This is a genomic window from Mesorhizobium sp. B2-3-14 (genome assembly GCF_006442175.1).
In the GTDB taxonomy this organism is placed as follows: Bacteria; Pseudomonadota; Alphaproteobacteria; order Rhizobiales; family Rhizobiaceae; genus Mesorhizobium; species Mesorhizobium australicum.
Genome location: NZ_VFVP01000011.1, coordinates 1 through 115,343, shown reverse-complemented (window position 1 = coordinate 115,343; position 115,343 = coordinate 1). Strand labels below are relative to the sequence as shown.

The window sequence follows — 115,343 nt, the reverse complement described above, 5'->3', positions numbered from 1 at the left end:
CTCAGCGGCACCATCAATGCGGGGGAGACCTTCAGCATGCAGGCTTGTGCCTTGGCAGAGCAGAGCACGTATGCCGCGATCATACGCATGGTGGCTGCAGCGCAGACGGCGAAATCCCCGTTCATCCGCATGGCCGACCGCTTCGCCCTGTTCCTGCTGCCAGCCACTTTGCTGGTTTCCGGTGCCGCCTGGTACATCTCCGGCGATCCAATCCGCGCGCTGGCCGTGCTGGTGGTCGCGACACCTTGCCCGCTCATCCTCGCGGCACCCGTTGCCTTTATCGGCGGCGTGTCCCGCGCCGCTCGTGCCGGCATCCTGATGAAAGGCAGCGCAGCTCTGGAGGCGCTTGCGCAGGTCCGAACCGCGATCTTCGACAAGACGGGAACCTTGACCATCGGCGGCGCCGAGCTCATCGAAATCGAGACCGCACCTGGCCGTGACGCGAACCAAATGCTGCAGCTGTTGGCATCCCTGGAACAAGCCTCGCACCATGTGCTCGCCGACTCGATTATCCGGGCGGCGCGCGGCAGACAGCTGATGCTTTCGCATCCGCGTGATGTCCGCGAGCATCGGGGTGCGGGCCTGAAGGGCCAGGTCGACAGCATGTCGATCGCGGCGGGATCACGGGCTCTCGTGCTCGCCAACAAGCCGCTGCCCGGCTGGGCGAAAATCGGCGAGGAAAAATATCGGGACGAGCCGGTGCTCAGGGTCTTTGTAGCGCTCGGCCGACGGCTTGCCGGTGTTTTCACGTTCGGGGACGCCCTGCGTGTTGATGCGCATGATGCACTCGGCAAGCTGCGCTCCGCCGGCATTGCGCGCATGATCATGCTCACGGGCGACGACGGCGTAGCAGCCAAGCGCATCGCCGCCCGGCTCGACCTCGACGCCATTGTCGCCGAAGCGACCCCTGCCGAAAAAGTCGCGACGGTCGCATCCGAGAAAGCTTCGGTGCCGACGATGATGGTCGGCGACGGTATCAACGATGCCCCTGCCCTGGCGGCCGCAACGGTCGGTATTGCCATGGGCGCACGTGGTGCGACCGCCTCCTCCGAGGCAGCGGACGTCATTGTGCTGACCGACAGGCTGCAGCCCGTCGCCGATGCAGTTCGGATTGCACGGCGTACGCGATCGATCGCCTTGCAAAGCATCATCGCCGGGCTGGCATTGTCGGGGCTGGCAATGATCGCGGCTGCGATGGGGCACATCACCCCGGTTGCCGGAGCGCTGCTTCAGGAAGGGATCGACGTGGCGGTTATCCTGAACGCGTTGCGCACCCTTGGCGATGGCCATCTGCGGCGCGCATAGTGGTTGAGAGCACAATCGGTAAAGGACCATGGCACAGCAGAATCTGGTGGTTTGCAGTAAATGTGGTGGGGTCAACCGCCTGCCGCCGGGTCGCAATGCCACGGAGGCGAAATGCGGAAAGTGCGGGAACAGACTGTTTTCGGGGCATCCCGAAGATGTCGATGCCGGGATCTTCGATAATCAGATCGCGCGCAGCAGCCTGCCCGTTGTCGTCGACATCTGGGCACCCTGGTGTGGCCCCTGCAAGATGATGGCGCCGGCTTACGAAGCGGCAGCAATTGACCTGGAACCGCATGTCCGCCTGATCAAACTCAATTCCGACAATGAGCAGGCTGTTGCGGCCAGGCTCGGCATTCGCGGCATCCCGACCATGATCCTCTTTCATGGCGGGCGCGAAGTCGCGCGCACATCAGGCGCAATGACGGCCGGCCAGATCGTCAGGTGGGTTCGCGACCGCCTGCCGACGGTCGCCGCCTGAAGTCGCCGCGTCAATGGATCCGCTCATCGCCCGGCTTGGGCTCGCCCTGGCAATAGGTCTGCTCGTCGGGTTGGAGCGTGGCTGGCAAGAAAGGGATGCCCCCGATCGCAGCCGCACGGCTGGCATTCGGACATTCGGCATATCCGGCCTACTCGGCGGCGTTCTCGCCGCCCTGGCCAACGCGTTCGGCGCGGTATCCGTGCTGGTCGGCGGGTTCATTGCCTTTGCGGCAATTTTCGCCTGGTACAAGGCGCGTGAGGCTGCCCATGATGAGGATTTCAGCGTCACGAGCGTGATCGCTGGCCTTGGCGTTTTCGCGCTTGGCGCGCTTTCCGTCGCCGGAGATTATCGCGCGGCCGCTGCCGGTGGGGCGGCTTTGGCGGCGATCCTGGCCAGCCGAGAGGTCCTGCACGGTCTTTTGAAGCGACTGACCTGGATCGAACTCCGTTCGGCGCTGATCCTGGCGGTGATGACGGCAATCGTCTTGCCGTTGCTGCCAAACCGGACGATGGACCCGTGGGGCGGTTTCAATCCCTGGGAAATCTGGTTCCTAACGGTGCTGATGGCCTCGATATCGTTCGCCGGCTATGTAGCAGTTCGCATCCTGGGAAATACGCGTGGTCTGCTGGTCAGTTCGCTCGCTGGTGCGGTCGTCTCTTCCACCGCCGTGACCTTGGCGCTTGCCCGCGACGCCGCCTCGGCAACCAATCCACTGCCACTCGCCGGGGCGGCATCGCTGGGTGCAATGGTTTCGTTGCTTCGGGTCTGCGCCGTGGTCTTGATCGTGGAGCCAGGCGTGTTCGCTTCGGTCGGCATACCGGCGATTGCCGCTGCGCTCGCCTTCGCTTCCTGCGGAGCGTTGCTGCTGGCCCGCGACAGCGGGGGTGGCGAAAGTAGCGCCATCGCGCGCAATCCATTCGAACTGGGCCCCTTGCTGCTCTTCGCCCTGCTCTTTGCGAGTGTCGCAACCGCGAGCGCTGGATTGGCAGCTCAATTCGGCGGCCGTGGCGTGCAGGTAACCTCGGCGCTGGTCGGCACGTTCGATGTCGATGTCTCGGTGCTCAGTGCCTTGCGGCTGGTCAAGCAGTCGGTCCCCGTCGAGACTATCGGGCAGGCAGTGCTGGGAGCGCTGGCGGCAAACGCAATCGGTCGCCTGCTGCTCGCAATCTCCACTGGTCCGTTCCGATTCTGGTTGCCGCTGGCCGGCGCAACCCTGGCCGCCGCGACTGCGGGCACCTGCGCGATGCTGTGGCTTAGCCCTTGATTGAAACGCGGTTCTTGAACCTGCTTTGATGCGGACAAGGGCCAGGCCCTGCGACCGCTCTAGAACTCCTTGAAAGGAGCTCGCCATGACCAGTCTGAAGGACCTCACCCCGAAATTCCGACATATTCGGCTGCTGCTTGCCCCCGAGAAAGGCCATCCGGAAGGCGAACGCGAGGAGGGCTACGACGTGCTTGCTCCATTGACTGGCGAAGGCCGGATTGATGCGGAAGAGTGGAAATCGCACAAGGCCTCCTGCCGTGTTCGCCGATTTCGCATTGGCGAGGAAGATTTGATCGGCAGGCTGAGACGCAAGCCTGGCGGGCAGTGGTATTTCGACTACGCCGAAGGCGATCGCGACGACGAGATAGGCTTTCATCTCGGCGACGAACGGTTCGAGACCGGTGATCTGTCGATCGAGCGCAATGGCGCCATGCACACCTATCGGGTAGCAAGGGTCGAGCGCCCCTAACGCTGCGACGCCAGGCTTCCCCGGGGCACCCCATGTCACGACGCATCCTCATCGTTGTCGGTCATCCCGACCCGTCCCCTGGCCGGCTCTGCCGTGGTCTTGCGAAAGCCTATGGCGAGGGCGCGGAACAGTCGGGACATGTCGTCCGCCGAGTCGATCTGGCAGCGCTCGATTTTCCGATGCTGCGCACGATGCAGGAGTTTGAGCACGGTGCTCTGCCCGACAGCCTCAAGGAGGCCGCTCAAGCGATCGTCTGGGCGGAGCATGTCGTCTTTGTCTTTCCGCTGTGGCTGGGAACAATGCCAGCAATGCTCAAGGCGTTTCTGGAGCAGGTGATGCGGCCGGGAACGGCTTTCGCCTACCCAGACAAGGGCGGTGGCTTTACCAGGACGGTGCTTGGTGGTCGTTCCGCTCGTGTCGTGGTGACGATGGGCATGCCTTCGTTTCTTTACCGGCTTTGGTTTCTCAGCCACGGCGTCGCCGGGTTGCGGCGAAGCATCCTGCACTTTGTCGGTATTAGACGGGTGCGGGAGACCCTGTTCGGGATGGTCGCGGGCGCCAGCGATCCGACACGCGGGAAATGGATCGGACAAATGCGCAAGCTCGGTGAGCGAGGGCTTTAGCCTGCAGAAACCGGGACAGCGATTCAAAGCCATCCTTTGCCGGCGCCGCAAACAAAGCCAGAGCCACCAGGCCTTATGCGGCGCCCAAACCGGCAAGACGGCAACCCAGGCGAGCTTCGAAACTGCAACGGTCGTAGGTTCCGGCCAAGAGGCTGCCTGCTTTAGGGCCTATGGATCGACGGTAAATTCGGCCCACATGCCGGCCCCGTAGTGACCTGGCACGTTGCAGATAAGCAGGTACTTTCCAGCCTTCAGATCGACAGTCAATGTGCCTGATTTGCCAGGATCGAGCTCCGAAACCTCACCCTTATCGCCGGCCTTGTCTTCGTCGACCCGGTTCTCGGCCTCAAGGTAAGGGAGCGGCTTGCCGGGATCAGCAAGGTACATCACGATCATTTCGTGAACGGTGTCTTTGGAGTTATTTTTCACATTGAATGTGACCTCTCCGGCCTTCACCGCACCTGGCAAAGCCTTGATGCCCATAGTCGCTTTGGCGATATCTAGTCCTTGTGTTGCATAGGCGAGCCCCATCGGCATCTCCGAACTCGCGCCCTTGTCCCACATCGAAATCTGGACAAGCGTCGCGGCCCGGACGGCAGCGGCGCTGCCGGCAATGAACAATGCGGCAGCGAGTCCAAGTGCTGCCTTTCTTGATATGCCCTTCATGGCGATCTCCCTTCAGGATGGCAGCAGAGCGCTCCATATCCAAGCCATCATCCCGTTCATGAACATCCCCCACTGTCCTTGCGCCAGATCAAACCGGCCGGCGCGAACCCGATCGGCGACGCCCGTGCAGCTGTCAGCCAATTGTCAGGTTGAATTGGTTATGCCGCACCAATGACGGTCATGTCGCCGTCTGACTGAAGCGATCGAAATCCCACCCACAGGCGCAACATCCGCGCCCATTCTTCAAAATGGAGCCATCATGTACCGCACACTTGTTCTAGCCGCCCTCGCGGGCTTGATTGCAGGGCCAGCACTCGCCGCCGGCGGCAGTTGCAGCACCGCCCCGAAATCACAGTTCAAGCCGAAAGCAACGCTCGAGACGCAATTGATCGGCGAAGGCCTCACCGTCCGCCAGATCAAAGTGGAGAAGGGCTGCTACGAAGTCTACGCGGTGGACAAGGCCGGCAAGAAGGTGAACCTAGCCTACAATGCCGAGACCCTTGAAAAGCTCGACAATGCCGAAGCCGGCGAAAATTGATCTGAGCGCTTCGGCAGCCGCGGACGCGCAGCCATCTCCGGAGATGGTGCGCGTCTGGGATCGGGTCGTGCGAAGTTTCCACTGGACACTGGTGCTCAGCTTCGTCGCGGCCTGGCTCACCTCTCATTCCTCGGAGAATATCCATCACTGGGCTGGATACGCCGCTGCCGGGCTGGTCGCGATGCGGCTCGTGTGGGGCGTTCTGGGCACGCGCTATGCGCGGTTCTCACAATTCGTGCGGGATCCGGCGACGGTGCTGCGCTATCTCTCGGCAATACTGAGCAGTCGCGAAGCCCGCTACATCGGCCACAATCCGGCTGGTGGCGCGATGGTGATCGTGCTGATTGCGGCGATGGGTTCAACCGCGCTGACCGGCTGGCTGATGACGACGGACACTTATTTCGGCGTGGCGTGGGTCGAAGCGGCGCACAGCCTGGCTGCGCACGGCCTGCTGCTACTCGTCTTCCTCCACATTGGCGGCGTTGTGCTGGCAAGCTTACGCCATCGCGAAAACCTGGTCCGAGCCATGATCACAGGGCGAAAACGCAAAGCCGAGCCCGCCGACATCGCCTAACCCGCAAATGGAGTGATGTGGCTACAAGGTTCGCAGGGCATCGAGAGTTGAAAGATGCTTCAATTGCGGGCCTTGCCCTCTTCTTGGGCTTGCCATGGGCGTGTACCCAAGCTGCTTATCTGTCCAATCTATTGCCTTGGATTCCGGCATGAACACCAGGCCAGATGGGCGGCTGGAGAAGAACTTGAGTCGGGCGCGGCGATGCCCTCATTCGGAACACGGCTTTGACAAGATCATGGCTGATCAGAGTTACCTCCAAACGGGATTGTCGGATGAACCCCACTTATTCAAGCTCCCAGAAGGCCATCCATTGGTCAGTGTTCGTGCTGGTCATCGGACTCTATGGGCTGACCTATGTCGCAGACATTTTTTCTCGGGGCGATCCCGTCCGCAATCTCGTCTGGTGGTTTCACATTTCGTTTGGCCTGCTTCTTTTTGCGCTTGTCGTCGTGCGCATATGCCTGCGCTTGGTACGGGGCGCGCCGGAGCTGCCCATGGACGCGTCGGATCCGCTCATGGAAATGAAACAGATCGAGCGGTGGGCGGCCAAGGCCACCCATCTTCTGCTTTACGCACTGCTAGTGACCATCCCGGTTCTCGGCGTCCTCTTGACTTGGTACAGGGGCGACGCCTTAAGTTTCTTCGGTCTGTTCACCATCCCGTCCCCATATCCACCGGATCGAGCCACGGCTGGATTCATCAGAGAATTGCATAGCCTCTGCGCCAATCTGATACTTATCGTTGCAGGACTGCACGCGGCCGCCGCCCTTTTGCATCATTTCGTTCGCAAGGATGATGTACTTCGGCAGATGCTGCCTAAAAAAATGGGCTTGCGAAAGTGAGGCCGAAGGACTGCACGGGTCGAAGTGGGCAATATATGTACAAGCCCAGCGCAACCGAAACGAATTTAACTAGGTCCATCTGGATGGCCAAATATGCAGCCCTTGGCCCGTCACGAGGGCTTTAGCGTGACGAGCCGGAAGGCGGGAGGCACCCCCATGCGTTTGAGGCTTCAGGGCTTATGGCTCGACGGTGAATTCGGGTGACATGCCGGCGCCATAGTGGCCTGGCACGTTGCAGATAAGCAGGTATTTCACAGGCTTCAGATCGACGATTAATGTGCCTGATTTGCCGGGATCGAGCTCCGACACCTCGCCCTTGTCGCCGCCTTGTCTTCGCCTGACGATGCGAGTGGGGTGAATGGATCGGACACATCCGATTTGGGTGAGCGAGTCTCCTTAACTTGAAGACCCGTGAACCGGGAACCCACTTTTCTGATTTGACCGGCATCAAAGCTGACAGCGCCGTCTTCCTGTTCATTGCCTCCCATCAGAGCCTTCAAATTTGGGAGAGCATCATGACTACGGCTGATTTCAACATCCCTGTTCCGAAAGTGGCGACTGCGGCGCCAACGAAACTTCGACTGGGGTCCCTGACCGCATTGGTCATCGGCTCGATGGTCGGCTCCGGCGTGTTCAGCCTGCCGCAGAATATGGCGGCTGGTGCCGGTCCCCTCGCCATCCTGATCGGCTGGGCGATCACCGCGGTCGGCATGCTGGCACTGGTCTTTGTCTATCAATCGCTTGCGACCCGCAAACCCGAGCTCGATGCCGGGCCCTACGCCTACGCCAAGGCTGGCTTCGGTCCCTTCATCGGCTTCAACAGCGCTTGGGGCTACTGGATCAGCGCCTGGGTCGGCAACGTCTCTTACGCGGTGATCGTGTTCAGCGCCCTCTCCTATTTCTTTCCGGCCTTCGGCGATGGAAACACCTGGCAGGCGGTGCTCGGCGCATCGATACTGCTGTGGCTGATCCACGTCCTCGTCCTCGCCGGCATCCGGCAAGCCGCCGTTGTGAACCTCATCGTCACGGTGGCAAAGATCGCACCGATTGTCCTGTTCGTCGGGGTTATTGCCGTCGCCTTCAAATTGCAGGTCTGGTCGCTCGACATCAACGGCTTGGGCAATGCCAGTCTCGGCTCGATCACCGCACAGGTGAAAAGTACAATGCTTGTCACCCTGTGGGTGTTCATCGGTATCGAAGGCGCCAGCGTATTTTCCGGTCGTGCCGAGCGCCGCAAGGACATCGCCACCGCGACAGTTCTCGGCTTCTTCACCTGCCTTGCGCTCTACGCCCTGGTGTCCCTGCTGTCGCTCGGCATCCTCAACCAGCCCGAACTCGCCGCGCTGAAGAACCCCTCGATGGCGGGTGTGCTTGAGGCGGTTGTCGGCCCCTGGGGCGCCATCCTCATCAACATCGCGCTTGTCGTGTCCGTGGTCGGCGCCTTCCTGAGCTGGACGCTGCTTGCAGCAGAAATTCCACATGTCGCTGCCAAGGACGGAACGATGCCGAAATTCTTCGGCCGGGAAAACGAGCGTGGCGTGCCGTCGACTTCGCTTTTGATTACCAACCTGCTGGTCCAGGCGTTTCTGGTAATCACGCTTTTCGCCCAAAGCACCTACCAGGCGCTGTTCTACATCGCGTCGGCCGCAATCCTGGTTCCTTACATCTTTTCCGGGGCTTATGGGGCCAAGCTCGCGTTGACGGGAGAGAGCTACGAGAGTGGCGAGCCGCGAGCCGGCCCGCTTTTTGCGGGGTTGCTGGCAACCGTCTACGGGGTGTGGCTCGTCTATGCGGCGGGGCCGGCGTACCTGTTCATGTGCGCGATCCTCTATGCACCCGGTATTATCTTCTACATCTGGGCGCGCCGCGAAACTGATCAGCGTGTGTTCCATCCTGCCGAAGCGGCAGTTGCCGCAGCCCTCATCGCTGTCGCCATCCTCGCCGTCTACGAGATGTGGACCGGCGCCGTCAGCCCGCTGTGAGAGGATTTGACGCGATGACAAGCCTGGGTGTGCATTCCGAGGTCGGCCGCCTGCGCGAGGTGATGGTCCACCGTCCGGACCTCAGCCTACGCAGGCTGACACCGGAAAACTGCAAGGCGCTGCTCTTCGACGACGTGCTGTGGGTCAAGCGGGCTCGCCAGGAACACGATGTCTTCGTCGATGCGCTGCGCGAATGCGGCGTGTTTGTGCATTCCTTCGGGGAGCTCCTGGCTCAGACAATGAGCCTGGCCAAGGCCCGCGACTGGCTTCTCGATCGCCGGGTTCATCCCGGCGTCGTCGGGCTCGACACGGTCGACGAGCTGCGCGGATGGCTCAACGAGATGCCGTCAGAGCAATTGTCGTCTTACCTTGTCGGGGGCATTGCCCGCGCCGAGCTTCCTTTCGCACCCAAAGGCCTGACGGGAAGGACGCTCGTCCCCCAGGATTTCGTGTTGCCGCCGCTGCCGAACCAGTTGTTCACCCGCGACAGTTCCTGCTGGATCTACGGGTCGGTGTCCGTCAATTCGATGTATTGGCCCGCCAGACGCCCGGAAGCCGCCAACGTCGAAGCTGTATACCGCTTCCATCCCCGCTTTCGCGACAGCGGCGTCCCTTTCGTGTCGCCGGGCTCGGGAACGGGCACCAGCCTGGAAGGCGGCGATGTCATGCCGATTGGCGGCGGAACGGTTCTCATCGGCATGGGAGAACGCACCACGCCGCAAGCCGTTGGCGACCTTGCGCGCAGCCTGTTCACGGCTGGTGAGGCCACGCGTGTGATTGCGGCCCTGATGCCCCGCGACCGCAGTTTCATGCATCTCGATACCGTCTTCACCTTCTGTGATCGCGATCTGGTGACCATGTACCCGCCGGTGGTTGAGCGGCTGCGCACCTTCTCGCTGCGGCCGGGCGATGGAGAGGCAGCGGTCGAGGTCACCGATGAGACAAAGCCGTTCACGACGGTGGTCGCCGAAGCCCTCGGATTGAAGTCGCTGCGGATCATCGCCACTGGCGGCGACCGCTACGAGGCCGAGCGCGAGCAATGGGATGATGGCAACAATGTTGTTGCGGTCGAGCCCGGCGTGGTCATCGGCTACGACCGCAACGTCTACACCAACACGCTGCTGCGCCGCGCCGGCATTGAAGTGATCACCGTCGAGGGCGCCGAACTCAGCCGCGGACGCGGTGGCGGGCACTGCATGACCTGTCCGATTGTCCGCGACCCGATCTGACCCGAAAGGAAATCTCCATGTCGATCAATCTTCATGGCCGCTCCGTCCTCTCGCTGGACGATCTAACGGCCGACGAAATCCGCTTTCTTCTCAGGCTGGCAGCCGACCTCAAGGCGGCCAAGCTCGCCGGTCACGAAATTCCGCGCCTTGTCAGAAAGAACATCGCCCTGATCTTCGAAAAGGATTCGACGCGCACTCGCACGGGGTTCGAAGTGGCGGCCTATGACCAGGGCGCTCACGTCACCTATTTCGGCCCTAGCGGCAGCCATATCGGCCATAAGGAATCCATGAAGGACACCGCCCGCGTGCTCGGCCGCATGTATGACGCGATCGAGTATCGCGGCTTTGGCCAGCACCAGGCCGAAGTGCTGGCTACATATGCCGGCGTGCCGGTCTACAACGGCCTTACCGACGAGGCGCACCCGACACAGATCCTCGCCGATTTCATGACCATGCGGGAATTCACGCACAAGCATCTTTCGGACATGATCGTCACCTTCGTCGGTGAGGGCCGGGACAATGTCGCGCTGTCCCTGGCACTTGGAGCAGCCAAGGTCGGCATCGACATGCGCATCGCCTCGCCAAAGGAACTCTGGCCGGACGAGGAGTTCTGCGCTCATCTCAGGGACCTGGCGGAACGCAGCGGCGGCCGCTTCCGGCTCGACGAGGAGGTGACGAGCTGCGTCCAGGATGCTGATTTCATCTACACCGACGTCTGGATGTCGATGGGCGAGGACAAATCGGGCTGGGCCGAGCGCATTCGCCTTTTGACGCCATATCGGGTCACCGGCGACGTGATAGCCGCAGCCGGTAACCCCCACGTCAAATTTATGCATTGCCTGCCGGCGTTCCACGACACAGAGACCGAGATCGGCGCCTTCGTTGCGAAGGAACACGGCATTGACTGCATGGAGGTCACCGACGAAGTGTTTGAGTCGGCGGCCTCGATCGTCTTCGACCAGGCTGAAAACCGGATGCACACGATCAAGGCCCTGCTCGTCGCCACGATCGGCAACTGAGATGCTTATCGTCGTCGCGTTGGGCGGAAACGCACTGCTACGCCGTGGCGAACCGATGACGGCGGAGAACCAGCGCGCCAACATCGTGCGCGCCGCGCCTGTGTTGGCGAATCTGGTCGGCGAAGGGCACTCGATCGTAGTCACGCACGGAAACGGTCCGCAGGTGGGACTTTTGGCCCTGCAGGCAGCGGCAACTGCGGAGGGGGGGACCTTTCCACTCGACGTGCTTGGCGCCGAGAGCGCAGGCATGATCGGTTACGTCATTGAGCAGGAAGTCGGCAACCTGCTCAAAGAGAGGCTTTTTGCGACCCTGCTGACACAGGTGAAGGTCGATCCGCACGATCCGGCGTTCGCGCACCCGACAAAGCCCATCGGCCCGATCTACGATGAAGCAACAGCGCGCAGGCTTGCCGGCGAGCGCGACTGGCAGATAGCGCCCGATGGCGACAAGTGGCGGCGCGTCGTGCCTTCGCCCAAGCCGTTGGTGATCCTGGAAGCGTCTGTAATCTCGTTCCTGGTCGAGCGCGGCGTGATCGTCATCTGTGCCGGCGGCGGCGGGGTTCCGGTGATAGCCCGGGAAGATGGCAGTCTTTGCGGCGTCGAGGCCGTTATCGACAAGGATCTGGCAAGCTCGCTTCTTGGGCGTCAATTGAAGGCCGACATGCTGTTGATGCTGACTGACGTCGACGCCGTCTATGTCAATTATGGATCAGCTGCAGCTCGCGCGCTCCGGCGAGTGACTCCCATGGAAATATCCGAGAGGAATTTTCCAGCGGGCTCCATGGGGCCGAAGGTCCGTGCTGCAATCGAGTTCGCTGAAGCAACCGGCAAGCCTGCCGCAATCGGCAAGATGGATGACGCCGTCAAAATTGTTAAAGGTGAGCGCGGGACGTGGTTCGAAGCCGGCGCGCCGTTTCACCCGTGATATCGATGTTTTTCAACAGGACGTCCGCCCGCCGCAGACTGGTCCTAAGTAGTTCCCCGTAGGGACATAACCGAATTTCGCGAGCCACGGATTCGCGCGATTGCTGTGTCACGGATCAACCGGGAAAACAGCCATGCACGCCTACACGAGCTCCAGAATCTCACTGCCGTCCCATTCTGTGCAACCAACCCTGCCGGACGCGTTCGACCCGGCGCCGCTGCAGCCGGTCAGCTTTTTTCCCGCCGGCACGGAAATCTACGCCCAGGGCGAAAAGGCTGGAGCCTTCTATCAAGTCGAGTTCGGCGCCGTGCGCATCTACCGTCTGCTTGCCGACGGTCGCCGGCAGATCAGCGCCTTTCACCTCGCCGGAGAGACATTCGGCTTTGAGGCGGACGCGACGCATCATTTCTTCGCAGAGGCTATCAACGCGACCGCTATCCGCGTTTTGCGGCTCACTGCCGGCGCGGATATATCGCGCCAGCTGCTGCCCTTGGCGCTCAAGGGGTTGACCCGAGCTCAGGAACACCTGCTGGTTCTCGGTCGCCAGAACGCCATCGAACGCGTGGCTGCATTCCTTGTCGACCTGGCGGAGCGCCAGGGCGGCTTGCGGCAGGTGGAACTGCCAATGTCGCGTATGGACATCGGTGACTATCTCGGCCTCACCATCGAGACCGTGTCACGGGTCTTCACCCGGTTGAAGGACAAGGGCGTCATCCGCCTTCTCAACCTGCGCAGCATCGAGATCGTCAAGCACGACGCGCTCCACTGCATGAGCGAATGACCAGACATGGTCTAACCGTGGCACGGAGATGCCCAAGGAAAGCCATATCCCTTTAGGTCCGCCGCATCCGGCCATTCAGAACAACCCAGGATTAGACGTCCTCACATGACCGCGGACAGCGCATTTACCACACGTAGCGAATTCCACTTCGAAGTACGCCTTGCACGGCCCGAAGACGAACCAACTCTGGCGGAGTTCTTCGTCCATGTGACGCCGGACGATCTGCGATTTCGCTTTCTCGACTCACACGAGCGGCTGGTGGCGATGACGCGTTCCGACGACGCCCATATCCATTTTTTTGCCTTCTCGGACGACGGAATGCTGATCGCGGTCGCGATGCTAGCAAGCGATCCAGCCGATCGAAACGGCGAGGTCGCGATCTGCATTCGCGCGGATCGCCATCTGGGCGTCGGTTGGGAGCTGCTCGCCTATATTGCGAGCTAGCGGAAGAACTCGGCCTAAAGGCCATCGAGTCGATCGAGAGCCGTGAAAACCGTGCCGCGATCGAGGTCGAGCGCGACATGGGTTTCACCGTCACGACCGATCCCGACGATGCGACGCTTGTTCTGGTTCGGCGGGAGTTGGGGGCGCGATCAGCGGCTTAGCTAACAGGGTCCTTCGCGAGCCGTTGTGGACGCGGCAGATCGAAAGACGAGCATCTCCGCGGCCACTCCGCGTTTTTCATCCGCCGGAAAGACAGGGACATCGACGCGGGAAGCCGCATTGTTGACCACCTCCTCGCCTTCTCGGTTTCGCTCCTCGTCGAGACCGACTCCAAGCCAGGCAGCGGCAACGGAAATCCTCTCCCGGACCAACAGCTCGTCCGGGCAAACGGCCATTTTGTCAAAACATGGCTCCTTTGCGCAAAGTGGATAGCAGGCCAGTTAGATTAGACTAACCTATGAAGAAAGTGCGCGAAATCAATTGGCGCAACATTGGCCGACTCACGGCTGGCGGGGGACTATGAATAGACAAGACGTATTCCGGACAAGTGTGCTCGGGGCATCCAGCACCTTCGCCGAGGCTACGATGAGGTGCGGCATCAAGGGTTTGCTGGGCGTCGCCATGACTGCGCTCGCCAACCTGGTGATGGTTCCGAGCGTCCAGGCGGCGGAAGGTGGCGCGAGCTTCTATCTCCTCGGTTCGCGCGGCCCCATGGCGGGTTTCACCCCGCCACCAGGCGTCTATTTCCAGAACGATTTTTATATCTATTCCGGCAATGCAAGCGTCGATCTCGACCTCGGCGGAAAGCTCGTTGCGGACGTCCATGCAAAGGCCCTTATCAATCTTTCGACCGCCCTTTGGGTTTCTCCATGGCAGGTCATGGGCGGCAATCTGGCATTCACTGCGACCGTGCCGATCGGCGGACCCGATATAACGGGCAGAATTCTCCCGAGCCCGTTGTCGGTGTCAGACAGCATCACGACCCTGGGCGATCCCGTGCTTGGAAGCTTTGTCGGCTGGCACAGTGGCGATTTTCACTGGCAGACCGGAGTGAGCGTGAACGTCCCGGTGGGTGATTACCACGAGGGCGACATCGCCAATCTGTCGTTCAACCACTGGGCCGCCGACATTTACGCATCGGGCACGTGGCTGAACTCCGCTACAGGCCTTGAACTCTCGGCGGCAACCGGCATCACTTTCAACGGCGAGGATACGGCGACCCATTACAAGAACGGCACGGACTTCCACTTCGAGGGAACGATCGACCAGCATTTCAACAAGGCATTCGACGTGGGTTTGGTTGGCTATTATTACAACCAGCTGACCGACGATAGCGGGTCTGGAGTTCCCCCAGTGCTTGGCGGGTTTCAAGGCGAAGTGGCGGCGATCGGAGCCACCGCGGGCTATAACTTTCAGGTTGGCAAGCTGCCAGTCTCGACTCGGATCAAATATTACCGCGAGTTCGATGCCAAAAATCGTCTGGAAGGCGACTCAGTCTTCCTAACGGTTGCCATGCCGCTTTGCGTGGCGGGGCACTGATCGGAAGAAGGGCGCGCCACATTTTCAGTCGGCCCACGCCGAATACAGGCTAGCGCCGACAAATCAAGGAGGGCTAATGAACAACGATCAGGAATTGCCGGCCGAGGCCGGTATCAGCGCCAAAATGACGAGGCGTGATGCATTGATGGCCGGTACGGCGGCTGTCGCAGCGCGGCTTGCCGCGCCGGTGGGCTTTTCGGGCGCACTCGCTGGTCTCGCCGGCGTCGACCAGGCGGCGGCCCAGACGGCACGACCCAACATCATCTACATCATCTCAGACGACCAGGGCTGGAAGGACGTGGGCTTCCACGGCTCGGACATCAAGACGCCAAACATCGACAAGCTCGCCGCCGAAGGCGCGCGCCTGGAACAATTTTATGCTCAGCCGATGTGCACGCCCACCCGCGCGGCGCTAATGACGGGACGCTATCCGTTGCGCTACGGGCTGCAGACGGGCGTTATTCCATCGGGTGGCAGCTACGGCCTTTCCACCGATGAGTATCTCCTGCCTCAGATGCTCAAGGATGCGGGATACAAGACCGCGATGGTGGGCAAATGGCATCTGGGTCATGCAAAGACTGAGTATTGGCCGCGTCAGCGTGGCTTCGATTCGTTCCACGGAGCCCTGGTCGGTGAAATCGATCATTTCAAACACGCGTCCCATGGCGTGATGGACTGGTATCGAGACAACAAGCAGCTGAAAGAGCCGGGTTTCGACAATACCTTGTTCGGCAAGGAAGCCGCCAAGGTAATCGAAAGACATGACGGCAATGCGCCGCTGTTCTTGTACCTGGCATTCACCGCCCCGCATTCGCCGTTCCAGGCGCCCGACGAATATGTCAAGAAATACGCTCACGTGGCTGATGAGCAGCGCCGGCTTTACTCGGCCATGGTTTCCGTCCTGGACGACGAAATCGGACGTGTTGTTGCCGCGCTCGAGAAGAAGAAGATGCGAGACAATACAATCATCGTCTTCCAGAGCGACAATGGAGGCGTGCGGGACGCTATGTTTGCAGGCGAATCGAAGGTCGGCAACAGCCTTCCGGCCGACAATGGGCCGTACCGCAGTGGCAAGGGAACGCTCTATGAGGGCGGCACCCGCGTGTGCGCCCTGGCGAACTGGCCGGGCAAGGTAAAGGCCGGCGACGTGAATGGCCTGATACATGTCACGGATATCTATCCGACTCTTGCCGGGCTTGCCGGGGCGAAGCCAACCAAGAACAAGCCGCTCGACGGCATGGATGTCTGGGGAACGATCAGCGAAGGCAAGCCTTCGCCCCGCAGTGAGATGGTCTACAATGTCGACCCGACCGGCGGCGCAATCCGCGAAGGCGATATCAAGCTTGTATGGTCGGCCGGCGTGTTGGAGCGCGTCGAACTGTTCGACCTCGCCGCCGACAAGTCCGAAACTACTAACCTGGCCGATAAGAAGCCGGACACCGTCAAGGAGATGAAGGCGAAGATCGTGGAAATCGCCAAGCAAATGGCACCGCCGCTGCTGATCGGGGAGGCGATCAAGCTGACCTTCGGTGCACCGCCAATTGCGGCCGATCCATCCTCGATGTTCAATCAACTCGGAGACTAATCCCGCTCGGTTCAAAGTTTGCTGGAACTATAGTCATGAGTGATGCAGGCATGGCTGTGCCGTCTACGGAGGATTTGGAGCATGTTCGTTCCATTCCTCGGCACAGCCCGCCATTTCCGAACATGGTGCGAATCCCTGGTGGCGAATTCCTCATGGGATCAGACCACCATTATCCGGAAGAGGCCCCAACTCACCGCGTCGTGGTCGATGGTTTCTGGGCGGATGTGACGACTGTCACGAACAATGATTTTGCGAAGTTCGTCGCTGCGACGCGGTACGTGACGCTGGCTGAGCGTCCTGCCAATGCAGCCGAGTATCCCAACGCGCCGGCGGAGATGCTCGCTCCGGCATCAGCGATATTCGTCCGACCGCCGCCTGGCACCAACCGAAGCGACCATTACCGATGGTGGGCCTATGTGAAGGGTGCCAATTGGCGCCATCCGCGTGGGCCTGCGAGTTCTATTAAAGGCCTCTACAACCACCCGGTAGTCCATCTCGCATTTGAGGACGCCGAAGCCTATGCGAACTGGGTGGGAAAGGCGCTCCCGACCGAGGCGGAATGGGAGTTCGCGGCCCGTGGAGGATTGGACGGCACAGAGTTCGCATGGGGCGATGAATTGACCCCCGGCGGCCAGCATATGGCCAACACGTATCAGGGCGACTTCCCATTCCGCAACGATTGCGAGGATGGATACGAGTGGACCGCTCCGGTCGGCTCGTTTCCTCCAAACGGCTATGGGCTCTACGACATGGCAGGCAACGTCTGGCAGTGGACCACGGACTGGTACCAGGAGCATCGTCGCATCGAAAGCCCATGTTGCACGATGACAGATCCGCGCGGCGGCCAGCGCGACGCGAGCTACGATCCGCTGACGCCTGACATCAGGATTCCGCGCAAGGTCACCAAGGGCGGGTCCTTCCTCTGCGCGCCCATTTACTGCCGGCGTTATCGTCCCGCCGCGCGCATGGCCCAGGCGGTAGACACGTCCACTTGCCACCTCGGCTTCCGTTGTATCGTGCGTCCGGTGTGAGGGACGGGGTGCCGAATCTCGGCTGGCATACCCGCAAAGGCAAAGGTGGCTAATGGCACAGTCTAGATGGGCGGGTAGGCAGGCTGTATGGAGTATATCAACTCTGTTCCTCATGCTGACGGGGTGCGGAGCAGGACCAGAAGGCGTTTTGGCGCCAATCCCCGCGAATCTGGTATCGTCGGCGGCATCAGATGTAACCATGCTGGTCGCAACCAGCCGCAAGCCTTCCGGCGACCCAGCGACCCTGTTTACAGGCGAGCGCAGCCCGGCGCTTTCCATGACCGATCTGACCATTTCAATTCCGCCGAAGCGGGCGCCCGGCACGGTCGAATGGCCAAAAACGCTGCCGCCGAATCCCGAAAAGGACTTCGCTGTTGTTGCCGTGAAGAACCTGTCGATTCCCGAGGCTCACAATTGGCTACATTCTCACAATTCGAACGGCCATGTTCTCGTATTCGTACATGGCTTCAACAACCGTTATGAAGATTCGGTTTTTCGCTTCGCGCAGTTCGTGCATGACTCGCGAGCAAGGGTCGTGCCTATTCTTTTCACGTGGCCTTCGCGCGCGAGCGTGCTCGGCTACAACTACGACAAGGAAAGCACCAATTTTTCACGGACTGCGTTCGAGCGAACGCTGAAGGCCTTGGCGGACGACCGCAGCGTGACGGACATTACCGTCATGGCTCACTCGATGGGAACATGGCTTGCCATGGAATCGCTGAGGCAGATGGCATTGGAGGACGGGCAGGTTTCGCCCAAGATCAGGAACGTCATCCTTGCATCTCCCGACCTGGATGTGGATGTCTTTGGTCGCCAGTGGACCGAACTTGGACCGAAAAAGCCGAAATTCACGATCACAGTTTCACGCGATGATCGGGCGCTTGCGGTCTCGCGTCTGATTGCAGGCAATGTCGATCGGGTTGGGCAGGCTGATCCGTCAAAGGAGCCGTACAAATCGAAGCTGGAGGCAGCCGGAATAACCGTCCTCGATTTGACCGACGTGAAGACCGACGATCGCTTGAACCACAGCAAGTTTGCCGAAAGCCCGGAAATCGTTCAGTTGTTGGGAGCGCAATTGGGTTCCGGTCAAATTATGACCGACTCGCGAGTAGGCCTCGGTGACAAGCTGGGTCTGATGATTGCCGGTACGGTCGACACTGTTGGCAACGCCGCGGCAGCGACGATCAGTGAGCCCATTACGACGGTCGAGGGGAAAGCGGGCAAACCCGCGCCCGACGACCTGGAGACGATCCTGAAGGGCGATGCGATCACCGACTGATCCGTACTGGAGAACCGACGCGCAGGACTTGTCGGCTACTGCGGGTGAGGGAGAATTCGTGAACACGATGGCGGAAACAGACGTTCCCTCGTTGATTTGGGGGTTCGAACAGCTTGCAGAGCGTTTCGTTTCCGGACTGTTCGCGCGGCTTGCGGCTTTGGCCGACGTCCCCGTCGAACTTGAAAACCTGAAGGCTTCGCTTGCGGCTGGGGGAACGCCTCGTCTTGTGCTCTTGTTCGAGATTGTGTCGCTTGTTGCACTCGTCGCGGGGGTGTTCATCCTGCTTGCCCGGCGGTTCAAGAAGACGAGCGCCACAAGTAGTGGAAGGCGCGGATTCTTCGCGGGCGTGGCGGCTAGTGTGGTGGCTCTGGTGATCGGTTTCATTGCCGCGCGGCTGCTGGGCGGTTCTGGCCTGCCTTTGCAAACCCTTCGGCTTTGGACGGTGGCGACCGTGCTCGGCTTCATCACTCTCGCTGCTTTCAGATCACTATTGATGGCATCGCGGCGAACCGAGTTCGCAGAGCGCTCCGCCCATCTGGTGGCCCTCGTGCGCGACCTCTCGCTTGCCGTTGGCTTGGCGGTCATCGCCGTTACGCTGCTCGCGACGTTGCGGCTCTGGAGCGTCGGGCCGGCCTTGGACGATCTGCTGCGAACGGGCTCGGCAATTCCGATCTACCTTCTGTCTGCATGGGCGGTATGGCGGCACAGGCGCACAATGGCAGTCGCCGTAGCCGGTCCGCGCCCCAGAAGCCGCTGGCGCACCCATCTTGCCAAAATGTGGCCGGCAATCGTAATCGCGTTCCTGATAATCACCTTTCTCAGCACTCAGGCCGCGCTGACTTTGGGAGCATCGCTTCGCGGGTCGGCCGTTCTGCTGACCGCGTTGTTGTTTCTCGTGGCGCCGCATCTCGACGCAATGATCGGGAACTGGGCGCAGCGCGGCTTGGAATCTCCTGACATCTCGATCCTGACAGCGGCAGGGCGCCAGACCGCCCGCTTCACCGTCGTGGCTATCATTGTTGCCATGCTGGGAACGCTATGGGCGACACCGCTGGCTGCCGGGTTCGGCATAGATCTCCGGGAGGTCGCCAAGGGCGCATCTGGGGTGGCGCTGATCATGTTGGGGGCGGCGTTTCTATGGAACGTGGTCGGGGCCGGGACGGCTCGTGCCTTGCGCGCGGAGTTGCGCGCCGTAGGGGGTGACGAGGAGGTGCAGGGTGCGCCGCGTTCACGGCTGGGCACGCTGGTGCCGCTGCTCAACGCGGTCGGCAAATCGAGCATTCTGGCCTTGGCGCTGCTCTCGATCCTGGTGACGATCGGGATTAATGTCTGGCCGCTGATCGCCGGCATGAGTGTGTTCGGGCTAGCCATCGGCTTCGGCTCGCAGACGCTGGTGAAGGACCTGGTATCCGGGCTGTTCTTCCTAATCGACGATGCATTCCGCTTCGGCGAATATATCGAAACGTCAGGCGCCAAGGGAACCGTAGAAAAAATCTCGGTCCGGTCGGTTTCCCTGCGCCATCAGCGCGGCGCCTTGGCGACAATCCCCTATGGCTCGATTGGCAAGATTCAGAATTTCAGTCGCGACTGGATGATCGAGAAACTGACCTTTCGCGTTGCATTCAACACCGATGTCGAAAAGGTCCGCAAAATTTTCAAGAAGATCGGCCAGGATATTTCGGCCAACCCGGAACTTGCTGGAGATCTGCTCGAGCCGTTCAAGAGCCAGGGAATTGCCGAGGTTGAGGACGGCACGCTGGTCATCCGGGCCAAGTTCAAGGCGAAAGCGGGCAGAAACTTCATGATCCGCCGTGCCGTTTTGATCGCTGTGCAGCAGGCATTTCAGGAAAACGGCATTCAGGCCGTCCCAAAGCCACTAACATCTAATCCCTCGGGATAAAGCCGCGGTTTGCGATGCGCGTGGCAAGATTGGCGCGCTTGATGTGGAAGTGCTGACACGCATCGGATCAGGATTGGCTTTCAATACGCGTCTTAGCCGCGGCAGTGCAGACGGCCGTGATAGCTCGGACTGCCTCCAGCCAGCGACGCGCTTACACCGCTGGCTTATGATCTGGCTTGCCTGCACTGATGGGGGTGATCTCATCACGCGCTTGCGCGTGTCTGCATGTCTTTGCTGCAGGTGCGCTGGTAAGCCCGATCAGTCCAGGTCGACAGCAGATCGATGTCCCTGCCCGTCTCTAGGCTTGCCGTGACGATCGCATTATGTCGCGATCTATGCCCAGAAGCTGCGGAATTCTGCCTCTCAGCTTCGCATCGTCAATGTTTTTCGCGCCGATTGATCTGGCGCAATTTAATCATAAGCTATCCCTAATATAACTGCGCTGCTATCCGCTTTGCGCAAAGGATTAGGTTCTTGACCTCTTGGCCTTCATCGCCTTCGCACAGGGATGTGCAGCTGGGCCCGGACCAACTTGGAAGCGCAGCCTCGGGAATGTTGGTGAAAATTGACCAGCTTTCGGCCGGCGGGGCACCATCACGCATCCGACAAATTCAATCTCATGGCAAGTGGGCGCTTGACCTGGCCAACTTCAATTGCACCGTACATGCCAATGGCGGACTGGATAGCGACTCAGTGGTCGTATTGGCCGTGGAGCGCGCCTGCGGATCGACAATCTGCCGCATTCCACTTGAGGACGGCATGGTCGTCACAATCCCCGCTGGCGCGACGATATCCGCAACTATCCAGCCCGGTCTGAGGTATGCGGCCTCCGTGATTCCGACCGCCCTCTGGGCTGAAATTCAGGCGCTTGCCGTGGGAATGTTCGCGGAGCAGGTCGCCGATCATCCCAAGGCCGTCAGGCTCTCAATCGACCAAGCACGAATTGTCCGGGACCAGGTTGAGGCGACTGCGAACAATCTCGTGGCAGCTGCTGGCGATTCAATTCAACTGGAGCAGCCCCCCGATGCATTCCTGGAATATTTGGGGTCACTGGCTGAGGCTCGGGCTATTGCAGACGGTCGTGCACTCACCATCGATGTTTCTCCACGTCGATATCTCCGCCAGGCCTGGGCGGCTGAGGATTTCATCCGCTTCCACATTCAAGAAGACCTACCGATCATTCGGTTGTGCAGGGAGGTCGGCGTGAGTCGTCGTCAACTGGAGTACGCATTTCGTGCGACATTCGCGGCAAGTCCATTGGAATTCATACGCGCTCTTCGCCTAAACGAAGCCAGACGGCAACTGACGACTGCACGTGCCAATGGCCTGAATGTCACGAAGGTTGCGATGGATGTCGGGATTACCCACCTTGGTCGTTTCGCGACGAGCTATCGGCAACTGTTCGGTGAATCCCCCAAGGAAACATTCCTTCGTGCGGGAATATCGTGGCCGCGTCAGAAGCCGGCCGATGCAACGGATTGCCGGCCCGCGCCGATCGAATAGTGCAGTGCCATCACGGTACCGATAATCAGTTTTATCGGAGTTGCGCAATTCGGATAGCGGCGGTTGCACTACGAAAGGTAATTTTCTTCCCTCTTGGGAGGATTAACAATGACAAAGTTCGGCTTAAAGCTAACCGGCGCTGCCGGGGTTGCTGCAATAATGTTTGTCGGCCTGCTCGATCCGGTTGCGCCGTCCGCCTCGTTCGTCGGCTACGCTCAAGCAAGGGTGGGGCATCCGCTCACGCCTGGCAGCGCCGCCGGGGTGGCCAGACGTACCACACGGCGAGTGATCCGCCGTTCAACTGTCTACGTGACGAAGCTGCCTGCGGCCTGTGCCCAGATCTCGGTCAACGGCGTCCTGCTATGGCACTGCGGCGGCGTCTATTATCAGCCCTCCGGCGGACGTTATGTCGTCGTCTCCCTACATTAGCTGAGATGCTGGCACTAGGGGCGAATGCTGGAGGCCCGGCTCGGGCGCGGCATATCGTTTCCACCTTTCTTCTCTGGCTTAGGTGCCCCTACACAGAGATGCGACTGTGATCTCGACCTCGATATGCCCAACTGGATTTGGACCGGCCAACTCGCTGATGTCGGCGCAGCATGCGGCGGACTCCGCTTTCGACAAACGCCATCTCGCTGGCCCGGCTGACTTACCTCGGACCCGCGGTGTCGGCCATTTCCATAGAAACGGGTTGTGGTGCCACCGTTGGCTGCCTCGGCCACCAGCGTCCAGACAGACTGACAATCTCGATGCCCAAGCCAGGAGCAGTACACGATGTTAAAATTGGAAATACGCGCGCTTGCCGTGTTGGTTGTTCTGGGGCTTCCTTTCACAACTTTCGTCGGTGCCGCAACGATAAGTTTTGGCGATGCGGTTGGCCTCTGGGTGCAAGCATGTGGCGCTGAAGTGCCAAAACGTTTGCAAGGGCATCAGGCCGGGCAGCGGACAACTGGTCCCCTGTATCTCGGCCAAGGCATCGCCGGCTTGCCAAGCTGCGACAACTACGTTTCTGGCTAACATGAATGCTCGTCTGACTGCGCAAGCAGCGGCGCCGAAATCATGTGCCGCCGACGTCAAACGCTACTGTTCAACGCAGAAGAAGGGCCAGGCCAAGATCCTGAGATGCCTAACGACGGGCGAGAACTTTCGTAGGCTCATGAATCCATGCAAAGAAGCAATGAGCGATGCGGGTTGGCTGGACGTTGTTTGTAAAAAGTCGAATTAGGCAGTCAACCAAGCGCGTAAACGTCCGAGGGACAATCATGAACATGAGATATTTGAGATACTTCGCCGTATTCTCGATGGCGTCGGTGCTTGGCGGCGGAACGGCGTACACTCAAAATCAGATTACGTATGGCCAAGCCGTTCAGGGTCTCGTGCAATCCGGTAAGGCTGCGGGCAAAGTGGGAATCGACACCGCGGCGATCCGCGCGGACATCCAAACCCGGATCAATACGAACGCGAGCGGACCCGAACCGATGATGGCTGCGTTCGCCAAGCTTCCACACTTCATCGTGCAAATCCAATTCGACCTGAATTCCGATGTCATTCGGCCCGAATCTTGGGTCACGATGGGGCGAATTGCCGATGCGCTCCACAATCCACTCCTGTTGGGCAATCGGTTCGTGATCGCCGGCAATACCGACAATACCGGCTCGCGGCTTAGAAATCTGGATCTCAGCCAGAGACGGGCAGACGCCGTCGCCGAGATGCTTGTAACTGTCTTCCACGTTGAACAGGTGAGACTGCTTCCTCTGGGGCAGGGTGAAGAAAATCCCTTCGACCCCAATAACCCCGCAGACGGTGTGAACCGCCGCGTCGAGCTGTTCAACATCGGACCAAAGTGAAAGACGACCGGTGCCGTCGGAACGGGGAGAAATGCTTCAACAGGAGCGTTGCTGTTGCGCGCGATACGGTAAATTCTTTCCAATGGTCAATTTGACGCGTGGTCTCATGTCTTTCTGGCTATGCGGAAGAACGGCAACGAGTGACGTAGCCGCCCCTTCTCTGCAGTGCCTCCTCGACACCTTATCCGAGAAACTCGCGCGTCCTCCGGAACGTCAGATTCAGCGCGTTATCGAATCCGGATAAGCTGTACGCGAATGTCGTAATCGGCAAACGCGGCCGACATTGGCACACGCGACGTAGGACGGGATCAGAAAGGAATATCAGTGGATCTCCCGTGGCCGGCGGAAGCTGGAAAAAGCGTGCTGATGAAATCGCATTGCGATCAGCCACAGCTGACGCCTGGGTCGAGTTCCGATGAGCTGCGCCAGGGGTACTGCCCGACGGGCACTCGTTTGTTTCCCAAGGAACATCGACAGCTACACCTAGCCCGCTCGCCTGATGTTCGGGATGTTGCTCCCTCTTGGCTGCGTTCAAGCAGCCGCAAAGCTGACCTCGAGGTCCGGTTGGGGGCGCAAAGCTGCGGTTCGCGTCGTGGATAGCTTTCGGGTCAGTCTCTCCCGCTCCCTACCGGTCTTTGCAGCACCGAGACAGACCCATCACGCCCGACACTGTAGAAGATATCGCATGCTCTCCGAGTGGGGGGAAAGGCGGTAGCGCTCTAACAACTCGAACCCCCATACCGTCGCAATGTCCAAAAACCGAATCTAGTGCCCTACTTTGTCCATAAGCACGCGCAATTCAGGCTGAGGCGCGCCCCAGAAAGTTAGAAAGCTTCCAGGAACCCCAGCAGACTGGAAGCGCAGCGGACAATGAGGTTCACGGATATCCTGGCGAACATCCGGATCTAGGCGGTCAATGTCGGCAAAAGAGTGTTCGAAAAGGGCAGTCGACGGCTGCGTCGTGGGAACCAAAAAAGAAGAGAAGCAGAACTTTCGTGTGCGATTTTTGCACACAGATGCTCGCAACTGGCTGATTTTATTTATCTATCTATCCGCCCCATCCATCATAGGATCGACATCGCCAAACGACGCGTCTCGGCGCTGGGAATAGCGCGCCAGAAGACTTTTTGGAATCCATTCGTCAGGTGCAAGGCTGTGGACGCACTCGAACGTATAGGGCTGCCTCAGGTCGCTTCGCTGATACCAGCCGCCGGCCTCTGTTCCAAACGGTGCATTTTGCGCCCGATGATCATCAGTTTGCGAGCGGTGTTGTTGCGCAGCCGTCGAATGCGCCATGCCAATCCGATCTCGGTGGCGATCGCCTTGGCATAGAGGCTTGAACGCATCGCCTTTTCGTCTGCAGCAATCTTGATCGGGTCATCGTAAAAAGCAGAGACCTTTCCTGATCCCATCCCCGGTGTGGCCAACCAAAGGGGAATGTATGTCGAACACAGGCGATCGACATCAGTCAGCGCCCGATGGATGCCGTCTCCTTGCGCCGGGCATGTCGTGGAGAACGCGTCGCCGATGAAGATGACACCGTCGCGCCGGTGACCGCTGGTGGTGGTCAGGCTGACCTGCCTCAGCTCGACCGGGCTGTTGACGGCGAAGTCGCCGCAATGAAGGGCTATCTCCGGCATCAACTGCAAGAGCATTTGTTGCGGACTCGCGCGGAATGCTTGTGTCCACGGATCAGCAACGGTTCTGTATACAAACAGGTTTGCCCGCATTCGGTTTCCTATTCGGAACACGGTCAAAAAGGGAATGCGGTCTCTAACTCTCCCAGGATAGAAGGTGAGCGAGCGAGGACCGAATTGCTGGGGCGAGACCGCTAGGTCGAACCCGATCACCAGTGAATGCGCCTTCGATTGCTCAACGCGCTCCACGCCGATGGCGCGCCGTATCGCCTCGCTATAACCGGTAGCCACCACCAACAACCGGGCAGCGAGAATGGTGCCGTCCGTGAGCACAAGGCGTTGCCAGTTCGGGGCGGTCGAGACCTCGGCAACCTTCCCGACCATCAGAAGCACCTGTGGCGGCAGGGCCTCGCGCAGGCCGTTCACCAGCGGACCGTAGGAGAATCCGAACTCGGTGCTCTCCTTACGCTCAAAGAGCTGTCCGAAGCGGAAGACCTGAATTTCGTTTGTTGGGGTGACCAGGGTGTTTATGACAGGACCGAGGCCCAGCCTGTCGAACAGCTGCATCTGCTCCAAGCGAGTCTTCTCTGCCCGGAACTCGTCGTGGTGTACGCGGTGTGGATCAATCAGCGCGACCTTGCGCCCGGCTTTGCCTAACGCCGTTGCCAGGGTGGTGCCGGCCAGTCCGGCGCCCACAATGGCCACGTCGACTGATGTCGCCTCGGCGTGTTCGGCAATCGGTTCAGAGTAGGTCTGGCTCTTCATCGTGCCTCGTCGGGTGATGCCCCCGGGTATCTTGCCCGCGCTGTCCCCCTCAACTGCCTGATTGGGATATCAGCAGTGATTAATGTTTCCGTTAACGGGCCACCACGTTTGCCCGCCGCCCGTTCACGGCAGCGGCGGGCGTCCCTGGGGATGAGTAAAGGGACTTGCCCGGGCGTGCCGCGGTGAAACAGCAAAAAGCCCGCCGCGTGGCTCCCACGCGACGGGCCTTCCTTATGGAGTGGCAACATCCCGGAGGGGATCGACACTGCTTAATTAACCTCCACCGACGACTAAAGTTCCGGGCACGAAAAAAGCCGGCCGAAGCTGCGGGCTTGCTTGACACGGCACGTTTGGCCTGCGGGTATGATGATGGTCGACGGGGTGTCGCGGCCGTAGCTACGCACAAGCGCTCACGCCTGGTCAGAATCGCTTTCTTCACGGCGCAGCTCGCGTCCCACCGGTCGAGCCCGATCCGATAAGGACCTGGGCTGCAATGCTGTCCAGGCGCTTATTGCGAGCAAACCAGCGCTCGCTCTCCTTCGGATCGATAGGCGTATGCCAATAAAATCGTGGCTTGGCATGGGATAGATGCGCTCGCCGTATTGTAATTGATGTTGCCCTTGATGGGCTTTGCTGTTTATGAACGAGGATCGTTTCCGTCGCGATCGTACCCCGACACGCCAAGCCACTAGTCTGTGCCTGACCGTGCCGTCATTCTGGTCGCGAGTGGCGGACACGCGGCACGCCCTGACCATGTGATAGCTGTCAGGCTTTGCGCGGACAATTGGCATGTGCCGCCGACCTTACCCAAGCAGCGGCGCTACGCTGCCCTAACGAAACGACCGCTGAGGCGGATCGCCAACTCGCTGGCGCACCCCCCCATCTTAAAGAGGTTGAGCGCCCTGAGGGCTACGGCTTCGCGTTCAGGATCATCACGGACGATGCCGATCGCATCGCAGCAACTTTCGATTGCTTGACACAAAACGGCGATGTCCTAGGGGAAAGGTAGTCCTGCGAGTCCACAGCCGCTTCTCCAGTCCGTGTAGGCGAAAGCGTGTTGGGCTCTTTCAAGCACTCGATTGCCAGACGGGGCGAGCGACCAGCGCACGATGGGGTTAATCTCGCTGTTAGGCTATGATAGACGAACATTCGTGAGCTAGCGACAGATCACCTCGGAAGTCGCGGAGTTTCGGTGGCCTGTTGCAGTCAACGTTATTGAAGGCCGAGACGGCCGACGAATTCCAGGAAAAATGTCTAGCGATTTTCGCCGACAATCAGGTCGAAGCGAGAAGCGGTTCTGCGTTGTCGTTGAACGGGAACGGCTCCAGGAGGATGCCGCCAGGCCAAGCCCAGCGGCATCTCCTCTGGTGACTACGGCCTTTTCAGCGACGAACCGCTACGGCGTCGTTCCAGCCTGAAGCTTGGCCGCCGTCTGGTCGATCTTGCCGGCAAGAACACCTTGGGCCCAGGCCGTGACCTCGGCGTCGACCGGCTTGTTGGCCATGTCGGTCAGCGCTGCGTCGAGTGATGCATCATCGGTGCCGCCGCCGCAGCCGCGGCCGCAGCCTCATCGGCCGCAGTATTGTCGGCGTCGACCACCGCCTGCTGGGCAGTGATGTCAGCCTGCAGCGCCGATATCTGGCCGGGCAGGGCCGCCTGCTGTTCGGCTGTCATGCCGTCGATTTCGCCTGAGACAGCGACGTCAGTGCGCTCAACTGCGAATTCAGCGTATCCAGTTGAGCCTGGGCTGCGGCAGCCGTGGCAGCGGCCGCCGCAGCCGCGGCCTGCGCGTTCTTGGCCTGAACGAACTCTTCATCGACACTTTGAAGGACATCTATTTCGCCGAGAAGAAGATCCTGGCAACCCTTCCCCAGATGGCCAAGGCAGCGCAAAGCCCTGACTTCAAGGCAGCTTTCGAAAGGCACCGCGGCCAGACCCAGGAGCACGTCGCGCGCCTGGAGAAAATATTCGAAGCCCTAGGCAAGAAGCCCCAGGGCAAGACCTGTGCCGCCATCATGGGCATCACCGAGGAGGGCGCCGAAATCATGGACGACTACAAGGGCTCTCAGGCTCTCGATGCTGGTCTCCTTGCGGCGGCTCAGGCAGTAGAGCACTATGAAATCTCCCGCTATGGTACGTTGCGGACCTGGGCTAGCGAGCTCGGCATGGCCGAAGCGGTTAAGCTTCTCGAGCTTACCCTTGGCGAGGAAAAGGACACCGACGAAGCCCTTACGCAGCTCGCCGAGTCAGCCGTGAACGTCGCTGCCGAGGCAGCTTAGGAACTGCGACTACGGTGTCTGTCATTCGCCGAGAGAGACTCGCGGATACCGCACCATATGGGTCGGTATCCGCGGCGGAACGCTTCGGAAGATCAAGCGCGCCCTGGTCTGACGGCATGGCCAAAACGCTTTCCGGTTTTCCCACGCAGGCGCAGACCGGGTCGCCGGAATCGGCACCAACGACGTTTCATTCTTTGAACAGCGGGAGCAGAAAGGGATATGACACAACAAGAAGCGATCATCAGCGCCTTGCGCGTCGCTGCGAGTTTCGATGCCGCCGCGGAGGCACGCCGACGCATCGACTTTCTAAGCGGGTACCTGCGTGCAGCCGGCCTCTGCACGTACGTGCTAGGCATAAGCGGCGGTGTGGATTCGCTCGCGGCGGCACTTCTGGCTCAACAGGCCGTAAGCGAACTGCGGAGGGCAGGATACGACGCCAAATTCCTTGCTGTTAGGCTGCCGTATGGGACGCAGGCCGATGAGAAGGACGCTCAGCGAGCACTCGAGACCATCGGAGCTGACGAAGCGCACAGGCTCGACATCAAACCGGCGGCCGACGCGATGCTCGACTCGATCAGGTCGGCTGGCGTGGAGCTCGGCAATGCTCGTCGGGAAGATTTCTTGCTGGGCAACATAAAGGCCCGTCAGCGCATGATCGCCCAATTCACACTCGCCGCTGCCAGACGAGGGCTGGTCATTGGTACCGATCATGCGGCCGAGGCAATGATGGGCTTCTTCACCAAGTTTGGCGACGGCGCCGCCGACATCCTTCCCCTTGCCGGGCTAAACAAACGCCGGGTGCGCGCGCTGGCGGCGCATCTGGGCGCTCCGCCGCAACTCGTCAACAAGGTGCCGACCGCAGATTTGGAGAACCTCGTGCCGCTTCGTCCTGACGAAGATGCGTATGGAGTAACATATGATCAGATTGACGATTTCCTCGAAGGTAAGAAAATCGACGAAGCGGCGCGGAAGCGTATCCTTGATGCGTATTTAAGCACCACTCACAAGCGTTCGCTTCCGGTGGCACCCGATCTCCCGCTTCGCTAGCGGCGTTTGGTCCTTGCCACCCGTCGGACCGGCACCATGGCGCTGGGCGGCGTTGGGCGGCCGAGCCGCCTGAACATCAATGCATTTGCAGTCGGAGGATGAGACCGCACGCTGCGGGTGCCGTTCTCTCGTTCACAATTTTCGGTAATCGGCCTCAACACGAATTGGGAAATTGACGGAACGCGCGATGTAGCAAATCTCATGAATTCGATGATGGATGGCTGCAGCCTCGTCGAGATCGATGCCGCTTTCGACCTCGATCCTGGGCCGCAATGTGGCGCCCACGAAACGCCCGGCTCCGTTTGGCTCGCTCTCGCCATGGCCCACGGGTTGATCAGTATAAGAGTGGACGACAATTCCCGCGTCACTCGCCAGATGCAGGTACCAAAGCATGTGGCAGGCCGAAACGGATGCGAGAAGGAGATCTTCGGGATTGGGTAGCGCCGGATTGCCCCCAAGCAGCGGGTCATTGGAGCACTTTATCACAGGCTTTCCGATCGTGGTTATATCCCATGTCCGGTCGTAGCCCCGATACGTTCTGGTGCCGGCGCCGCGATTGCCGGTCCATCCTATGCGGCAGGTGTAGTCGTGGAATTTAGCCATGCTATATCTCTTCTGTGTTTGGATTTTCTCTTATCGGCCCTCCGGCGCCACGTCGTGCAGGCGCCTCGCGAGATCTGCAACCTGCTCTGCTGTCCACTTCGAGTGTGTTCGTCGGCTGCTCGCTGGATCGTGCTCAAGCCCGAGACAAGAGCCCGCGCGCCATTCACGCCTGGGCCGGATCGGCCTTGCTGAAAAATTTCCGCCGCAAGTCGGGCAAACGTCGTGCAGGACCGTTGAAACGCACTCTGCACAATAGGTGCACTCGTAGCTGCAGATTCGAGCCTCCGAACTGCCCGGGGGCAGATCGCGGTCGCACCATTCGCAATTGGGCCTGATCTCGAGCATGGACCATATCTCTTTCCTCGCCGTCTGGATCGCACAAGGTTCTCGTGGCATAAATGCCATTATGACCTCGCATTCTGCCAACGCGCACCGCGAACGACTGATCGCCTTTCTGGTATTCGATCGCACGAAGCTTCTCGATGTCACCGGCCCGCTGCAAGTTTTCAATGACGCCAAGCGAGCAAGCGGAGAACCCGCGTTTCGTACCATCCTTGTTTCGCAACGAGGCGGGCCGATCGAGACGGATGCGGGCGTTGCTCTCCACACCGTCAGTTTCGATCACTGCCGTGAGCTCTCGATCGACACACTCCTGATTTCAGGTGGGGCGACGGCCTTAGAAGCCGCAAAATCCCGTCCTCTTCGGGGTTGGTTGATCAGACAAGCAAAAGACGTGCGTCGGCTTGGCTCCATTTGTCTGGGAGCGTTCATTCTGGCCGAGTGCGGCCTGTTGGATGGCCGACGCGCCACGACCCATTGGGAGCGTTGCGCCGAACTTGCAGAGCGATTTCCCGCGATCGACGTCAGGCCAGATCCAATTTTCGTACGATGCGGGGCCGTCTGGACATCGGCAGGAGTAAGCGCCGGCATCGACATGGCGCTGGCGATGGTTGAGGAAGATCTCGGCCACACGACAGCCTTGGCAATCGCACGGGAGTTGGTCCTGTACCTCAAACGGCCCGGCGGACAATCGCAATTCAGCACTGCGCTTCGTCAACAAATCAGAGACCGCGTCGGCCGCTTCGACCGTCTGCATGCTTGGATCAGGCAAAATCCTGGCGCCGATCTGTCCGTCCCGGCACTGTCATCCTTCATGGCCATGAGCCCGCGGAACTTTGCCCGCGTCTACTCTAAGGAAAATGGACAGCCCCCAGGACGAGCCGTCGAGGCTCTACGCGTTGAGGCCGCACGAGACCTTCTGGAGACCAGCCGCCAATCTGTCCAGCAGATCGCACATGAGGTTGGATTCGGCGATCCTGAGACTTTGCGGCGGGCTTTCATGAGATCGCTCGGGGTTGCCCCAAGCGACTACAGGAGCCGCTTTGCGCAAGCTCCTCCGGATTGGGAGTGAACCTGACAAATGGCATAGCCACTCAGCCGGGATTCGCAGGCGAGGATGCTTCACAGCAGCAGCTGGCGGTGCGAGTTGGGCGACTGGGCCATGCGACCTCCCGCAATGTCATGGCACCCCGCCCTAATTGGGCGGTCGCATGCGCTTGGCGGCACCTCCGATTGCGTTGCGGAAGGCAGCATCGAAATTTACGCCGGAAACCTCCCACTTTTTACCCTCTGTAACGAGTGGGAGGCGCCAAACCGCATGCCAGCCCGGCTCGTTGGTTTCCCAATCGAGGTGCCCGACCAAGATCGCGTCAGTTCCCAATCTGGATTTCAGTCTGGCCAGGCTCCCATCAGGTATTGCATCGACGTTATCCAGCGCGAGCGCCGATAGATCGGCCTCCTTCGGAAATATGATCGGTATCGCGAATCGCACCGAAGCATCTTCAAAGCTTTCGCGCAGGTCCGACCCGTGGACGCCATCGGCGGCGAGTACATAGCTACGCGCCATATCGGTAACCTCGATGACGAGCGCCAGCTTTGGGCGCGGCCCCAACCATGGTCTCTCACCCAGCAGCGCCATCGCATGGTCCATTCGCTTGCGGTCGAACTGGAACGTGAGATCGAAAGGCCGATCGCGTGTGCCCTGCTCGTCGTGAATTGGCCTGCCGAACATGCGGTCATGATAGGTGTAGGACCAAACCATGGCAGGCGCCCCGGTCGCCAGCGAAGCGAAGGCCGGATTGTGCACGATGTCGGGATTTCCGGTCAGCTTTTGCGCTGCCAGTGCGAAACCCTCAGGGATGGCAGGGACGCGCGTTTCCTCGCGATCTCCGGTGACGATCACGCTTGAGCGATAAAGGACATCGTCATTTGCGTGGGCAGTGACTGCAAACGCAAACCAGGACAAGAACGTCAACAGTGGCTTCTTCATTTGACCCGCCCTGCCCTCTTGAGTAACTGCTTATCAGGTTACATATTGACGATGATGGAATCAACAGAATTTGTCCGGACCTACCTCTCGCCGCGCGGCCCTATGCGAATGTTGGGTGGTGCGCCCGCCCTTGACCTTGCCAACACATTGCACTGGCGCGACGGAGCAGAGATCGACTGCATACCGAGCTATCAGGATCTGTTGGTCTTTTGCATTCCGGCCCTGTTGTTGTCGGAAAATGAAGGGCGGGTCCTCGAGCGTCGTGCCGTGACTTACCCACGCGTCGCCCGCGATGTGCATCTCGAGGTGCTAACGCTACGCGCCGCCCTCAAATCGTGGCTCAATGTCTGTGCGAAAAACCTCGGCCATGACGCCGCCTCAAAACGCGTTGCCCTGCGCAGCTTTCATAAAGCGATAGCGCAAGCGGGCGGCTCGGCTGGCCTTGGCGGCATCTTGAACCTCCAATCCTCGTCGGCAAACGAAAGGCTATACCTGCCGCTGCGCCGCTCAGCAGCGGCCGCTGCTATGCTGGTGCTGTTCCCCGCAGGAAAGGACATCCGGCGATGTGAGGCTGACAATTGCGGCGGGTTTTTCATCGACGACAGCCGCTCCAAACCGAGGCGCTGGTGCTCGATGGACAGTTGCGGTAACCGCGCGAAGGCGGCCCGCTACCGCCTGGCACATCGGAAGTAGCGCATGGGAAGGCCGGCCCGGCAGCCGGTCCGCTCAAGACCTGCCGCATCGGAGGTCGAGGGGGACTGTCTCGGTGGTCGCGATGGTACAGATTGTTGGAGGTAGGTCCGACTGTCTCTATCGGTCGACGCATATCCGCTGTAGCTGGGTACCCGGCGAGCGGCGGAACCAGGAGATTTTGAATGGGATCGACTGGTCCGGGCTGCGAAGAAACGACCACAATCGGGGCACTCGTCCCTTTGACTCGCCCCGGCTGGGTTGAGGCAGGCAGACATTTGCTTGCGGGCCTTCAGCTTGCTGTTAGCGAAATCAATGGCGCTGGTGGCGTCGGCGGCAAGGCGCTTGAGCTGCTCGTCCGAGACACCGCAGCCGACCCACAGAAGGCCTTCGCGGCAGTGGATGAACTGGCTCGTTTGGGAGTGGTGGCGATAGCGGGAGAGTATCACAGTGTCGTTGCTCGCGCGGCGGCTATCAGGGCCGACGAGCTCGGCCTACCCTTTCTCTGCTCGTCGGCGGTACTCGACAGGCTAACGGAAAAACCAACGAAATGGGTCGCACGTCTTGCCCCGCCGCAGTCCCGCGGCTGGCAAATATATGCCGACTTTCTCTCGCGCGCCGGCCACGATCGGATCTCAGTTGCATCGCAGCAGAGTGTCTATTGGGCATCTGGCGTTCACATTCTTCGTGATCGCCTGCAAGCAAATGGCGCGACCTTATCGGACATCAGTATGAGCTCGCTGGACCCCTCAATGTTGTGCGACCAACTTATGGATCATGGCGCAACAGTCCTTCTTCTTCTGGTAGGCCAGCCAGATCCAGCTATCTCAATCGTGAAGTCAGTTCGCAATGACGGCCGCCTGTCCACGATCAAGATCGGCGCTCCAGCTGGGCAACCGGAATTCGCTGAATGGGCCACATTGCTAGGTGAAGATAGCGCTGCGATCCCCTTCCTGCGCTACCGACCCGGACACCTCAACCCGCTAGGATCACGCGTCGAAAGGGAGCTGCGGGAGACGTTGGGCGAGGCGCCCTCCTTCGTTGCTCTGGAAGGGTATGACACGATCCTCGTCCTTGCTCAGGCAATACGGACCTGCGGCACTGACCGGAACAGCATCGCAGAGTCATGGCCGCACATAGAGGTTGCGGGCACCCGTGGCCACATCCAGTTCTTTCGCACACCAGCTACGACCGTTTGGCAGTGGACTGGCGCGCCGATCCAAATCGCCGAAAGAACACCGGGCAACCTGGCGCAATTCAGGCGTGTTGACGATCCAAGGTGAGGCGGAGTTGGCTGGCGGAGGCTCGCGGCGGCAGCAGCGCTGTCACCATTGGCCATCCAATGCGCCTTGGAGCATTCTCCAGGCTATGGCCAACGGGCTCCGAGAAATCTGAACCTGATGAATTGTTCCATGCAGCCGCTGCCGCAGGGAGCCCGCGTCGACCTCGTGCCGGCGCGGCGCGCTGCTCTCTCCCTTGGCAAGTGATGCTTTGGCATCAGCCCTGAAAATAGTTTTGGTGTTCCCAAACGAAAGGAACATCAGCGCCTAATTGAAGTTCGGGAGCCGATTCGGATCCGACTATTGGATCCTGGAAGGATATCCAATGACCAACGATCTCTCACGCAATCAGGAACGGCGAGGTACAGCTCGGATCGTGAGCTGGGCGGTCTTCGTGATCGCCCTCGTTTTTCTAGGCCTTCTCGCCTTTTTTATATTTGCGCCCTTGTCAAACGCTTCGCGGCAAGCGACACCCCTTAAGGTTGCCCCCGAGCAAAACCAAGGCGGCAACGCACCCGCGCCCACTTCGCCTGCCGCAGGCTGATAAGAAGCGCTCGTCTCGCCGCCAGACCCGGCAAGCTGAAGCTGCAAACCGCGATTACCTCCATACCTCTTCCAGTCCCAGCATCCGCTTCGGTGGCGTGATCTTTCTCGCGCCTCAGCGCGGGTGACCTAACCGACCAAACGGTGCGTATGAATGAACGCCTGTCAGCTACGGAGGAATGGCCCTCACCAATATTGGAACAATGCGGCACCCGGGCGTCAGGCAGGAACAAAGACACCTCTGCCTCGTTGCCTTCGTGAAGGGATTTCAGGCATACAGGAATAGCAAAATGAAGGTTTTGATCTTAAGCGCTTTGGCTCTTTCGCTTGCGGCTCCGGTGGTCGCTTCTGCTGCCGAGGCTGACGTGGTGGTTTCAACACATCACCGGCATCACCATGGCACAACCATCATATACAACGACGAAGGTGACCGTCTTCACCACCGGCATCGCGGCCAGGACGCGTTCTATGACAACGGCCATCGCTCGTGGCGCCATCGGCATCATCGCCGTGACACCGTCGTCATCACCCGCTCGGTGCACCGTCACCACCACAATCGGCCGGTCGTTATCCAGCAGGACGACTGATCGCTCTCCGGTCCGGCTCCATCCGTCCAACACGGGAACCGGATTGACCACCTAGAAATGAGATGCGCGTGCCCTTCAGCAGGCGTGTCATCGCTTGTCGAAGAGCATCTGGGAAGAGGTCCTTGAGGACCTCTTGTCCGCTGATCGAGCAAGCGTGCCCGACCAAGCAGCGCGTTGCGACCCCAACAGAGCCGAATGGTCGATTAGAGATGCCTATCGCATAGCCAATGCCTGCCAGACGAGTGTACTTAGTACACGACCGAGCAAGGTACTCGGCGGCGGCACATCCCTGGCCCGATGTGGTTAAGGTCGAGCGTACTGGCAGACCTCGCCCGCCGCCGAAGGTGTCGGGCTTTTTTTGTGCCGGAGAGCTGTTCGAACAACTTTCAAACGCATCCGCCGCCGCTGGTCGATCTTGAGGGAAACTCGGTATAACGTCGCGCGGGCGAGCGGATTTCACGCTCACCGCCGGCCTCGTCCGATTAGCGATTCCTGGGTCCCTGAATGGAACCGTTTCCTGCCGCTGCGCATTGATGGTCAAGTTAAACGGAGGGTAGCGCAGTGTCCATCATCGACAGCATCACCGGCATTTTCTCCTCCAGCGAGGCAGCTAAGAAGGCTCCTGCTAAGAAGGCCGACCCTAAGAACGCAACTGCAAAGAAGCGATCAAGTGCGAAGGCGAGCGCGGTCAAGAAGACCGGAGCCGCCCCCGCAATGGCAGCCCACTCAAAGAATTCCGCTTCAAAAAGCCAATCTGGTCAGCCCAAATCGGCGGCGAGTAAAAAAGCGACTGCGCAATGACGCAAAGTCTTCCGCCTCGGCGGCTTTCATTGTGATTCGGCCGTGACGCTGAATGGAAAGGTCGTTCGGAAATATTGCCAACGCCGTTGCTCGAGGAGTGGGTCGGCCTATCACATTCATCCTTTGCATTGCGTTGATAGCGGTCTGGGGTTTCTACGGACCTGTGCTCGCCTTTTCAGAAACCTGGCAGCTAATCATCAACACCTCTACGACGATCATTACCTTCCTGATGGTTTTCCTCATCCAGAATACGCAGAACCGAGATGGGGCGGCGGTACAGGCTAAGCTTGACGAGCTGGTGCGGGTGAGTACAGGCAAGAACAGCTTCATCGGGATAGATCTTCTAACCGCGACCGAGGTTGAAGAGATCAGGTCGACCTGTGAGGCCGCAGTGGCCCGCGCCCGCTCAACCGGGCAGACACGCAAAGGCGGCGAAGGCGCAAGGAAAGAACATCGCTGACCGTAAGTATGAGAAACGGCATTAAACCGCTCCTCGCCAATGGCACGAAGCAACATGCCCGCGATCGCTGCCGTAGCTTCCTTAGTCATTTCAGTAGACCTCATATCGAGACGGGCCTGGGATCTCGCGGCGCTACCTCCTCTTCCAAAAATTCTCCATGGAGAGGTAGGTGAACGAGGCCGTCCAGCTCAACAGCACCAGGCCAGTGAGCGCCTCCGATGAGGCAATCAGTCGGATCGGACCCTCGGCCCTGATATCGCCAACTCCCAGCGTCGTGTAATTGGTGACGGAGAAATACAGGAAGTCGACCCATCCATTGGAGATTTCTCCGACGATTTCGCCGAACACCCGATAGCTATGGAGGCCCCAGAAGACGAACCCGTAGAACGTAATCTCGACGGTATGTGCTGCAAGCGCTCCGAAGATTACGATCAGCAGTCGTCCTCGGCTGGGGAACCCGCCGACCTCGGCTGAACGGGCAGAGCTCGCGACCATTTTGAACGCCTCGTAGTGGACCAGAACACACGCTATCGCCAGAACGAGCGATACGAGACTCACTGCGATGACGTTCATGACCATGCACCATTCAAGGAGGCTTCGTGTTGATCGCGCGATTGAGTGCCTGTGTCACGGTCTGATTTTCTGCGATATAGAATTATTGCGTCCGGCTCGTCCAAGTCGCGAAGAAACTTCATCGACGCCCGGTCGGTGGGTTTACTGGATTCGGGGTGGTAACTTGAGGATCTGTGCGGGCTCTTTCTCCAACAGGTCATGCCCAGGCACCTCATCCCAGAAGGCTTGACGCAGGCCCTACTGATCTGGAAATGGTTGGTGCTCGTCCTCGAGTTCAGACCCGCGAATCTTGCCGGGGATCGGCCGACCAAGGCCGGAGCGGCCCTTGCCTTCCAACCGAACTGGATGCTCGTCACGTGCGGCCAAGCTGTATTCATAGACGGCGGCTTGCTCTTCATCAACCACACGGAACCAATGTTCCTGCAGTGCCCTTGGGGACACTCTTTGCCCGGCAGCCTGTTCGGCTGCTTTCATCGGATCGTCCTCCACGACGACGCGAGACGACACGACGGTGTCACCGTAGATCTCTTCCACCTGGTACTTTGCCATCTTGGCCTCAGCGAGCCTTTAGTTCTTCGCTTCGCGTTCCAGCTTTTCGGCGTTATTACCGTGTTGCTCAATCAGGTCGCGGACTTGCTGGGCCGTAATCCCCGGACTTCAAGATATCGCACCTCGTAGTCTTCTTCGACCGAGACGCGGTTCCGATCCCGAGAGTCTCTCTTTCGCTTGTCGTCTGCCATCTTCGTTCCTCCACTCCTGAGGGGCAACGTGGTTCGCCTGGCTTTGTTGCACAGGCTGGCCGCTTCGTCTCGGCGGGGCGAGTCCGGCGCGGGGCTGAGATGCTGAGGGGGCTGGCCTACTAGCCGTCCTTGTCGGTGGCGTCGACGGCGACTTCGAACGGCAGAATATTGGTGAGCCGGTAAAAAGGAAACAGCCCTCCCCAGGGCCATGAAGTCCCCGTAGCCTAATTTGAGAGGAAGTATTCCGATAACGCACGGCAAATCGTGCCCACGCTGGCGATCGCGACCTGTCAGCCCAACGACAGCTGGCGACCATTACGACCGCATGCCGCATCCTGCGCCGGCCGATTGCATGCGCAGGCTAGGACGCAGCAGTCTGGCGACCCGGTGAAGCCGTTGCCTCTGAAATCCCCCTTCCAAAAGAAGTGCGGGAAAAAGTTCGCTGATTTGTAGCTAGGCGCATTTCTTTAATCCGACAACCTCGACGCCGAGGCGGAACGCCTGCCCGTCCGCGTATGAGGGCGCGTACTCTTCAGATTCGAAAGTAAACGTGATGACGCTCCCATAGGCGGTCACACGCACGGTCCATTTCTTCTCGCGGATGATTTCAACGGCATGCTGCTCATGCGGAGCCATGCTCTCCTCCCAGACGTTGAGGCAGCATCTATAGCGTCGTGAAATTCATTTGAATGCAAATAATCCGACATGTGACGTGTCGAAATTCCGGAGCCGCGCCGGACCGATTAGGCTGTTATGATCTTGAGCTGTTCGAGATGCTCCATGGCCAGCTTGTGCAGCGTTTCGGCCGTCTCTTCCTGGGTCCATCCTTGGGCGATGGAGGTGGCGACAAGGGCGGCGAATGCGGTTTCCAGAGCGACCTCGCAATTGACAGGTCGGTCCGGGCTGGTCTCGGGAAGAATGGGTGGAGCAACTTCAGGGGTTTTTGTCATGCACAGCAATCCGCGCGGCTGGAAAAGGTTCCAACCGCCGGCAGAGGAGTTTGGCCCAGCCGTAGGCTGCCTAACCTGTCAAGGTGCGCGGCCGTTCTTAACGTCGCGGTAACGATAACACGGGAGCAAGCAGACCGTGAATGAACGGACAGGATCGGCGGTGGTTATGCCTGGCTCAACAGGGGACCATCTCTTGCTCGTGACCGCCTTCGCCTTGCTGATCTCCTTCTCGGCCAGCCATGCCTCGCTTTCGTGGGCAGCGCCTATTACCGCTCAATCCATATCCGACCTGAACCGGTCCAGCCACGGGTGGAAACTAAGTCCAACAAGACCCACTCCTACACCGACGACCGGATATGAGGGTCCCCGGCGTCGGCGATCGCCCGAGCGGATCGCTGCTCCTGCGGATTTGCAACTATAAATCGCTTGCCGCGTTGATGCTCGCACAACGAGCGAAGGGACGCCTCATGTGGTTCTTTACGGCCATACTGCTGGGGTTCGTCGTGGCCATCTCGCTCGGGTGGGCTGTCGGCAGTATTGGTCGGTGAGCCACCGGGCTACTCCCTCTAAAACGGACAAAGTATCGACCCGGATTAGGAGAGAGGCACCGCCGCAAGCGGTTTGGCTGCCAGAGATCGGTTGTACGCGGGCAAAAACCTGTTACGCCCTTGGTTCGTTTGATGGTTGCGGATGTTGCTGGTTGAGCAGCGTGGAAAGGGCTGTGATGACCTGAGGCAAAGCAAACGGCTTCGTGCATGATGCTTTCTGGGACGCCCTCCGCGCCCCAGTGCGAGGCACTGTCCCCGCTTAGATATACCATCGTCGCATTGGATTGCCGCACATGCCGGGCAACTTCCCAACCCGATCGTCCATCACCCAGCTTTATGTACGAGATCAGAGCGCTGTACGAACCCGGGTCCGCATCAAAGGTCGACAGGGCTTCGCAGCGCTACTCACAAAACCTGGAAGCCAGCTTCTTCGAGAGCGTCCTGTAGGTCGAGCAGTATCATTGGCTCGTTTCAAAACGATCAGAACCGACCCATTTGCCATGATTCGCCCCGGATGGCACAAAGCGCGGAAAGAACTAGTTCCGTGTGATGAACGGCTGCCCGCGAGCGCAGATTTATCTGCAGTGGGAACTTCGACTGATCGCTTCTGCAGCAGTGATGCAGTCCTGTCGAGCGCACTCCCTTCAGCGGCCGCGACGGTCGGTTTGCTTGCCACCGTCCGCACCTGCGGCTGGTGTTCATGGCCCGTGAAGTCGCAGGTTGTAAGCGACGATGGCCCTTAGGGCTAGTCGTTCGGCGGATCGCCGAGCTCTCCCAAATACCCAATTCGCAGTCTGCCGAATCAACTTGCCGACATGTCGGCACTGTTCACATCCCCAAGGTTTGATCGGGCTCCAGATGAAGGAAAGCTGCGAGCGAGCGACGAGCAGCGTCGTGGGCAGGGTGTTTAGTGGCTTGGGCGAACTGCACCAATGCGTGCTCCACTCCGCTCACCGCCGTTTCCGTTAGCTGCATGTGATAAAGGACCTGGTGGGTGAGCATTGCGAGCTTGGCGTCGCGGTACAACGGGCTGTGTTTGACCCGTCCGGTATCGAAGTCTCCGATCCGCATGATGGTTCCTCCAAGCATTGTAATGACTCCAAAGCAAATCTCTGGCGTCGGCATTGGTTCCGATGGCCTCGAATCGCTTTCTGCAAGGAATTGGCGCCCGCCGACGGCTTTTGGTCGTGGCTGAACTCGGCGCCGATGGCGGTAGGTCATGCACCTCACGCTGCGATATTCGCGCAGCCGAGAGACCGCGCACAGCGCGGCTGGACGTTGGCAGGTACACAATGTCCGAAACCCTGTGGCCACTCAGCCGGTATGGACGGCGAATGTTCAGAAGCCCTGCTCTTGGGGCTGACAGCGGCGCAGACGGCGTGCCAGGCCGCGGCGGCCGGCCAGCCTCCACCCGAACGTTGCGATCATTGTTCCGGCTGTGGTTCATTTTCGGCTTCCCAGCATTCGGAGCGGTGACCACCATCAACAGGCTGAAGATCACGCGACCCGCTTCCAATGAATCTGATATTCCGGCCGGTTTAGTTGGGAAGTCGCGCTTTAGATGCCGTTTGCAGCAGGTTGTGCGGCAGAGAGAGTTAGGCACTCGGTGGCGGGCTCAATCGAAGGCTGTTCGAACACAACTTACCGGCGCCCTCTGGCCGACAACTCGCAGGCGCTCACCCGATTTTGCGTGCCCTCGATACGTTCCCTCCAGACGCAGAAAGCCCGCCGGCCCGAGCCAGCGGGCAGTCACACGGAGCCGCGGCACCCGGCCCGATTTGGTCTTCTGGGCATCGGTTCAATGTCCACACCGCCTGCGCTCATCTGCCGCGATCGTCCCCACACAGCCTCGCCCGATCGGTTTGCCCGTACCTGATCGTGTGACCATGGCCATGTCTCCTATCGGCCCGCGGCGGACCGGCGGGCTGCGATGGCCGGCGCGGTAAAGGTAGTGAGTTCGGTGCCTTGGCATCCACCTAGCGTTTCTTCGTCGGCTCGACATTTGCATGCAGGACGGAATGCTATCCCAGCCGATCGGCCCTCAGACGAGGCCATCTTCGCTTCGCGAGCTTTGCGCTCGGCATCGGTGACGACGCGAGTTTCCCGGTCGGTCTGTTCCTGCCTTAGCCTGTCGACCTTGCGACGACTATCGGCCCCTTCAATAGACGACGCCGCGCCCACCAGCCGCCCACCCAGCCATGGTCGTTTAGGTTTCAAACGAAGGCGCCAGACGCGATCGCAGTGGGCCCGCCTCACTGGCAAGGGAAGCGGGCCCGGCCAGGTATTGGGGACCTGACCAGCAGCACGGGTGCTGCCGCCTGTCGAACCAGCCGACGAATATCAGGTTCCCCTACGTTGCATAAAAAGCGCCGGCCTGAGCCAGCGCGCAGATCACAAGGAGGCACCGCAACAGGATAAGCGGTCCGGCTCCGGAACCTCTGGCCGGACACATGTTCCGGCAACCAGCTCGGCAGCCGAAGTGCAGTCGAATGTGCCGCGGCGAAGCATCAGGCGAAAAGCCCGCTGGCAGCGCCATGCTTCCAGGCCAGCTCGGTCGATAAGGTGATGAACGCATCACCAGTTCCAGGCATTGCTTCGCTGAACTGAATGCGGCCACCGGTCGGGATCAATGCCTGGAGAATGTCGCGGCGGTCTTTCACCAGCACGTCGCGCAAGTCGTCCCGTCGAGGTGCAGGAGGTCGAACACCACCAGATAGAGGTCGCGCCGATGTGAGACTGGTAACGGCTGATTGCAGTGCAGGTCAGGCAGGCCAGCTTCATGGATAGTGATCGCCTCGCCGTCGATGATGAAGTCTTTCGCCTCGATCGCCGCTGCTTCGCCGGCAAGCTGGATGTATCAGCCCCCTCCAATCGTAACCATTTTGGTGACTAACCGAAGCGCGTTGTCATCCAATGACCCACCCATCGAATTTTATCTCATGGATCCACTCATCGCCTTGCGGCGGGGGTGCCGACCAGTTCGGGCGCGATCGGCCTGGTGAACTTCAAACGCATCAACTCACTGACGAACTGTCCGTTCCAATAAGCTTTAGCTAAAACAGCTCCGGAACATTTAGCCTGACCGGATGTTGCAGCCCGCATGACAAAGCTATCCGACCTTGGCCCTCCGATTCCCCGCAAACTGCGTGGAGGGCAGCATATTGAAGAGCATCTTCACTTCTACAACTGCCCGTACTGCGGTCAGCGGGTCGACCAACGCGATTTGCGCCAAATCTACTGGCACGAGCGGCCTGGTCATGAGCCGCTGGAGCCCGAGCCTGAGGCGAAGGTGATCGAATTTCCAAAGCGGAAATAAGAAATCCCAGCGAGCGCATGGCCGGCGACAAAGGGATGGGCAGTTCAGCAGACGACGAACACGCCGCAATTCCGCCTACCCGCCATTGAGCTTTACTCTGGAAGACCAGCTGCATTATGCACGATGGCATCGAGCACGGTTTCATAAAATGCTGCCGGTCTCTTGCTCGATTTCGGTGCTACCGATCCCGATCGCCTTCGCATCGGCAAAAGCTTCTGAATAGCCTCTGCCACCGAGATCCCGTCTAACCTGGCCAGACCTGACAGACCTGCTCAGCCGCTTGTCCAAAAAGTTTACGGCCGCGAGTGGTCTCCGCCGCCCTCATGCGACGAACGTAAGCGAAGGTTCGCCTCCCGCCCCTTGTTTCGCAGACACGCACCCAGTTTTCTTCTTGGTGTCTCAATGTGACCGGCTGGCCGACGTGTGCTTCTGCCGCTTTGAACGGCGCCTGGGCCATGAGCACCTGCGAAGACACAACCGACTCGCCGGCCATTATCTCAACTCGATACTCCGCCACTTCGCACCCTCGCGACTGTTACACAACCGCCATTAAATTAGTTTGAGCTAAAATAGTTCCGGAACTTTGCCGTACTACGGCACTGGCATGTAGGTTATGTGCACCCTTACCTGGACGGCAACGGCCGTATGGCGCGGTTCCGCATGAATAAGCGGCAGCATGAATGTGAAGCCGTTTGCGGCGTTTCTGGCCGAGCAGGTTAACGAACAGGCCCGCTTCAAGAGGTCAGGCACTCGCGGCCGATGAAGGTGATCTGCCGCGTCCCGTGAACGATCTTGGCCTGCACAGCGAATTCAGGTGAACCTCGTGACGGCCTCCACCCAGAAGCCCCTTCCGAGCCGGGTTAGCGTTGCAGTGCGGACAGGAAAGTCAGGTCCTTAGCGACCAGACGATTGGACGAAACAATACGTTGCTCGCGGGATGAATTGGTCCAGCAAGTCGGATTTCAGGGAAAATGTTCCGGCCTCCTAGTGCGTTCGAATGCTTCACGAGTGCCTAAGGGAGCGCATAACCTCTTGGCCGGCGAGAGGACGCGGCCCCCCGCTAATCTCTCTGGCTGGGCTCGGCGTCTTTCAGGCAACTCTCCTTCAGGGCGCCGAGCCGACAAAACTCTGCTTGCCAAGGCCGCAGCCAATTGGGATCGATCGCCCTCGGGACATTTTAGCTTGAATGTTCGATCGGCAGTCTAAGCATCCGCAAGGTCGGCCACCACCGAACCAAACACGGGTCCAGCTGATTGGCCGGAGAAGTTCTACCGACGCACAGCGTCGCAAGCCCGCAGACAGACGAGACGCCTGCAGGCAATTTTGCACGACACCATCTTTCGCGACACGGAAGCTCGGATTGTACGCACAGGCATCGACTGGGCTGACTTGGCCGCGCACCCGCTTTCAAGTAGGTCGAACAGATGAAGGCTGGGGAGGGTGAATTGGCGCGCGCCTCGCTCATGGCGTGACTTTGCGCATTTGACGCTGCCCCCTGTAATGGGTCATCAGGGAAAGCGAGGAACAAACGGCGAGCTTTTCGGCGATGGCGCTTTCGACTTCGACGATAACGGAACGATATTCCCTGACGATGAGGGAACAGAAGGCCAAGACCTTGCCGCAGTCAAATATGAAGCGATCAAAGCTTTGGCGGAGATGACCAAAGACGCGCTTCCAGACGGTGATCACCACAAATTCTCGTAAGAGATGAGGGCGGCGATCTGGCCCTTCGAGCAAGCATCGTTTTCAAGGTTGAGGAGGAGCGGGACTCGTTTTCGTCGCGATCCTCCCCCACGCCTAATCCATGAACCTGCATTTGATCGTTCGACCGTCATCCTGTCTTGTGGCCCCGACGCCCCCTGCTGCGGCGGCAGCCGGCTATTTAGTCACCGTGCGAGATGCCCATTGTGCCGAATGGACGCGAAAAGTTCCGCGTGCATGCACCACCTCGTCGTACGGAATCTTGGGGTCATCACGGTTCTGTTTTCCCCGAGAGCGCGGCTGATCTCCGGCCTCGTCGCAAGCTCGGTATCTCTAACGCAACGCGCAACTGTCTTGCCGTGGTGACATCCTACCCTTCACGCGCGGGTCTCTTCGGACGGCAAGATCAGCTTTGGTTCAGGGGGCCGCTATCTCACATGGGTACTCAAATCAGCCCCAGGCGCGCACCCGAATCCTGCCACAATATTGGCCCGCGCCTTCCTGAGGAGTCGCGGGCCGACCAAGATTGGGTCTTTGGTCAGCGGCGGATTCGGAGTGGGAATCGGCCGCCGTGGCTCAATTCGCCCTGCGCCGGAAAGTTCCCCAGCTGGCCTGTCACGATCATGGCCCGAGAGGTCGTGCCCACACGACTGACAGGCGTGCAGATTTGCTCAGAACGCGCCTCCACGGGCTCCCGCGGGGGTGTCCTCAACGCGGAGAGAACTGCGGCGGATGGGCGGGTTAGCCAGAGCCGCAAAAAAGCCCGCTTGCTGTAAGCCAGACGGGCAGTTCACATGGGAAGGACTGCCCGGGAGCAGGCAGGCCGGCACCCGAACCTTGGTCTCAAGCAATGTTCCAGCCCGCCAGGCCGGGCGGGACCCGCCAGGCAACTCTGCAGTCGGCCGACGGGGCCAACGATGACTGGCGGAGCAGGTCCACCGTAGAAACAGAAATGATCCGCATGCGACGTCGTCGGGACAGCCCGCCCGAGCCAACGGCAGGTCACATGGAGGACCGCGGCGAGTAATAGTGAGAGATACCAACCTGATACCGGCCACACGCGTCCGAAGTGGAGAGCGGCCGGTCAAGGGCCCACCTGTTGCGGTCCCGCTCTCACCGGTGCGGGCGATCCTCCGCGATAACGTTGTAGAGAACACAGCACGCCAACAAGGAGACGACACCGCCGAGGAGATCATTCCCCGTCAGACCAGAAAAATAGACGAATTCAAACGCTGACACGGCGTCCTCTCAATTGGAAAACTCCACCGAGGTAGAACCGTCAGCAAGCTCTGATGTTCCGCTCCCGTGTGGCACTTCTGGACATCCTTGACGCCGGGACGGCATGCCCCGTGTCAACCGTTTTGGCCTTGCTCCGACCGAAGCCGGAACCATCGCCGGCGCGGCGAAATCGTGTTGGTCACCGTCGGACGGCGAGCCTTTCTCGGCGCAGTGTCCAGGCGCGATGATGGTCCCGTTAAGGCAAGTTCGCCGGACTTGTGGAAAGGGGATGACGCTGCACGGCTTGCGAAAGGCGCTAGGCGTTTATCTCGCCAAGGCAGAAGCCCTCCACAGGCAGCTTCTCACGTGCTGATGCAGGACGATATTGACGACGCGGAACTCTATCGTGGCGAAGCGTCGTGGGGATTTCTTGAGGACGCAGGCCATGGACCAGTTGTGCACCTGATGAGCAGCAAGCCGCCACTTGGCGGGCTTGTGCTCTGTCAGCCACACAAAGAGGATGTCAGTGTGTGAAAGTCGAGAGCGGCCAGTCCGTTTTCCACCCATGCTGCTCGATCGGAGGGCTCTCTGCACCGGCGATGCAAAGCCAATCCCATGCGGAATCGATTGCTTGCAGGCAATTTATGCTGCACTGCAGCAACCAATCTGGAGACGCGGCGTTCCGTTGTTCGATCCGCTCTGGATCGACGAAAGGATACCGACATGAGAAGTCTCGCCGATACCGTTGCACGCTTGGCTGCTCGGCGAAAACAGATCGACGGCGTCTTGAATGGTTCCGAAAAAGACCGGTTTTCCGAACTTCAGGCGTTCGGGTCAAATCCCGGAAACCTGCGAGGCTGGACATACCGCCCCAAGGATCTTGCGGCGAAGGCCTCTCTGGTGGTTGTCCTCCATGGCTGTACGCAGTCCGCTGCATCCTATGACCGCGGCGCCGGCTGGTCGAGGACGGCGGATCGCAATGGTTTTGCCGTCCTCTTTCCAGAACAGCAGCGCAGCAACAATCCCAATCTTTGTTTCAACTGGTTTGTCCCCGACGACACCCGACGGGGCTCCGGCGAGGCGCTTTCGATCCGCCAAATGATAGAGGCCGTGGTCACCGCTCACGACATCGACCGCACCAGGATCTTTATCACCGGACTTTCCGCCGGCGGGGCAATGGCCGCCGCCATGTTGGCGACTTACCCGGAAGTCTTCGCCGGCGGGGCCATCATAGCCGGTCTACCCTACGGCAGCGCCACTAGCCTGCCGCAGGCTTTCGACCGCATGCGAGGGCACGGCGGCCCCACTGCGAAGCAGTTGGCGACGACCGTCCAGCAAGATTCCGGTCATGACGGACCATGGCCGAAACTCTCCGTCTGGCACGGAAGCGCCGACACAACAGTCAGTCCGGTCAACTCCGAGCAGCTCGTCGGGCAGTGGCTTGCATTGCGCGGCCAAAGTAGAGTGCAACCCGAGACGCAGGTGCATCAGGGCTATCGCCGCGAGGTCTGGAAGAACGCTGCCAATGAGGAAGTCATCGAATCGTACCTGATCGCAGGCATGGCGCACGGGACCCCCGTGGACTCCGCGGACGGATTGAGTCACGGCGGATCCTTTATGATCGATACCGGCATATCGTCCACTTCGCTTATCTCCCGGTTCTGGGGATTTGAAGAAGCGGGCTCTCAGGTCCCATCGCCTGATGTGCGTTTACCGGCAAAATCTGTTGGGCACTCCCCTTTGGTGGTCGCACACCCACCCTTCGAACCGCGCAGCGGTCTGACGGCTGGGCCCGGTCCGCTTATCGAAAGCGCCCTTCGCGCTGCCGGCTTGATGAAATAGTTCATGGCTAGACTTTTTGATGAACCTTCGTCTAGCGGGGGTCGGCCTGCGACGCCGCTATGGAAAAATGGGAGTGCCAGATGAACGAGCGTCTCAGATACCCTTGGCTGTCGAAACGGCAGCTGCTCCCGGGATGCTTATGCTGATTTTCAAACCGTCCGCTGCCCACTCCCGTAGGATCTCACCCTGAAGCTGCTTCTGGACAATTGCATTGACCATGGTCGTTCCGAAGCCGGGCGCCCCTGGCCGAGATTCAGCTTTACGTCTCCCGCTTTCTTCCCACCGCAGGTTAAAGCCGCCATGATGGCCCGTCCCATGCCAGCTGACCTGCAACCGCCCCGTACCGTGGGCGAGGGTCCCATGGGTGGCGGCGTTGACGATCAATTCATGGGCGACGAGAGCCAGTGGTTGAACGACCACCGCCGGGATCAGTACTTCAGGACCGCTCATTGCCGTCCTGCCAGACGCAAACTGGGCGACCTGCCTGGAGACGATTTCGTCCAGCGGCACATCGCGCCAGCCGCGCTCGGCCAATAAAGCGTGTGCGACTGCCAGAGCCTGGATCCGTCGTTGAACGGCCGCGGCATAGAGCGATGCATTGTCCGCCTTGCTCAGCCGAACGATACCATCGACAACCGCTAGAACGTTCTTTGCGCGATGGTCGACCTCCATAAGGAGGCGGTGCTCCGCCGCTTCCAGGCTCTGGATCATGCGATGTTTCGTAACGTCGATCTGCGACGCGAAGTAGTAAAGGAGCGCGCCTTCATCGTCCTTGATAGGGCTCAGATGGAGCTGGTTCCAGAACGGCGATCCGTCCTTGCGGAAGTTCAGTATCTCTACATTGGTCTCGCGTTCACGCTCTATCGCCGCTCGAATTTCAGCAACGGCCGCGGGTGATGTTCCCTCCCCTTGCAGGAAGCGGCAATTTCGACCCAAGACTTCATCGGATGTATAACCGGTCAGATCCAGGAAAGCTCTGTTGGCGAGCACGATAGGATTGTCAGGCTGCCGAGCATCGGTGATGACTATGGGCATGCGCGTGCGTTCGAACGCCGCCGACGCCAACTCCTTGCGATCCGCCCATGCAGTGGTGGCTGCTGCGGCCGGCGCGTCGCCATGGAGGGCTGACGGTGATTTAGCGTTGTCAGGCACTCTTTGCTCACTCGATAGAGGTCAGCGATAACGTCCGACTTCCTACAAGGTTTCCAATGTGATGTTTCGAACCGGACTGGTAGAAGGAGTAAAGCCGCGTAATCCGTTCTTCGAATTACTTGAGGCGAGCAACCGGGGTGCCGCAGCTGAAATGTGCAACCTACCGGGCAGACCAAACATCGCCGGCGTGTATCAGGAGGATACCTATGTTGTTCGACAGCTTGACCGATAGCCTCGATCGATGGCGAACCGATGAAAAGGTCGCCACAAAGGCGGAGCCGCAAACTGCGAACAGATGAGCGCCAAAGCGCATTACAGCCGTCAGCGCAGGACGCTCATCAGGGCGTCCCGACTTTAATCAATGGGCCATTCCGTACGCCACTTTCCATCGACGCCTTGAACCAATACCTCTGCATCGTAGCCAGTGGCCGAGGCACTGCTGGCTGCCTTGACAGCCGCACGGACGGCCTCCGAATGCGCTGAATAGCGATAGTCCTTGCCGTCAAACCGGACCAGCCATTGATCACCGGTCCTTGAAATGAAGTACCTGACATGCGCCATGGCCGCCCCCCCGATGCGTCGCATAGAAATCACGATGTCCACTGGCTGTGCAACAAGCATCACGGGATGACGGCATATTGCCCGGCCAGCCAAACGGTGCGACGTTCGAACGGGGTCAAACGAGTTCTCATTTTATCGCTGTGACCCTGCCGGCCCTGTCCAGTCGACAGTCGACCTCGGCCTGCCGAACTTCGACGCCCCCTTGCCTTGCATACTCTATTTGCACCTTGATTGGTGCCGTGAATGCACCTCCACCTCGACGCAACAACCCTGCGCTTAACGCCCGCACGCGGACAGCGCCAAGCAGCGTGGCCGCGGATGTGATTGCGGAGCGGCAGGCCTGCACAACAGCAGCCGGTATACCGGGTTTCGCTCTGAGGGGTCTCTGAGGCCTGATTGGATAGCCGTCGGTGAAGCCGCCGTCAGTAGATACGGAAGGCTTAAGAATTGGTGGCAAGGCAATCGATTGCTTACCACTCCCGGCGGACGCAGCGGCGGTGGGCCCAGCCGTTCCTTTGGGTGTGGTGGCTGGACTGCCACTGCCGGTAGGCGACCCGTCGTAGGCCGCCGGATCATCGCCCGTACCAATACTGGTCGAAACGCCTGCGCCTGGGTCGCCGACATTGCCGCTGGCACCAACGCCAACGCCAACTGATCCCTTGCCCGCGCCAACCGAAGCTCCGACATGTGATCCCCCTGCATCGCCGACGCTCGCTCCCACCCCGACCGATGCGCCTTGCGAACCGGCGTTTACTCCGGCGCCGACTCCGATTCCGCCGACGCTGGCGCCTACCCCTTTGTCGAGAGCGCAGGCAGGTCCGATTCCAATCCCGATCATCAGGGCGGCGGCGACGTACTGTTTCATTGCTATGTTGACCTCGGCATACATTCGGCTCCACGGTTCACTGGCGCGGGTCGAGCCCTTTCGGTGGTCGGGTCGGCAGCAATGCGAGGGGAAGAGAGAGCGGGCCCAAGACAGCAGCCTGTTTCTGTTTTTCTCGCGAGCCCGGTTTGCGCCTCCATTCGACACCTGATCTGGGTGGTGCACGTGCAACCACACCTGCCGGCTTATGGATCATTCGCGAGCGCGCTGCAGCCGCAGGCCGGTTCCTGGTTGCGAGGTCGTCGATTGCCTCGCGCGCGGCACTCAGGCTCAGGGCCAGACCGGTCGCCCGTTCACGTTCTTCGTCCAGCGCCGCGCTTAACCCTACCGAGGTCCGGTTTGAAGCGTCACGTTCCTTGCGAACGACGTCGAGATCACGGGCAGCTGAATCGGCTCGTTTGCGTTCCAGTTCGAGCGCTTCTCCAGCTTGCCGTAGGCCTGCTTCGGCCGCCTCACGGTTCTTATTGGCGTTGGCCAGCTCGACGGCGGCGGCATTTGCGGCTGTCTTGAGGGCCTCGATGGTTCGGTGAGCCGTTGTGAGCTCTTGTCCCAAGAGCTCAACCTTGTGCCGTTGGTCGTCAAGAGCTTGCGTCACAGCAGTCTCGGGGAGGTGGTTGGAGCGTTGGGTTGCAGCGGCGGCGGCGGGCTTCTCACCGCCCCAGAGAGTGGCTTCGGCCCTGAAGCTTTCGATGGCGCGCTGCGCCGTCTGCAGATCGAGCGAAAGGGCTTCGTCCTTTTGCTGCTGCTCTTTTAGAGCTTGTGCTTGCTTGGCTAGCTCGGCTCGTGCGGCATCCAATTCGCGTCGTAACATCTCCTGATTTTCGCCGGGCAGCGTTTGCGCCTCTGTGTCGGGTGCCTGTGCTTGGCCGGCCACCAGCTCTCCAGGTGCGTGGGATCCGAACGCTCGCGCCGGTGTCTCGTCGGGCTCTTTGGCGACATCAACGTGTTCTGCAAATGCCTCCGACGAGCTGTCGCTGGCTGGGGGAGCCGCTGACGCGTCAGGCGCCCGCTGACTGTGTGCCGCAGATGCGAACAGCAAAACCAGGCATAGCGCAGAGAGGGTGAAAATGGCCCGGCCTGGACTTCCGCGCGTTGCGTGCGGCAAAAGCGAAGTCCATCGCCCAATCAAGCTGAACGCACCGAGGGGGGAAATCGCTCTCGTGCTCTGCCCATGACGCATCGCTGAACCTCAAGACCGCGGCCCTCACCGCATTGTATTTCCACCTGTTGAACATCCGCGCAGCCGAGCAAAAGCGCGAAGCCAGCGAAACATCAGCGCGCGCCAAAGCATCAGTTCGAACCTAACTGCTGGTTCCTTAGCTGCCATCATTCGAACGAACGGGAGATTCGTTCTTTAAGTGCGTGCCTTGCTTGGCTTCCCGCCTTGGCTCCAGCCCATTCCTTTGGCTGCTCCACTGTCGTGCAAAAAGGAGGGAGGCTGCCCTTGTGCCGAAGCGGCGCGCTACGGCAAGGGTGTTTCGCGCCACCGCCATAGCCGCCACCAGGACACCGTCGTCGTGACGAACGCGTTCCGCCAGTGGCCATCAGAGCACGCACGCGGCAACAGTTATCCGCATCGTGTGGCGATCTCTTCGCTTGGGGGGTTCCAGGACGAAATCACCTTCGGCGAAAATCCCCTCACTCGGCCACGTCAAGAAACTGAACACGCAGATCGCGGCATACCCGGCGAGACCCGCCACGCCATCCCGGTATTGGTCGCGTATCGCCAAGAAGCGCGATGACCTGCCGCCTGACCGGAACTGCGCTGCAACCTGGACGTTGGGAAATGGCTGCAGCTTGGCTGGTTCAGGACCCTTTCATGTTCAATTTCGTCTTTGCCACCGGCATTGAAAACAGCGCTCCCACGATTAGTGGAGGTCGGGAGCGTGTCGACGAAATGGAGAAATGTCGCTTCTACCAGCAATGGCGCACCGACTTCGAACTGCTCCAGGATCTGGGTCTTCGCTTCCTCCGCTACGGGCCTCCAATTCACAAGACTTGGCTGGGCGACGGACACTACGACTGGACCTTCGCCGATGAGACCTTCTCTGACCTGAAGGCTAAGGATATTCTTCCGATCGTCGACCTCTGCCATTTCGGCGTTCCGGACTGGGTGGGCAATTTCCAGAATCCGGATTTTCCGCGGCTATTTGAATGTTACGCGCGCGACTTCGCAACCCGCTTTCCTTGGATCCAGCTCTACACACCCGTCAATGAGATGTTCATCTGCGCCACCTTTTCAGCGCGCTGGGGTTGGTGGAACGAGCAACTGAGCACCGATGCCGCGTTCGTCACCGCTCTCAAGCATATCGTGAAGGGCAACGTGGTGGCGATGCGGGCGATCCTGCAAGTGAGGCCCGACGCTATTTTCATTCAAAGTGAATCCTCGGAATACTTCCACGCTGACTCCCCCGAGGCCATCGGCAAGGCGGAGCGCTTCAATAGCCAGCGTTTCCTATCGCTCGACCTCAATTACGGGCATGACGTCGACGCCCGTACGTATCGCTACCTGCTCGAAAACGGGATGACCGCGCAGGAGTACAGCTTCTTTCTGGAAAACCATTTGCGCAGGCATTGCGTGATGGGCACTGACTATTACCAGACCAACGAGCACCGGGTTTGGGCGGACGGAACCACGTCGGCTTCCGGCGAGGTGTTTGGCTATGACGAAATTACGCGCCAGTATTTCAACCGTTACCGCCTGCCTGTCATGCATACAGAGACAAACATTCGCGAAGGCCCGAACGGGGACGAAGCCGTTTACTGGTTGTGGAAGGAGTGGGCCAACGTGCTTAGGATCCGCAATGACGGCATACCGATCGTCGGATTCACCTGGTACTCGCTGACGGATCAGGTGGACTGGGACAGCGCCCTGCGCGAGAACAACGGAACGGTCAATGCGGTCGGCCTCTATGACTTGGACCGTAATCCCAGGGCGGTGGGAACCGCATATAGAGCGCTCATCGCCGACTGGAACAAGCTGCTCGCCACCCAAAGTGTGTGCCTGGCTTTGCCCGTCTTTTTGCCGTCCGAGCAGGACGACCCAAGTGTTCGCGCACAGCAGGACTATGCGCGGGGCCTTTTGCATGTGGACCGGATCGCTGAAGCTGGGGCCGAACCGCTCGAACCCTCCAAGGACAAGGTGAAACCCGATGCGCCTGGCTGACAAGAGTGCAATTGTGACCGGCGCTGCAAGCGGCATCGGGCTGGCCATCGCGACCCGCTTGGGCACCGAAGGCGCCCGCGTTGTCATAGCCGACCTAGTTGGAGCCAATGCGCAGGCGGCCGCACAGGCAGTCCGAAAAGCCGGCGCACCGGACACCGCCGTGTCGGCTGGCGACGTTTCAGACGAGGTTGCAGTCGCACAGTGCTGTCGACTGGCGCTGGCGCGATTCGGCAGGTTGGACATTATCGTCAACAACGCCGGCCTGATAATGTTCAAGCCTCTCGAGGCGTTCACCAGCGCGGACTGGCTGAAGGTGCTGAGTGTGGACCTGCTGGGGGCAGTCCATTTCACGCGTGAGGCATTCGCGCACATGACCAATGGCGGGTCGATCGTGAACATCTCAAGCGTGCACGCGCTTGAAACGACGCCGCATGTTGCCCCTTACGCAGCGGCGAAAGCCGCGCTGCTGTCGCTCACCCGGTCGACCGCGATCGAAGGCCGGGCGCGTGGCATACGCGCCAATGCTATCCTGCCAGGGGCCATCGACACACCGATGCTTTGGGAAAATCCGAACATCACGTCCGGCGTCGAAACCATTAGCCCGGAAGATGTCGGCAAGCCCGAGCAGATTGCCGCGGCCGCCGCTTTCCTGGCTTCAGACGACGCCGCCTTTGTGAACGGCGCGGCGCTCAACGTGGATGGCGGCCGGTTGGCGCGGCTCTAGACGTGCACGCGGTATTGCTGCGGCACTGCGAAGCCAGGTCTCGCATGGATCACCCGCACCGGCGTGGACGGCGCGCGCGTGGGCAGGGAACAATCCTGGGCCCGGGGGCTCGAAGACAATCACATTGTCACGGCTGGAGAAAGGCTCGCATCAAGCTGGGCAGCCCAGATTGCATCCCTCAGCGCTCCGGCAGGAGCATCTCCGGACAGCGGCAGCGATGCGGACCAATGCCACGAAGGAGATCACGAGAGGCGCGATGGGCGGCATGAATGCGGACGAGCGGTCTCCAGCGGTCGGCCTACCAGGAGCCGAGCCTCGTCGGCCAACCAGCTCGCCGGCCGTCAGTCCATTCGATTGCCGTTGAGGTCGCCGCCACTGGCCGCCGCCTTGTTCCGCAATATTTGGAGAATCGGAGGTGCACAAGGATGGGACGGCGATGGCCGAGGAATGCTGCGTTTGTCCCGAGCGGCCGAGCGCCTCTCGAAACATTGAAAATTCGATCTAGATCACTGTGGCCCAGGGAGATCAGGCCGTGCTTTACACGCACTGCTGGTAGCGCTACCACTTCAGATGGAGGACGCGGCAAGACCGGAAGCTGCGTATGTGAAGTGGACGTCTTCCTGCAGGCGTCTAATCGCTCGGGAGGAAATCGATGGCGTCCGTTGCGATCCGCGATGTCTATAAGTCCTTCGGCGTCGCCGAGATTCTCCATGGCGTCGGCATCGACATAGAAGACGGCGAGTTCGTCACGCTCGTCGGCCCCTCGGGCTGTGGGAAGTCGACGCTGTTGCGCATGATCGCGGGCCTGGAGGGCATCACGCGCGGCGAGATCGCCATTGGCGGGCGCGTTGTCAACGCGGTCGCCCCCAAGGAGCGCGACATTGCCATGGTGTTCCAGAACTACGCGCTCTATCCACATATGACGGTGCGAGAGAATATGGCGTTCTCCCTGATGTTGAAGCGTGTCTCGAAGCAGGAGAGCGATGCCAAGGTTGCGCGTGCCGCGGAAATTCTCAACCTCACGCCGCTTCTGTCGCGCTATCCCCGGCAGCTTTCCGGCGGGCAGCGGCAGCGCGTGGCGATGGGCCGGGCGATCGTTCGCGACCCGCAGGTGTTCTTGTTCGACGAGCCCCTCTCCAATCTGGATGCCAAGCTGCGCGTGCAGATGCGCGCAGAGATCAAGGAACTGCACCAGCGCCTGAAGACCACGACCGTCTATGTCACTCACGACCAGATCGAGGCGATGACGATGGCCGACAAGATCGTCGTCATGCATGACGGCAATGTGGAGCAGATCGGGCGCCCGCTCGATCTTTATGACCGCCCCGACAATCTTTTCGTGGCGATGTTCATCGGCTCTCCAGCCATGAACATGCTGACAGGACGCATTGGCGCCAGCGGCTTTGAAGGCAGCTCCGGCGTCGCCGTACACTTGCCGCAGACGCCGAAAGGCCTGAATGGAGGTCGAGTGGTACTTGGCATCCGGCCAGAGCATCTGCGCCTCTGCGACCAGGGCTTTCCCGTCACCATCTCCGTCATCGAACCGACCGGGTCGGAGTTGCAGATCATCGGCCGCGCGCCTGGCGGCGAAGAGATCGTCGCGAATTTTCGGGAGCGCCACCCGTTCCAGCCGGGCCAAACCGTCAGGCTCGCCGCCGAACCAAGCCTGGTCCATCTCTTTGACGCAGATACGGGCCGCCGGCTTTGAATATGCCGAGGTCAGCCAATCAAACAGGAGGAAATGGCCATGAGATACACCAGAAGAGACGTGATCCGCACCAGCGCCGTTGCTGCGGCGGCCGGAGCAATCGGTAGCCGGCTGCTTGGCACGTCAGCCTTTGCCCAGGATGGGCCGAAATACACGCCCGAAAAGGGCGCCAAGCTCAGGCTCCTTCGCTGGTCACCATTCGTCCAGGGTGATGAGAACGCCTGGCTGGCGCAGACGAAGAAATTCACCGATGCCACCGGTGTCGAGGTGCGCGTCGACAAGGAGAGCTGGGAGGACATTCGTCCCAAAGCGGCGGTCGCCGCCAATGTCGGCTCGGGTCCTGACCTGATGTTCGTCTGGTTCGACGATCCGTTCCAATATCCCGACAAGCTCCTCGATGTGACCGATCTCGGAGATTATCTGGGCAAGAAATATGGCGGCTGGCACGAGGGCCCAAAGAGCTACGCCACCAAGGACGGCAAGTTCATCGGGCTGCCGCTGGCTACCATAGGCAACGCGATCGTCTACCGCGAGAGTTGGGTCAAGGAGGCCGGCTTTTCCGAGTTCCCGAAGGACACCGACAGCTTCCTCGAATTGTGCAAGGCTCTGCAAGCCAAGGGCCACCCAGCCGGCTTCACCCATGGCCACGGCGTCGGCGACGGCAACAACTACGCCCACTGGCTCTTATGGAGCCATGGCGGCAAGATGGTCGACGAGAACAGCAAGGTGGTGATCAACAGTCCCGAGACGCTGAAGGCGATCGAATATGCCCAGGCCCTCTACAAGACCTTCATCCCTGGCACCGAAAGCTGGCTCGACGTCAACAACAATCGTGCCTTCCTGGCCGGCGAGCTGTCGGTCATCGCCAACGGTATCTCGGCCTATGAAACAGCCAGGATCAACAAGGACAAGGATCCCAAGCTGGCTGAAATGGCCAAGGACATCCGCACGGCCAGCTTGCCGATCGGTCCGGTCGGCAAGGCGGTGGAGCTTTACCAGGTCACTTCGGCGGTGATCTTCAACTACACGCCCTATCCCAACGCGGCCAAGGCCTATCTGCAGTTTATGTTCGAGGAACCGCAGATGTCGGAATGGATCAAGGGCTCTTCCGGCTATTGCTGCCAGACCTTGAAGGCCTACGACGACAATCCGATCTGGAAGGCCGATCCAAACTATGCGCCCTATGCCAAGGCGTCAGCGACGCTGCGCAACAACGGCTACGCAGGGCCGCTCGGCTACGCGTCCGCCGCGACCATGGCCGACTATGTGCTGGTCGACATGTTCGCCAAGGCGGTGACTGGTCGGGCGACACCGCAGGAGGCAATGGAAGAGGCCGAAAAGCGCGCCAACAGGTATTACCGGGTGTAGTCTGGACGTGTTCTTCCATTCGCGGGGGAAGACGCTTGTTGTTTTCCGGTCGACCCCAGCAGGCGCCGCGACGTGCCGCCGAAAGGCACGCGCCCGCAAGGAGAGAGCGCGGACCAATGGGCCCGCGCGCCTGTAATCCACGAAGGTCGAAGGACTGCTGCAACTCGATACCCGCCACAGGAGCCTTTCATGGCCGTGACAACCGCCGCCCCGCCCCGCCCTTCCTTCTTGTCGCGCATTGCCGAAAGCCGTGGCCTGCTCAGCTTTGGCTTTATGCTGCCGACAGTGGTGCTGCTGCTGGTCTTTCTGACCTATCCGCTCGGGCTGGGCGTCTGGCTCGGCTTTACCGACGCCCGCATCGGCAGGCCGGGCGTCTTCATCGGCCTGGAGAATTATGAATACCTCTGGGACGACAGCGTGTTCTGGCTGTCCGTGTTCAACACGCTTCTCTACACGGTGAGCGCGTCTATCCTGAAGTTCGCCCTCGGCCTTTGGCTGGCGTTGCTGCTCAACGAGAACCTGCAGTTCAAATCGTTTTTCCGCGCCGTGGTGCTTCTTCCCTGGGTGGTGCCGACGGTGCTATCGGCGATCGCCTTCTGGTGGATCTACGATTCGCAATTCTCGATCATCTCCTGGGCCCTCAAGCAGATGGGCCTCATCGACCACAACATCAACTTCCTTGGCGATCCGCAAAACGCGCGCGCTTCGGTGATCGCCGCTAATGTCTGGCGCGGCATTCCCTTCGTCGCCATAACGCTGCTTGCCGGCCTGCAGACGATCCCGCAATCACTCTACGAAGCCGCCACGCTGGACGGCGCCGGTCGATGGCAGCTGTTTCGTTATGTCACCTTGCCGCTGCTGACGCCGATCATCGCCATCACGATGACCTTTTCGGTACTGTTCACCTTCACCGATTTCCAGCTCATCTATGTGCTGACGCGCGGCGGCCCGGTGAACGCCACACATCTCATGGCGACGCTTTCTTTCCAACGTGGCATTTCGGGCGGGCAGCTCGGCGAAGGCGCAGCCATCGCCGTGGCGATGATCCCGTTCCTACTAGGCGCGATCCTGTTCAGCTATTTCGGCCTGCAGCGACGCAGATGGCAGCAAGGCGGCGGAGATTGAGATGGCTCTGACCGACCCCAAGGCCAACGCAGCCGGCGGCGACGAAGGTGGCATGAGCTATCTGCAAAGCATGCCGCGTCGCGTGGTCACGATCTATGTCCCGCTGGCCATATTTGTCATCGTGCTGCTCTTTCCCTTTTACTGGATGACGATCACCGCCATCAAACCCAACGCAGAAATGACGAGTTACGATACATCGAGCCCGTTCTGGGTCGTCCACCCGACCTTGCAGAACATCCGCTATCTGCTTTTCGAGACCTCCTATCCCGGCTGGCTGCTCAACACGACGATTATTGCGGTCGCCGCTACCGTGCTGTCGCTTGTCGCCGCGGTGTTGGCTGCGTATGCGATCGAGCGACTGCGTTTTTCCGGCTCGCGCCAGGTCGGGCTGGCCGTGTTCCTCGCCTATCTGGTCCCACCGTCCATCCTGTTCATTCCGCTGTCGGTGATGGTGTTTAATCTCGGGCTTTATGACACGCCCTTTGCCTTGATCCTGACTTATCCGACTTTCCTGGTGCCTTTCTGCACCTGGTTGCTGATGGGCTATTTCCGTTCCATTCCCTTCGAACTGGAGGAGTGCGCCCTCATCGACGGCGCCAGCCGCTGGCAAGTGCTAACCAAGATCGTGCTGCCGCTGTCGGTACCAGGGCTGATCTCGGCGGGTATCTTCGCCTTCACGCTGTCGTGGAATGAGTTCATCTACGCCCTCACCTTCATCCAGTCGTCCGAGAATAAGACCGTGCCGGTGGGCGTGCTGACCGAGCTGGTCCGCTCCGACGTTTACGAATGGGGTTCGCTTATGGCAGGCGCCCTGATAGGCTCGCTGCCGGTGGTGATCCTTTATTCCTTCTTCGTCGAGCACTACGTGTCGTCAATGACCGGCGCGGTCAAAGAGTAGCCCACGGCAGTGACCGGCGGCCATGGCACCTTATCGCGTGCGCCACGGCGCACCGGAAGCATTATATTCGCTTAAACTAACGCTTGCCGTTCGTGGCCCGCCGATTATGGTGAGGTTCCTGAGCCGGCACGGGATATGGACTTGCCTCGTCGATCAGTTCGATCGCATCTGCTTGCTTTGACCGCCGCCGCAGTTGTCCCGGTGTGGCTGTTTGCCGGCTATCTGCTAGGCCAATATGCCCTGCATGAACGATATCGTTTTGAGCAGGATGCCGTGCAAACGGCTCGCCAGGTGTCGCTCGTTGTAGAGGGCGAGCTGGCGAATCTCAAAACCATCCTCGACGGCCTGTCCAAATCCGCCGCGCTCGCCAGTGGCGATCTGCAAGCCTTTCACCGCGAGGCGCTCGATCTTGTCCACGGGACGGACCGGACGATCGTCCTGCGCGATCTTGGCGGCAATCAGCTGATGAACACCGAAATAGGCTACGGTGCCGCCTTGCCGTCAGTCGCACCTATAGCTTCTGTCGAGCGCGAGAAACTCAGCCGTTCCGGTGTTTTCGTCAGCGATGTCTTCAGCGGCAAAGGCTCGGGCGAATACCGCGTAGCTGTTGCCGTTCGGGTGCCCGCCCCGAAGGGGGAGGACCTGCTTCTTACGCTTTCTGTGCCGACTGCCCGGATCCGCGATGTTCTGATGCCGGCGGTCCCGCAAGGATGGACTGTGGGCGTGGGAGATCGCGACGGAAATTACGTTGCACGTTCCAGGTTCCACGACGAATGGACCGGGAAGCGCGGATTGCCCGAATACGTGGAAAAGATAGTCGGGCGCTCGGGCTCATTCACGTCACGCAATTTCGAAGGGGAGACGCTGCTGGCGGGCTACTACAGGTCTCCGGACTCTGATTGGTTTTACACAGCAAACGTGCCGCTTGCAGCAGCGCAGGCGCCGCTCTGGCGCTCGCTTGCGGCGATCTGCGGGATAGGTCTCCTGTCGCTTCTTGTCTCGGTTGCTCTGGCATATTTCGTCGGCAAAGGATTCACCCGGGCCACCGCTGAACTGGCGACACGGGCCGAAGCGCTGGGTCACGGCCGCAGCGTCGAAGCCTTGTCGACCTCGGTTACGGAGTTCGCTGCCATCGCCCAGGCGATGGTGGATGCGGAGCGGGCGATCGCCGAACGGCGCTACGAGCTGGAGGCGGTGTTGGAGACAGCGCCGGCGGCAGTCTGGTTTACCTATGATCCGAAGGCTCTTCAGGTCATCCGCAACCGCTTCGCGGCAGAACTCATGGGCCTGCCGACAGACGCGCACAAAACCTTCGGCAGCCCCGACCTTGTCATCGACACGGTGGCCGTCAAGGACGGGCACATAGTGAGCCGCGAAGACCGCCCTCTTAGCCGCGCCATGCGCGGGCAGCTGACGGATCACGAAGAGTTCGTCTACACGTTGCCGTCAGGTATCGAGCGCCTTCTACTTTCCAGCGCACGTCCAATTCGCAACCCCAGTGGCAGCATTATTGGCGCCGTTCAAATCAGCCTCGACATAACGGAACGCAAACGCGGCGAGGAGCAGCTCAAATTGCTGACCAATGAGCTGAACCATCGCGTGAAGAATATCCTTGCCGTGGTTCAGTCCATTGCCTCCCAGACACTTCGCAACGCCACAAGCCTGGCTGAAGCAGGACGCACGCTCTCCAGCCGTCTCGTCTCGCTGGCCAAGGCCAACGATCTGCTTATTCAGCAGAACTGGAGTGGCGCCGACGTCAGGGATCTGATTGCCACATCGGTCAGCTCACACGCACCGATCGACCGCTTCGGGATTAGCGGCGAGTCGGTCTGGCTATCACCGAACGTCGCTCTTTCGGCCGCTCTGGCTTTTCATGAGCTTACGACGAATGCGCTCAAGTATGGAGCACTGTCGAACGAAACCGGCACGGTGTCGATTCATTGGAAGCTCGTCGGTCAAAAACAGCATCGCTGGCTCAATTTAGAATGGCGCGAACGGGGAGGTCCGCCCGTCGAACCGATCGAGCGAAAGGGCTTCGGCACGCAGCTCCTCGAGCGCGTGTTTGCGTCCGGCACGTCCGGACGCGTCACTCTGAAGTTCCACAAATCGGGACTGATCTGCACCATGCGAATGAATGCTGCGTCTGAGGTCAATCCCGCGGTGGACAACGGCGACAGCCGCAGAGGCGAAATGTAGAGATCTTCCTAGCGAAGCTCTCCCGGCTGCGCAGGAACGCGAAAGATCAACCCGTCTTTCGCATAGTCGGTCGGCTGCCCAATCCGACGCATACACGATTGGTAAGGATGGGCCGGATTGAAATTAACGACCGCTTCGAGGCCAAGGTGTGCGGTCTTTCAGGTCGTGGACAAGTCAAACCACCCCGGCAAAGGCGCGAACGGATTAATGAGAGGGGGTCGATCACTGCTCCTCGTCTTCTTCCTGCGCACAGCTGTTCCAATCGAACGTTGCCCATTTCATGCATGTCGGTCGTGCACCGAACCGCCGCGATCACAGGCTTGCGCGCAGTGTGTGCCACCGTCGCCCGGCTCCCTGTCGAACGAATAGCCATACCGACTTCGATCTGGTCGCCAGGATTGGTCTTGAAAGCTTGCTCGATGGCGAGGTGCGAACCTAGCCACCCGAAGCGATTCGGTCGGCATCTATAGCGTTTCTTGCAATATGCGAATGTCGGCCTCGATCTTGATAACCACGCTCTTCAAGTAGCCGCGCTCTTGAAGAGCGAAACCATAATGCTTGTCGTCTTCCGGGATTGCTTCCAGGCGAAGGATCGCGGCGATTATGTCATCCCGCACCACGACTAGGCTCTTGATCGGGTCCATGTCACCCCCAATGCTTTGCTTGAGCATATCGGAGTTTTGACCGGATCGCGACGTCGAGATTTTGCCGCCTAAGTTTCGAGGCGTGACATTGACAAGCTGGTTTTGCGATCGCCGACTTCGCTGGTGGCCTGCTTTGCGGTCGCGCTCCTCGCCACGAGGCGCCCGTTGTCCGTCTCCGAGCCACCTTTCGGAACAGGAGCTCTGGGCGAACCCGGAGACGGTCCTTCTCGTCGGTGAAACTGGAGAATACCTGCTTTCCGCCCCCTCTTTGAAAAGCGCCCTTGCGTGATGTGATTTGGCGAAGGCGAGCAGCTGGCCAGACGTACCTGATGAATCGGTAAGCCGAAGGCGGCCGGCGCCGGGTGGGAGCTGGGTGGCGTGGTTGGCGCCGGCCGAGCGGAATCAGGTCCGCCGCCAAAGCAATATCGCCCATATCGAGGCCCCCGGCTATTACGTGAACGCGCAAGGCCACGCTATCGCCAACTGGGATGCTAGGGTGGAGCGTTCACCTGCATGCCAGCTAAGCGGCGCTGGCTGCCGACAATTTTTGCCAGTCGAATAGCACACCGACGCCCGCCTCGTCGGGTGCCACTGCTAGCCCGCCATGAAGCACCAAGGGCCTGGTTGTATAGGAGTCGATGTCGAAACTGTGCGCTTCGACCCACCCGGCATTCTCCTGGCCAGCGACGAGGCTGACGTGAAGTTCCTGCATGCCGTGGCTGCACACCGGCACCCCGGCCTTGCGTGAACGGTGAGCGACCCGCAGCCAGCCGGTGACGCCACCGCAATTCGAGGCATCCGGTTGGATATAGGACAGCCTCGACCACGCAAAGGCGTGCTCGAACTCCTCAATCACGTGCAGATTCTCTCCCATCGCGAGCGGCATGCCAGTTGCCTGCGCGATGGTCGCGTAACCTTCATAGTCGTCGGGAATGATAGGCTCCTCGAACCATAATATGTCATAGGGCGCGAAAGCCTTTGCCGCTTCGATCGCGCGCGGAACATCCAACGCGTAGTTCGCATCCACCATCAACGGCGTATCAGGTCCGATACGCTCCCGGACGGCTCTCACGCGGGCCACATCTTCGGCAAGGTTGTCCTTACCTACCTTGATCTTCACTGCCGTGAAGCCTGCCTGGAGATAAGATTCGATGTTGGAAAGGAGCTGATCAAGGGTGAGATTCAGGTCGATGCCGCCGCGATACACCTTCGCAGTTCGGCCTGCTCCGCCTGCCATCTTCCAGAGCGGAAGGCCCGTCCGCAGGCCCTTGAGATCCCATAAAGCTATATCGACCGCCGAAATTGCAAAGGAAGCGATGCCGCCGCGCCCGACATAGTGAATATGCCACAACATGCCGTCGTAGACGGCATCGATGTCAGCGGCGTCGCGCCCAAGCAAAAAGGGCGTCAGATCACGCTCGATGAGGGCGCGGATGGCATGGCCGCCCTTGCCGCCCGTGTAAGTATAGCCGGTACCCTCGCTGCCATCGGTAAGCCTGACAGTCACGGTCACCAGTTCGAAATGGGTGTGGGCGCCATGCTTGGCATCGCTCATCTCTTCGCGCAGTGGCACACGGAACAGCCGTGTCTCGACGCCCTGGATTGCCGTGCTGCTCACATCGGAGTCCTCTTGTGCGTGTGGATTTGGTACGACCATAATTGCATCAGAAATGGCCTAACTGCAACGTTAAAGCCGGGCAGCCGCCATTTTGGTCCGACGAAATATCGTAGCTGCTTGTGCTTTGGTCCGATTTGCGCCTTAATGGAGGTGCGACATGGAGATCAGGCTTGCTGCAGACGGAACAGCATCGGGGAGCGCCGGCGATGGTCGGATCTGCTCGCGCGGCCGACATCATGGTAGCGGGCATCGAGCGCGACATCATTTCCGGAAAGCTTGATGATGGCAGCTATCTGCCGGCTGAGCGGGAACTCATGGCGCTATACGGCGTGGGACGTGGCGTGGTGCGCGAAGCAATCGCCCGGCTGGCAAGCCGGGGGCTAGTCGAAGCGCGCCCCCGCTTTCGCCCGGTGGCCCGTCGTCCGGGGCTCGATACAGCTCTTGGCGCGCTGGAAGGCATCGTCGGCCACTTGTTGGTCGATAAGGCCGGCGTGAAAACCCTGTACGACATGCGCGTCTTCCTGGAAGCGGCCTTGGCTCGCAGTGCCGCCATCAGCGCCCGCAAGGACGATGTCGCAGCGCTCAGGGCGGCACTTGCGGTGAACGAGGCCGCGATACCGGACTCCGAGAACTTCTATGCCACCGATGTGGCGTTTCACGCGGTGCTTTACGACATCGCGCGCAACCCGGTGTTGCCCGCCGTGCATAAGGCGTTTACCGCCTGGCTCTCCCCGCATTGGCTGCGCATGCCGAGATCGCCTGAGCGCAATCGGGTGAATTTCCTCAGCCATCGTGACATCTGTGCCGCGATCATCGAGCGTGACCCCGATGGTGCCGAGCGGGCCCTGCTCAACCATCTTGCCTCGGCATGGGAATATGTCCGCGGAACCTTCGAAACACCTGACGGACAGGAAGGATGACGAGGTCCTACGATCATATTGTCGTGGGCGGCGGAGCGTCGGGCTGCGTTGTAGCGGCCAGACTGGCGAGAGCGGGCCGGCGGGTTCTCTTGCTGGAGGCTGGGCATTCGCACCGCCATCCGCTGCTCGACATGCCGCCCGGCATTTTTAAGATGATCAACGGCTCAAAATTCATGAGCTATCATCGCACCGAACCTCAGGCGCACCTCGACGGCCGCGTACACGAAATCTCGCAAGGCAACGTGCTGGGTGGCGGTACTTCGGTCAACGCCCAGGTCTACATGCGCGGCCGGCCCGCAGATTATGACGAATGGGATGAATTGCTGCGTGGCAACAATGCCGGTATCCGCTGGAACTGGCAGGCCGTGCTGCCGCATTTCACCGGCATGGAAGGTAACAACCGCCTTGGCGGCGAGTTGCACGGAACCGCCGGCCCCCTGCTTGTCTCCGACCCCGGTTATATTGACGATGTTTCGCGCTGGTTCGTGCAGGCGCTGCAAGGGCTGGGACTGCCCTACAACCATGATTTCAACGGAGCTTCGCAGCGCGGCGTAGGCTTCTACCAGTTCACGAACCGCGGTGGAAAACGCAGCAGTGCCGCCTATGCGTTCATCGAGCCTCTATTGCGTGATCCCAGGCTCACCCTGAGACTGAATTGTGCGGTCAGCCGCGTGATGATCGAAAACGAGCGCGCCAGAGGAGTCGCCTATGTGGATTCCTCTGGCACAGAACACACCGCCTATGCCGACGGCGACGTCATCATCTCATCAGGCGCGCTGATTTCGCCGAAACTTCTCATGCTGTCGGGCGTCGGCCCCGCCGATGCGCTTGCGCAGCATGGCATCGCCTGTACAGCCGACTTGCCAGGGGTCGGCGAGAACCTGATCGACCATCCTGAGGTGCCGATCATCGCCACCACCAACGGATCCTATGGCTACTTCAAGCAGGGCCAAGGCTGGCGAATGGTCAGAAACGGTCTGCAGTTCAAGCTTTTCGGCACCGGCACGATCCTGTCTGCTGGCGTCGAGGCGGGAGCTTTCGTCAATCCTGCCGATCCCGAAGGCGAGCCGACGATCCAAGCATTTTGCGTGCCGCACGTGTACCTGGACCGCGACATCCTCACGCTGGTCGCCAATACCTATGGGCTGACCGTAACGACGGTGGTTGTGAAGCCAAAGTCGCGCGGCTTTGTGAAGCTTCGTTCGGCAAATCCAAAGGACATGCCGGTCGTTTCTCCTCATTTGCTCGCACACCCAGAGGACATGAAGGAGATGATCTCGGGCCAGCGCTATTTCCTCGAGGCATTCCGAACGAAACCGCTGGCTGATCGCGTGAAGGCCATAGCCGTGCCGGCAGGCAATGAAGACAGTGACGAGGCTTTAGCGAAGCACTGCAAGCGGTTCGTCAAGACGAACTACCATCCGGCCGGGACCTGTCGGATGGGCCCCGACAGCGATCGGATGGCGGTGCTGGACGCTGCGATGCGCGTGCGCGGGATTGACAATCTGCGGGTCGCGGACATGTCGGCCTGTCCTAACATCAATGCCGGCAACACGGCCGCGCCGGCGATGATGCTGGGCGACCGCTGCGCCGACTTCATCCTGGAGGCGGCATAGCGGCCAAGGAAATCCAAAGGCAAAGCGGGCAGCCGCCAATGCAAGGATGGTGAGGAACATTCACAGTCGTCAAAAACGACAAATCAAGGAGGAAAGAGCATGATCATTACCCGTCGGAAATTGTTAATAGGCTCCGCCGTTGGCGCCGCGGCACTCACACTAGGATCGCGGGCCTTCGCGGCGCTTCCGCCACTTGCCAAAAAGGACAAGTACAAGGTCGGCTTCGCGCAGACGGAAAGCAACAATCCCTGGCGGCTGGCCGAGACCAAGAGCATGCACGACGAGGCCGCGAAGCTCGGCCATCAGTTGGTCTACACCGACGCAGCCGGGTCGTCTGCAAAGCAGGCCGCCGACGTAAACTCGATGATCGCACAGGGCGTCGACGCTATCTTCTTGCCTCCGCGCGAGGACAAACCGCTGGTGCCGGTCGTCCTAGCCGCCCGCGATGCCGGCATCCCGGTCTTCCTGATCGATCGGGACGTCGACCATACGATGGCAAAGCCCGGCGAGGACTATGTCTGCTTCATCGGTTCCGATTTCATCGAGGAGGCAACCCGCATCGGCGAATGGCTGGTCAAGAACGCCAACGGTAAATCGAAGATCATCGAACTCGAAGGCACGACTGGCGCGTCGGCAGCGACCGACCGAAAGAAGGGCTTCGACGATTTCATCGCGAAGCACTCGGAATTCAAGATTTTGGCGTCCCAGTCGGGCGACTTCGCCCGCGACAAGGGCCGCCAGGTGGCCGAGACGCTGCTCCAGGCGCATCCCGACGCCGACATTATTTATGCCCACAACGACGAGATGGCCCTGGGGGCCATTGCCGCCTTGGAAGCTGCCGGCAAGGCCCCGGGCAAGGACGTCCTGATCTTGTCGATCGACGGGGAAAAAGAAGGCGTGCAGGCGATCATCGACGGTAAAATCGGCGCTATTTGCGCATGCAGCCCACTGTTTGGGCCGAAGGCGTTCGCCACCATGGCCGACTACGCCGCCGGCAAGAAAATCCCGCCCTTCATCAAGAACGAAGATCACTTCTTTGACGCCACCAACGCCAAGAAGGATTTCGACATCGCGTTTTGATTGCACTTTCATGGCCTGCCCACATCCGCGGGCGGGCCATTCGGAGCTTGGCCCATGACCGCTCAGCCGGTTGAATCCGCTCGGTTGCTTTTGGATATGCGCGAAATCCAGAAGAAATTTGCCGGCATCCCGGCGCTGACCGAGGCCACGCTTCAGGTCCGTGCGGGTGAAGTCCACGCCCTCATCGGCCAGAACGGGGCGGGGAAATCCACCCTGATCAAGGTGCTTACGGGCTACCATCGCAAGGACGCCGGCGTGGCCCTTTTCCAAGGCCGTCCATTCGAGGCCGGCTCGCCGCACGAGGCGCAGCTCAGTGGCATCAGCACCATCTACCAGGAGGTCAATCTCGTCCCGCTGCGCTCGGTGGCCGAGAATATTTGCCTCGGTCGTGAGAAACGCCGCTACGGCCTCTTGGACTGGTCTGCCATGAACGCGGATGCGGAACGCCTGCTTAGCCGGTTCTCGATCCTCATTGACGTGCGCCGTCCGCTCGGCGATTTCAACACCGCCACCCAGCAGATGGTGGCGATCGCCCGAGCAATCGGCTTTTCGGCCCGGCTCGTCATTATGGACGAGCCGACCTCTTCCCTTGACGAGCGTGAGGTTGCGGTTCTGTTCAACGTGATCCGGCAGTTGAAGGCCGAGGGCGTCTCCGTCATTTTCGTCAGCCACAAGCTCGACGAGCTCTTCGAGGTTTGCGATCGGGTTACGATCATGCGCGATGGCCGGACGGTGCGAAGCGCTGAGATGGAGGACATCAGCAAGCTCGAGCTGGTGGCGGCGATGCTCGGCCGCGATGTCTCCGTGGTCGAGGGTCACGCAACAGCCTTCGGCGAGCGCGATCGCTCCAAGCTAGGCGATGTGTTGTTTTCCGCGCGCGGCCTTGCCGCCGGACAGTCGGTACGCCGTGTAAGCTTCGACGTACGTCGTGGCGAAATTGCAGGCTTTGCGGGCCTGCTTGGCGCCGGCCGCACCGAAACAGCGCGGCTTGTTTTTGGGGCCGACCCCCTCAGCGCCGGTGACATGACGATAGAGAACTCGCCTTACCGCCCTGCCGGCCCGGCCGATGCCATCGCCGCGGGCATGGGCTTCTGCACCGAGGACCGCAAGGCCGAGGGCATCGTGCCGGAAATGACGGTGGCGGAGAATGTCACACTTGCGCTGCTGCCGAAGATCAGCCGCAACGGTGTCCTGAACGAGACGCGGCAGCGTGAAATCGTCGAGCGGTTCATCCGCGAACTTGGCATCAAATGTTCCGGCCCGAACCAGAGGGTTCGCGAACTCTCCGGCGGAAATCAGCAGAAGGTCCTGCTTGCCCGCTGGTTGGCGATGAATCCGAAGCTGCTTATCCTTGACGAGCCGACGCGCGGCATCGACGTCGGTGCAAAGGGCGAGATCCAGCGTCTCATCCGACGGCTCGCCGATGAGGGATTGGGAGTTTTGATGATCTCCTCTGAACTGGAAGAAGTCATCGAGGGCGCGGACCGCATTTTCGTCTTGCGCGAAGGTATCAGCGTGGCCGAGCTAGAAGGCGATGCCGCCAACGAAAAGGACGTCATCGCAGCCATGGCGCATGGCGGTTCACCGGCGGAGGTGTAAGCGTGACCGAGCTGACGAGACCCTCAACGGCTAGCGACACCGGGACGCGCGGCTTCGATCTGTTCGGCTTTCTGGCACGCTACGGAATGGTGATCGTGCTGGCGCTGCTAATGGCCTTCAATCTTGCCTACACCCAGAACTTCGCGACGATGCAGACGCTCAACGTTAATCTCACGCAGGTCTGTACAATCGTCATCGTTGCGGTCGGAATGACGCTGGTGATCGCAACCGGCGGCATCGACCTCTCGGTCGGCTCGCTGATGGCCATTTCCGGCGCGCTGGCTCCGATGATCTTCATGGGCAAGATCTTTCCGATTGATAATATCTACGTAGCAGTGACGCTGGCTATGAGCGCGGCGATCCTTGTCGCCAGCTTGTTTGGTCTCTTCAACGGCTGGTTGGTCGCCCGCTTCCGCATCCAGCCTATAGTGGCAACGCTGGTGCTGTTCATCGCCGGGCGAGGGATCGCGCAAGTTATGACCAATGGCAACTTGCAGACATTTCGCGTGCCACAATTCCAATGGATTGGGCTTGCCCGCCCCTTCAATATACCTGCTCAGGTCATCATCATGATGATGCTTGTTGCGGGCGCGGCTTGGATCCTGAAACGCACCGTGTTCGGACGTAGTATCCTTGCGGTCGGCGGCAACGAAAAGGCTTCTGAACTCGCAGGCATTGACGTCCCCAAAATCAAGCTGTCCGTCTATGCCATTAGCGGGAGTTGCGCCGGGCTGGCCGGACTCATCGTCATCGCCATCAACTCCTCAAGTGACGCAAATCTTGTCGGGTCGGGCATGGAACTGGATGCCATCGCCGCGGTCGCCGTCGGCGGAACGTTGCTCAGCGGCGGCAAGGCAACCATTATCGGTACCCTGCTCGGCGCGCTCACCATCCAGCTCGTTCGATATACCCTGCTTGCCAACGGGGTGCCCGACGCTGCGGCGCTTGTGGTGAAGGCGATCATCATCGCACTTGCTGTCTGGCTACAGCAGCAGCATCGGACATAGGCCGTGAACCGCGCCCATCTTGTCCGCATCATCGGCACCTACGGTGTGCTGGTTGCCCTTGCGGGGCTCGTTCTGTTCGGATTCCTGCGCTACGATCGTTTCCTGGGCTTCTTCAACGTCATGAGCGTCATGCGCTATAACTCGATGTTCGCGCTCGTCGCCCTTGGGATGTGCTTCGTCATCATGACCGGCGGCATCGACCTGTCCGTTGGCTCCGTAGCCGCCTTGGGCAGTGTCGCCTCCGCATTGGCAAGTCCTTTTGGGATGCTCCCAGGGCTCGCGGCCGGCGTGGGCGTCGGGCTTGCCGCGGGCCTGATCAATGCCTTCCTCATAACCCGCGGCAAGCTGATGCCATTTATTGCAACCCTCGCCACGATGCTGGCAGCCAGCGGCTCGGCGCTGCTCCTTGCCGGCAATCAAACCGTCTCGGTATCTTACGCCTCAGGGTTCACCAGGATTGGTCAAGGAAATTTCTGGGTGTTTCCTGTCCCGGCGGTGATTGCGGTAACCGCCTATGTGATCGGCTCCGTCTGCTTGAACTATACCAGCGCAGGACGCACGGTGCTGGCAATTGGCGGTGGCGAGGACGCCTCACGCTTGATGGGACTGCGCACTGACCGGGTCAAGTTTCTCGTCTATGCCGCGAGCGGCGGCCTCGCGGGGTTGGCCGGCGTCATCCTTGCCTCGCAATTTGGCGCCGGCCAACCGATCGAGGGCGTCGGCTGGGAACTCTTCGCTATCGCGGCGGTGGTCGTGGGCGGGACGCTGCTCACCGGCGGCTCGGGCTCGGTGTTGACCACGCTTGCTGGCGTCCTCCTGCTGGGCATCCTTTTCAACATCCTGAACTTTGAGAACGGTATGGGCTGGATTTCGCTCTCAGCGTACTGGCAATCCGTAATCCGTGGACTATTCCTGCTTGTCGTCGTCCTTCTTCAAGCGAGGCTGGCGGGAAAGCGTGTTCGGGCGCCGTCGTGACAAGTTCCGCCATCGTGGATCCTCGTGTGGTTGCTAACTTACCCCTCGACCCTCTGAACGCGAGTCGGGGAGCCCCCCCCCGGACAGGAATTGCCTGTCGGGCCTCACGGCCGTGATCGCGGCTGTGCCTTGTACCCATAACTGGCTTTTGAGCTACCCATCTCTGCTGCGCGTTCCATCGTGCGACACGCCGACCCTCAAGCCAAGAGATCACTTCAGCTCTGACGACCAAGGAAAATTCACATACTCGTTGCGGCTGTCGTAACAGATATTTCCATACATCTTCAGGTAGTGATCACGGCGTGCTGGATCGGCGTAAACCGAGGCTGGATCCAGCAAGTCGGCATTGTACCACTCAAGGTTGGCGCGTGTCAGTGCAATGGGAAGGATATCCATAGCCTGCGGGATGCTTTTGCCGTCGAGCCAATCGGCCGCAAACTGCCCCATGGCATACCCGAAAACCGGTGATGACAAGGCGATGCTCGCCTTGTAGGGGCTGTCCGCTTTTCTGATTTCAGAAACCGCCTCTGGCTCGCCATCAATTCCGCCGAGAAATTGATCCGGCCTGTCTTTGCCGGCAGCGCGCAATGCTTCCAGCGCGCCCAGCACGACGGCATCGCCGCCAAGCACCACGTCGACATCGGGGTTGGCGACAAGGATCGTTTGCATCGTGGCGAACCCTCCTTCCTTGTTGACCGGCTTCGGTGCGATGTCGGCTACGATTGTCACGCCGGGAATGGCATTCAGGCCATCTCGCATTGCCGTGAACCGAGGGGCCAGGAACTCCATGGTGTCCTGGGTCAGCAGAACGACCTTGGCCTTCCCGCCGAGCTTGGCCTTGATGTGCTCGATCGCTGCGTCAGCTAGCACCTTGCCTGTACGATATTGCGGAGCATTGAGCAGCAACGTCGCGGGTGGAGGCACGATCGTGCCGACAAACGCTCCCGACCAGATCGCCTGCTGAAGCGAGGGGCCGAAAGCCACCGGATCCGAAGACGTGCCCACGATGGCGCCAACCCTCGCCGCGACGAGAGAGTGAACCTGGTCTATGGCCTTGCCGACGTCATTTTCAGCCAGAACTCTTCGATACCCCAAGCCGCGATTTACTGCCGCCAGGGATAGGCCGTGATCAACCCCCTGCAAAAAGTCCCGGTCGTTTTCCTGTACATAGGCCAAAACCTTGCTCAGGCCGACCGGGGCACTGCATGAGGGTGCATTTGGGTCGAAGACGGGAAACACCGCCCGCCTAGTGATGCCTGGGGCACCTTCCTGGGCGCGCGCCGAAGCAAGCCCGGCCATAGAGGAAATGAGCAGCAGAGCTATCGCTTGGCCGAGCAGCCGGGCAGTCCTCCTCTTTAGACCAAACACCGTTTCTCCTCTCGTCAACGCGCATTCGCTTGACGGTAACTTTCTACTGAGTGGCTCAGCTGTCTACAAAACCGCGGTAGCACGCCGTGGTTTTGTCGAAAACACCAAATGAGCCGCGGTCCCCGGTTGGAGATTGCGATACTCTATCTTGCCGCCAAGGCTGACACCCATGGCATTGATGATCCTGCTGCCCACCCCTGTACCTTTGGCGGGCAGGCCCTCGGCCCTCCCGATGCCGGCGTCCTCGACCAGCAGCTCCGCTTGTTCGCCCGGCAGTGCTGTGAGCCGTACCTGAATGTCTCCCGCCCCATCGGGGTAGGCATACTTGAACGCGTTTGTAACGAGTTCAGTGACCACCACCCCAAGGTTGATGCAGGCATCTGTCTCGAGTTTGATCGGATCTACCTCGTAGGAGAGCCTTACGCCATGTCCCTGGCTTCGAAGCGACGTTCGCAGGTGATCGAGCAGCCCAGCAAGGTATTCGTCGAGGGCAACCGAGCGGACATCGGAAGAACTGTAGAGCCTCCTGTGCACCAGCGAGATCGCGAAGATGCGGTCCTGGGTTTCGGCCAGTGCATCTTTTGACGCATTATCCCCGACTGCTTTTGACTGGAGAGTTACAAGCGATGAGAGCAGTGCCAGACTGTTCGCGACCCTGTGATTGACTTCCGATAGAAGCACCTCGGCCCGGTCGCGGGCCCTTGCCAGATCTTCAGTTCGGGTGCTGACACGTAGTTCCAAGTCGCTGTTGAGTGCATTGACCTCGTCGCGTGTCTTGCGAAGTTCTCTGGTGTAACGAGCGGCTGCATAGGCAGCCCCGGCAACGACGACGACGATGACAAGCCCGCCGACTGCAGAAACAAGCCGCAGCCATCCGCTGTTGGCACGCTGCTCGGCGACACCGGATGTAAGTCGGTCATCCGCCCGCCCGATAACACCCGAGAAGTACACATTGGCTTCGTCCGTCAGAGCCTTACCTCTGTTCGTTCGGAACAACGCTGAGATCTCTGCATCACGCTGGTCGCGCTTGAGTGCTATCGTCTGATCGAACTCTCCGAACTTGGCGGCAACGATTGCGGTGAGCCGGTGCAGCGTCGATTGGGAGTCGGGATAGGAAGTCAGCAACGTCTGCAGCGCTTCGAGGTGGCGCTGCGCTTGGGCTTTGGCTGTTTGATATGGTCCCAAATAGATTTCGTTGCCGGTGATCACGAAACCGCGTTCGGACGCCTCAGCCGTCTGCATTGCATTTCTCAATTCAACCGCCGCGACCCGGGTGTCGCGCGCCGCGATCGCATCATCGAAGTAGGATTGCGCTCTCTGGCCAAGCCAGAAATTTGTGACCACGATGGCCATGAGCGCAGCAAACCCTATGAGCAGGGAGGCGGACGTTAATCGGACAAGGTTACGGCTGGGAACTGACATCAGCACATTCCTGCCCGATTTCGCCTCCATGCGCCATCATGTAGTAACAGCCAATGAGGCGCTCGGCGAGCAAGCGATATCTCCCTCACCACACTGGGTAAGCCGCCTGTTCCGGGAGCCGACAAAAGGAGGACGAGGGCAGCATCATCGAGCCGCCCTCGCCGATTGGAAGAACAGTAATCGAGGTCTGCGCAGTTCACCTCAGTTGCTCGGTTGCAATTCTTCCGTCAGAACGCGCTCGTTCGGATCGATCGGACCCAGCTTCCTGACAACCCGGAATCGACCGCGCTCCGCCTGCGCAATGTACATGTTCATGCGAACATGGTGCTGACCGGGAACCATTTCGGCCGGTCCACCCGGTCCCTCGCTGATCCGAGCGTGATTGAGCGCCGCGATGACGGCGCCCTGCTGGAGGGTACCGGCTTCGGTCACTGCTGCTTCCCACATCTTGATCGCCCGGTAATGGCCGGTGCAGCCGCTGCCTGCTGTCAACATGGCGCTCCCGGCGAAGCGCGCTGTGTAGCGGTTCAAAAGCGCGCGGCCATATGGATCGTCGAGTTCCTGATAGTAGTCGAGGCAGCTGTAGAGGCCTTCGATCTGCTCGGACGGGACGAGGTTGAGAAAGTTCTCGTCAAAATAGGTACAGACGATCCTGCCGCCGCGTTTGCCGAACCCAGCTTTATGCAACTCATCTAGGAACGGCGTCAGCCCCGGCGGAACAATGGTGTTGAACACGACATCGGCGCCGCTGACCATGATCTGCTGCACCGTCCGTTGGAAATCGACGGTATCGAGCGGGAAGTACTCCTCGCCGACGATCTCGCCGCCATTGGCGCGCACGACCCGGCTTGCCGCCTTATTTAGAATGTGGGGCCAGATATAGTCGGCCGACGGCAAATAGAACCTCATTGCCCCGGTGCTCTTCATCAGCCATGGAATCAGCGGTTCCACCTGCTGCGCCGGCACCGGGCCCGTGCAGAAGATCAAGGGATCGTTTTCCTGTCCCTCATACTGCTCGGTGTAGATGTAGAGCGTTTTGCCGCGGGTGACCGCCTCGCTCTTGATGGCGAGGCGGGTCGAGCTGTAGATGCCGCCAACGACCAAGTCGACCCTGTCGACATCCACAAGTTTGGCGGCGCTTGCCTTGGCCGCGCTGTCGGTGGTCTCGCCATCCTCTATGATGAGCTTCACCGGCCGGCCGAGGAGGCCGCCTTTTGCGTTGATGTCGTCGACAAGCATGGTGGTGAGATTGGCATTGGCGATGCCCATGAAGGACAAGGGGCCGGTGAGTTCGGCGATGAGGCCGATCTTAATAGGATTCTGGTTCATCTAATCTCTCCGATATTGTAGGGTTCATCTCCGGGTCTTCGTCGGGCGCCGCCGTGCATGGCCGACGGCGCGTAGCGCGAAGATCAGGCCTCGTAGTGGCCCAGCAGCAGTGCCGCCTGCGGCTTGCCGACATGGCCGGCTTCCTGCAGGATCGCGGGAACCTCCGGATCCGACACGAAATTCTTCCAACCCTCGGCGTCCCAGTCGAAGATGGCCCAGATGCGGTCGGCCTCGCTTGGGTCGCGGAACACGGTTGCGCCGTTCGAGCCGTGCAGTCGGCGCTTGTCGGCGCCCTTGGTGGAAAAGATGTGGATGAAGCGGTCGACGTCCGCCACCTTCGTCGTTGCAAGAAGCATTGAATTTCCTCCTGTCGGTCGCGGCCACCATTGGTCCGTCGACAGGATTAGGATGCGCGCGCCGCAGGGGGCGCACATGGGGTGTATTCCCTATGGCTGCGTTTCGCCTGGCCTGACCAGCCCGTGCTCGACCGCGTAGAGCGCCGCGGCCGCACGGGTAGCCACGCCGATCTTGGAATAGACGCTCTGGATATGGTGATCCGCGGTCTTGGGTGAGATAAGCAGCTTGCGCGCGGCCTCCTTCGCGGTCAGGCCGGCGGCGATCAGACGCAGCACCTCGATCTCGCGCGGCGTCATGCCGGCCAGCGAGCGCGGGGCCGGGCGTCGCGACGGCTGTCCGGCGAAGGACAGTACAGCCTCGGCGGCGTCGGGGCAGATACAGCCCTCTCGAACAGCGATGCGCAGCTGCGCCGCCGCCGCCTCGCTGGACAACGCCTTGCGGTGTGGGCGCTCCTCCCGCGAAGTTTGGTACGCTTCGGCGGCGGCCAGGGTCCTCGCCGCCGGAGAGAGGTCGGAGCCGCCAACTTTGCGGTGATAGCCCGAGCCGTCCAGGCGCTCGTGATGGCGAAGCACGAGCCCAGCAATAGCATCGCCCTGGGGACCGAACGAGGCCAGCGCCCGCTCGCCGTAATAGGCGTGCAACTGTGCGGCGTCCCGCTCGCGGACGGATAGCGGCCCGTTCCGCATCCAGGTTGCCACCGGCACCACCAGTTCGCCAATGTCATGGATGCAGCCAGACCAGCGCAGTGCGCGGACATCGGGCTCGGGCAGCCCGAGGCGTCGTGCTCCACCCTCGGCCAGTTCCGCCACCATCCGCGAATGACCTTGTGTGAACGGCATGCGCATGTCGATCATGTCGGCGACGACAAGGAAAGCCTCGTCGCAAGCCGCCTCGTCCAGCGTCACCGGCGGATCGGGCTCCAGCGCCAGGATCGTCTCGCGGTCGACCGTCGCGCCGATGCCCTCCATCAGCACGGCGGCGTTGGCGGCGACGAGCCGGGCCAGCTCCGCCTCGTAGGCACCATCGCCACGACTGGCGATGGTCTCGGCCATCGCGTCGATGCCGGCCGCGTCGCTGAGCGCAATAGCATCCTGCGCCAAAGTAATCAGGCGCACGGCGGGCAAGACGTCTTCGCCGCTCAGCCCACGCGGTAGGCCCTTTCCATCCCAGCGTTCGTAGATTTGTCCAAGATTGCGCCGGATCTCGTCGGACAGGCCGAGGCGCACGCCGATCCGTTGCGCAACCTCGCAATGGGCGGTGAGTACCGGGCGGGCCACGGCGAGAGCCTGCGACATCGCGGCCTCGATCGCCTTGGCCTGCGCATCTGGGTCGAGATCATAGTAAAGCCGCTTGAAGGCCTGTACGAAGACCCTGCCTAGTTCCGCGCGGTTGCCCATGTCGAGACCGACGAGATCCTGGCGCAACGCAATTTCATCGCCGAAGGTGGCCGACAGAAGGTCCGTGTCGGCATTGCAGCCGACATAGCGCAGCATCGACTGGTGATACGCATTGCGCCGGATCTGCTCCGAAAGGCCGGCAAGCTCGGCGATCCGCATCGCAAGCACGCAGGATTTCAGGGCGAAGTCGCGGGAATGGCCTGTCGCGAGGTCCGATGCATAAGCGAGGACCATCATGAAGTCCGCTCGGCGTATCGAGACTTCTGGCATCGCATACCCCAATCCGCAGATATGCTATCCTAGCGCGCCCCTAACACCAAGGGCAAAAGTCTGAGCCGGATGTGCATGCTGGAGAGGGCGGGGCAGCGACCGTTTGGGGCCCGTCCGCGGCGGTCTGGGTCGTCGTTATCGGGTCAGTGAAATTTGACTTCGAATGTTCCGCCCATTGGGTATTTTCATGCGTAACGCCACGGACGTCTTGACGGACTCGCCGGTAGGTCTAATTTGCGCATTCTCATGTGCCTAGCCCGTCCTTCCCTGTGGCTTGGGTGCATCAACGGCGGTGATTGGGGAAAATCACCGCCGTTTGTATTGGAACCCCAAACAAAACAGGGTTAGCAACCCCTCTTGCCGGTCATGCTGTGCAGCGATTGGTCGGTGTAGAGCGTCGATTGCGGTTGGCATTGCGCAGCAGGATACCGCGCACAACGGCCTTGGTGGCGTGCTGGACGCGAACACGCGGGCTTTGCTACCACGCTCGACCAGACCGACAACAGCGCCCTTCGGCTTCATCTTGCGCTTCAAGCGGGCTGGCCGTTGCGCTGTGGCGAAAGGTAATCGCGGTCCCCGCGCCCCGATGTGGGTTTCGTTCTACGATCTTGCCTTCGCCGTCAAGCGGGCCACGGCTTAACCTTGTCCGACATCGGGTCGCGAATGCCGTGTATAGATGACGCCGAGTAGCTGGGGCGCGGACACGGCTTTCTTGGACGAGGCATTGAGGTGCCAACCCAGCATCCATTTGTGCGGGCCGATCTCGCTCAAACACCGTTCCGACCCTGATAGGGAATGGCAGGCCATTCGTTGCACTTGTAGACGCCGGGGATTTGGGGTCAAGCTTGGTGAGGCGCTCCGATGGCATTGGCGCATCTGGGAAAAACGGACATTGTGGCCAATGAACGGCCACCAAATGGTCGCGAGCCATCTCGGCGGCATGGTCAATTGGGTTGGTCTTGGTGGAACATTGCGAGATAAATGGAGGCCTTGGCGATCGACAAGCACAGGTCTTGCACACCCCACCTGCGGGCGGTGTGTTGCCAGCGATGGCATCCACTCGATTCTTACTGAAATTCCGGCTAGCTTGGGCGGCAGATGACTCAGTTCTGGTCGGTGAATCACAATCAGACCGCCCCTCAAGAGGTTGATGGGCAGCACCTTTGGTCCCCCCAGACCAAGGGCAATGGCGCGCGAAGTGAGTTCCACAACAGATTTGGGCCGTGCGACGCCTGGCGACCAATCAATCGGCTATACGGGCAGGATTGCGGAATTCGCCTTCACCGTTCCGATCCAATCGAGTTTGGAGACACCGAAACTTATTGGAATCAAGAGGGATGATTTCTGCCGATCTTTTGGATACCACGCCCCCTTCGATCCCTCCTCAAACTTCAACAGGGAGTCTCGGCCCGCTCCCGCAAGGCGACATTCCCTACCCGGCAAGTTTCGAAGTCAGACAATCGGGAGGCCTGTCTGACAGGCGTTCCACAGAAGCGATACATTTGAGAATGGCGACCTCATTTTTCACAGCCACGATGGTTTCGAAGCGGCGCGTCGCTCACGGTCCCTCAAGTCGAGAATTCTAAGAGACTTTCAACAATGACCCAGCACACAGAAAACGCTCGAATTCTCATGTACAGCCACGACACGTTCGGGCTTGGCCACTTGCAGCGCTGCCGGACCATCGCGCATTCGCTGGTGGAGGATTTCCGCGGACTTCAGGTGCTTATCATTTCGGGTGCGACTATCGCTGGCGCCTTCGACTACAGAGCCCGTGTCGACTTCGTGAAGATCCCCAGCGTCATCAAGTTGCGCAACGGCGAATACACCTCGCTGGAAAAGGATATTGATCTGCATGAGACGCTGAGGATGCGCCAGTCGATCATCCGCCACACCGCTGAGACCTTCCGGCCGGATATCTTCATTGTCGACAAGGAACCGCTCGGCCTGCGCGGTGAGATTGAGGATACTCTGTCCTACCTCAAGACGCGTGGCACCACGCTGGTGCTTGGCCTGCGCGAGGTGATGGATGCGCCGCACCTGCTCGAGGCAGAGTGGGCGCGCAGGGATGTGATGCGCAAGATTGGCCTGTTCTACGACAAGGTCTGGGTCTACGGGCCGCCGGATTTCTACGATCCGCTGACCGGCCTGGATGTGCCGCCGGCTGTCAGGGCAAAGATGAGTTTCGTCGGTTTCCTGCAACGAAGCTTGCAGCGGAACGAGTTGCCCGGCCACCGGCCCGAGGGCGATTATATCCTGGTCACCACCGGCGGCGGCGGCGACGGTGCCGAATTGATTCACGACGTCATCGATGTCTATCAGCAGGATCCGCAACTGCAGCACAGGGCGCTGATCGTGCTTGGGCCTTACATGCCGGCCCGCAAGCGCAACAAGCTGCTCAAAAAGGGGGCCAAGATCCCCTACATCAAGATGATCGAGTTCGACAACCGCATGGAAGACCTGATTGCCGGCGCTAAGGCGGTGGTGGCCATGGGTGGTTACAACACCTATTGCGAGATATTGTCTTTCGACAAGCCGGCGTTGATCGTGCCGCGCATCGAGCCACGTCAGGAACAACTAATTCGCGCTCGGCGCGCAGCCGAACTCGGCCTCATCGAGCTGCTTTTGCCGCACGAAGCCAAGGACTCCCAGCGATTCGCCGATGCACTCGTGGCGCTGCCGGATCGGCCCCGCCCCTCACAGAGTAATCCGCATCTGACGCTAGAAGGGCTGCCTCACATTTCCGAGATTGTCGCGGAATTGCTCGACCGGCGGGCCGGCCATCACCTTTCGGTCGTTGAAGGAACCAACTGACTTGCAACGTCGCAAGATCGTCGTGGTCCTGAAGGGCTATCCGCGGCTGTCGGAAACTTTTATCGCACAGGAACTGCTCGGTCTGGAACGCGCGGGGTTCGATTTGATACTCGTCGCACTCAGGCGGCCCACCGACGCAAAACGGCACCCCGTCCATGACGAGATCAAAGCGCCGGTCCACTACCTGCCGGAATATCTGCATGATGAGCCGCTACGCGTGCTTCGCTCGCTTTGTGCCTATTTGCCGCGGCCGAGCTTCTGGCGCGCGCTCGGTTCGCTGGTAGCCGATATCTCCCGCGACTTTACGCGCAATCGCGCACGCCGCTTCGGGCAAGCGCTCGTGCTGGCGGCCGAATGGCCGGAAGAAGCGGGATGGTTGCATGCGCATTTCGTGCACACGCCGGCATCGGTGACGCGCTACGCCAGCCAGCTTCGTAGCCTGCCCTGGAGCTGCTCAGCCCATGCCAAGGACATCTGGACTTCGGCGGACTGGGATTTGGCTGGCAAACTTTCCTCGGCCCGCTGGACAGTCACCTGCACGAAAACCGGCTTCGATCGTCTGAAAAAACTCGCCAAAGGCAACTCGTCTGTGCATCTGAGCTATCATGGGCTCGACCTTGATCGCTTCGGAAGTTTTGGCGACGCGCGACAACAGTATGACGGCTCGGAGCGCGGCGGAGCGGTTGTCGTTCTGAGTGTCGGACGGGCCGTCGAAAAGAAAGGTTACGATACCTTGCTGGAGGCCCTTGCCCTCTTGCCTGGCGATTTGGCCTGGCGTTTCGAGCATATCGGCGACGGCGAAGAACTGGAACGGCTCAAGGCGCTGGCGCAAAAACTCGGCCTGGATGATCGCGTCGCCTGGAAAGGGGCGCTTGCGCAGGAGCAGGTGCTTGAGCACTACCGCTGCGCCGACATCTTCGCCCTGGCCTGCAGGATCACCGCGAATGGGGACCGGGACGGCTTGCCAAATGTTCTTGTCGAGGCAGCTAGCCAGCGGCTCGCATGCGTGTCCACCGATGTTTCTGGTGTGCCGGAGCTTATATCGCCCGATGAAACCGGGCTGCTGGTACCGACAAACAGCCCAATCGCCCTGGCACAGGCGCTGGAGCGCCTGATCCGGGATCCCGTCCTGCGCGCCCGCCTGGGCGACGCCGCAGAGCGGCACGTGCGCGGCAATTTCGATCATACGGCGAGCATTGGACAACTCAAGGAATTGTTCGAGCGCGAGTGGCGGGCCATCGATTGAAGCAGCTCCGTGCCTTCCTCTATGTCCAGCACCTGCTCGGTATCGGACATCTCGCTCGCACCAGCCGCGTCGCGGCGGCTCTGGTCGATGACGGGTTTGACGTAACGATCGTGACCGGCGGAGCGCCGGTCGCAGGGTTTCCGGGACCGGGGGTAAAATCTGTAACCCTGCCACCTGTCACCTCCGGTGATGAAACATTTTCCGGACTTGTCGATCTGCAGGGCATACCCGTCGACGATGATTTCAAGAAACGCCGTTCAGAGATGCTGCTCCAAGCATTCCGGGATTGCAGGCCTGATGTCGTGATTGTCGAGGCGTTTCCATTTGGACGCCGGCAGATGCGATTCGAACTCTTGCCGCTGATCGAGGCGATCAACGCGACGTCGCCCAAACCGCTGCTGGCGACGTCCATCCGTGACATCCTTCAGGAGCGCGTGAAGCCGGGCCGAAATGAGGAAACGGTTGATCTCGTCAATACGCACTTCGACCTTGTTATGGTCCACGGCGACCCGGCTTTTGCAACCGTCGACAAGACATTTCCACTGGCCGGGGCGATCAAGGCCGAGGTCACCTACACGGGGCTCGTTGCCGCGCCGCCCTCGCCCCCGGCCTCCGAGCGCTTCGACGTTCTGGTGTCAGTTGGCGGCGGAGCTGCCGGAAGCAGCCTTGTAAGCTCCACCATCGCAGCGGCGCGGAATGCCAAGAACGGTTGGAAATGGTGTTTGATCACCGGCCCAAACCTGCCGAAAGACCAGTTTGACGCGATCGCACACGACGTCACGCCGGGCCTGTCCATCTTCCGGTTCCGCGAGGATTTCGCGAGCCTGCTGACAGCTGCCCGCCTGTCCGTCTCGCAGGCGGGTTACAACACGGTCTGCGATGTCCTGCGCGCGGGTTGTCGCTCCCTGCTCGTCCCATTTGCAGCCGGCGGTGAAACAGAACAAACGGTTCGCGCCCTGCTGCTTGAAGAACTCGGTCTTGCGACGGTTGTTATGGAAAGGGACCTAACGCCTGAAGGTTTGGCGAAAGCGATCGAAGCTGCGCTTGTGGCACCTAGACCATCCGCGCATCGCCTCAATCTGGACGGCGCCCGTCACTCGGCGCAAATCCTGCGCGACCGGCATCGAACATGGTCCCTAAAACAGGGCCCCGGCTTCAAGAAAAGCTCATGATCAACAGACGATGGATCCTAACGCGGTTCCTCGTTTCGCGTAAACCTTTGAACCGCTCTACCTCCTTGTTCTGCCGCAAGTCCGAACGGAGAGCCGTTCACATGTTCCTGGAATTTGCTCTAACGCGTGTCGCTTCTGGTGAGCTTCGTGCAAGGCGCTTCAAGGACGTGTATTAATGCCCCAAACCGCTACGCAATTTTGGGCGAAAAGCTAGACAGTTCCGATCAGCATGAAGCGCGTATAATTTTTGGTCGGCAGCTCGCCGGAGAAGCGCACCTCCCGCAGTGCCGCCATTGCTTCGAAGGCTGCCAGCGAAGCCACGCAGTTGACGTGCGTCGGCTCGCTGAAATAATCATTCGATTGCAGCAGAACATTCGTGCCCTGCGGAAGCAGCGCAAGCCAGGCGCGCAGATCGGCTATGTGTTCGCAGCTCGTATTGACGGTCAGGTCGGGACGCCCGGCCGCATAGTCGAGTGCGTACATATCTGCCGTCATGGCCCGGAACCGGTCGCCGGCGTCCCGGTTTAGCGTCAGGGCGACGGGCGCGACTTCGGGATCGATGTCAATGCTGTCGACCGCCGCAATGTCGAAGCGGACATCGTTGAAAAGCATCGCCGACAACACGCCATACCAACCACCCAGAACCCATATGCGCCCGAAGCGCCCGCCGCAGCTGTCGAACAGCCGATCGAGCGCCCACATCTTGCAGGCGACCTGTTTGTGGTTGAACGCGTTGCCCATATCGGCGTTCGGATGCTGGGCGATGACGCGCGCCAGCCCTGCCACGAGAGGTCGGTCGACATAGGCCCCAATTCCGCGCGTGAGGTCCAAGGCTTGCTCGCGCCAGTCCATGCCGGCATTGCGTGGTTGCGTGACATCCATCATATTCGTCTTGTATGGTGGGATTTCGGGCGACACAACGCAATCTTGCCCCCCGCAAGGCCGTTTTGATCCGCGGATTTGATTATGCTGTTAGCCGCTTCGCCATTGCCCGGTGCCGGAGAGAGCCGGCTGCATCTGTCGGGACCATCGGCGTCGTTCGTGCACTGCATCTTCGAGCTTGTCATTGGCGACGCAGAAATTGCCGATACGCCATGCGCCGGTAGCCGCTTCTTCGTCCCGCATCCTTCCAACTAAAGGGTCCACGGTCGCATATGGAACCCAGCCTAGCCCGCTATATCTGGACCCACACGAAAAAGCAGCAGCTTTGGATATTGATGATCGTCGTGCTTTCGATGGTCCCTTATTTCATGTCCTTCGACCTGCCGAAGCTGATCGTCAACGGCCCGATCCAAGGTAAAGGCTTCGACCAAGTGGGCGCGACCCAGCCATTCATGAGGCTGCATTATAGCCTGCCGTTCATTGGCGAGGTCCTGTTCTTCTCCGGTTTTCAGCTCGGCCGCAAGGCGACGCTGTTTGCCCTGAGCCTTGTGTTCCTCCTGCTGGTCGTCATCAACGGCCTATTTAAACTCTACATCAACACCTACAAGGGCCGTCTGGGCGAACGCATGCTGCGGCGTATCCGTTTCGATCTGGTCGATCGTGTGCTGCGGTTTCCGCCGATATATTTCAAGCGGGTGAAATCGGCCGAAGTGGCGACCATGGTGAAGGACGAGGTGGAGCCGCTGGGCGGCTTTATCGGCGATGCCTTTCTGCAGCCGGTACTGCTCGGCGGTCAGGCGCTGACCGCCATGCTCTTCATCATGGTCCAGAACGTCTGGCTCGGACTGATAGCGGTCGTGATCGTGACGATCCAGATCGTGCTCATCCCGCGAATGCGCCGGCGGCTGCTCGTGCTCGGGCGCCAACGGCAATTGACGGCGCGCGCACTTTCGGGCCGGGTTGGCGAAATCGTCGACGGTATCGGCGCGGTTCACGTCCACGATACATCAAACTACGAGCGCGCCGACATAGCTGCCCGGCTCGGGCTCATATTCAAGATCCGCTTCGATCTTTACCAATGGAAATTCATGGTAAAGTTCCTCAACAATTTTCTCGCGCAGCTCACGCCCTTTCTGTTCTACATGATCGGCGGTTACCTAGCCATTGAGGGTCGGCTGGACGTCGGCCAGCTCGTGGCCGTGATCGGCGCCTACAAGGACCTGCCCGGACCGATGAAGGAACTGATCGACTGGGACCAGGATCGGCAGGATGTCCAGGTCAAATATCAGCAGGTGGTTGAACAGTTCACTGTGGAGGGTCTCATTTCGCCTACAATCGGGGCGTTGGCGATCGACGATCCCGATCCGATGACCGCCCCCCTGTCGGCAATCGGTCTGTCCATAGCAGACGATGGCGGTGCGATCCTTCTCAACCGTGTCTCCCTCCAGGTCAAGCCGGGTGAGACGGTGGCGCTGGTCAGCACTGCAACAGGGGGAGCCGAAGCGCTTGCAGAGGCCTTTGCGCGGCTGAACTGGCCCGACAGCGGAAGGATCGTTTCGGGCACCCACGACCTGCTTGAACTCCCCGAAGCGGTGACCGGACGGCGCATGTCGTATGCCTCGTCGGATGTTTTCCTGTTCCAGGCAAGCCTCCGCGATAACTTGCTCTACGGGTTGAAACATGCGCCGCTGACACCGGTGACTTACGACGGTGCAGCGGCAGACCAACACCGCTGGAACATCGAAGAGGCGCGCCGGTCGGGCAATCCGGATCTTGATATCCGCAGCGACTGGATCAACTATGCTTCCGCCGGCGCCACCGGCCCGCACGACCTCTTTGAAGCCGTGCGCCGGGTGCTCGACGCGGTTGTTCTGTCGCGCGACATTCTGGACCTTGGCTTGCGCTCTTCGGCCGACCTCAAGCGTCACACGGAACTTGCCAAGCGCATCGTCGAACTGCGTGCGGCGTTGCGAACCCGGCTTGAACAGGAAGGGCTGAGCGGACTGGTGGTTCCTTTCGAACCGGGCGCCTACAACAAGGAAGCGACAATCGGCCAGAACCTGCTCTTCGGCGCTGCGGCCGGCCCTGAACTGGCGGATAGGGCGCTGGCTGCCAACCCCTATTTTGCTTCTGTGCTCAATGAAGCCGGTCTCGACCGCACGCTGTACGAAATGGGCATGGAGATCGCCGAACAGGCGATCGAGCTGTTTGCCGACCTGCCAGCCGATCACCAGTTTTTCCAGCAGCTCGCCTTCATGAGCGCCGAGGAGATACCGGCCTACGAAACCTTGCTGCAACGGCTCAAGAACCGTCCCTACGAGGCGGTTTCGGAGACCGACCGCGCCATGATCGTTAGCTTGAGCTTTGCCTATATCGAGCCCCGGCACCGCTTCGGCCTTTTGAGCGATGAGCTGATGAGCAAGATCGTCACTGCCCGCAACCGGTTCTATGAAAACCTGCCGACCGAGCTGCATGACGCGATCGAACGGTACGATCCGGGCAAATACATTGCCGCCGCTACTGTCATGGATAATGTGCTGTTCGGGCGTGTGGGCAACAATCACCCCGACGCGCCGGACCGCATACGCTCCATCCTCTATGACCTTCTTGACGAGCTGGGGCTTTATGGCGAGCTTCTCAATGTCGGCCTGGATTTCAACGTCGGCGCCGGCGGCAGGCGGCTGACCGGTGGACAGCGACAGAAGCTCGACGTTGCCCGAGCGCTGCTCAAGCGTCCCGATTTTCTCATTCTCAACCGGCCGCTGTCGGCGCTCGATCAGCGCATGCAAGATAAGGTGTTGCGGAACGTTCTCGAGGAAGCCAGACGCGACGACCATTCGCCGGCAATTGTCTGGGTGGTGACGAATCCGTCCATGGCGATGATGTTCGATCGCGTCATCGTGTTCGACTCGGGTGAATTGGTGGAAGACGGAACACACGAGACACTTTTGGCAGGCGACGGCGTCTTCAAGGAACTGGTGTCGTAGAGCGACGTCCCGGATACGGAACCAATTCCATCTGGGCGCGCGTTGCTCTAATCTGGCAAACGCGAATTTTGAGGTTTGCGACAATGCTGCTCAAGGATGAAGTTGGAATGCTGCAACGCGTTCCCTTGTTTTCTGGCATTGAGTTGACAAAGCTCAAACTGCTTGCGTTCACCTCCGATCGCGTCAGCTACGGCGCGGGCCAGATCCTTTTCCGGCAGGGCGACGAGGGAGATGCCGCCTATGTCATCCTTTCAGGCAAGGCAGATATTCTGGTCGATTCCGACAAAGGGCCGTTAAAAGTAGCCGAAATGGCGCCAAATTCGATTGTTGGCGAGATCGCCATACTGTGCAACAGCTCGCGCACAGCCACCGTCAGAGCGGCAAGTCAGCTGGAAGCCTTGAGAATTCGCAAGGATCATTTCCTGAGACTCATGAAGGAGTCCCCGGAAATGACCATCGAGATATTGCGGGTTCTTGCCGATCGCCTAAGCCACACCACCGCCGATCTGATCGATGCACGAAGTGCCAAATAGCCAATGAGATGCGGTCGACGCTCCCCGTCATTATAGCGCAAGCCTTTGGCTGAGAAGGTCACTGGAGGACATCGGCAAACGGAAAACGGTTCACACTTTTCCTGGTGCTAGCGGCAGTTGTTTGGCTACGATGAGTGACGGGACTGCGAAGGGGCTACCATGGACGACGACGTTTTCCTGGTCAGGTTTTGGGGAGTGCGCGGCAGCATCCCGGTATCGGGGCCAGAATTCTCTCGCTATGGCGGCAACACAAGCTGCATTGAAATGCGCTGTGGTAAGCATACGCTTCTGTTCGACGCGGGCTCTGGCCTGCGGCCTGCCGGCGGGGCGCTTCGGACGTTGGGCGTGACCGATTTCGACCTACTTTTCACGCATTGCCACTACGATCACATTATCGGGCTGCCATTCTTTGCGCCGATCTACGACCGGAGCGTCACGGTTACGCTTTGGTCCGGGCACCTTGCCGGGCGCATGACGACCCGGCAGATGGTCGATGCATTCATCCGGCCGCCTTGGTTTCCGGTGAAGCTGGAGGCCTGCAAGGCAAGCCTCGACTGCCGCGACTTCGTGGCCGGAGACGTGCTTCGGCCCCGCGAAGGGGTGGTGGTCCGGACGGGCAGTCTTGTTCACCCAGGCGGCTGCATCGGCTACCGGGTCGAATGGGGTGGCCGTGTGGTGTCGGTGATCACCGACACTGAGCACGAGCCCGACAAACTCGATCCCGCAGTGCTCGGCCTGATCCAAGATGCCGACCTCGTCATCTACGATTGCACCTACACCGATGAGGAAATGGAACGCCGCCGCGGTAACGGGCACTCGACATGGCAACAGGGGATCAAACTCTGTGGCGCCGCCGGTGCGCGAGGGCTTGCGCTGTTTCATCACGATGCGACACGCACCGACGAGGAACTGGATGAGATCGAGAAACTGGCCAAAGACAGGTTTACCGGCGCATTTGCGGCGCGGGATGGGCATACCCTCGAATTTCCAGTCTCCTTGCCCAAAAAGCGGTGAGCGAGCTATCTTCCCTTACCTGCGCAGCGCCCGATCAATGTCCTGATTGGAAGCCATACGCAGGAGTCAATCTGTGCAGTGACCGTGAACAGCCGTTCAAGGAAAAGCCAGGCCGATTCATCGTGTACGAGATGATGAGTGAGCAGGCCGACCGGTTCGTCGTCGAATGCATCCTGCAAGCGCGCGACGATTGCCTGGATCAATAGACCGTGGTCGCGGCAGCCGCGCGTGCCATGCCAATCCATGATGTCGACATTGCAGTTGATGACCGCCAGTGAAGCCGGGTCCGGGGGCCCGAAGACCGACAATGCCGCAAATCCTATCGATCCAAGGTCGGAGACCAGGCCGGCGTCGATCCTGTTCCAGGGGGGCACGAGCATCGGGACGGTTCGCGCGCCGTGCAGGCCCGTTAGGTGCGACAGCCCGCCAGCCAGTTCTTCAAGAACGGCCTCCCCTGGCCGATGGGCGCCGAGCTCCTGCTTTTTGTGACCCTCGGGAGCATGATTTCGATGCACCCAGCCATGCATGGCCACTGTGGCATGCGGCGCCTCGTCTAGCCGGGCAGCAAGCTTCTCATCCGTGAGGGCCGGAATGACGGCCAGAGTGACCGGAACGGTGAACTCACCCGTGAGGTCGAGCAGCCGATCAAGCGCCGGCGTCGGATCCACGGCATCATCGTCGCGCAGCCAGAACTCTGCCTTGCGACCGGCCCGTTGCCGGCCCGCCAATTCTTCCACCAAGGGCTGCCAGACTCGATCGCAGGATGTCATGAAACCGAGACCTTCGAAAGAAGTTCGACCAGGCGCGCCGCTGCAATGCCGAGGGAACGTTCTTCAAGGATGAAACGTCTGGCTTCTGCTGCCATGATGGTTCTCTCGTCTTTACGGGCCAGAAGCCTTTCAATGGCAGAAGCGAAGGCGGCCACATCTCGCGGCGGGGTGAGAAACCCGGTCTGGCCGTCTCGCACGACTTCCGGCACGCCGGCGATGTCCTGAGCCACCACCGGAAGACCGGCGGCTTGTGCTTCAAGATAGGCAACGCCATAGGCCTCCCCGTAACCCGGCCAGACGTAAATTCCTCCCCCATAGAGGACATCCGGCACGGCGGCTGGATCGATCGCGCCGAGCCATTCGATACGCTCGGCGGCGAAGCCGGCAAATTGCGCCTTGACCTCGTCACGGGCAGGCCCGTCGCCGACGACCGACATCGTCCAGGGCAAATGGCCAATCTGACCCAGCGCTTGCGCCAGCATGCGATAGCTTTCGACTTTGTCGCCCTGGCGCATCATGGCAACAGCAACGAGGCGCGTCGGGCAACCTCGTGCCGGCAGTTCATGGAAGACCGATGTGTCGATGAAGGGTGACAGCATATCAAGAGCGACCTCGGGTATCGCATCTGCCAGTCCCCGACGATCTCTTTGCGTGAAGCAGATGTTCAGCGCCGCCTGTTGGACCGCTTGGACGACCAGCGCTTGTGTATCAGCCCACAAACCGGCATTGCGGCGCCTCGAATAGGAAGCTTCCGCTGTCACATATGGGACAGCAAAGGTCGACGCCAGCCCGGGCCCGATCAGGTCGGGCGCCTTGTAATAAGGATGATAGCAGAACCATAGATCGGGCTTGCCATCACGATCCCAAAGCCGCGTCAGCCGCGCGGCTTCCTCTTTGGCCTCTATCTTGAGCGCATCGAAACGTTCCGGCTCCGGTTCGCGTAGATAGAAGCGCAATTCGGATGCCAGTTCGACGCTATGTCCTCCATGCTCCAGCGCCTTGACCAGCGTGCGTGCCATCTGGCGGTCGCCGGAGGCAACGGAATGATTGGGTGACTTCAGCGGCGCGTAGAAGGCAATTCGCATTGCGCGACCCTATCATCGGAAAGCATGCGCAAGTCAAATTCCAAGCACCATCGACTGCACCTCCAAGCAGTGGAATGTGCTATCTGATACTCATGGAAACAGCTGCCGCCTCGGACCCGTTTGTCGCTTCTTTGCCGGTCTTCGCAAAATTCGAAAGCGTTGCCGACATCGACAACTATCGGCCCCTCCCCGATGGTTGGGCGCTGGCCACCGCCGACATTGTCGGCTCGACCAAGGCGATCGAGACGGGACGCTATAAAACGGTCAATATGGCCGGCGCCAGTGTCATTTCGGCCCTCCTCAACGCGCTGGGTCGGCAAGACCTTCCCTTTGTCTTCGGCGGCGATGGGGCGCTCGTCGCCTTTCCCGGCTCTGCGATGGAGCCCACCCGCAAGGCGCTGGCGGCTGTCCAGAGATGGGTGGCGGACGAACTGGACCTAACCCTGCGTGCCGCAATCGTGCCGATAAAGGATATTCGAGCGCAAGGCCTCGACGTTCGCGTGGCAAGGTTCCAAGCATCCGATGCCATCTTCTATACCATGTTCGCCGGCGGTGGCGGCAGTTGGGCGGAAGCCGAGATGAAAGCGGGGCGCTACCGCATCGATCCTGCTCCGGCTGGCGCACGGCCGGACCTGACCGGCCTGTCCTGCCGCTGGAACCCGATCGGAACCCGTCATGGCGAAATCGTCTCGATCATAGCCACTCCGGGGTCGTCGCGCGATCTGCGCGGTTTTCAGTTTCTGGCGTCCGACATCATCGCCATTGCCAGCAGACAGGAACGCGATGGCCACCCGGTGCCGGTGAATGGGCCGAGTTACAGCTTGCTGCCCGCCGGCCTCGATATCGAGGCGCGAGCCACGGCGCCGGTGGGACGGCGATGGCTGTCGAAGCTGTGGATAGTGTTCCTGATGGCGCTTACGGCCGTCGCCGATAGATATGGCTGGACCGTCGGCGGTTTCGATCCGAAGATCTACAAACGCGACGTGGCCAGCAATTCGGATTTCCGGAAATTCGACGACGGCTTGAAGATGACCATCGACGTTGATGCTGATGTGTTGCAACGGATAGAGAATCGGCTGAAACAGGCGGAAGAGGCCGGCATCTGCAATTATGGCCTGCACCGCCAGAAATCGGCCTTGATGACATGCCTCGTCGCCTCGCCGCTGCACCGCGATCATGTTCATTTCATAGACGGTGCGGCTGGCGGCTATGCGATGGCTGCTGCAGACCTGAAGGCAAAGTTGCCGGTCGGATGACGGCTTGCGAGAATCCACTTTCCGCAATATGCCTCGGCCATGGTTCTGTGGGACTGGTAAGCCGCGCCTGACACCGGCCATCCTGTCCCAACTAACGGGAAAGCAGATTTGGACGCTTCACGATCTTCGGCATATGACCGTCTGCTGAACCGTATCTCGGCGCACACCGCGCATGTCGGCGTGATCGGATTGGGCTATGTCGGGTTGCCGCTCGCGATTGCGGTCGCACGCGCCGGCTTCCCGGTTTTCGGCTTCGACATTGAAGCCCAGAAGGTCGAGAGCCTGAACAACGGCCAATCCTACATTGAGGCGGTGACGTCGACAGCCCTCGCCGGCCACGTGGCGAGTGGACGGTTCCGCGCCACAGCGGATTTTGCCGAACTGTCGACCTGCGACATCATCATCATCTGCGTTCCGACACCGCTGACAAAAAACCGTGAGCCGGACCTCTCCTTTGTCAGGAACACGACTGGCATCATCGCAAAGCATCTGCGTCTCGGCCACCTCGTCGTGCTGGAATCTACCACCTATCCCGGCACCACCGACGATGTGATCAAGCCCATACTGGAAGAAACCGGCTTGCAGTCGAAGATAGACTTCTTCCTCGGCTTCTCGCCCGAACGCGAGGATCCCGGCAACCGCAACTTTGAAGTCGCGACGATCCCAAAGGTCGTGGCAGGTGACGGCATTGAAGCGGCGACGCTCGTGCAGGCTTTCTACCAAGGGGTCGTCAAAACCGTCGTTCCGGTTTCCAGCACGGCAACCGCAGAGGCAGTCAAGCTGACGGAAAACATATTCCGGTCAGTCAACATAGCCCTCGTCAACGAATTGAAGGTCGTGCTCGGCGCGATGGGCATCGACATCTGGGAGGTGGTCGAGGCGGCCAGGAGCAAGCCCTTCGGCTACATGCCTTTTTATCCAGGCCCCGGATTGGGCGGGCACTGTGTTCCAATCGATCCCTTCTACCTGACGTGGAAGGCGCGCGAATACGAACTGCCGACCCGCTTCATCGAGCTGGCGGCAGAGATCAACACTGCTATGCCGCGTCACGTGGTCGATGAACTGGCCAAAGCACTGGACCGGCGCTGCGGCAAGGCGCTCAGCCGCTCGCGCATTCTCATCATCGGGCTCGCCTACAAGAAGAATGTGCCCGACATCCGCGAAAGCCCCTCATTGCGGCTCATCGAACTTATCGAGGAATGGGGCGGCAAGGCGGAATTCCACGATCCGCATGTTCCCGAGATCCCGACCACACGGGAGCATATGGCCCTCAGGGGGCGCCGCTCGCTCGAGTTGACCGAGGCGGTGGTGAAGGATTTCGATGCTGTCGTCGTTGCAACCGACCATGACGCGATCGACTATAAGGCTGTCGCTGATCACGCCCTTCTGATCGTCGACACACGCAATGTTTTTGGCCGTCTCGGGCTGCTCCGAGAGACGGTGGTGAAGGCCTGACAAGCGCCCCGGTGGCGACTTTGCCGATGTCAGGAACGTGATTGCACTCCGGCCGCAGCTTCGCCACATAAGGCCGCAAGGCATGAATGCAGTTAAGCCTGTACCTTGGTTGCAACGACAGTCACTCGGGAATTCCTTCGCCTTTGCCGCCGCACGCGACCGTTGACTTGGGGTATCTTTGGGTCGCTGGCGGACTGTGTTATGGCGGATCGCAGTCGACGGGTTTCGAGGTGGTATGAGCATGGCGCGAGCAGAAATTTCCACAATTCTCATGGATAAGGTTGCCGACTGGCTTACTCAGTCGGCGCTGGCAGGCAACGAGCTGGAAACACTGGTAAAGGGGTTTTGCGAGCGGCTGGCTGCTGCCGGCCTGCCGTTGAAGCGGGTGCATTTGAGCTTTTCGATGCTTCATCCGCTCTATGACGCGCTCGGCTTCACCTGGCTTCGCGGCCAAGGCATGGAAGTGGAAGGCTTCCGCAAAAAGGACGGCGTTCATTCCGACACGTTCCTGACCAGCCCATACTACCATCTGCTCAGCAACAAGCTCGACCATCTGCGGCGTCGTCTCGACCCGTCGGTCCCGTCGGAATTTCCTGTCTTCGATGAACTCAGGCTTATGGGCGTGACCGACTACATGGCTTTCGTCCATCCCTTCAACGGCAATACCAGTCAGGGCATGATCGGGTCCTGGTCGACCGACAGTGCTTCAGGTTTCAGCGACAGCATGATTTCGGCGCTGCTGCGTATCCAAAACCATCTCGCCATCGCAACCAAAATGGCGGTGCTCACCAAGCTGGCCGACAACATGATGACCACTTATCTCGGCGGCGACGCCGGCAGACGCGTGCTGGACGGCCAGATCAAGCGCGGCGAGGGCGATACAATCCGGGCCGCACTGGTCATGGCCGACATGCGCGGGTCGACACGGCTTGCCGAAACGTCGGGCCGCGAAATCTACATCGATACGCTGAACCAATTTTTCGACGCCATTGCCGCACCTTTCAATCGCAAAGGCGGGCAGATCATGAGTTTCATAGGTGATGGCTTCATTGCCGTCTATCCTTGCGAAAGGCATCGCTCGCAGTCCGAGATCGCCTGCCAGGCTGCTCTGGCGGCAGCGCACAAGGCCACTGCGCGCATGATGGAGCTCAATCTGCGAAGAAAGGAAAAAGGGTTGTCCGACATAAAATTTGGCATCGGCCTGCATGTCGGCAACGTGATGTTCGGCAATGTCGGGCTTACCGACCGGCTCACATTCTCCGTGTTTGGCTCGGCTGTAAACGAGGTCCAGCGTCTCCAGACCCTGACCAAGAAATACCCGCACCGCGTTCTCGCCAGCAAGGACTTCGCCAGCTATTGCGGCGCCAACAGCTGGCTGACGCTCGGCAGCGAGGAACTGGCGGGGCTCAAGCAGAAGCTGACGGTGCTTTCACCAGATCTGTCGGGCGCTCTCGCGCTCGATGAAGAGAGTGCGCTGGAGGCGATCTACGACCGGAGATCGGAGGCAGAGCAGGTCATGCTGCTTCATCGCGATGCCGCACGGCTGTCGCCGGGCGACCCGAGGAAGCTCCAGTAGCCTGGCCCAATCTGATCCGAACACCTTGTTATGTCGGTCGCCCGGTTCGCCGCTGGCAACCCTTTCGAATCCAAGTTGCTCTAAGCCTGCAATACGCTAGTCTCACTTTCTGGTTTGCCGCCCGGCAGGCCGGCAAAGTGGGCTGGTGAGAATGAATTCGGGCGTTGATCTGCTGCGGGTCGAAGATGTTGGCATCTCTTTTGCCATTATCGGGGGACCCTTGCATGCAGTCAGGCGGGCAAATCTTCGCGTCCTTCCAGGCAAGGTTACCGCGCTTGTCGGCGAGTCCGGTTCCGGAAAATCAGTTCTCAGCCAGGCAGTGATGGGCATTTTGCCGAACACAGCCCATGTTCGTGGCCGTATCCTATTTTCCGATCCTGAAAAGCCCGGCACGACACAGGATATCCTGCAGATGCCGCGCGATGGACCCGAAATCCGGGCCTTGAGAGGCAGCCGCATCGGCAAGATCTTTCAGGAGCCGATGACATCGCTTTCGCCGCTGCACACGATCGGCAACCAGGTCAGCGAATCGCTGCAGATCCATACGCCCATGGCTCGGGCAGAGCGCAAGGCGCGGACCGAGGAAATGCTCAGCCTTGTCGGCTTTCCCAATCCCAAGCGCGCCTATGACATGTATCCATTTGAACTTTCGGGAGGATTGCGTCAGCGCGCCATGATCGCCATGGCGCTTATCTGCCGGCCCGCCCTGTTGATCGCCGACGAGCCGACGACGGCGTTGGACGTCACCATCCAGGCGCAAATCCTGCAACTGCTGCGCGAGCTTCAGAGCAAGCTGAATATGGCGATGCTGCTGATCACCCACGATCTGGGCGTGGTCGCCAATGTCGCCGACGAGGTGGTCGTCATTTACCATGGCGAGATCATGGAAGCGGGACCTGTCGAGGCGATATTCCGCCGGCCAGGTCACCCTTACCTGAAGGGCCTGATGGCAGCCGTTCCGCATTTCGACCTGAAGCCTGGTGAACGGCTAAAGGCGCTGCGCGAGGTGCCGGTGAATGTCGAGAACCTGCTTGGCAAACAGACGGCGCCGGCATCGAAGGGGCCGCACGACATCCTGCTATCGGTCAGGGACCTGACAAAAACCTTCACCATCCGCAAGTCGGGATGGTTCGGCGGCGATCATCAAACCTCAGTTCGCGCCGTGGACGGCGTGAGCTTCGATATCATCCGGGGTGAGTGCCTGGGTCTGGTCGGCGAAAGCGGCTCCGGCAAAACCACCGTCAGCAAGATGCTCATGCGAGCTGTCACGCCTAGCGGCGGCTCTGTGCTTTTCAATGGCCGCGATGGACCGATCGATGTGTTGGGAGGCGACAGAGCCGCCCTGCGCCTGCTGCGCGCGAAGATCCAGATGGTATTTCAGGATCCGGTTTCATCGCTTTCACCTCGCATGACGGTGGAGAACATCTTGAGCGAGCCGTTGGAAATCCATCAACGAGGTAATGCCGCGTCCCGACTAGCCACGGTGAAGAGCCTTATGCAGGCAATCGGGCTCGATCCGCGCTTCATCAAGCGCTATCCGCACAGTTTCTCCGGTGGGCAGCGTCAGCGTATCGGCATCGCGCGCGCGTTGGCGCTGGGGCCTGAACTGCTGATTTGCGACGAGCCGGTTTCGGCGCTCGATGTCTCTGTCCAGGCGCAGATTCTGAACCTCCTGAAGGACCTGCAGAAGGAACTGGGCCTGACTTACCTATTCATATCCCACAACCTAGCGGTGGTGGACTACATGGCAGACCGCATCGCGGTGATGTGCGGGGGGCGTATCGTCGAGCTTGCGCCGCGCGAAATTCTGCTTAGGAAACCGGTCCATCCCTACACGCGCTCGCTGGTCGCCGCAGTACCGTTTCCCGATCTCGACAGGCCAATGGATTTCAAGACGCTGAAGCTCAGCGGTGCTTCCGACAAGAGCGCATGGGGACCGCAATTCCGCGACGAGGGCGACGAGGATGTGCTGTCGCCGCTCGACCTTGGCGGCGGCCACCTAGTGCTGGCCCGACGTTCGGCCAATGTCAGCGAGCTACGATCTTGATCAGCCGGCGCACTGCCCTTGGGCTCATGGCTTCGGCATTTGTGCCGGGCAAGTTACGCGCAGGCGATCTGGAGCCGGAGTTTCTTCAGCCGCAGCTCACGGCCAGGGCGCTGCCGGCACTCGCCGAACGCCTGCCCAAGAGCCCGCGCGTATTGAATCTGGCTGCGATGGGCCGGCAACCCGGCCAGTATGGCGGCACGCTGCGCACGATCATCGGCAGCCAGAAAGATATCCGGATAATGACGATCTATGGGTATGCTCGCCTGGTCGGCTATGACGAAAAGCTTAACATGCAACCCGACATCCTCGAAAGTTTCGACGTCGCGCATGATCGTGTCTTCACATTCAAGCTGCGGGAAGGACATAAATGGTCTGACGGCAGCCTGTTGACGTCGGAAGATTTCCGCTATTGCTGGGAAGATGTCTGGCTGAACGATGAGCTGTCGCCAGGCGGGCTTGCACCGGGCCTGGTGGCAGATGGCAAGCCGCCACGCTTCGAGATCGTCGACCCGTTGACGGTCCGCTACAGTTGGGAGACGCCAAATCCCGACTTCCTGCCCAAGCTCGCTGCTGCCTCGCCGCTATCGCTTGTTCTGCCGGCCGCCTATCTCAAGCAGTTCCACAAGAAATACCAAGATCCGTTCCGGCTCGCCGGCCTAATGACGGAGAACCGGGTCCAGAAATGGACGCTCCTGCATATCCGCATGTCGCGGCAGTATCGCCCGGAGAACCCGGAGTTGCCGACGCTCGATCCCTGGCAGAACCGGACCAAGCCGCCGGCTGAGCAGTTCATTTTCGAGCGAAATCCGTTCTTTCATAGAATAGACGAGAATGGCAGGCAGTTACCCTATGTTGACCGGTTTGTCTTGAATGTCAGCTCATCGGCGATCATTTCCGCCAAGACCGGTGCGGGTGAGAGCGACCTGCAATGCATGGGCATCGACTTCGCCGATTACTCTTTCCTGAAGGATACGGAGAAGCGTTACCCGGTGAAGATGCATCTGTGGAAACGCACACAGGGTTCCCGGCTGGCGCTGCTGCCCAATCTGAATTGTGCCGACCAGGTATGGCGCAGCCTTTTTCGTGACGTGCGCGTGCGCCGCGCCCTTTCCCTCGCTGTGGACAGGCGCGAGATCAATTTGGCAGTATTCTACGGATTAGCGCGGGAAAGTGCCGATACGGTCCTGCCGGAGAGCCCGCTCTACCGGCCGGAATTCGCGAAGGCCTGGGTCGCCCATGATCCCGACCAAGCCAACGCGCTGCTCGACGAGGTCGGGCTTCAAAAACGCGACGATGATGGCCTGCGTGTACTTCCCGATGGACGCCCGGCGCAGATCATAGTGGAAACGGCCGGCGAAAGCACGCTGGAAACCGACGCGCTCGAACTCATCACCGATCACTGGCGTCAGATCGGCATCGCCCTGTTCGTCCGCACTTCGCAGCGCGACATCTTCCGCAGCCGCGCGCTTGGCGGCCAGATCATGATGTCGATGTGGTCGGGCATCGACAATGGCGTGCCGACCTCCGACATGAATCCGTACCAGTTGGCCCCCACCATCGACGACCAGCTGCAATGGCCGCTGTGGGGCGCTCACTACCTGTCTCGTGGCACGCTCGGTGAGGCGCCCGATCTTCCGCCTGTGGTCGAGTTGATGGCTCTGCTCAAGCGCTGGAACGCATCGACCGAGGCCGCGGAGCGCGCCGAGATCTGGAATTCAATGCTGTCGATCTATACCGATCAGGTGTTTTCGATCGGCACGGTGAACGGAACGCATCAGCCGGTTCTGGCGTCCTCACGGCTGCGCAATCTGCCTGACAAGGCGCTCTACGGCTATGACCCGACCGCCTATTTCGGTGTCTACATGCCCGATACATTCTGGCTTGGAGAGTCCTGAGCGTGTTTCGATATATTGTCTGGCGCATCGCTGTGATGGTTCCAACGCTGCTGATCATATCGGCGCTGGTGTTCACGATCATCGAGCTTCCCCCAGGCGACTATTTCGACAGTTACATTTCCGAGCTTCGGGCCCAGGGCGAAGCGGTAGATTCCGACCGCATCCAAATGATGCGGAAGGAATATGGTTTCGACCAGCCGCCGGTCATTCGCTACTTCTACTGGGTCGGCGGGATGCTGCACGGCGATTTCGGCTATTCTTTCGAATATGAGCTGCCGGTTCGCGACGTCGTCGGGGACCGAATGTGGCTGACCGTGCTGGTTTCCTTCGTCACGATCATCTTCACCTGGCTCATCGCCTTTCCGATCGGCATGTACTCCGCCACACATCAATACAGTTGGGGCGACTACGGCCTTACTCTGTTCGGGCTTCTCGGCCTGGCCATTCCGAATTTCATGCTGGCGCTGATCCTGATGTATTTCGCCAATATCTGGTTCGGCACCTCCATCGGTCATCTCATGGACCCGCAATATCTCAGTGAGCCAATGAGCTGGGCCAAGGCGAAGTCGATCCTCGCCCATCTGTGGATCCCGGTCTTGATCATCGGCACCGGCGGCACGGCAAGCATGATCCGGCGCCTGCGCGCCAATCTGCTCGATGAGCTTCACAAGCAATATGTCGTGACCGCGCGCGCCAAAGGCCTTCATCCCTTCAGGGCGCTCGTCAAATATCCGCTGCGCATGGCGCTAAATTTCTTCATTTCCGACATCGGCTCTATCCTGCCGGCCATCATCTCCGGTGCTGAAATCACCGCGATAGTGCTGTCTTTGGAAACGACGGGGCCGATGCTGATCAGAGCGCTGCAAAGCCAGGACATGTATCTGGCAGGGTCTTTCCTGATGTTCCTTGCCTTTCTGACCGTGATCGGTGTCCTGATTTCCGACCTGGCGCTGGCGCTGCTTGATCCACGAATTCGTTTGCAGGGCGGCAGCACCAAATGAACAAGCAATCGCCCCTGCCCGCTCCGGGTGCCCCACTGCAACACTATGTTTCCATCGCGCCCTTTGACCTGCAATCGGTCGAGGCGATGACGGCCGAGCAGTCGAAGGTCTTTCAGGCGTCGCAGTTGCGGCTGATGTGGTGGAAATTCCGACGGCACCGGCTTGCTCTTGTATCCGGCATATTTCTGGCAGCGCTCTATTTCGGGATACTGCTCTGCGAATTCATAGCGCCCTACAATCTGCACACGCGCAACATGGACTACATTTATTCGCCGCCGCAGCGGGTACACCTGTTCCACAACGGCCAGCTTGTCGGGCCCTTCGTCTATGGTCGCCAGATGACGCTGGATATGGACACACTCAAGCGCAACTACATCGACGAACAGGATGACGTTCAGCGGATTCGCTTCTTCTGCAAAGGCGACAGGTACCGGTTCTGGGGCCTCCTCGAAGGTGACAGGCATTTCTTCTGTCCTGCCGAAAATGGCCAGCTCTTTCTGGCCGGCACGGACAGGCTGGGGCGCGACGTGCTCTCGCGTATCATCTATGGCGCACGCATTTCACTAACAATCGGCCTGGTCGGCATCAGTTTCAGCTTCCTGCTTGGCATTGTCATAGGCGGACTGGCTGGGTATCACGGCGGTATCTTCGACCTGATCGTTCAACGGATAATCGAAGTTCTGCAATCGATCCCCAGCATTCCGCTATGGCTGGCTCTGGCGGCGATCATGCCGATAACTTGGAGCCCAATCCTGATCTATTTCGGCATCACCGTCATCCTCGGGCTGCTCCACTGGACCGGACTGGCGCGGGCCGTGCGTTCAAAGCTTCTGGCCTTGCGCGAGGAGGATTACGTTCTGGCGGCACAATTGATGGGCGCCAGCAGCAGCCGCATTATCCGGCGGCACCTCATCCCCGGCTTCATGTCGCATCTGATCGCGACCGCCACGATCTCCATACCCGGCATGATCCTGGGCGAGACGGCGCTGAGCTTCCTTGGGCTGGGCTTGAGGCCACCGACAACCAGCTGGGGCATCCTGCTAACCGAGGCGCGCAGCGTCAGCGTGATCGCGTTCTATCCATGGCTACTTTTGCCGATGCTCCCGGTCGTTCTCGTCATCTTGGCGTTCAACTTCCTCGGCGACGGCCTGCGGGACGCCGCAGACCCCTACAAGTGAGATCGCTATTCAGGCGGCACGCTGTGCCGCCTGTTCCACCCGTTATAATCCCTGCGGCCGTACTTGTTGCAGTGTTCATCGTCCGCCCTTATATGTGCCGACACTCAATCGAGCTTAGCGCGTCGCCTTGGGGATGCACTCGTGAACAGGTCGTGTCGCGGGCATAGCCGATCTCTTGATCTGGTTCAGGATACAAAAAGCATATGAGTCGTCTCGAGAATTTCATCAGCAGGATGACAGCACAGCGTGACATTCTCGATCACGTCTGCCCCGAGGTGGCGAAGATGGAAGGGCTGGTGCTCGAGCTCGGCCTCGGCAATGGCCGGACGTTCCACCATCTGCGCGAGCGCCTGCCCGGGCGCCGGATCGTGGTGTTCGACCGCGAAGTCGGCGCACACGCCAGCTCAATTCCCGAAGCTGAAAACCTCGTGCTCGGCGAAATACGCGAAACCGGCCGCAAGTTCATTGGCATCGAGGCCGCCCTTGTTCATGCCGACATCGGGACCGGCTATGATGATCGCGATGCAGTGACCGCTACCTGGCTTCCCGATCTGATTGCGAGCCTGCTTCGCGTTGGCGGCTTCGCCGTCAGCGGCACGCCGCTCGATCACCCGCTGCTGCAACGCCTTCCGGCGCCGACGTCGGAGCCTGCCGATCGTTATTTCCTCTGCAAGCGCTTGTGAGCGGCCGAGAGCGCTCTACCATAACGCTGCTCCAGCTCTTTGTTTTAACGCAGTTCCCAAGCGAGAGCGCTACGCCCGCCTTTCCCCCGGAAACGTTTCGCACTCATCCTGCAATTCCTCAGGGGATTGTATACACCGCGATCTCCCGCTCAATGCCGCGCAGCGAGACTTCGTGAGGCACGGGCGTCAGCGCGTTCCTGTGCAACAGATCGGCGGTGAGATTGTCGTCAACCACCGCGCGGGTGGCGAAGATCGCCTGTGCGTTGGCCAGGTTCTGGACCCGTGAAGCAATATTGACTGTCTGGCCAAAATAGTCCTGCCGCTCGTTCATGGACACGGCGATGCAAGGGCCGGCATGGACTCCGATCTTGAGCAGCAGGTCCTCGCGCCCGCTTTTTCCATTGAGCCCACGCATGGCATCGCGCATCCTGAGGGCCGCGGCCACCGCACGATCAGGCGTCGCGAAGGTCGCCATCACCGCATCACCGATCGTCTTCACCACCGCGCCCGCCTCCGCCGCGACGATCTCGTGCAGCACCTGGAAATGCTCGCGCACCAGATCGAAGGCTGACAGATCGCCGACCCGCTCGTAAAGCTCGGTCGATCCGCGCAGGTCGGTGAACAGGAAGGTCAGGCTGGTGATCTTCAGCCGCTGGTTGATATCGAGCGTGTCCGTGCGATAGAGATCGCGAAACGTCTGGTTGGTGAGCAAGCGCTTGGCGGTCAGGAAGGGCCGGCGCTTGCCCAGGAAATCGTGCAATGCGTGGCCGGCGATGAAGACCGTCGGCAGCACGCGGGTTTCGGTCCTGTTTTCCAGGGAAATGCGCAAAGGGCCTGGTTGCATCTCCAACGTCTGGTTCTGGACATGGTCGCGGTCGAAAACCAAGGAGAGGCTTCGGCGCTCTTTTGTTGGTTCGCCCTTAGCGTCGATGAACTGCGCTGAATGCGTGACCGGCTCGAACACGATGACGAATTCAGGCGGAAGCTGTATGGGCAGAACCGCCTTTTCACCGGGCGCAAGCTCGATATCCTCCAGCGAGAACGCTTCCATCTTCTCCGCCAAATCTTCTTCCGGCAGGTCGGCGCCGGACGCCAAGTAGATCTGGCGGAAATATTCCACCAACGGCAGTTCGTGTGGAGTGTGGGCGGCAATCTTGCGTATGCGTGGACTGACGGTGAATGTCACCTCGACCATCTCGTCGAGGGTTGGCGAATAGCCCTCGGAGCAAAGCGCGCAGGTGTATTCGTCCTTTTGCATGGTTTTCAGCGTGGCGTTGGTGTCGAGCACGCCGCCGCAGCCCGGGCATAGAACATTCCAGGAAATGTCGAAGATGCCCACCCGCGCCGCATGGAGAAAGGCGCTGATGGTGCGTTCCTCGTCGAGGCCATTCTTGCTGGCGAAGGCCAGCCCATTGATGCGGCAAAGCTCGCGGTCCTTGCCCTCGGCGATGGTTCGCCGGATCGCATCGATTGCCTGCGGTTCGACATCGGTCGATTGCCGCAGAAGTGAGAACAGATCCTGAGCTTCGGTCATGGTGCAGGCTCCGGAAAATTGCGCCCCGAGGCGTATTGGCCGGACTGGGCTTCGGTCCGCGCACCGCATCTTACGTCGAAAGGGATCGAACGGCCATTCGAATGGATAGATCTGATGACAGCTCAATTTGCATGCGGCGGATTTTCACCGGCCGCAAGCGGCACTATGATGGGTGCATGGGGCATTCATCTTTGGGGCTTTCTCCCGTGCCGACATCCAACAACCCGCCACTTCCCGCGGCGCTACGGCTTTTCTCGGCTGGGGTCATTATTGTCCTCATCGTCGGCGCCGGCCTGTTTTTCGCGCCTGCGCTGGTCAAGCCGCGCTGGCCCTGGCCCGTCACGCCGTTCAGTGCCCGCTTTCTCGGCGGCTTCTACACCGCCGAAATGGCAGTGATGGCGGCGCTCTTATTCTGGAATCGCTGGTCGCCGGGCAGGCTCGTGCTGGTCATGGCGTTCATCTTCACCCTCATAGTGTCGGTGGTTTCGTTGATCAATCTCGGCTATTTCGACTTCGAGCGAAAAGCGGCCTGGCTCTGGTTTCTGGTCTATCTTGGTTCGGTCGCCGTATCGGGGCTGTTCCTGTGGCGGGCCAGGGCCCGTCAGCCAGCAAGTGGCGTGACCCCAAGCCCGGCATGGCGCAGCTACATGTTGGCGGAAACGGCGGTCCTTTGCCTCTATGGCTTGGGCATGTTGCTGTTTCCCGCTATGGTCAGCAGCACCTGGCCATGGACGGTCGATCCCTTCCACGCCCAGGTCTACAGCGCCATCTTGCTCGCCGGCGCTGGCGGCACCTACCTTATTTGGAAAAGCGCGCCGCGCGAAGAATTGCTGGTGCTAGGCCTGGCGCAATTTCTGGTCGGCCTGCTTTCCATCCTTGGCCTCGTCATCACCGACGGCGCGGTGCACCGGATCGACTGGACGGCGGCCGCTACATTGAGCTGGCTCGCCCTTTTCGGCTGGATCGGCATCAGCGGCGCCTTAAAACTCTACACTGGCTTTCGGTATTTTGGTTTGCATTCGACAGCATAGGCGGCAGAGACGGCTGGATTTTCAGGTGACGTCCGGTGCATCGTGAGGGGCCGATACATTTCGCCAGGAAGCCATGACCAGCACGACCTCGCCATCCGAGAAGATCCAGCCGCAGCTCCGGGCCGTCCGGCGAAGCGATGCGGAGGCGCTTTGCGCGATCTTCAACATGCCGGGCTTCCGCTGGGGCACGTTCAGGATGCCCTTCGAGACGGTGGACCAGGTTGAGCGGCGCATCGCCAAGTCCGGCCAGGAAGACACCTGGATTGTCGCCGAATTGGACGGCAAGGTCGTCGGCCATGGCAGCCTGGTCGTGCAAAGCTCGCCGCGCCGTTCACATATCGGCGAAATCAATATCGGCCTAGACGACGGCTTTGTCGGCAAAGGTATCGGCTCTGCCATCCTTGGCGCGCTGCTTGACGTGGCCGACAACTGGCGCGCCCTGAAGCGGGTCGAATTGAGCGTCTATGTCGACAACGAACCGGCCATCCACCTCTACACCAGCCACGGCTTCGAGGTCGAAGGCCGGCATGTGAAGGCCGGTTTTACCGACGGCCAGTACCGCGACCTCCTGAGTATGGCCCGGCTGCGGTTCTAAGATCCGCTTTTATCAACGCTGCTGGCGACACGAGCGCGGTCGACAGCAGGTATCCTCGGAGTGCCGGGACCGCGACAACACGCAATCTGAGGCTCATTGCATCGTCCCCGACAGCCTAGTTTATGGCGTTGACGTAGACAATTCGTGCCGGATCCGGGTAGTGGGTCAGTTTGAAATTCAAGTATGTCAGCACGTCATTTGCCGAACGCCAGAACCTCACCGTGCGGATGCACATGCGCCGCTTTACGGGCCTAACCAATGGCTTTTCCAAAACGGTTGAGGCTCACGCCAACGCGGTCGGGCTGCATTTTATGTATTACAATTTTGTGCGCATCCATGCCACTTTGCGCGTGACGCCTGCGATGGCCGCTCGCGTGACTGACCAGCTTTGGGAGATTAGCGACATAGTTGCGCTTATCGAGGCGAAGGAAGCCGAGAAGCCAATGGTTCGCGGCCCGTACAAGACGCGCCCCGCATGAACATTGTGGTTCCATGACTGTCTATCGTCGGCCCGATCTATTTCGCCATTCGGGGCTTTCCCGTTGAATTCGTTTTGGTGTGGGCCGCTATATGGACGGGGCTCGCGCCATCGCTACTTGGAAACCGATTTTCGCTGCTATCAAAGGCGACTGCGACCAGCCACCGTCATGGCTCGACCGGCATCCTTCCGTCACTTTGGTCGGAGTCTTTGCAGCTACACTGGCAATGGTCGAAGCGACGCATGTAGCAGTCTACTATTGGACGATCTGGCGGTTGATTTCAAACTGACCCACTACCCGGATCCGCTCTCACTTGGCGTTTGCCCCGCAAGCGGCTAGACGGGACCGATGACCGACGGCTTTGATCCAACCCCTGCGCCTCCGGCGGAAATTCTGGCTGTACTGTCGCTGCTCTGCCCGGAAGTCGTGCGTGACATCGAGCAGAACTGGAATGCTCCCGTTTCCGACTACGCCCGCCATCTGTGGCGGCCGGTGGCAAGGCCAGTATCAAGCCCGGCGATCGCTGCCCGCTCGATCCTGCGCGAAGTCTTGCATCAGCGCCTCGGTGTAATTATGCAGCCTCAGCAGATCGGCAAGGCCCTCGATGAGTTTGAGTACAGACCGGTGATTCAGTCCGGTCTGCACTGCCTGCTTCTGATGGACCGGACCACCTTCGATGCCCTCCTGTTTGCCTGGCTCGGCGCGGTCGAAAACGGGCTGTCAGCCTTCGTCGGCTTCATGGGAACGACGATGACCATGGAGACAATTGGCCGGGAGGGGCCCGGGTGGCTCGATGTCGGTGACGACAAGGTCAACCTGTTTGGCATGGGGCGCCACAAGCTGTGCCGCAAAAGCGCCTGCGCAGCCGGTCCCGTCTCCCTCAACAAGCGCGCGCTCGAAGCGGTGGGCGATGAGACGGATGCCAGCCGCTGGCTAGGTACGCTGCTTGCCCGCCAGGATAAGGTCTTTGGAACCGCCGCCGATGCCATGACAGCGCTGAACGAGGATCTGGTCGCCAACTGGGATCGCTCCGGCATGGCCCTGCCGGTTTTCATCGATGATCGCCTCGCCGCGGCTGCCATGGCGCGGCATCTACAATATGACGGCGGTCTTCTTTCCAGGCTGCTCATCGAACCCGCAAGACGCCGGCGTCTCGAACATGCCTTGCAAGAGGCCGCATCGGGCCCATTCGGCAGGTTCCTCCCCAATGCCACGGACTATTTCTGGGGCATCCGCGAGGAGCGCGTGCGCAAGCTCGTTCTTGAGGACGGGACCCTGATCGAGCTTGATAAGCCGCATGGTCTGTCCATCCCCTTCGAGCGGCCGCATCTCAAGCAGGCGCTGCTTGACGGCGTGCTGCTGCCGAACTTGTTCCTGACGTTCCTGGTTCTCGCCATCTTGCCGCGGGTGCGGGTTGTCGGCGGCCTGAGACAGATTGGCTATGTAGCGCTTTTCCACTCGATCCTCCTAGCTGCGTTGGACGAAACCGCACCGGAAGAGCGTGATCTGGCTGCGGAGCTGCAGGTAAGGGAAAATGCTTGGGGCACCCGGGTCATCGATGAAAAGATTTCGGTCCGCGAGCAGCTTGCCGGCCTACCGGAAGGGGCGCTCTTCGCGGACCTGCTCCGGCAATACCGTTCGCGGACATTTGCCGAGGCCACCGACAACCTGAAGCTCGTCCGCGAAAACGCGCGATGGCGCAAGATCGGCCAAGCCTACAGCGTCTGATCCGGACGCCTGGCCTCACTTGTTATTGCTCAATACCGGCCTTGCGGAGCCCCTCCACCATGAGTTCGAAATCGGCAGGGTTCTTGTAGGGCAGGATTTTGCGACGGTATTCCAGCGAATAGTCGGGATTGACGCGAAGCACGTCCCGCCATGCCGCTTGGGCCTCGGCGAAACGGCCCAGCTGGCCGTAGCTGGCGGCCAGAAGCGCCCGCGATACGTCGGTGACAGCGTTGCGAGCCAGCCGTTGCAGCAAGAGGTCAGCGGCCTCTTCGTACCTTCCAAGTTGAAACAAGGCCAAAGCTTGAAAGTGGAGAAGCACATCCGGGAAATATGGATTCAAGAATTTCCCCCGGGCAAAACTCTCGAGGGCGTCTTCGGATCTGCCCGAATAGTACAACGCCTCGCCGAGGGCAACGTGCGCTTCGGCGAAGTTCGGATTGAGGACGAGCGCGCGCTCGGCCTCGTCGACGGCCCCATCGTGTCGCCGTGTGTACAGCTTGACAATAGCAAGCGCCCAGTGCGCCCAGGGATCGCTGCCATCCAGCATTACCGCTCGCGTTGCGGCCTCGTCCGCTTGCGCCATCGATTCGGGCGGCGACGCACCCCAGCGGTTCAGGTAATCGATGCCGTGGGTAAGGGCCAGGAATGCGTGGGCAGAGGCAAATTTCGGGTCCAGTTCGATGGCACGTTGCAAGAGGTCGCGAGCCGCGACGTTCGTCTCCCTCGTCAGCCGGTGCCACAGCTCCCTGCCCCGCAGGAAATAGTCATACGCCTCCGTATTGCGCGGGTACTCGGGCGCCAGCCGCTGCCGATCGCCCGCGGTCAGATTAAGCGACAGCGCGCCGACGATCTGTTGCGTCACGTCGTCCTGCACGGCGAATATGTCGGTCAGGTCGCGATCGAACCGCTCCGCCCAAAGATGGCCGCCCGAAGTTGCGTCGATGAGCTGCGCGGTGATGCGCACCCGGTTCCCTGACTTGCGTACGCTACCCTCAAGAACATACCGCACGCCGAGTTTCGTGCCCACCTCCTGCACATGGACGTTCTGGCCCTTGAAGGTGAACGACGAATTGCGTGCGATGACGAAGAGCTGCGACAGTTTGGACAGGGCAGTGATGATATCCTCGGAGATGCCGTCGGCGAAGTAGTCCTGTTCGGCGTCACCGCTCATGTTGGCGAACGGCAGCACGGCGATCGACAGCTTCGGCGGCACTGCCGTAGCCGGCCGGCTAGTTGCGCTTTCCGGGATCGCGGTCCCAGCGCTGCCAACTTGTAGCGAATAGACCCGGATCGGCTCGGCGATGTTCTTGAGCTGTGTGCTGCCGAGATCGCTGACGGAGAGGTCGAGCCTGGCCTTGACCTGGCGATAGGCATCCTCGGACAGGCAGATGGCGCCGGCCGCCGCCAGTCCCTCCAAACGCGAAGCGATGTTGACGCCGTCGCCCATCAGGTCGCCGTCGCTTTCTTCGACCACATCTCCCAGATGGATGCCGATCCTGAACTCAATACGGCGGTCTTGCGGCACGCCGGCATTGCGCTCAACCATACCATTCTGAACCTCTATGGCGCAGCGCACGGCATCCACCACACTGCGGAACTCAACCAGGGCCCCATCGCCAGTGCGCTTGATCACCCGGCCGTGGTGCACTGCGATGATCGGATCGATCAGGTCGCTGCGCAGTGCCCGCAACCTCGCCAATGTACGATCTTCGTCCGCGCTCGCGAGCCGGCTATATCCGACCACATCCGCAGCTAGAATTGCGGCTAGCTTACGATTCTCGCTCAAGGGTCCGTCTCCTTATCTTCACGATAGCAGGAAGACCGAACCAAGAGGGAACTTTTGCAACCGACAGCCACGCAGAACCGAATTGGCTGCGCGCGCTGTCACAGGCCCACCCGATCGCCCGATGCCCATTTGCGCTGCCACTTGCCCATCCACCGCTATGGGTTCATGCTTGTGAATACACCGGCCGGGAAATGCGTAGGGAGAACACGCCGTCGCGGCCCCTAGTGAGGTCTGGCTCGATGGACTGCGCAGGCTGCGGTTTCGAGGTTGAGGGCGGTTACGCTTTCTGTCCGAGGTGTGGCAAGCGCCAGCCCGTGCCATGCGCCAGTTGCGGTTATCCCTGCGCATCTGATTTCGGGTTCTGTCCGAAATGTGGGGCAAGCGTCGGTGCGCCGGCAAAAGCCGTCGAACGGCTTGCTCCGACACCAAGCCGAACCATTGTGCCGCCCTCTCGAACTCCGTCGCTGCTTGCGAACACTGATAGCGACGAAGGGCTGCAGCCCATCTCTGACGCCGATCGCCGCACGGTAACCGTCCTCTTTGCCGACCTTTGCGGCTTCACGACACTCAGCGAGCAGCTCGACCCTGAGGTCATGCAAACGCTGCAGAACGAGCTGTTCAAGGAATTGACGGCGGCGGTGCAAAATTTTGGTGGGTTCGTCGACAAATTCATCGGCGATGCACTGCTCGCTTTGTTCGGTGCGCCGGTCGCGCATGAGGACGATCCGGAACGCGCGCTTCGCGCCGCTCTCGACATGATCGCCCGGACGGCGCGGCTCGGCGAAAGCACCCCCCATTCCGGCTCGCCTCTATTACTTCATATTGGTATAAACACTGGCCCCGTCGTTACTGGACGATTAGGCATCGGCATCGCCAAATCCTATTCGGTGACCGGCGACACGGTGAATACAGCACAACGCCTGCAATCGCTGGCCGCACCGGGAGAAGTGCTGGTAGGCGAACTCACTCACAGGCTGACCCGGCATGCCTTCTCTTACGAGTCGATGGGTGATGTCGTGCTTCGCGGCAAGGCCGGCAGTGTGCTCGTCCATCGATTGGATGCACCGCTTGCGGAGCCGCGTGCAGCGCGTGGGCTCGAGGCGCTCGGCCTCAGCGCGCCGATGATAGGTCGCGGTGCGGAGCTCAACAGAACGCTGGCGAGCCTTGACCAGGCGTGCGGCGGCACGGCCCAACTTGTCCGCCTCGTCGGAGAAGCCGGTATCGGGAAATCGCGGCTGGTGAAGGAGTTCGTCGCCCGTGTCGGCGACGAGGACCGTTTTCGCAACGTCGCCGTGCGACAGACCACGTGCTCACCACTGGGCGAACAATCATTTGGCGCCCTGGGGGCAGTGGTGCGCAGTGCTGCCGGGATGATGCAAAACAACGATGGGAACGATATGCGGGGGAAGCTCTCAGGCTTGCTTGCCGATCTCGGCCTGCAGGGCGAGGAGGCGAAGCGGCTGATGCCTTTGCTCTACCATGTGGTTGGGCTTGGCGACCCGGATGCCACCTTGCAGCATGTCGAACCCGAGCAGCTACGGCGGCAAATCTTCTACGCGGTCCGCACCATCATCGAACGGCGGCTTGCGTTGTCGCCGCTGTTGATTGTCGTCGAAGATCTGCACTGGGCCGACGCCGTTTCGCTCGAGGCACTACGTTTCGTGATGGACAGGTTGGAACGCACGCGGTTAATGGTGCTGGTCACGCATCGCTCGGCACCGGAGAGCGGCCAGCTCGACTCAGGTCGGGTCAGTCACACGGCGCTCAGGCTTTCGCCGCTCAACGGCGATGAAGGGCGCAGCCTGCTGGTGGCGCTTTTCGGCGAGAGCTGGGTAAGCTCCGCAGCAGGGCTCGTCGATCAGATCCTCGACCGAGCGGGTGGCAACCCTCTTTTTGTAGAGGAGATTGTTCGCGGCCTTGTTGATCGCGGTGTACTGGTGCGCGAGGGGCAACGATGGCGGACCGTAGCAGGCGAAGTCGCAACCGACATTCCCGCCACTATCCAGGCAATGTTGCTTGCTCGCGTCGACCGGCTGCCACAAGAGGTGCGCCGGTTGGCCCAGGAAGCCGCGGTAATCGGCGCGCGCTTCGATGCCACCCTTCTGAAGACCGTGACAGCCGACCCCGCCCGGCTAGAAGCAGGCTGCGAACTGCTTTGCGATGCGGAAATCATCGAGGAAGTTGCCGGATTAGGCTCCATCTCGTCGCAAAGCTACCGCTTTACGCAAAGCTTGTTGCAGGACGTGATCTACCAGAATCTGCTCCGGCAACGCCGGACCGAAATCCACGGGCGGATAGGTGCTGCCTTGGAGCAACTGTGCGGCGATAATCCGGAACGGCTCGAGGACTTGACCGTGCTCGGTCACCAGTTCGCACAAAGCGCCGAGCGGGAGAAGGGCGCGCATTACCTGCAGGCGGCCGGCGATCGCGCCCGCATGATTTACGCCAACGACGACGCCCTTCGTTTCTACGAGCGAGCACTGACTGCGTTGGAGGCGACCGGGCAAACACCGCTCAAACTGAAAATTGCCGAGCGCATTGCCGATTTGAGCGGCTCGGCGGGCCGCCGCGAGATCGCGCACCACCACTACGAGGCGGCCTTGCAGGCATACCGTGAGTCGGCTGATCGCGTAGCCTCTGCGCGCGTTTTGCGTAAAATCGGTCGGCTGCTCTGGGACGTCGGCAAGCGGGACAAAGCAGAATTCCGCTACGCTGAAGCGGCAGCGCTCCTCGAAGGAGCGGATGCTCCGGTCGAGCAGGCGCATCTCTGGCAAGAACGTGGCCGACAGGCGTTCCGTAGCGGAGATCACGCCCTCGCGGCAAAATGGGCAGACGCGGCGTTGGATTGCGTACGCACTCGCACCACGGAGCATGTCTCCGAGGTGGGGCGTGATGCCACTCTTGTGACCGCCGAGGCACTCAATACCAAGGCTGTCGCACTGGCTCGCCTTGGACGAAACCGTGAAGCCGTGCGTCAGGTCGAGCATAGCATTGAATTGGCCGAAGCCGCCGGTCTGCTGGGCGCGGCCTGTCGCGGCTACACCAATCTAGGCGTGCTTTACACGACCATCGATCCCGCACAGGCGATGGAGGTCTGTCGGCGCGGTCTTGAAGTCGCGCGCCATATTGGGGATTTGGGCTTCCAGGCGCGCCTTCTCGCCAATCTGGCGGTCGCTTGTTGTACTTTCACGGATCGCTGTCCAACAGAGGGCGTGCCTGCTGCCGAGAAAGCTATCGAGATCGACCGCGCACTCGACCAGCGAGAGCACCTGCCGGTGCCGTTGCTTGTGCTTGGGCAAATCCACCAGTGCAACGGCCGTCCGGAACTGGCCCTTGGCTTATTCCACGAGGCACTGGAGGTAGCGCGCGAAACGGGCGAACCCCAACTGCTGTTTCCGTGCTATGATGGTCTGGCAACGCTTAATCTCGACCTCGACAATCTTGCCGAGGCAGAACGCTACTTTTCCTTGGCGCAGGGTATATGCGCCCAGCACGGGCTCGACCCGGAAGCGCTTGTGGTGCTGCCCTTTCTCGATTAGCCGGGGTTGGAGGTTGGAAATGTCCGCGCGTAGTGACTTGGTACCGCTTCAACTGGGCGACCGTGCGCCGAACTTGGTCCTCGACGCCATTACCCAGGATGGCAAGATCGCGCTTGACGACTTTCGCGGACAAAAACCGGTGCTGGTTGGTCTGTTTCGAGGTCTGCATTGTGCGTTTTGCCGGCGCCATATCGCCGCTCAGGCGCGGCTTGACCCGGAGCTGCGCGAAAAGGGCGTGGAGAGCCTGACCGTGGTCAACACACCGATCGAACGGGCGCGTCTTTATTTCCGCTACCACCCGATGCCGACTCTGCTTGCGGCCTCGGATCCTGAACGCGCTTCGCATCGTGCTTTTGGGCTGCCCAATCTCGAATTCACCCAAAACGAGACCAACTGGCCGTACAAGGTTTCGATCGCAGCGGCGAAGGATATGCTGGTCGACATGCCAAGCGAGTTGCCCGGTCCAATGGATCCTTTTGCGGCCACCGAAATCCTCAACAAGAGCGATAATTATGAAGTGACCGAAGCCGACGAGCAGATGATGGCGACGGGACACGGACAACTGATAGGCCAGTTCCTACTGGACCGGCAAGGGATTGTCCGCTGGAGCTTCACGGAGGTGCCAGAAGGTGGGCGATACATGTTTGGGGCGCCCAACCCGCAAGAGCTGATGTCAGCCGTGTCCCAAGTCGCCCAATAAGTTTTTCGGGAGACTGCATTGCTGCCATCTGCAATGCGGACAAGAAGGCCACTATCGGTCAAAACTTCGCGTTACAGCTTGGGGCTTGAGATGAATGGGCTCACGATCGGCACTGCTGCGCGGCAATCAGGCCGGGAGCCGCCACATTCGCACACGACCGGTACCACGCAATTCCGTTTCCTCGAGTGGGTCGCAAGCAAAATTTGGTCCAAGCATTTGGCGAGTTGCATCCGAAATGCGGATTTCATCGGGCTCCGCCGAGGTTTGAATACGCGAGGCAAGATTGACCGTCTCGCCCCACAAATCATAGGCGAACCGCCTCTTGCCTATGACGCCGGCGACGATTGGCCCTGAGTGAATTCCAATTCTGAGTCTCAGCGGTTCTCCTGCGAAGCGTTCGCGCTTGACCGCCTTACGCAGCTCAAGTGCATAGCGCGCGAGTGCCTTCGCATGATCGGCACGCGCGGTGGGCAGGCCAGCGACCACCATCACACAATCGCCGATTGTCTTGATCTTTTCGCAGCCGTATCGTTCCGAGAGCCGATCCGCCGCCTTGAAGAAGTAATTCAAAATTGCGAGTGTCGTTACGGCTCCGACGCTCCGCGCTCGTTCTGTGAAACCGACTATGTCGGCAAAAAGCACACTCACTTCTGCATGGTTGTCAGCAATTTTTTTGTGCGCCTTTAGCCGCTCCGCGATCGACGCCGGAAGAATGTTGAGGAGCAGGGTTTCGGCGCGATGGTATTCACGCGCCAATCCTTCCTGGCTCTTCCTCAACGCCTCGTTCGTCGATTGTAATTCCTTGTTGAGTTGACGCTCCCTCTCTTGCAGGAGGGTCATTTCATAAGCCTTTTGTTGAAGCCGCTGCCTATTGTCGCGTTCGGCAGTGGCGTCAAGAAAGAGCAGCCACACGCAGCCATTGTCAGCAAAAAAATGAAGGTCAGCGACACGCCCGCTGGGCAGTTCGACCATGGCAATGTGAAACGGAAGCTCCGGGCAAGGCAGCAAACCTTCCATGAATTCAAGCTGCTCGGCAACACGCTCGCCAATGCGAAGCGAGGAGAGCCCGTAATGCTCAACATTACCGCCCTTCGCAGCCACGCAAAGCTTTGGGTCGATTTTCAGATACGCGACGGAGTTCCCATTGTAGAAGAAATTGAAAATCCAACTGCTAACTTCTTTGGGCAATCCGTGCATGGTCTACTTGGTTACCATCAAGGCAAGTTGACGAAACGCATCATCGACATTCTCACCCGAGAGTGCACTCGTGAGATAGATTTGCCATCCACGCTGCCTGAGTTCGTTGATATCACCATCCGATATTGCCCACCGATCGGCCAGGTCGGATTTGTTGATCAGCACTACGAACGGCATTGCGCCGAATTCGGCCTCGGCCCGTTCGCGCAGCGTGAGCGCCACGGCAAGTGTCGCAGCGCGGGTTCCATCGACGACTAGCACAAGCCCGGTTGCACCTCGAACATAGCTGACGCGGAATGAGCCGATGTCGTCTTCGCCGGCCAAGTCCCACAAAATCAGATCGACGGTTTTATCCGGGAGTGCGACATTCTTCTTGTCGATTTTCACTCCCACCGTGGTCAGGTAGGTTTCTGAAAAAATGCTTTGCACAAACCTGCGAACCAGGCTCGTCTTTCCGACGGCGAACCCGCCCAGCATGCAGATCTTTTTTTGCACCATCTTGGGCTCCCCTAGTCCAGGTTTACCGTAATCGAAACCCGGCGATTGGTGGAGCTCCCGGCTTGACTGTTTTCAGGCACCAGCGGCTCAAAAGTGCCCGCGCCCCGAACCAGCAGCAGTTCCGGAGCGACGCCGCGTTTGTTGAGAAGCGCACGAACGGTCTCGGCGCGGGCTGCACTGATCGACGCGTTGGCCGTCTCACGGCCAGTGGCGTCCGAATGCCCGGTCAGCATGAAGCGCGCAGCTACGCCTGACTTGCGGGCATTTTGGGCGAATTCCTTTATCTGATCCGCCAGCCTGTCGAGAACCGGCAGCTGCTCTGGTCCCGGCACAACTTTGCCGGAAGAGAAGAAAATGTCGGTCGTCTGGATGGCCTCTCTCAAATAATTAAGTTCTGCAAGGTTCAGCTCGCGCAGCTGCGAGACATCCAGAACCACTCCGTCGGCCGAAAGCTGTTCAGCGGCGGCCTGCGCCCGGTTGATCCACGCAGCAGTCGCCTCCCCCACGACTAGGATGCGACCTTGGATGATCGAAAGCTGAACCGATTTCGGCGGGGACAGCGACGCCGTCAGCCGCTTCACCACGAACTTTGGATCAAGGCTCTGAAAGAATTGCCACTGTGAATGAACGCGGGCAGGATCAACCTGCGTTCCAGACAGCAGAGCTTGCGGGTCGGCGGCAAGCGGGTCTCTCAGGCCAGAAATGTAGAACTGGCCGCCCCTAACCGTTTGCTGAGCGACGATGATCCCCGGTTGGGCCTCAAGTCGCGACACATAATACTGCCAGTGCTCGGCCTCGCGTGCTTCGGGGCTCACATCACGAACCCTGGAGATGTCGAATTCCGGTCCGCCTACCGAAAGCTGTCGGGCCGCGGCGCGCGCCCGATCTATCCAAGTGTCGGGAGCCTCACCCTCGGCAACGATGCGATTGTCGACGATCGAAAGCCGAACCGATTTCAGCGGATACAGCGACACCGTCAGCCGCTTCAACACGAACTCCGGTTCAAGGCTCTGATAGGATTGCCATTGCGAATGGACCTTGCCGGGATCGAGCTGCGTTCCAGACAGCAGGGCTTGCGGGTCGACGGCAAGCGGGTCCCGCAGGCCGGCAATATAGAATTCGCCATCGCGTATTTTTTGTTCGGCAACGATGATGCCCGGCTGGGTCTCCAGTCGCGACACATAGGCCTGCCAGTGCTCTGCCGCGCGTGCTTCGGGGCTTACATCGCGGACCCTTGAGACATCGAATACCGGGCCGCCTGCCGAAAGCTGTCGGGCGGCGGCGCGCGCCCGATCTATCCAGGTGTCAGGAGCCTCACCCTGGGCAACGATGCGCCCATCGACGATGGCAAGCCGTATTGACGCCGGCGGAGTTAGCGACGCCGTCAGCCGCTTCAACACGAACTCCGGTTCAAGGCTCTGATAGGATTGCCACTGCGAATGGACCCGGGCGGTATCGAGCTGCGTTCCCGACAGCAGGGCTTGCGGGTCGACGGCAAGCGGGTCCCGCAGGCCGGCAATATAGAATTCGCCATCGCGTATTTTTTG

97 protein-coding genes and 3 pseudogenes (1 of these 100 running past the window's edge) are annotated in these 115,343 nt (G+C 60.2%); 67 read left to right on the top strand and 33 right to left on the bottom strand.

Annotated elements, in window-relative coordinates:
* From FJ950_RS24225 to FJ950_RS24205, 5 genes are all read left to right on the top strand, one after another.
* Nucleotides 1-1,305, top strand: the 3' portion of a protein-coding gene (locus FJ950_RS24225; RefSeq protein ID WP_140619171.1) for a heavy metal translocating P-type ATPase. The gene continues 549 nt to the left of window position 1, outside the view; the window shows 1,305 of its 1,854 coding nt (coding positions 550-1,854); the start codon falls outside the window, past its left edge; the stop codon is at nucleotides 1,303-1,305.
* 28 nt (nucleotides 1,306-1,333) lie between these two features.
* Nucleotides 1,334-1,783 carry a thioredoxin TrxC gene (gene trxC, locus FJ950_RS24220; protein ID WP_140619169.1) on the top strand — a complete coding sequence of 150 codons (450 nt, stop codon included), beginning with the start codon at nucleotides 1,334-1,336 and terminating at the stop codon, nucleotides 1,781-1,783.
* Nucleotides 1,784-1,796: 13 nt separating this feature from the next.
* Nucleotides 1,797-3,047, top strand: coding sequence for an MgtC/SapB family protein (locus FJ950_RS24215; protein WP_140619167.1), 1,251 nt, complete (start codon nucleotides 1,797-1,799; stop codon nucleotides 3,045-3,047).
* 85 nt (nucleotides 3,048-3,132) lie between these two features.
* Entirely contained in the window at nucleotides 3,133-3,516 is a 384-nt protein-coding gene (locus tag FJ950_RS24210; protein ID WP_140619165.1) for a hypothetical protein, read from the top strand.
* Nucleotides 3,517-3,548: 32 nt separating this feature from the next.
* Nucleotides 3,549-4,139, top strand: a complete 591-nt coding sequence (locus FJ950_RS24205) for an NAD(P)H-dependent oxidoreductase (protein ID WP_140619163.1) — start codon at nucleotides 3,549-3,551, stop codon at nucleotides 4,137-4,139.
* Nucleotides 4,140-4,307: 168 nt separating this feature from the next.
* Here FJ950_RS24205 and FJ950_RS24200 read toward each other — a convergent pair whose 3' ends face one another.
* Nucleotides 4,308-4,805, bottom strand: coding sequence for a sulfocyanin-like copper-binding protein (locus FJ950_RS24200; protein ID WP_140619161.1), 498 nt, complete (start codon nucleotides 4,803-4,805; stop codon nucleotides 4,308-4,310).
* Between the two features lie 259 nt (nucleotides 4,806-5,064).
* On the opposite strand from FJ950_RS24200, the gene FJ950_RS24195 reads away from it, so the two are divergent.
* The 3 genes from FJ950_RS24195 to FJ950_RS24185 all read left to right on the top strand — a co-directional run bounded on the left by FJ950_RS24195 (nucleotide 5,065) and on the right by FJ950_RS24185 (nucleotide 6,759).
* Complete coding sequence (locus FJ950_RS24195; RefSeq protein WP_127259068.1) at nucleotides 5,065-5,343, top strand: PepSY domain-containing protein; 279 nt, start codon at nucleotides 5,065-5,067, stop codon at nucleotides 5,341-5,343.
* Between the two features lie 43 nt (nucleotides 5,344-5,386).
* Nucleotides 5,387-5,917 (top strand): cytochrome b/b6 domain-containing protein, encoded by a 531-nt coding sequence (locus tag FJ950_RS24190; protein WP_140619305.1) that lies wholly within the window; start codon nucleotides 5,387-5,389, stop codon nucleotides 5,915-5,917.
* Between the two features lie 272 nt (nucleotides 5,918-6,189).
* Nucleotides 6,190-6,759 carry a cytochrome b gene (locus tag FJ950_RS24185; RefSeq protein WP_140619160.1) on the top strand — a complete coding sequence of 190 codons (570 nt, stop codon included), beginning with the start codon at nucleotides 6,190-6,192 and terminating at the stop codon, nucleotides 6,757-6,759.
* Between the two features lie 177 nt (nucleotides 6,760-6,936).
* Here the strand turns inward: FJ950_RS24185 and FJ950_RS30125 are convergent, their stop codons facing one another.
* A complete protein-coding gene (locus FJ950_RS30125) occupies nucleotides 6,937-7,068 on the bottom strand; it encodes a hypothetical protein (protein WP_281408400.1) in 132 nt (43 codons plus the stop codon).
* Nucleotides 7,069-7,274: 206 nt separating this feature from the next.
* Here FJ950_RS30125 and arcD point away from each other — a divergent pair, with 206 nt between their 5' ends.
* The 15 genes and pseudogenes from arcD to FJ950_RS24105 all read left to right on the top strand — a co-directional run bounded on the left by arcD (nucleotide 7,275) and on the right by FJ950_RS24105 (nucleotide 23,823).
* The gene (arcD, locus tag FJ950_RS24180; RefSeq protein ID WP_140619158.1) at nucleotides 7,275-8,741 is read left to right on the top strand and encodes an arginine-ornithine antiporter; all 1,467 of its coding nucleotides are present in this window, start codon (nucleotides 7,275-7,277) and stop codon (nucleotides 8,739-8,741) included.
* Nucleotides 8,742-8,755: 14 nt separating this feature from the next.
* On the top strand, nucleotides 8,756-9,970 hold the full coding sequence (locus tag FJ950_RS24175; protein ID WP_140619156.1) for an arginine deiminase: 1,215 nt from the start codon (nucleotides 8,756-8,758) through the stop codon (nucleotides 9,968-9,970).
* Between the two features lie 17 nt (nucleotides 9,971-9,987).
* Complete coding sequence (gene argF, locus FJ950_RS24170) at nucleotides 9,988-10,989, top strand: ornithine carbamoyltransferase (RefSeq protein WP_140619154.1); 1,002 nt, start codon at nucleotides 9,988-9,990, stop codon at nucleotides 10,987-10,989.
* 1 nt (nucleotide 10,990) lies between these two features.
* On the top strand, nucleotides 10,991-11,914 hold the full coding sequence (gene arcC, locus FJ950_RS24165; protein WP_140619152.1) for a carbamate kinase: 924 nt from the start codon (nucleotides 10,991-10,993) through the stop codon (nucleotides 11,912-11,914).
* A 133-nt stretch (nucleotides 11,915-12,047) separates the two neighbouring features.
* On the top strand, nucleotides 12,048-12,695 hold the full coding sequence (locus FJ950_RS24160) for a helix-turn-helix domain-containing protein (RefSeq protein WP_140619150.1): 648 nt from the start codon (nucleotides 12,048-12,050) through the stop codon (nucleotides 12,693-12,695).
* A gap of 105 nt (nucleotides 12,696-12,800) precedes the next feature.
* The gene (locus FJ950_RS24155) at nucleotides 12,801-13,139 is read left to right on the top strand and encodes a hypothetical protein (RefSeq protein WP_246677756.1); all 339 of its coding nucleotides are present in this window, start codon (nucleotides 12,801-12,803) and stop codon (nucleotides 13,137-13,139) included.
* A gap of 621 nt (nucleotides 13,140-13,760) precedes the next feature.
* Entirely contained in the window at nucleotides 13,761-14,678 is a 918-nt protein-coding gene (locus FJ950_RS24145; protein WP_246681368.1) for a transporter, read from the top strand.
* A gap of 76 nt (nucleotides 14,679-14,754) precedes the next feature.
* The gene (locus FJ950_RS24140) at nucleotides 14,755-16,263 is read left to right on the top strand and encodes an arylsulfatase (protein WP_140619148.1); all 1,509 of its coding nucleotides are present in this window, start codon (nucleotides 14,755-14,757) and stop codon (nucleotides 16,261-16,263) included.
* A gap of 122 nt (nucleotides 16,264-16,385) precedes the next feature.
* The gene (locus tag FJ950_RS24135; RefSeq protein WP_140619301.1) at nucleotides 16,386-17,294 is read left to right on the top strand and encodes a formylglycine-generating enzyme family protein; all 909 of its coding nucleotides are present in this window, start codon (nucleotides 16,386-16,388) and stop codon (nucleotides 17,292-17,294) included.
* 52 nt (nucleotides 17,295-17,346) lie between these two features.
* Nucleotides 17,347-18,510 (top strand): annotated as a pseudogene (locus FJ950_RS24130) (alpha/beta hydrolase); the annotation flags it as partial.
* A gap of 130 nt (nucleotides 18,511-18,640) precedes the next feature.
* Nucleotides 18,641-20,473: a mechanosensitive ion channel family protein gene (locus tag FJ950_RS24125; protein WP_140619299.1), complete on the top strand. Its 1,833-nt coding sequence runs from the start codon at nucleotides 18,641-18,643 to the stop codon at nucleotides 20,471-20,473.
* Nucleotides 20,474-21,031: 558 nt separating this feature from the next.
* Entirely contained in the window at nucleotides 21,032-21,976 is a 945-nt protein-coding gene (locus tag FJ950_RS24120) for an AraC family transcriptional regulator (RefSeq protein ID WP_181166431.1), read from the top strand.
* A gap of 159 nt (nucleotides 21,977-22,135) precedes the next feature.
* Nucleotides 22,136-22,405 (top strand): hypothetical protein, encoded by a 270-nt coding sequence (locus FJ950_RS24115; RefSeq protein WP_140619297.1) that lies wholly within the window; start codon nucleotides 22,136-22,138, stop codon nucleotides 22,403-22,405.
* A 345-nt stretch (nucleotides 22,406-22,750) separates the two neighbouring features.
* Nucleotides 22,751-22,993 carry a hypothetical protein gene (locus FJ950_RS29595; protein WP_181166430.1) on the top strand — a complete coding sequence of 81 codons (243 nt, stop codon included), beginning with the start codon at nucleotides 22,751-22,753 and terminating at the stop codon, nucleotides 22,991-22,993.
* A 245-nt stretch (nucleotides 22,994-23,238) separates the two neighbouring features.
* Nucleotides 23,239-23,823 (top strand): OmpA family protein, encoded by a 585-nt coding sequence (locus FJ950_RS24105; RefSeq protein WP_181166428.1) that lies wholly within the window; start codon nucleotides 23,239-23,241, stop codon nucleotides 23,821-23,823.
* Between the two features lie 1,184 nt (nucleotides 23,824-25,007).
* Here the strand turns inward: FJ950_RS24105 and FJ950_RS24100 are convergent.
* Both FJ950_RS24100 and FJ950_RS29900 read right to left on the bottom strand, forming a co-directional pair.
* Nucleotides 25,008-26,225, bottom strand: a complete 1,218-nt coding sequence (locus tag FJ950_RS24100; RefSeq protein ID WP_140619139.1) for an NAD(P)/FAD-dependent oxidoreductase — start codon at nucleotides 26,223-26,225, stop codon at nucleotides 25,008-25,010.
* Nucleotides 26,226-27,734: 1,509 nt separating this feature from the next.
* Nucleotides 27,735-27,899, bottom strand: a complete 165-nt coding sequence (locus FJ950_RS29900; RefSeq protein ID WP_246677754.1) for a hypothetical protein — start codon at nucleotides 27,897-27,899, stop codon at nucleotides 27,735-27,737.
* A gap of 68 nt (nucleotides 27,900-27,967) precedes the next feature.
* Here FJ950_RS29900 and FJ950_RS24090 point away from each other — a divergent pair, with 68 nt between their 5' ends.
* The gene (locus tag FJ950_RS24090; protein WP_246677775.1) at nucleotides 27,968-28,504 is read left to right on the top strand and encodes a DUF892 family protein; all 537 of its coding nucleotides are present in this window, start codon (nucleotides 27,968-27,970) and stop codon (nucleotides 28,502-28,504) included.
* A gap of 219 nt (nucleotides 28,505-28,723) precedes the next feature.
* Entirely contained in the window at nucleotides 28,724-29,551 is an 828-nt protein-coding gene (gene nadE / locus FJ950_RS24085) for an ammonia-dependent NAD(+) synthetase (protein WP_140619137.1), read from the top strand.
* A gap of 132 nt (nucleotides 29,552-29,683) precedes the next feature.
* On the opposite strand, the gene FJ950_RS24080 is transcribed toward nadE, so the two are convergent.
* Together FJ950_RS24080 and FJ950_RS24075 are read right to left on the bottom strand one after the other, a co-directional pair.
* Nucleotides 29,684-30,154, bottom strand: coding sequence for an OsmC family protein (locus FJ950_RS24080; protein ID WP_140619136.1), 471 nt, complete (start codon nucleotides 30,152-30,154; stop codon nucleotides 29,684-29,686).
* A 30-nt stretch (nucleotides 30,155-30,184) separates the two neighbouring features.
* Complete coding sequence (locus tag FJ950_RS24075) at nucleotides 30,185-30,499, bottom strand: DUF1272 domain-containing protein (RefSeq protein WP_140619134.1); 315 nt, start codon at nucleotides 30,497-30,499, stop codon at nucleotides 30,185-30,187.
* Between FJ950_RS24075 and FJ950_RS24070 the strand changes: the two genes are divergently transcribed.
* Nucleotides 30,498-31,565: a GlxA family transcriptional regulator gene (locus tag FJ950_RS24070; RefSeq protein WP_246677753.1), complete on the top strand. Its 1,068-nt coding sequence runs from the start codon at nucleotides 30,498-30,500 to the stop codon at nucleotides 31,563-31,565. The two genes, FJ950_RS24075 and FJ950_RS24070, sit on opposite strands and share 2 nt — an antisense overlap.
* 123 nt (nucleotides 31,566-31,688) lie before the next feature.
* Here FJ950_RS24070 and FJ950_RS24065 read toward each other — a convergent pair whose 3' ends face one another.
* On the bottom strand, nucleotides 31,689-32,483 hold the full coding sequence (locus FJ950_RS24065) for a DUF2066 domain-containing protein (protein ID WP_140619131.1): 795 nt from the start codon (nucleotides 32,481-32,483) through the stop codon (nucleotides 31,689-31,691).
* A gap of 51 nt (nucleotides 32,484-32,534) precedes the next feature.
* Between FJ950_RS24065 and FJ950_RS29705 the strand changes: the two genes are divergently transcribed.
* The 5 genes from FJ950_RS29705 to FJ950_RS24035 all read left to right on the top strand — a co-directional run bounded on the left by FJ950_RS29705 (nucleotide 32,535) and on the right by FJ950_RS24035 (nucleotide 36,844).
* On the top strand, nucleotides 32,535-33,176 hold the full coding sequence (locus FJ950_RS29705) for a CGNR zinc finger domain-containing protein (RefSeq protein ID WP_210242367.1): 642 nt from the start codon (nucleotides 32,535-32,537) through the stop codon (nucleotides 33,174-33,176).
* Nucleotides 33,177-33,358: 182 nt separating this feature from the next.
* The gene (locus FJ950_RS24055; RefSeq protein WP_140619129.1) at nucleotides 33,359-34,456 is read left to right on the top strand and encodes an ABC transporter substrate-binding protein; all 1,098 of its coding nucleotides are present in this window, start codon (nucleotides 33,359-33,361) and stop codon (nucleotides 34,454-34,456) included.
* Between the two features lie 830 nt (nucleotides 34,457-35,286).
* Nucleotides 35,287-35,583, top strand: a complete 297-nt coding sequence (locus FJ950_RS24045) for a hypothetical protein (RefSeq protein WP_140619126.1) — start codon at nucleotides 35,287-35,289, stop codon at nucleotides 35,581-35,583.
* Nucleotides 35,584-36,144: 561 nt separating this feature from the next.
* Entirely contained in the window at nucleotides 36,145-36,384 is a 240-nt protein-coding gene (locus tag FJ950_RS24040; RefSeq protein WP_210241256.1) for a hypothetical protein, read from the top strand.
* A gap of 52 nt (nucleotides 36,385-36,436) precedes the next feature.
* Nucleotides 36,437-36,844 carry a low affinity iron permease family protein gene (locus FJ950_RS24035; protein WP_140619124.1) on the top strand — a complete coding sequence of 136 codons (408 nt, stop codon included), beginning with the start codon at nucleotides 36,437-36,439 and terminating at the stop codon, nucleotides 36,842-36,844.
* Between the two features lie 132 nt (nucleotides 36,845-36,976).
* Here FJ950_RS24035 and FJ950_RS24030 read toward each other — a convergent pair whose 3' ends face one another.
* The 5 genes from FJ950_RS24030 to FJ950_RS24000 all read right to left on the bottom strand — a co-directional run bounded on the left by FJ950_RS24030 (nucleotide 36,977) and on the right by FJ950_RS24000 (nucleotide 40,726).
* Nucleotides 36,977-37,417 carry a two pore domain potassium channel family protein gene (locus FJ950_RS24030; RefSeq protein ID WP_181171415.1) on the bottom strand — a complete coding sequence of 147 codons (441 nt, stop codon included), beginning with the start codon at nucleotides 37,415-37,417 and terminating at the stop codon, nucleotides 36,977-36,979.
* A gap of 237 nt (nucleotides 37,418-37,654) precedes the next feature.
* A complete protein-coding gene (locus FJ950_RS24025) occupies nucleotides 37,655-37,966 on the bottom strand; it encodes a hypothetical protein (protein ID WP_140619120.1) in 312 nt (103 codons plus the stop codon).
* Nucleotides 37,967-38,610: 644 nt separating this feature from the next.
* On the bottom strand, nucleotides 38,611-38,793 hold the full coding sequence (locus FJ950_RS24015) for a hypothetical protein (RefSeq protein ID WP_140619118.1): 183 nt from the start codon (nucleotides 38,791-38,793) through the stop codon (nucleotides 38,611-38,613).
* 107 nt (nucleotides 38,794-38,900) lie between these two features.
* On the bottom strand, nucleotides 38,901-39,107 hold the full coding sequence (locus FJ950_RS24010; protein WP_140619116.1) for a hypothetical protein: 207 nt from the start codon (nucleotides 39,105-39,107) through the stop codon (nucleotides 38,901-38,903).
* Between the two features lie 1,376 nt (nucleotides 39,108-40,483).
* A complete protein-coding gene (locus tag FJ950_RS24000) occupies nucleotides 40,484-40,726 on the bottom strand; it encodes a hypothetical protein (protein ID WP_140619114.1) in 243 nt (80 codons plus the stop codon).
* 356 nt (nucleotides 40,727-41,082) lie between these two features.
* Between FJ950_RS24000 and FJ950_RS29895 the strand changes: the two are divergent.
* A pseudogene (locus FJ950_RS29895) lies at nucleotides 41,083-41,163 on the top strand (DUF2269 domain-containing protein); the annotation flags it as partial.
* Between the two features lie 999 nt (nucleotides 41,164-42,162).
* Here FJ950_RS29895 and FJ950_RS29585 read toward each other — a convergent pair.
* Nucleotides 42,163-42,330, bottom strand: a complete 168-nt coding sequence (locus tag FJ950_RS29585; protein ID WP_181166426.1) for a hypothetical protein — start codon at nucleotides 42,328-42,330, stop codon at nucleotides 42,163-42,165.
* A gap of 1,256 nt (nucleotides 42,331-43,586) precedes the next feature.
* On the opposite strand from FJ950_RS29585, the gene FJ950_RS30200 reads away from it, so the two are divergent.
* Nucleotides 43,587-43,691: a hypothetical protein gene (locus FJ950_RS30200; RefSeq protein ID WP_348641176.1), complete on the top strand. Its 105-nt coding sequence runs from the start codon at nucleotides 43,587-43,589 to the stop codon at nucleotides 43,689-43,691.
* Nucleotides 43,692-44,432: 741 nt separating this feature from the next.
* Here FJ950_RS30200 and FJ950_RS23975 read toward each other — a convergent pair.
* A complete protein-coding gene (locus FJ950_RS23975; RefSeq protein WP_140619110.1) occupies nucleotides 44,433-44,663 on the bottom strand; it encodes a hypothetical protein in 231 nt (76 codons plus the stop codon).
* Between the two features lie 1,950 nt (nucleotides 44,664-46,613).
* Here FJ950_RS23975 and FJ950_RS23970 point away from each other — a divergent pair.
* A complete protein-coding gene (locus FJ950_RS23970) occupies nucleotides 46,614-47,732 on the top strand; it encodes a PHB depolymerase family esterase (protein ID WP_140619108.1) in 1,119 nt (372 codons plus the stop codon).
* Nucleotides 47,733-47,825: 93 nt separating this feature from the next.
* Here FJ950_RS23970 and FJ950_RS23965 read toward each other — a convergent pair whose 3' ends face one another.
* The 4 genes from FJ950_RS23965 to FJ950_RS23950 all read right to left on the bottom strand — a co-directional run bounded on the left by FJ950_RS23965 (nucleotide 47,826) and on the right by FJ950_RS23950 (nucleotide 51,202).
* Nucleotides 47,826-48,884 (bottom strand): PAS domain-containing protein, encoded by a 1,059-nt coding sequence (locus FJ950_RS23965; protein WP_140619107.1) that lies wholly within the window; start codon nucleotides 48,882-48,884, stop codon nucleotides 47,826-47,828.
* A 354-nt stretch (nucleotides 48,885-49,238) separates the two neighbouring features.
* The gene (locus FJ950_RS23960; protein ID WP_181166425.1) at nucleotides 49,239-49,445 is read right to left on the bottom strand and encodes a DUF2188 domain-containing protein; all 207 of its coding nucleotides are present in this window, start codon (nucleotides 49,443-49,445) and stop codon (nucleotides 49,239-49,241) included.
* A 127-nt stretch (nucleotides 49,446-49,572) separates the two neighbouring features.
* Nucleotides 49,573-50,310, bottom strand: coding sequence for a hypothetical protein (locus FJ950_RS29890; protein WP_140619288.1), 738 nt, complete (start codon nucleotides 50,308-50,310; stop codon nucleotides 49,573-49,575).
* Nucleotides 50,311-50,347: 37 nt separating this feature from the next.
* The gene (locus FJ950_RS23950) at nucleotides 50,348-51,202 is read right to left on the bottom strand and encodes a hypothetical protein (RefSeq protein WP_140619102.1); all 855 of its coding nucleotides are present in this window, start codon (nucleotides 51,200-51,202) and stop codon (nucleotides 50,348-50,350) included.
* Between the two features lie 945 nt (nucleotides 51,203-52,147).
* Here FJ950_RS23950 and FJ950_RS23945 point away from each other — a divergent pair.
* From FJ950_RS23945 to FJ950_RS23915, 7 genes are all read left to right on the top strand, one after another.
* The gene (locus tag FJ950_RS23945; RefSeq protein WP_140619100.1) at nucleotides 52,148-53,494 is read left to right on the top strand and encodes a family 1 glycosylhydrolase; all 1,347 of its coding nucleotides are present in this window, start codon (nucleotides 52,148-52,150) and stop codon (nucleotides 53,492-53,494) included.
* Nucleotides 53,481-54,218: an SDR family oxidoreductase gene (locus FJ950_RS23940; RefSeq protein ID WP_140619098.1), complete on the top strand. Its 738-nt coding sequence runs from the start codon at nucleotides 53,481-53,483 to the stop codon at nucleotides 54,216-54,218. The genes FJ950_RS23945 and FJ950_RS23940 overlap by 14 nt, the downstream gene beginning before the upstream one ends.
* A gap of 652 nt (nucleotides 54,219-54,870) precedes the next feature.
* Complete coding sequence (gene ugpC, locus FJ950_RS23935; RefSeq protein WP_140619096.1) at nucleotides 54,871-55,926, top strand: sn-glycerol-3-phosphate ABC transporter ATP-binding protein UgpC; 1,056 nt, start codon at nucleotides 54,871-54,873, stop codon at nucleotides 55,924-55,926.
* A 39-nt stretch (nucleotides 55,927-55,965) separates the two neighbouring features.
* Nucleotides 55,966-57,294 carry an ABC transporter substrate-binding protein gene (locus FJ950_RS23930; protein WP_140619094.1) on the top strand — a complete coding sequence of 443 codons (1,329 nt, stop codon included), beginning with the start codon at nucleotides 55,966-55,968 and terminating at the stop codon, nucleotides 57,292-57,294.
* A 189-nt stretch (nucleotides 57,295-57,483) separates the two neighbouring features.
* On the top strand, nucleotides 57,484-58,419 hold the full coding sequence (locus FJ950_RS23925) for a sugar ABC transporter permease (RefSeq protein ID WP_140619092.1): 936 nt from the start codon (nucleotides 57,484-57,486) through the stop codon (nucleotides 58,417-58,419).
* A gap of 1 nt (nucleotide 58,420) precedes the next feature.
* Nucleotides 58,421-59,317 (top strand): carbohydrate ABC transporter permease, encoded by an 897-nt coding sequence (locus FJ950_RS23920; protein WP_140619090.1) that lies wholly within the window; start codon nucleotides 58,421-58,423, stop codon nucleotides 59,315-59,317.
* Between the two features lie 135 nt (nucleotides 59,318-59,452).
* Nucleotides 59,453-61,513, top strand: coding sequence for an HWE histidine kinase domain-containing protein (locus FJ950_RS23915; protein ID WP_140619088.1), 2,061 nt, complete (start codon nucleotides 59,453-59,455; stop codon nucleotides 61,511-61,513).
* A 464-nt stretch (nucleotides 61,514-61,977) separates the two neighbouring features.
* Here FJ950_RS23915 and FJ950_RS23910 read toward each other — a convergent pair whose 3' ends face one another.
* Entirely contained in the window at nucleotides 61,978-62,157 is a 180-nt protein-coding gene (locus tag FJ950_RS23910; RefSeq protein WP_140619086.1) for a hypothetical protein, read from the bottom strand.
* A gap of 520 nt (nucleotides 62,158-62,677) precedes the next feature.
* Complete coding sequence (locus FJ950_RS23905; protein WP_140619085.1) at nucleotides 62,678-63,775, bottom strand: mandelate racemase/muconate lactonizing enzyme family protein; 1,098 nt, start codon at nucleotides 63,773-63,775, stop codon at nucleotides 62,678-62,680.
* A 170-nt stretch (nucleotides 63,776-63,945) separates the two neighbouring features.
* Here FJ950_RS23905 and FJ950_RS23900 point away from each other — a divergent pair, with 170 nt between their 5' ends.
* The 6 genes from FJ950_RS23900 (at nucleotide 63,946) to FJ950_RS23875 (ending at nucleotide 70,972) form a co-directional block, all read left to right on the top strand.
* Nucleotides 63,946-64,695, top strand: coding sequence for an FCD domain-containing protein (locus tag FJ950_RS23900; protein WP_246677752.1), 750 nt, complete (start codon nucleotides 63,946-63,948; stop codon nucleotides 64,693-64,695).
* Nucleotides 64,692-66,311 carry a GMC family oxidoreductase gene (locus tag FJ950_RS23895; protein WP_140619083.1) on the top strand — a complete coding sequence of 540 codons (1,620 nt, stop codon included), beginning with the start codon at nucleotides 64,692-64,694 and terminating at the stop codon, nucleotides 66,309-66,311. The genes FJ950_RS23900 and FJ950_RS23895 overlap by 4 nt, the downstream gene beginning before the upstream one ends.
* A 99-nt stretch (nucleotides 66,312-66,410) precedes the next feature.
* Nucleotides 66,411-67,391, top strand: a complete 981-nt coding sequence (locus FJ950_RS23890; RefSeq protein WP_140619081.1) for an ABC transporter substrate-binding protein — start codon at nucleotides 66,411-66,413, stop codon at nucleotides 67,389-67,391.
* Between the two features lie 54 nt (nucleotides 67,392-67,445).
* A complete protein-coding gene (locus FJ950_RS23885; RefSeq protein WP_140619079.1) occupies nucleotides 67,446-68,990 on the top strand; it encodes a sugar ABC transporter ATP-binding protein in 1,545 nt (514 codons plus the stop codon).
* A 2-nt stretch (nucleotides 68,991-68,992) separates the two neighbouring features.
* Nucleotides 68,993-69,997, top strand: a complete 1,005-nt coding sequence (locus FJ950_RS23880) for an ABC transporter permease (protein WP_140619077.1) — start codon at nucleotides 68,993-68,995, stop codon at nucleotides 69,995-69,997.
* 3 nt (nucleotides 69,998-70,000) lie between these two features.
* On the top strand, nucleotides 70,001-70,972 hold the full coding sequence (locus FJ950_RS23875; protein WP_140619075.1) for an ABC transporter permease: 972 nt from the start codon (nucleotides 70,001-70,003) through the stop codon (nucleotides 70,970-70,972).
* A 210-nt stretch (nucleotides 70,973-71,182) separates the two neighbouring features.
* Here the strand turns inward: FJ950_RS23875 and FJ950_RS23870 are convergent, their stop codons facing one another.
* The 5 genes from FJ950_RS23870 to FJ950_RS23850 all read right to left on the bottom strand — a co-directional run bounded on the left by FJ950_RS23870 (nucleotide 71,183) and on the right by FJ950_RS23850 (nucleotide 77,082).
* Nucleotides 71,183-72,340, bottom strand: coding sequence for a sugar ABC transporter substrate-binding protein (locus FJ950_RS23870; protein ID WP_246673918.1), 1,158 nt, complete (start codon nucleotides 72,338-72,340; stop codon nucleotides 71,183-71,185).
* Between the two features lie 63 nt (nucleotides 72,341-72,403).
* Nucleotides 72,404-73,762, bottom strand: a complete 1,359-nt coding sequence (locus FJ950_RS23865; protein WP_246677751.1) for a CHASE3 domain-containing protein — start codon at nucleotides 73,760-73,762, stop codon at nucleotides 72,404-72,406.
* Nucleotides 73,763-73,963: 201 nt separating this feature from the next.
* Nucleotides 73,964-75,091, bottom strand: coding sequence for a substrate-binding protein (locus FJ950_RS23860; protein ID WP_140619071.1), 1,128 nt, complete (start codon nucleotides 75,089-75,091; stop codon nucleotides 73,964-73,966).
* Nucleotides 75,092-75,174: 83 nt separating this feature from the next.
* Nucleotides 75,175-75,447 carry a hypothetical protein gene (locus FJ950_RS23855; protein ID WP_140619068.1) on the bottom strand — a complete coding sequence of 91 codons (273 nt, stop codon included), beginning with the start codon at nucleotides 75,445-75,447 and terminating at the stop codon, nucleotides 75,175-75,177.
* A 90-nt stretch (nucleotides 75,448-75,537) separates the two neighbouring features.
* Nucleotides 75,538-77,082, bottom strand: coding sequence for an HD domain-containing phosphohydrolase (locus FJ950_RS23850; RefSeq protein WP_246677749.1), 1,545 nt, complete (start codon nucleotides 77,080-77,082; stop codon nucleotides 75,538-75,540).
* A gap of 1,632 nt (nucleotides 77,083-78,714) precedes the next feature.
* Here FJ950_RS23850 and FJ950_RS23845 point away from each other — a divergent pair.
* Genes FJ950_RS23845 through FJ950_RS23835 form a run of 3 tightly spaced genes read left to right on the top strand, consistent with a single transcriptional unit; the run spans nucleotide 78,715 to nucleotide 82,347 of the window.
* Nucleotides 78,715-79,929 (top strand): glycosyltransferase family protein, encoded by a 1,215-nt coding sequence (locus tag FJ950_RS23845; RefSeq protein WP_140619064.1) that lies wholly within the window; start codon nucleotides 78,715-78,717, stop codon nucleotides 79,927-79,929.
* 1 nt (nucleotide 79,930) lies between these two features.
* Nucleotides 79,931-81,175 (top strand): glycosyltransferase family 4 protein, encoded by a 1,245-nt coding sequence (locus tag FJ950_RS23840; protein ID WP_140619062.1) that lies wholly within the window; start codon nucleotides 79,931-79,933, stop codon nucleotides 81,173-81,175.
* Nucleotides 81,172-82,347, top strand: a complete 1,176-nt coding sequence (locus FJ950_RS23835) for a glycosyltransferase family protein (RefSeq protein ID WP_140619060.1) — start codon at nucleotides 81,172-81,174, stop codon at nucleotides 82,345-82,347. The genes FJ950_RS23840 and FJ950_RS23835 overlap by 4 nt, the downstream gene beginning before the upstream one ends.
* Before the next feature lie 210 nt (nucleotides 82,348-82,557).
* Here FJ950_RS23835 and FJ950_RS23830 read toward each other — a convergent pair whose 3' ends face one another.
* The gene (locus tag FJ950_RS23830; protein WP_140619282.1) at nucleotides 82,558-83,229 is read right to left on the bottom strand and encodes a class I SAM-dependent methyltransferase; all 672 of its coding nucleotides are present in this window, start codon (nucleotides 83,227-83,229) and stop codon (nucleotides 82,558-82,560) included.
* Between the two features lie 272 nt (nucleotides 83,230-83,501).
* On the opposite strand from FJ950_RS23830, the gene FJ950_RS23825 reads away from it, so the two are divergent.
* The 3 genes from FJ950_RS23825 to FJ950_RS23815 all read left to right on the top strand — a co-directional run bounded on the left by FJ950_RS23825 (nucleotide 83,502) and on the right by FJ950_RS23815 (nucleotide 87,763).
* Nucleotides 83,502-86,216 carry an ABC transporter ATP-binding protein gene (locus tag FJ950_RS23825; protein WP_140619057.1) on the top strand — a complete coding sequence of 905 codons (2,715 nt, stop codon included), beginning with the start codon at nucleotides 83,502-83,504 and terminating at the stop codon, nucleotides 86,214-86,216.
* Between the two features lie 83 nt (nucleotides 86,217-86,299).
* Nucleotides 86,300-86,749: a cyclic nucleotide-binding domain-containing protein gene (locus tag FJ950_RS23820; RefSeq protein WP_140619055.1), complete on the top strand. Its 450-nt coding sequence runs from the start codon at nucleotides 86,300-86,302 to the stop codon at nucleotides 86,747-86,749.
* A 159-nt stretch (nucleotides 86,750-86,908) separates the two neighbouring features.
* Complete coding sequence (locus FJ950_RS23815; protein ID WP_140619053.1) at nucleotides 86,909-87,763, top strand: MBL fold metallo-hydrolase; 855 nt, start codon at nucleotides 86,909-86,911, stop codon at nucleotides 87,761-87,763.
* 5 nt (nucleotides 87,764-87,768) lie between these two features.
* On the opposite strand, the gene FJ950_RS23810 is transcribed toward FJ950_RS23815, so the two are convergent.
* Both FJ950_RS23810 and FJ950_RS23805 read right to left on the bottom strand, forming a co-directional pair.
* The gene (locus FJ950_RS23810; protein WP_140619051.1) at nucleotides 87,769-88,533 is read right to left on the bottom strand and encodes a polysaccharide deacetylase family protein; all 765 of its coding nucleotides are present in this window, start codon (nucleotides 88,531-88,533) and stop codon (nucleotides 87,769-87,771) included.
* The gene (locus FJ950_RS23805) at nucleotides 88,530-89,618 is read right to left on the bottom strand and encodes a glycosyltransferase family 4 protein (protein WP_140619049.1); all 1,089 of its coding nucleotides are present in this window, start codon (nucleotides 89,616-89,618) and stop codon (nucleotides 88,530-88,532) included. The genes FJ950_RS23810 and FJ950_RS23805 overlap by 4 nt, the downstream gene beginning before the upstream one ends.
* Before the next feature lie 74 nt (nucleotides 89,619-89,692).
* Between FJ950_RS23805 and FJ950_RS23800 the strand changes: the two genes are divergently transcribed.
* From FJ950_RS23800 to FJ950_RS23765, 8 genes are all read left to right on the top strand, one after another.
* Complete coding sequence (locus FJ950_RS23800; protein WP_181171417.1) at nucleotides 89,693-90,874, top strand: DUF3095 domain-containing protein; 1,182 nt, start codon at nucleotides 89,693-89,695, stop codon at nucleotides 90,872-90,874.
* Nucleotides 90,875-90,982: 108 nt separating this feature from the next.
* Entirely contained in the window at nucleotides 90,983-92,329 is a 1,347-nt protein-coding gene (locus FJ950_RS23795) for a nucleotide sugar dehydrogenase (RefSeq protein WP_140619047.1), read from the top strand.
* A gap of 235 nt (nucleotides 92,330-92,564) precedes the next feature.
* Nucleotides 92,565-93,905, top strand: coding sequence for an adenylate/guanylate cyclase domain-containing protein (locus FJ950_RS23790; protein ID WP_140619044.1), 1,341 nt, complete (start codon nucleotides 92,565-92,567; stop codon nucleotides 93,903-93,905).
* A 151-nt stretch (nucleotides 93,906-94,056) separates the two neighbouring features.
* Nucleotides 94,057-95,952 (top strand): ABC transporter ATP-binding protein, encoded by a 1,896-nt coding sequence (locus tag FJ950_RS23785; RefSeq protein ID WP_140619042.1) that lies wholly within the window; start codon nucleotides 94,057-94,059, stop codon nucleotides 95,950-95,952.
* Nucleotides 95,949-97,847: an ABC transporter substrate-binding protein gene (locus FJ950_RS23780; protein WP_140619278.1), complete on the top strand. Its 1,899-nt coding sequence runs from the start codon at nucleotides 95,949-95,951 to the stop codon at nucleotides 97,845-97,847. The genes FJ950_RS23785 and FJ950_RS23780 overlap by 4 nt, the downstream gene beginning before the upstream one ends.
* Before the next feature lie 2 nt (nucleotides 97,848-97,849).
* Nucleotides 97,850-98,848, top strand: coding sequence for an ABC transporter permease (locus tag FJ950_RS23775; protein ID WP_140619040.1), 999 nt, complete (start codon nucleotides 97,850-97,852; stop codon nucleotides 98,846-98,848).
* Nucleotides 98,845-100,026, top strand: coding sequence for an ABC transporter permease (locus FJ950_RS23770; protein ID WP_140619038.1), 1,182 nt, complete (start codon nucleotides 98,845-98,847; stop codon nucleotides 100,024-100,026). The genes FJ950_RS23775 and FJ950_RS23770 overlap by 4 nt, the downstream gene beginning before the upstream one ends.
* A 203-nt stretch (nucleotides 100,027-100,229) precedes the next feature.
* Nucleotides 100,230-100,709 carry a class I SAM-dependent methyltransferase gene (locus tag FJ950_RS23765; RefSeq protein ID WP_140619036.1) on the top strand — a complete coding sequence of 160 codons (480 nt, stop codon included), beginning with the start codon at nucleotides 100,230-100,232 and terminating at the stop codon, nucleotides 100,707-100,709.
* Nucleotides 100,710-100,827: 118 nt separating this feature from the next.
* Here the strand turns inward: FJ950_RS23765 and FJ950_RS23760 are convergent, their stop codons facing one another.
* Nucleotides 100,828-102,243, bottom strand: coding sequence for an adenylate/guanylate cyclase domain-containing protein (locus tag FJ950_RS23760; protein WP_140619034.1), 1,416 nt, complete (start codon nucleotides 102,241-102,243; stop codon nucleotides 100,828-100,830).
* 101 nt (nucleotides 102,244-102,344) lie between these two features.
* Between FJ950_RS23760 and FJ950_RS23755 the strand changes: the two genes are divergently transcribed.
* The 4 genes and pseudogenes from FJ950_RS23755 to FJ950_RS23740 all read left to right on the top strand — a co-directional run bounded on the left by FJ950_RS23755 (nucleotide 102,345) and on the right by FJ950_RS23740 (nucleotide 106,076).
* A complete protein-coding gene (locus tag FJ950_RS23755; protein ID WP_246677748.1) occupies nucleotides 102,345-103,274 on the top strand; it encodes a hypothetical protein in 930 nt (309 codons plus the stop codon).
* A 73-nt stretch (nucleotides 103,275-103,347) separates the two neighbouring features.
* Nucleotides 103,348-103,869 (top strand): GNAT family N-acetyltransferase, encoded by a 522-nt coding sequence (locus FJ950_RS23750; RefSeq protein ID WP_140619032.1) that lies wholly within the window; start codon nucleotides 103,348-103,350, stop codon nucleotides 103,867-103,869.
* Between the two features lie 185 nt (nucleotides 103,870-104,054).
* A pseudogene (locus FJ950_RS23745) lies at nucleotides 104,055-104,348 on the top strand (IS1 family transposase); the annotation flags it as partial.
* A 348-nt stretch (nucleotides 104,349-104,696) separates the two neighbouring features.
* On the top strand, nucleotides 104,697-106,076 hold the full coding sequence (locus tag FJ950_RS23740) for a hypothetical protein (RefSeq protein ID WP_140619030.1): 1,380 nt from the start codon (nucleotides 104,697-104,699) through the stop codon (nucleotides 106,074-106,076).
* Nucleotides 106,077-106,098: 22 nt separating this feature from the next.
* Here FJ950_RS23740 and FJ950_RS23735 read toward each other — a convergent pair whose 3' ends face one another.
* Nucleotides 106,099-107,862, bottom strand: coding sequence for an adenylate/guanylate cyclase domain-containing protein (locus FJ950_RS23735; RefSeq protein WP_140619028.1), 1,764 nt, complete (start codon nucleotides 107,860-107,862; stop codon nucleotides 106,099-106,101).
* Between the two features lie 239 nt (nucleotides 107,863-108,101).
* Between FJ950_RS23735 and FJ950_RS23730 the strand changes: the two genes are divergently transcribed.
* Entirely contained in the window at nucleotides 108,102-111,401 is a 3,300-nt protein-coding gene (locus FJ950_RS23730; protein ID WP_181166422.1) for an adenylate/guanylate cyclase domain-containing protein, read from the top strand.
* A gap of 19 nt (nucleotides 111,402-111,420) precedes the next feature.
* On the top strand, nucleotides 111,421-112,101 hold the full coding sequence (locus tag FJ950_RS23725) for a redoxin domain-containing protein (protein ID WP_140619026.1): 681 nt from the start codon (nucleotides 111,421-111,423) through the stop codon (nucleotides 112,099-112,101).
* 126 nt (nucleotides 112,102-112,227) lie between these two features.
* On the opposite strand, the gene FJ950_RS23720 is transcribed toward FJ950_RS23725, so the two are convergent.
* The 3 genes from FJ950_RS23720 to FJ950_RS23710 form a co-directional block, all read right to left on the bottom strand.
* Nucleotides 112,228-113,298: an adenylate/guanylate cyclase domain-containing protein gene (locus FJ950_RS23720; RefSeq protein WP_140619025.1), complete on the bottom strand. Its 1,071-nt coding sequence runs from the start codon at nucleotides 113,296-113,298 to the stop codon at nucleotides 112,228-112,230.
* Nucleotides 113,299-113,301: 3 nt separating this feature from the next.
* Nucleotides 113,302-113,796 (bottom strand): Rab family GTPase, encoded by a 495-nt coding sequence (locus FJ950_RS23715; protein ID WP_140619023.1) that lies wholly within the window; start codon nucleotides 113,794-113,796, stop codon nucleotides 113,302-113,304.
* 11 nt (nucleotides 113,797-113,807) lie between these two features.
* Nucleotides 113,808-115,343, bottom strand: a 1,536-nt coding sequence (locus FJ950_RS23710) for an OmpA family protein (protein ID WP_140619021.1), incomplete at its 5' end; no start/stop codon positions are given.

Excerpts from the sequence above, each read along its gene's own strand:
- trxC (WP_140619169.1), top strand. The coding sequence starts at position 1,334 with ATGGCACAGCAGAATCTGGTGGTTTGCAGTAAATGTGGTGGGGTCAAC.
- FJ950_RS24215 (WP_140619167.1), top strand. The coding sequence starts at position 1,797 with ATGGATCCGCTCATCGCCCGGCTTGGGCTCGCCCTGGCAATAGGTCTG.
- FJ950_RS24210 (WP_140619165.1), top strand. The coding sequence starts at position 3,133 with ATGACCAGTCTGAAGGACCTCACCCCGAAATTCCGACATATTCGGCTG.
- FJ950_RS24205 (WP_140619163.1), top strand. The coding sequence starts at position 3,549 with ATGTCACGACGCATCCTCATCGTTGTCGGTCATCCCGACCCGTCCCCT.
- FJ950_RS24200 (WP_140619161.1), bottom strand. The coding sequence starts at position 4,805 with ATGAAGGGCATATCAAGAAAGGCAGCACTTGGACTCGCTGCCGCATTG.
- FJ950_RS24195 (WP_127259068.1), top strand. The coding sequence starts at position 5,065 with ATGTACCGCACACTTGTTCTAGCCGCCCTCGCGGGCTTGATTGCAGGG.
- FJ950_RS24190 (WP_140619305.1), top strand. The coding sequence starts at position 5,387 with ATGGTGCGCGTCTGGGATCGGGTCGTGCGAAGTTTCCACTGGACACTG.
- FJ950_RS24185 (WP_140619160.1), top strand. The coding sequence starts at position 6,190 with ATGAACCCCACTTATTCAAGCTCCCAGAAGGCCATCCATTGGTCAGTG.
- arcD (WP_140619158.1), top strand. The coding sequence starts at position 7,275 with ATGACTACGGCTGATTTCAACATCCCTGTTCCGAAAGTGGCGACTGCG.
- FJ950_RS24175 (WP_140619156.1), top strand. The coding sequence starts at position 8,756 with ATGACAAGCCTGGGTGTGCATTCCGAGGTCGGCCGCCTGCGCGAGGTG.
- argF (WP_140619154.1), top strand. The coding sequence starts at position 9,988 with ATGTCGATCAATCTTCATGGCCGCTCCGTCCTCTCGCTGGACGATCTA.
- arcC (WP_140619152.1), top strand. The coding sequence starts at position 10,991 with ATGCTTATCGTCGTCGCGTTGGGCGGAAACGCACTGCTACGCCGTGGC.
- FJ950_RS24160 (WP_140619150.1), top strand. The coding sequence starts at position 12,048 with ATGCACGCCTACACGAGCTCCAGAATCTCACTGCCGTCCCATTCTGTG.
- FJ950_RS24155 (WP_246677756.1), top strand. The coding sequence starts at position 12,801 with ATGACCGCGGACAGCGCATTTACCACACGTAGCGAATTCCACTTCGAA.
- FJ950_RS24145 (WP_246681368.1), top strand. The coding sequence starts at position 13,761 with ATGACTGCGCTCGCCAACCTGGTGATGGTTCCGAGCGTCCAGGCGGCG.
- FJ950_RS24140 (WP_140619148.1), top strand. The coding sequence starts at position 14,755 with ATGAACAACGATCAGGAATTGCCGGCCGAGGCCGGTATCAGCGCCAAA.
- FJ950_RS24135 (WP_140619301.1), top strand. The coding sequence starts at position 16,386 with ATGGTGCGAATCCCTGGTGGCGAATTCCTCATGGGATCAGACCACCAT.
- FJ950_RS24125 (WP_140619299.1), top strand. The coding sequence starts at position 18,641 with ATGGCGGAAACAGACGTTCCCTCGTTGATTTGGGGGTTCGAACAGCTT.
- FJ950_RS24115 (WP_140619297.1), top strand. The coding sequence starts at position 22,136 with ATGTTTGTCGGCCTGCTCGATCCGGTTGCGCCGTCCGCCTCGTTCGTC.
- FJ950_RS29595 (WP_181166430.1), top strand. The coding sequence starts at position 22,751 with ATGTTAAAATTGGAAATACGCGCGCTTGCCGTGTTGGTTGTTCTGGGG.
- FJ950_RS24105 (WP_181166428.1), top strand. The coding sequence starts at position 23,239 with ATGAACATGAGATATTTGAGATACTTCGCCGTATTCTCGATGGCGTCG.
- FJ950_RS24100 (WP_140619139.1), bottom strand. The coding sequence starts at position 26,225 with ATGAAGAGCCAGACCTACTCTGAACCGATTGCCGAACACGCCGAGGCG.
- FJ950_RS29900 (WP_246677754.1), bottom strand. The coding sequence starts at position 27,899 with ATGACAGCCGAACAGCAGGCGGCCCTGCCCGGCCAGATATCGGCGCTG.
- nadE (WP_140619137.1), top strand. The coding sequence starts at position 28,724 with ATGACACAACAAGAAGCGATCATCAGCGCCTTGCGCGTCGCTGCGAGT.
- FJ950_RS24080 (WP_140619136.1), bottom strand. The coding sequence starts at position 30,154 with ATGGCTAAATTCCACGACTACACCTGCCGCATAGGATGGACCGGCAAT.
- FJ950_RS24070 (WP_246677753.1), top strand. The coding sequence starts at position 30,498 with ATGGACCATATCTCTTTCCTCGCCGTCTGGATCGCACAAGGTTCTCGT.
- FJ950_RS24075 (WP_140619134.1), bottom strand. The coding sequence starts at position 30,499 with ATGCTCGAGATCAGGCCCAATTGCGAATGGTGCGACCGCGATCTGCCC.
- FJ950_RS24065 (WP_140619131.1), bottom strand. The coding sequence starts at position 32,483 with ATGAAGAAGCCACTGTTGACGTTCTTGTCCTGGTTTGCGTTTGCAGTC.
- FJ950_RS29705 (WP_210242367.1), top strand. The coding sequence starts at position 32,535 with ATGATGGAATCAACAGAATTTGTCCGGACCTACCTCTCGCCGCGCGGC.
- FJ950_RS24055 (WP_140619129.1), top strand. The coding sequence starts at position 33,359 with ATGGGATCGACTGGTCCGGGCTGCGAAGAAACGACCACAATCGGGGCA.
- FJ950_RS24045 (WP_140619126.1), top strand. The coding sequence starts at position 35,287 with ATGAAGGTTTTGATCTTAAGCGCTTTGGCTCTTTCGCTTGCGGCTCCG.
- FJ950_RS24035 (WP_140619124.1), top strand. The coding sequence starts at position 36,437 with ATGGAAAGGTCGTTCGGAAATATTGCCAACGCCGTTGCTCGAGGAGTG.
- FJ950_RS24030 (WP_181171415.1), bottom strand. The coding sequence starts at position 37,417 with ATGAACGTCATCGCAGTGAGTCTCGTATCGCTCGTTCTGGCGATAGCG.
- FJ950_RS24025 (WP_140619120.1), bottom strand. The coding sequence starts at position 37,966 with ATGGCAAAGTACCAGGTGGAAGAGATCTACGGTGACACCGTCGTGTCG.
- FJ950_RS24015 (WP_140619118.1), bottom strand. The coding sequence starts at position 38,793 with ATGGCTCCGCATGAGCAGCATGCCGTTGAAATCATCCGCGAGAAGAAA.
- FJ950_RS24010 (WP_140619116.1), bottom strand. The coding sequence starts at position 39,107 with ATGACAAAAACCCCTGAAGTTGCTCCACCCATTCTTCCCGAGACCAGC.
- FJ950_RS24000 (WP_140619114.1), bottom strand. The coding sequence starts at position 40,726 with ATGCGGATCGGAGACTTCGATACCGGACGGGTCAAACACAGCCCGTTG.
- FJ950_RS23970 (WP_140619108.1), top strand. The coding sequence starts at position 46,614 with ATGAGAAGTCTCGCCGATACCGTTGCACGCTTGGCTGCTCGGCGAAAA.
- FJ950_RS23960 (WP_181166425.1), bottom strand. The coding sequence starts at position 49,445 with ATGGCGCATGTCAGGTACTTCATTTCAAGGACCGGTGATCAATGGCTG.
- FJ950_RS29890 (WP_140619288.1), bottom strand. The coding sequence starts at position 50,310 with ATGAAACAGTACGTCGCCGCCGCCCTGATGATCGGGATTGGAATCGGA.
- FJ950_RS23945 (WP_140619100.1), top strand. The coding sequence starts at position 52,148 with ATGTTCAATTTCGTCTTTGCCACCGGCATTGAAAACAGCGCTCCCACG.
- FJ950_RS23940 (WP_140619098.1), top strand. The coding sequence starts at position 53,481 with ATGCGCCTGGCTGACAAGAGTGCAATTGTGACCGGCGCTGCAAGCGGC.
- ugpC (WP_140619096.1), top strand. The coding sequence starts at position 54,871 with ATGGCGTCCGTTGCGATCCGCGATGTCTATAAGTCCTTCGGCGTCGCC.
- FJ950_RS23930 (WP_140619094.1), top strand. The coding sequence starts at position 55,966 with ATGAGATACACCAGAAGAGACGTGATCCGCACCAGCGCCGTTGCTGCG.
- FJ950_RS23925 (WP_140619092.1), top strand. The coding sequence starts at position 57,484 with ATGGCCGTGACAACCGCCGCCCCGCCCCGCCCTTCCTTCTTGTCGCGC.
- FJ950_RS23920 (WP_140619090.1), top strand. The coding sequence starts at position 58,421 with ATGGCTCTGACCGACCCCAAGGCCAACGCAGCCGGCGGCGACGAAGGT.
- FJ950_RS23915 (WP_140619088.1), top strand. The coding sequence starts at position 59,453 with ATGGACTTGCCTCGTCGATCAGTTCGATCGCATCTGCTTGCTTTGACC.
- FJ950_RS23910 (WP_140619086.1), bottom strand. The coding sequence starts at position 62,157 with ATGGACCCGATCAAGAGCCTAGTCGTGGTGCGGGATGACATAATCGCC.
- FJ950_RS23895 (WP_140619083.1), top strand. The coding sequence starts at position 64,692 with ATGACGAGGTCCTACGATCATATTGTCGTGGGCGGCGGAGCGTCGGGC.
- FJ950_RS23890 (WP_140619081.1), top strand. The coding sequence starts at position 66,411 with ATGATCATTACCCGTCGGAAATTGTTAATAGGCTCCGCCGTTGGCGCC.
- FJ950_RS23885 (WP_140619079.1), top strand. The coding sequence starts at position 67,446 with ATGACCGCTCAGCCGGTTGAATCCGCTCGGTTGCTTTTGGATATGCGC.
- FJ950_RS23865 (WP_246677751.1), bottom strand. The coding sequence starts at position 73,762 with ATGTCAGTTCCCAGCCGTAACCTTGTCCGATTAACGTCCGCCTCCCTG.
- FJ950_RS23860 (WP_140619071.1), bottom strand. The coding sequence starts at position 75,091 with ATGAACCAGAATCCTATTAAGATCGGCCTCATCGCCGAACTCACCGGC.
- FJ950_RS23855 (WP_140619068.1), bottom strand. The coding sequence starts at position 75,447 with ATGCTTCTTGCAACGACGAAGGTGGCGGACGTCGACCGCTTCATCCAC.
- FJ950_RS23850 (WP_246677749.1), bottom strand. The coding sequence starts at position 77,082 with ATGATGGTCCTCGCTTATGCATCGGACCTCGCGACAGGCCATTCCCGC.
- FJ950_RS23845 (WP_140619064.1), top strand. The coding sequence starts at position 78,715 with ATGACCCAGCACACAGAAAACGCTCGAATTCTCATGTACAGCCACGAC.
- FJ950_RS23830 (WP_140619282.1), bottom strand. The coding sequence starts at position 83,229 with ATGGATGTCACGCAACCACGCAATGCCGGCATGGACTGGCGCGAGCAA.
- FJ950_RS23825 (WP_140619057.1), top strand. The coding sequence starts at position 83,502 with ATGGAACCCAGCCTAGCCCGCTATATCTGGACCCACACGAAAAAGCAG.
- FJ950_RS23820 (WP_140619055.1), top strand. The coding sequence starts at position 86,300 with ATGCTGCTCAAGGATGAAGTTGGAATGCTGCAACGCGTTCCCTTGTTT.
- FJ950_RS23815 (WP_140619053.1), top strand. The coding sequence starts at position 86,909 with ATGGACGACGACGTTTTCCTGGTCAGGTTTTGGGGAGTGCGCGGCAGC.
- FJ950_RS23810 (WP_140619051.1), bottom strand. The coding sequence starts at position 88,533 with ATGACATCCTGCGATCGAGTCTGGCAGCCCTTGGTGGAAGAATTGGCG.
- FJ950_RS23805 (WP_140619049.1), bottom strand. The coding sequence starts at position 89,618 with ATGCGAATTGCCTTCTACGCGCCGCTGAAGTCACCCAATCATTCCGTT.
- FJ950_RS23800 (WP_181171417.1), top strand. The coding sequence starts at position 89,693 with ATGTGCTATCTGATACTCATGGAAACAGCTGCCGCCTCGGACCCGTTT.
- FJ950_RS23790 (WP_140619044.1), top strand. The coding sequence starts at position 92,565 with ATGAGCATGGCGCGAGCAGAAATTTCCACAATTCTCATGGATAAGGTT.
- FJ950_RS23785 (WP_140619042.1), top strand. The coding sequence starts at position 94,057 with ATGAATTCGGGCGTTGATCTGCTGCGGGTCGAAGATGTTGGCATCTCT.
- FJ950_RS23770 (WP_140619038.1), top strand. The coding sequence starts at position 98,845 with ATGAACAAGCAATCGCCCCTGCCCGCTCCGGGTGCCCCACTGCAACAC.
- FJ950_RS23765 (WP_140619036.1), top strand. The coding sequence starts at position 100,230 with ATGAGTCGTCTCGAGAATTTCATCAGCAGGATGACAGCACAGCGTGAC.
- FJ950_RS23760 (WP_140619034.1), bottom strand. The coding sequence starts at position 102,243 with ATGACCGAAGCTCAGGATCTGTTCTCACTTCTGCGGCAATCGACCGAT.
- FJ950_RS23755 (WP_246677748.1), top strand. The coding sequence starts at position 102,345 with ATGGATAGATCTGATGACAGCTCAATTTGCATGCGGCGGATTTTCACC.
- FJ950_RS23750 (WP_140619032.1), top strand. The coding sequence starts at position 103,348 with ATGACCAGCACGACCTCGCCATCCGAGAAGATCCAGCCGCAGCTCCGG.
- FJ950_RS23740 (WP_140619030.1), top strand. The coding sequence starts at position 104,697 with ATGACCGACGGCTTTGATCCAACCCCTGCGCCTCCGGCGGAAATTCTG.
- FJ950_RS23730 (WP_181166422.1), top strand. The coding sequence starts at position 108,102 with ATGGACTGCGCAGGCTGCGGTTTCGAGGTTGAGGGCGGTTACGCTTTC.
- FJ950_RS23725 (WP_140619026.1), top strand. The coding sequence starts at position 111,421 with ATGTCCGCGCGTAGTGACTTGGTACCGCTTCAACTGGGCGACCGTGCG.
- FJ950_RS23720 (WP_140619025.1), bottom strand. The coding sequence starts at position 113,298 with ATGCACGGATTGCCCAAAGAAGTTAGCAGTTGGATTTTCAATTTCTTC.
- FJ950_RS23715 (WP_140619023.1), bottom strand. The coding sequence starts at position 113,796 with ATGGTGCAAAAAAAGATCTGCATGCTGGGCGGGTTCGCCGTCGGAAAG.